Raw genomic sequence first — 114142 nt, 5'->3', positions numbered from 1 at the left:
GATGCCGCCGCTGGTGCTCGACGACGAGGAGGCGGTGGCGATCGCCGTCGGGCTGCGGGCGGGGGCGGGACACGCACTGGAGGGCGTCGACGAGGCGTCCGTGCGTGCCCTGGCCAAGCTGGAGCAGGTGCTGCCGGCCCGGCTGCGCCACCGCGTCTCCACGCTCCAGGCCGCCACCACACCGCTGACCAGCGGGGACGGCGCGAGCATCGCACCCGAGACGCTGACCGTCATCGCCTCGACGGTGGCCGGGCAGGAACGGCTGCGGTTCGCCTATCGCGCGAAGGACGGCACGGAGTCACGCCGGCTGACCGAGCCCTACCGGCTCGTGTCCACGGGCCGACGGTGGTACCTCGTGGCCTACGACCTCGACCGCGAGGACTGGCGGACCTTCCGCGTGGACCGGGTCGAGGACCCCTTCGCGACCGGGGCCCGTTTCACACCGCGCGAACTGCCGACGGGGAGCGCGGCGGAATACCTCCGGCGCTCCATCCGACTGCGCCCGGAGGCCTACGAGTACGAACTCGACGTCACGCTCGACGCACCGGCGGAGTCCGTGACGGCACGTCTGCCGAGTTGGCTGGGAACGCCGGTCGCGATCCCCGACGCGGCAGCGGGCACCGGGGGCGAGGGCAGCGGCGAGGGCGGATGCCGGCTGCGGGGCAGGACCAGCGACCCGGTGGAGTGGGTGGCGATGCGGCTGGCGACGCTGGGCTGCGAGTTCTCGGTCCACGGGCCGCCTGAACTGGTGCAGTGCGTAAGGGAGTTGGGCGGACGCTTGAGCCGCTCGGCAGGCACGGACGACACGTGAGGGGACGCGGGCGCGGACCGGGGCGCGGGCGGAGGAGCGGAGGAGGAGTCGGTCCCGGGGAGGACCAGCGCGGCAAGGGCGAGCCCGGGATGGGCGCGGTGCGAGCCGGGAAGGGCGCGGTCGTCCGAGCCCGCGGAGAACGCGATCCCGAGCCCGCGGAGGGCGCGGTTCAGGCTTCCTCCGCCGGGCCCTCTCCCCACGCGAACCCGTGCAGGGCCCGCAGGTTGCGCAACGCCAGCTCCGCCGGGCCCTGCCGGCCGGTGGGAGGCGAGTTGGTCTCCGCCCAGCTTTCGACCGCCACCCGAACCGCGGCCCCGGCCACCGCCGCGGTGAACCGCTGGTAGGGCGAGGCAACGTTGTCGGGAACAGAGTGGGACGCCGCCGGGGTGGACGCAGGGGCGGACGCCGCAGGAGTGGGTGCGGGCCCAGAGGCGGACGCCGCAGGAGTGGGTGCGGGCCCAGAGGCGGACGCCGCAGGAGTGGGTGCGGGCCACGATGCGGGAGCCGCGGCGGGCGTCGGGGCGGGTTCAGGGGCGGCACCGGAGTCGGCAGCAGCGGTCTCGGGAGCGGATTGGGCATCGGCCGGGGAACGGTCCGTCCGGGAAGTGCTCCCGGAGGCCGGCGTCTCGGACGACGACACCGCCGCCGTCCGCTCCGCCAGCACCTCCGCCAGCGTCGCCTCCGAGGTGTGGCAGACCTCCGCCCAGACCTTGCCCAGAGCCGGGCTGGCTCCGGCCAGCCGGATCAGGGTGCGGACCCACTCCCAGGACGCCGCCGACACCCCGCGGCCGGGGACGAGGGTGTGTTGTACCGCGTGCTCCAGGGCCTCCGGCACGGTCAGTCCGGCCGGAGCCTCGCGGACCGCCTCGGCCCAGCGCTGCGCGCCCGCCGCGTAGAGCGGGGCGACGGCCTCTTCCTTGGTCGCGAAGTACCGGTAGAAGGTGCGCGGGGCGATGCCCGCGGCCAGGGCGATGTCCTCGGCGCGGGTCGCCTTCAGCCCCCGGCTGACGAAGAGGCCTGCCGCCGCGCGGGCGATCTCCATCCGGGTCGCCGCTTTGCGCCGCTCGGTCAGCGAACCCGAAGCGGAGGGGGAGGTCGAGCTGATCACGTCGGCAGGCTATGCCCATGTGGCACAATCTGCCATTCGGGCGGGCCACCCCGTGGTTCAGGTACGGGGTGCCCCGCCTTCCCAGCGTGCCCGTCCCCCCTGTCATATGCCCGGCGGGTGTGTGCGCCCGCAACCCCCGCCCGGACCGCGAGTCCGACGAGCGCGGTGACGGCCGCGGTGAAGTCGCGGTGACCGTCACGGGTGGCGAAGTGGAGCCGGGCCCCGGCGCCTGGGGGGAGAGGCGCCGAAGCCCGGCTCGGGGAAAGTCCCGGCGCCGGGGGGATGTGCGTCGGGACTTGGCTCATGTGGGGCGGGGAGATCTCGGGAAGGGCTGCGAGGTCCGGTCGGCCCGAATGCCTGCGCCGTCTCGGACTCCCGTGCCCAGAGGTCTTGTTCCCGCGCTCCCGCTCATTGAAGCGGCGTTCCTCCGCCATGTTTGCGCGGCTCTCCACCACCCGGCGCACGCGGGCGGGAGCCCGTCACCACCAGGCGCCCGAAGCCGAGTTGCCGCAGTTCCAGGCCGTGCCGCGAGTGCTCGTTCACTCGCGAGCCACACGGCGGCTCCCCTACGGCAACCGCGTCGGCGCGGCGAAAACGCCGACTTCGGCCGCCGGACCCTTCAGTCACTTCACGCACTGCATCCGCTCGACGCGCTGGAGGCACGCGAGTCATTCCAGGCACGGCGACCGGAGGATCACGCGCCGCGCCTCCGCGGCCGACACGCCGTCCCCGACGAGGTGATGGCGGGTACGGGACCGCGACCCACGGCCCCGCCGGGGCACGCCCGTCGGCAGCCACGGAGACCCCTCGGCGGGCGATCGCGGACGGACGGCCGGCCGGCCCGTGAGGCACCGCCGCCGGCCGACGAAGCGTCATGCTCCGGTCGGCCGACGGAGGTTGGAGCAGCGTCTCAGGCCGCTGCCTCGAAGCCCGTGTCGCGGGCCAGCTTCTTCAGTTCCAGCAGGGCGTGCTTCTCGATCTGGCGGATGCGTTCGCGCGTCAGACCGTGTTCCTTGCCGACCTCGGTCAGGGTGCGCTCACGGCCGTCGTCGATGCCGTACCGCATCTTGATGATGGAAGCGGTGCGCGGCTCGAGACGGTCGATCAGGCCGTCCAGTTCCTCGCTGCGCAGCAGGGTCATGACGGACTGCTCCGGCGAGACCGCGGACGTGTCCTCCAGCAGGTCGCCGAACTGGGTCTCGCCCTGGTCGTCGACCGCCATGTTCAGCGAGACCGGGTCGCGGGCCCAGTCCAGGACGTCCGTGACGCGTTCCGGCGTCGAACCGAGCTCGGTCGCGATCTCGGCCGGCTCGGGGTCGCGGCCGTTCTCGCGGTTGAACTCGCGCTGCACCCGACGGATCCGGCCGAGCTCCTCCACCAGGTGGACGGGCAGGCGGATCGTGCGCGACTGGTCCGCTATCGAGCGGGTGATGGCCTGACGGATCCACCAGGTCGCGTACGTCGAGAACTTGAAGCCCTTGCGGTAGTCGAACTTCTCGACCGCGCGGACCAGACCGGCGTTGCCCTCCTGGATGAGGTCGAGGAGCGGAAGACCGCTGCGGGGGTAGCGGCGGGCCACCGCGACGACCAGGCGCAGGTTGGACCGGATGAAGACGTCCTTGGCCCGCTCGCTCTCGGCGACCAGGGCCTCGAGCTCTTCGCGCGTGGCGACGGAACGGGACTCCTCGTCGCCGTCGAGGACCTGCTGCGCGAACACACCGGCCTCGATGATCTGTGACAACTCGACTTCCTTGGCGGCGTCGAGCAGAGGTGTGCGCGCGATTTCGTCGAGGTACATGCCGACCAGGTCGCGGTCGGCGATCTCGCCGCCATGGGCGCGAACACTGCGGGCCGCGTCGGTCGTCTCGCCGTTGGCGGACTTGCGACGGGCGACGGCACGGGTTGCCATGCGTGCTCCCTTGCGATGGAGGTTCAGCGGGTGGCCCTTCAGACACCAGGCACTCTCGGACTCGGACTCTCCTCGGGTGCCCTGCATCTGATGGAAACAACGACTGGAATCAGGACAGAATTCCCAACCCGCACCCCGATTTTTATGATCTTGCAGTACCCTGTCCGACCACGCGAGGAGGAGCGATGTCGTCGGAACGTACAGAGGTGCAGGTCAGGCCAGGAGTCGAGGGTGACCTCGAAGCCCTCACGAGCCTCTACAACCACTACGTACGTGAGACGCCCATCACCTTCGACACCGTGGCCTTCACTCCGGAAGAGCGACGTCCTTGGCTGCTCTCCCACCCTGAAGACGGGCCGCACCGCCTGATGGTTGCCACGGAAGCGGACTCACAGGGCATCCGGGGGACCTCACAGGAAATCCTGGGTTACGCCACGTCCAGCGCCTACCGGCCGAAGGCGGCGTACTCCACCTCCGTGGAGGTGACGGTCTACGTCGCTCCGCACGCCGGGCGGCGCGGCATCGGCACGCTCCTCTACAAGGCGCTCTTCGAGGCACTGGCGGGCGAGGACCTGCACCGCGCCTACGCGGGGATCGCGCAGCCGAACGAAGCGTCCGCGCGGCTGCACGAACGCTTCGGGTTCCGGCACATCGGCACGTACCGCGAGGTGGGCCGCAAGTTCGACCGCTACTGGGACGTGGCCTGGTACGAGAAGGAGCTCTGACCCCCGACGCGGACCGGAAGGGGCACCCCCGCGGGCCGACGCGCCGGCGGCAGACCTGCGGCCGGCCGGAGCCCCGGTTCCGGTCTCGGCCCCGGCCCCGGCCCCGGTTCCTGCCTCGACCCGGGGACCCCGGCCGCACCCGCAGGCCCCGCGGAGAGCGGACGAGCGTCAGCCGAACTGCACGGACCGCTTCGCCATCCCCATCCAGAACCCGTCGATCACCGACTTCTGCGCGTCCAGCTCACCGGACATCTCCGCCGCGCCCATGGTCACGAAGAGCGGGGCGAAGTGCTCGGTGCGCGGGTGGGCGTACCGGCCGGCCGGGGCCTTGTGGAGGAAGTCCAGGAGACCGTCCCAGTCGCGGGTCTCCAGCGCGTTCCGGCCCCAGTCGTCGAACTCCGAGGACCAGGTCGGCACTCCCCCGCCGGTGTGCCGCAGCGCGGCCAGATTGTGGGTGAAGAAGCCCGAGCCGACGATCAGGACGCCCTCGTCGCGCAGCGGCGCGAGCTTGCGGCCGATCTCCATCAGCTTCACGGGGTCGAGGGTCGGCATGGAGATCTGGAGGACCGGGATGTCGGCGGCCGGGAACATCTCGACGAGCGGCACGTAGGCGCCGTGGTCGAGGCCGCGGTCGGGGATGTCCTGCACGGGGATCCCAGGGGCGCGCAGCAGCTTCCGTACGCTCTCGGCGAGCTCGGGTGCGCCGGGGGCGCCGTACGTCACCCGGTAGTAGTGCTCGGGGAAGCCCCAGAAGTCGTAGACCAGGGGAACGGGGTCGACGGCGCCGAGGGCGAGGGGGGCCTCCTCCCAGTGCGCGGAGACCATCAGGATCGCCTTGGGGCGGGGCAGCTCGGCGGACCAGGCGGCGAGTTCGCCGGGCCAGATGGGGTCGTCCGCGAGGGGCGGGGCGCCGTGGCTGAGGTAGAGCGCGGGCATGCGCTCCCGAGGGAGGGCACGCTCCTGAGGTGCGGCGGACATGGCGACTGCTCCTTCCGGGACCTCGGCCCCTGACCACGGATCACGAACGGCGGACCGCGAACCATCGGCTACCGGTTCGCCCGGCTCGACGCGTACCTCGACGCGTACGGCGTCGGACGCTTACGGCACCGAACGCCTCCGACACGGGGCGTTCCCGGTTCCGGACGCCTCTGACGTCGGGCGTTCCCGGTTCCGGACGTTCCGGCGCCGGCTGCTCCGGCGACTCGGCTCCGGATGTTCCGGGGCCGAGTACCTCGTCCTTCTTGATTGAAATCTAAAACGTCGACATCGGTCAGCGTATTCCCGATTGGTTTAAATTTCAAGGAGAAGCCGTCTACAGTGGAGAACATGACGAAGGCACCCGCATCCGCCGACGAGCCCCGGTGGCTCACCGCCGAGGAGCAGCTGATCTGGCGCTCCTACGTGCACGCCACGACCCTCCTCGAAGATCACATGGATCGCCAGCTCCAGCGTGAAGCGGGAATGCCGCACATCTACTACGGCCTCCTCGTCAAGCTCGCCGACTCCCCCCACCGACGCCTGCGGATGACCGAGCTGGCCAAGTACGCGAAGATCACCCGTTCCCGTCTCTCGCACGCCGTCGCGCGGCTGGAGAAGAACGGCTGGGTGCGGCGCGAGGAGTGCGACTCCGACAAGCGCGGCCAGTTCGCCGTCCTGACCGACCAGGGCCTTGAGGTGCTCAGGCGCGCCGCGCCGGGTCATGTCGCCGTCGTACGCCAGGCGGTGTTCGACCGGCTCACCCCCGAACAGCAGAAGTCCCTCGGCGAGATCATGCAGATCGTCGCCGAGGGACTTCAGCCCGAGGAAGCGGGTGCGGACCTGCCCTGGCTCCGCTAGTCCCGTCGCCGGGTCAGTGGACCATCACCGGGACCGCCGCGTCCTCGGCGTCCCCCGCGCCGGAGCCCGCGACCGCGCCCATGTCCGGCTTGCCGGCGTTGACGAGGGTCAGGGCGATCGCGGCGGCCGCGACCAGGATGCCGACGGCGAACCAGATGGCGCTGGTGTAGCCGTGCACCATGCCCTCCAGCTGCACCAGCTGCTGCTGGGGCTTGGAGGTGGCGCCCGCGACGTGGTCCTTGATGTACGACGTCGTCGCGGACGCGGCGATCGTGTTCAGCAGCGCGGTGCCGATCGCGCCGCCCACCTGCTGCGAGGTGTTGACCATCGCGGAGGCGACACCGGCGTCACGCGGCTCGATGCCGTACGTGGCCAGGGACATGGCCGGCATGAACGCCGTACCCATGCCGAGGCCGAGCAGCAGCATCGCCGGCATCAGCACGGCCGCGTACGAGGAGTCGATCTCCAGCTGGGTCAGCAGCAGCATGCCGAGGGCGGCGACCAGGAAGCCGGGACCCATCAGCAGACGCGGGGCGACCCGGGTCATCAGGCGGGTGCCGATCTGGGTGGAGCCGGTGATCATGCCCGCGATCATCGGGAGGAAGGCGAAACCGGTCTTGACCGGCGTGTAGCCCTTCACGATCTGCAGGTAGTAGGTCAGGAAGAGGAACAGACCGAACATCGAGATGATCGCGAGGCCGAGGGAGAGGTAGATCCCGCCGCGGTTGCGCTCGGTGATCACGCGCAGCGGCAGCAGCGGGGCCTTGACCTTCGACTCGACGATCACGAAGGCGGCCAGCAGCACGGCGGACGCGACGAACATGCCGATCGTGACCGAGTCGCTCCAGCCCTCGGACTCGGCGCGGGTGAAGCCGTAGACCAGGGAGACCAGACCGAGGGTGGAGAGGACGACGCCCGGGATGTCGAGAGCGGAGCGGTTGCGGCCGCCCTCGGGCTCACGAATGACGAAGTAGGCGCCGGCCGCGGCGATGATCGCGAACGGGATGTTCACGAAGAACGTCCAGCGCCAGTCCAGGTACTCGGTGAGGAAGCCGCCGAGGATGAGGCCCACGGCGCCGCCACCACCGGCGATCGCGCCGTAGATGCCGAAGGCCTTGGCGCGCTCCTTGGCGTCCGTGAACATCACGGCGAGCAGGGAGAGCGCGGCGGGCGCGAGCAGCGCGCCGAACGCACCCTGCAGGGCACGGGCGCCGAACATCATCGCCTCGTTGGCTGCGGCGCCGCCGAGCGCGGAGGCGGCGGCGAAGCCGCCCAGGCCGACGACGAAGGCGCGCTTGCGGCCCCACAGGTCGGCTATGCGGCCGCCGAAGAGCAGCAGACCGCCGAAGGCCAGGGCGTAGGCGGTGACGATCCACTGCCGGTTGCCGTCGGAGATGCCCAGGTCCTGCTGGGCGGAGGGCATCGCGATGTTCACGATGGTGGCGTCGAGGACGACCATCAGCTGGGCGAGGGCGATGAACGCCAGCGCCTTCCAGCGGTTGGCGTCCGGACCACCCGTCTTACCGGGGGCCTTCAGGGTTGTTTCAGACATGGGGATACCCGCTTCGGGACTTCGTGACGGAAAAGAAGTGAGGTAAAGGGCGGCTCGTCGGCACTGACGGGCCGTTGTTCGCTGGGCGTGATGAGGTCAGGGGGTCGCCGGCGCACCGTCGGCGGGTGGGGCGACCGGGGCCACCGGGATCACCGGGGACCGGCGACCACCGGTGAGGGTGGTGACGACTGCTGCTGCGGTTCCGCGAACCGGTGGTTCAGGCCTGGCGGAGTTCCTCCAGAGTCACGGCCGAACCCGGCAGGACCGACGGGGCCGGGGCCCGCAGTCCGTCGAGGAACAGCTGAAGGTGGCGGTGGACGAAGCGGTCGGCGTTGATGCAGCCGGTACCGGCCGGGGGCCGGCTGAGCTGGGCCACCGCGATCATCACGTCCCCCACGCCGACGTCGGGCCTGAGCTGCCCGGCCGCCTTCGCACGGTCCATGACCTCCTCGATGATCCGCTCGACCCGTTCCCGCGCGCCTTCGAGGTCGGGGTGGTGCTCGTCGAAGGTGCTGGAGATCATCGGGCACAGTGCGCTGAGCCGCTCCTCGGCGGACGCGTGCACGAACCTTTCCAGCGCCCCGAACGCGTCGCTCTCGGCGAGGGCGACCTGTCCGGCCTGGACCATGCGGTCCAGCACCGAGCAGACGACCTCACGCACCAGGGCGTCGCGGTCGGGGAAGTTGCGGTACACCGTGGCATTGCCGACGCCGGCCCGGCGGGCGATCTCGTCCAGCGGCACATCGGCGCCGAACTCGACGAACATCTCGCGGGCGGCGGTGACGATCCGCTCCCGGTTGCGCAGAGCGTCGGCACGGGGCCGGGTCACCTTGCGCACGGTGGGGGCAGCGGTCGCGGTCTGCACGGCGTACTCCTTCTGACGTTGCCGGATGTTCCGGGGCTGTGGCGATCCGGGGATCGACTCCCCGTTTCGCTCGGACACATGGCTAAACGGGGATGGCGTCCCCGGTTATTTCCCCAACCCGGAAGTTTCTTGATGTGACCTGAGTCACACACGGGATGACCGGCTCGCGGCCGGGGCCGGGGCGCCCGCCGCAGGGCCGTACCACCGGAGTCAGGGCGGCGGGGAAGTGGGCGTGACCAGGGGATACGGGAAGGACCGCCGAAGGGATGGCGGTGGGGTGACCACAGGGACGCGGGCGCCCAGGCGGGTCCGCCGCGGCCGTACCGGCCGGTAATCCACGATCGGTCTCCTCCAGCGCGCGCCCGCGTGCGCCCCGTCGGAGGGTGATCGAAAGGGTGCAGCCGGTGATCGGTAGTGGCTGCCTGGAGCGAAAGGCCCCTGCATGCAGCCGCAGCCCCTGCGCACCGCCTCGGCCCGCGCAGGCGAGCCACTCCGCCGTCGGATACGCCCGCGCCGCGTCGCCGCGCTCGCCTCCGTCTCCGTGCTGACGCTCGCGGTCAGCACGTCGGCCGGATCCGGACACCTCACTCCGGCCCCCGGCGCGACGACGGCCGGCGCGGGTTCCGTCTCCCTGGCCCGCTCCTCCGCGCTCGCCCCCTGCATGATCAACGGCCGCCCCACCGTCCAGATGTCCGAGGGTCTGCCCACTCCGGGCGGCTACTCCCGCTCGACCGGCACCGTCCGCGCCCTCACCCTGATGATCGACTTCTCCGACGCCCCCGGCCGCGGCAGCGCGCTGAGCCGCTTCCGCGAGTTCTTCCCGCAGACCGAGGACTGGTTCCGCACCGCGTCCTACGGCCGCCTCGACTACCGCGCCGAGACCCCGATCCCCCATTGGCTGCGCATGCCCAAGCCGTTCCGCGAGTACGGCATAGAGCGTGGCGCGCCCTTCGACCCCGGCTACCGCGAACTCGTCCAGGACATCGTGGCCTCCGCCGACCCGTCGGTCGACTTCCGCGCGTACGACCTCCTGAACGTGCTGGTCACCCCCAACGCGGGCCCCTCCGCCCTCGACACGGTCCTCTCGGTGACGTTCGCGGGCAACGCGGAGGCTCCGGTCGCCGACGGGGTCACCGTGGCGAACGCCTCCTTCGTGTACTCCCGCCAGGACGACGGCTCAGGCTCCTACGACCGCACCGGCTACCGCGTCCTCCCCCACGAGAACGGCCATGTCTTCGGCCTGCCCGACCTCTACACCCAGGAGGGCGGGGGCGCCGTCGGCCACTGGGACATCATGAGCGAGGACTGGGGCGCCAACAACGACCTGCTCGGCTGGCACAAGTGGAAACTGGGCTGGCTGGAGGCCACCCAGATCGCCTGCGCCGCCTCGCCGGGCACCACGGAGTACCCGCTGACGCCGCTCTCCCGCGCGGCCGGCCCGAAACTGGTCTTCGTCCCGCTCAGCGAGCGCACCGGTTACGCCGTCGAACTGCGCGCCCGCGGCGGCAACGACGAGGCGGTGTGCCGCCCGGGCGTCCTCATCTACAAGGTCGACGCGGACGTGGACACCGGCATGGGCCCGGTCACGGTCTACGACTCCCACACCGACAGCGGCGGCTGCACCCGCAGCCCCAACGTCCACGCGGAACTCTCCGACGCCCCCTTCGCACCGGGCGAGACCTTCGAGGACCCCAAGAGGGACATCCGCATCTCGGTGGTGGGAGCGGACCTGAAGGGCGACTACCGCGTACGGGTGAGCCGGGGGTAGCGGTCCGGAGATACGCCGGTGGAACGGCGGACGGGGGACGGACGGCCGGTCAGACGGACCGGGTCGTACGGTGCGTACCGTGCGTACGGTTCGCTCGGCGACCGGGGCTACCGTAGGCCTGCCGCGACGCCGTACCACCACGCGCGCACCCGCACGCGCGCGTGGACGCCCCCGACCGATACCCACCGCTCACCGTCAGCCGACCGGTCCCCGCCCCCCCCACCCCCCTCAGTCCCCACCACCGCAGCCGTATCGGAGAACCGAGCAGCCATGTCCGCGAAGACGACCGCATCCGCCCCGGTCCCGGCTCCGGTCCCGACCCCGGGGGCGGGGCAGGCGCCCGCGGAGGCGGTCGCGCCGCTGATCCGCGGGGTCACCGTGGTGCGGGGGCTGACCGAGGCGGGCGGCACGATGAGCCTGAGCGCGCTGGAGCGGACCACCGGCCTCGCGCGCTCCACGGTCGACCGCATCACCGCGACCCTCACCCGCATGGGATACGTCCGTCTCGACGGCCGGGACGCCGTCCTCACCCCCCGTGTCATGGAACTCGGCAACGCCTACCTGGCCGCGCTACGCCTGCCGGCGCTGCTGTCCGGCCGTGCGGACCGCCTCGCCGACGAACTGGACGAGTCCGTGTCCCTGGCGGTCGCCGACCGGGACGGCATCCGCTTCATCCACCAGGCCACCCGTCGCCGCGCGATGTCCCTGAGCTTCCGCATCGGTGACCTGCTCCCGGCCGAACGCACCGCGCCCGGCCAGCTGTTCGCGACGGAGTGGACGGACGAGGAGTGGCGGGCCTGGCGCGCCCGCAGGACGAGGGACCCGCGCAACCAGGACTTCCCGGCCCTGCCGCCACCCCCGCAGGGCGCGGGGAGCGACGAGGACTTCGTCGGGCGGACCGCGCGGGCGGCGGAGGAGAACTGCGCCGTCGACGACCAGTTGATCGAGCCGGGCCTGGTGGCCGTCTCCGTCCCGGTACGGGATCCGCGCACCGCCCGGATCGCGTGCGTGGCGAACGTCGTCAGCCACACGAGCCGGCACACCTCCGCGGACCTGCGCGAGACGCTCCTCCCCCGCCTCCGTCTGGCCGTGACGGCGATGGAGGAGGACCTGCGCCGCGCACCGCGCCCCGAGCCGGGCCCGCCCCCCGCCGGACTGGCGACCTGGACGGGCGCGTCGAAGCAGGAACTGGGCCGCGAGTTCATCGAGTCCCTCGCCCGGGGCCTGACCGTCCTGGCGGCCTTCGACGAGGGCAGGGCCGAGCTGACCCTCACGGAGGTCGCGAAGGCGACCGGCCTCGCGAGAGCGACGGCCCGCCGCGCCCTGATCACCCACGAGCACCTGGGCCTGGTCTCCCCCACCCCCCGCCGCACGTTCGCCCTCACGCCCCAGGTCCTCTCCCTCGGCTTCCCGCCCCTCTCCCGCACGTCCCTCCCCCGGATCGCGGCACCCCACCTGGCGGCCCTGACGGACGCCGTCCAGGAGACGACCTCCCTGGCGGTCCTGACCGAACAGGGCGACGAGATCCAGTACACGGCCCGGGCGACCGCCCCCCACGTCATGAGCGTCGACATCGCCGTGGGCACCCGGCTCCCGGCCCCCTCCAGCTCCCTCGGCCGCCTGCTCCTCGCCGGTCCCACTGCGACGGGGGCCTACGCCCTGGCCGAAGAGGAGCCGGAACAGGGCGTGCGCGCCATCGCCGTCCCGATCCACGACCGGGACGGCCGGGTGATCGCCGCCCTCAACGCGGCGACCCACGTCGCCCGCCGCACAGCCGAGGAGTGCGTCCACGACATCCTCCCGGCCCTGCTCTCGACCGCCTCCCACATCGAGACAGACCTCCACACAGCCGCCCGCTTCACCCACGTCCCCCTGACCTGACCCCCACACCCGCCAACCCGTATCCGGTACGCTGACGCCAGTGACCCACCGGGTCGCCATCCCGCCTTCGTAGCTCAGGGGATAGAGCACCGCTCTCCTAAAGCGGGTGTCGCAGGTTCGAATCCTGCCGGGGGCACAGAAAAAGGGCCAGCTCAGGAGGGTTTCCTCCCAGGCTGGCCCTTCGTCGTGCTCGGGGTCGTGCCGCAAGCGTGCGGGCCACTAGAGTCCACGCGGAGTCCACTTCCCCGGTCGGGGACTGGCTCTTCCTCACCCTCGCGGATCACGGCCCGAGCCGATCAGCGGTGGCCGGGTCACGGTCGCTGGCCGGGTGCTGACAGATCAGCGCGGCGCGCTAGGTGGAGCGGAACGGGCCCGGGTACAGCGCCGCGCTCTTGTTCCCTGCCATGCCCTCGCCGATCCAGAAGTGGACCGGCCAGTACCCCGGCGACAGTTTGTATGCTGCGGCATCACGCGACTTACCGGGGGGCGAACGCAGTTGTACACCACGCTCGCGAGCACCACGAACTACGGCATACCGTTCCTGATCATCTCCGTTCCGTTCGGCATCGCATCGCTCCTCTTCATTCCCCAGCAACTGCGCAACCGTCGGCTGAGGAAGCACGGGGTGGAGACCCTGGCCGTCTGCAAGGAGCGCATACGCCGCGGCGGTACGGCGGTGGAGAGACTGAACTGCTCCTTTCGGACGGCCGACGGCGAGGAGGTCTGGGCGCTCGTCACCGCCCCCAAGCCGCCACCGTGGGAGGGCGAGGAGGTTCCCGTCGTGTTCGATGCACGCAAACCCTCGTCCGCCGAGAGCGCGTACTACCTGGCCTCTTTCGGGTCCCGCGCAGGTCTCGTACTCCAGTTGCTCGTCGGTCTGCTGCTCGTGGCAGGGGCCGTGGCAGGGGCACTCTCCTGACACAGTCCGGTGCAGGCACCGCTGTCCAGCCTGCGGAGGCAGGTCGCCCAGGGGAACGGGACCGGCGATCAGGTCAGCCGATCGGGGCGGCTTACCATCACCTCTCATGGCCACAGTGATCTTGACCGTCGGACTGGCGTTCATCGGCTACCTGGCGACCTATCTCAACGGGCTGCGACTGGCGCAGAGGCAGGCCCGACTGACGCGGGTCAACGTCCAGTTGAGCGACTTCTACGGTCCGCTGTTCGCACTGATGGAAGCCAACAGCCGTGCCTACGACGCCTTCTCCGAGATGTACGCCCGCCCCGACGGGCGGGACCCCTTCCGCCATGACATACCGCCCACCGAGCAGGAACTCGCGCGGTGGCGCACATGGGCCACTACCGTCTTCATCCCCAACATTCAGGCGATGCGCGACGTGGTGGTCACGAAGGCCGACCTTCTGATCGAGGAGGAGATGCCCCCGGCCCTGCTCCAGCTCTGCGCTCATGTCGCTGGATACGAGATCACCGCCGCGCAGTGGGCCAAGGGCAATTACGAAGAACACCTGTCACTCATAGCGTTCCCTGGCCGGGAGCTGAGGGAGTACACCCGCGACCGGTTCTCTCACCTGAAGACCGAGCAGGCGAGGCTGCTGGGGCGCCGACGCGGACGCTGAAACCGCCGAGACCGCCGAACCTGCCGAGGTCGAAGCGGTGGGGCGAGGCCGTGCCGCGGACGGCTGCGCCTACCGGGCGGTGAGGATTTCCGTTCCGGCTCTCCGTCTCAGGTCAGTTGTTCGGCCAGGCCGACGATGACGCCTTCCGGGCCGCGGAGGTAGCAGAGCAGGTAGCTGTCCTCGAACCGGGCGATATCGCCGACGAGTTCGGCGCCGTGGGGGCGCAGGCGGGCAACGGTGTCCCTGAGGTCGTCGACGGCGAACATGACGCGGTGCGTGCCCAGGATGTTGTGCGGCCGGTTGCGCGGGCCGGCGCTGATCGCCGCGGGGCTGCGGTACTTCGCCAGCTCGAGCCGGCTGTGGCCGTCCGGGGTGCGGACCATCGCGATGTCGCAGTGGACGCCGTCGAGTCCGGTGCACTGGTCGGCGACGAGGCCCTCCACCTCGGCCCTGCCCTCCAGCTCCAGACCGAGTTCCACGAAGAACGCGACGGCGGCGTCCAGGTCCTCGACGACGATGCCGACGTTGTCCATCCGCTGAATCGCCATGCTGGCTTCTCCTTCTTCCGCGTGCTTCCGCTTGCTTCCTCGTGCGGCCGGTGGTGGCCGCTGCCGTCCCTGGGACGGAGCCGGTGGCCCGTTCTCGACATCCGCGGACCGCCGGACTCCGAAGAATCTCGAACACGCCCCAGGAGCGATCCATCCGGCTGTACCGCCCCGCCGTCGGCACGACGAGGATGGCTGCGCGAGGGCCCGCACGGTGGTTGCCGCGCTGTGCGACGTGCAGATCAGAGCCGCCGGGTCGCTGTCAGGGTTGTGGGGACCGTCCGACCGCCGCACGCCGCCGGGCCGGTCGTCGGTGTGGCGTTCGGGGGACACACGGGGCGTCCTGTGAGCACGTCCCGCCTCGTGGGGCATCCCTTTCCCGGACGAAAGGGAGACATGATGCCGCTCTATCTGTCGAGGTTCAGCTACACGCCGGAGACCTGGGCGCGGCTGATCGGCAACCCGGAGGATCGCGCGCAGGCCGCTCGGACGTACATCGAGTCCGTCGGCGGGAGGCTCCACGGATTCTGGTACGCCTTCGGCACGCACGACGGCTACAACCTGTGGGAGGCCCCGGACAACGTGTCCATGGCCGCGGTCGCGCTGGCGATCAGCGGGGGTGGGGCGCTCAGCTCGTTCGAGACGACTGTCCTCCTGACCGTCGACGAGACCGTCGAGGCCCTGCGCACCGCCGGGCAGGTCCGTTACCGGGCTCCCGGCGCGTAGCGGCCGCCCCGACCTCGTCGGGACACCTTGGACCGCTCCCGACGGCGTGGCGCGCCATGGACCGCCCCGGCACCGGGGGCACCGGGGCGGGGCGCGTCGACCGGTATCTCAGCGCCTGCCGTTCGCAGGAGCGGAGGTGCGTAACTCCCGCGGAACCTGGGCCCGACATTGAGCCCGACCTTGAGCCCGACCCTGGACCTGGGCCTGGACCAGCGCCCGACCCTGGACCTGGGCTTGGGCGTGGCTCTGGGCATCGGTCCGCGTGGAGGCATCCTTTCCTGGCTGTGTCCGGGTGGGCGGGGCGGACCGGGTGGGCCGGGCGGGGGCTCTCATAGTGCTGGGGGCTCTCATGGTGCGGGGGGCGCTCATGGTGCTCCTCTCGGTCACGGGGGTGGGGTGGGCGGGTCAGACGGGCCAGTACGGGCCGGTCGCGGTGCGGTGGAGGAGCGTGACGGGGCGGGCGTCGGCCGTCTTCACGCGCAGCTGGAACCGCAGGTGCTTCCCGGCCGGGACGGTGCCGGACAGGGCGAACTGGTGGCCGCCTCCGCCGTAGCGGGTGACGGTCTGGTAGGCGGACGGGTGCTTGCCGGACGTGTCCGTCAGGTAGAAGCGGCCCTCGACCAGCGCTTCGTCGGGCGCCTTCTCGTCGAGCGAGACGTGCACGAGGGTGTTGTGCAGGCGCGGCCCGGAGTGGACGACCGGGTCCGTGAACGCCAGGCCGACCCACTCGCCGGAGGGCAGCTCGACATCGGTGACGTTGGATTCGTTCAGCATCGAGGGGTTGGGCACGGTGTCCTCCTGGCTCGGGTCGGTCGGGGTGGGGGTCGATGCGTCGGCGCCGGGGGCCTGGCGCAGCCGGGCCGCGACCCGGGCGCGGAAGTCGGCCATGGAGAAGCCGCGCGGGTCCGTCTTGGTGTTCGTCCACTCCTTGTGGCCGATCACGGAGGCGGCCGACCAGCCGTGCGCCCGGCACAGGGCCGCCGACGCGCGGACCATGGCGTCGAGTTGGGCCGCCGGCCAGGGGTCCTTGCCGTCGCCGAGGTTGATGCACTCGAAGCCGTAGAAGCGGGCGTTGCCGTCCGTGTCGTTCTCGTTCGGCGCGGGCAGGGCCTTCTCGGCGACGACGGCCTTCAGGACGTCGCCGTCGCCGCTGCCGGCGTGGTTGGCGCGGCCCCAGCCGACGAGGTGCACGACGCCCCGCTTGTCGATGACGCCGTGGCAGAGGGGGCCGGGGAGGCCGGAGTAGCCGTCGCGGCAGATGGCCACGGAGGCGGCCGTACCGGAGGTCACGGTGTGGTGGACGACCACGCCCGCCACCGGGCCCCACGCGCCGTGCCCTGCCCTGTTGTGGGTGCGCCAGCTGCCGACTTCGACGACAGTGACGCCTTCCGCTCTCAGGGCGGCGAGAACCCTGGTCGCGGTCAGGGGAGTTGCCATGCTCGTTCCTTTCAGAGAAGCCGTGGATATCCGGGTGCCCCGACAATCGGTTCGCCACCGTCGGACTTCTCTCCGCCGCCCGGAATCCGACGTCCATAGAAGGGCAGTTCATCCGGTTCCCGACCCACCCGACAAAAGCAGGAAAGGTGCTGCTTAGCCGCTGGTATGGGTATCCATTCGCTCTCCGCGCGGGCTACCCCGACCGGTTCAGCGCTGGAACCTCCGGCAGGGGTCTCTATGGGCTACCCATGAGTTCCCTGTACAAGTCCGCTCATGACGTCATGACGTCATGAGCGGCTGGGGTCGTGCGGATCCTCCGGGTGGGGATGTGCGGGATTCTCGTTCGCCGTCGCAGCATCGTCGTCTTCGACACCTCGTGATCGCCTTTGCGTCCCGTGATTCCCTTTCCGGCCCGTGATTCCCTTTCCGGCCGGTGGTTCCCTTTCCGGCCGATGGTTCCCCTTACAGCCGGTGAATCCTCATCCGGCCGGTGAATCCCTTTCCCCCGGTGATTGCCGTCCGGGACCGTGCGTCGTCGTGCCCCTCCGCGATTTCCAGCGGGAAAAGGCCCAAGGAGGCGGCAGCGCGGGGGTGTTCGGGCCGGTCGGCGATTAGGGTCGTCCGGTGACGAGTAGCAGCGTGCGGCGCTCCCCCGTTCTCGACGACGGCCGTCCGGTGACGGCGCACGGCGACTGGCAGGGGCGGCTGCGCCTGTTCGGTTACGCCGGGCGCCCCGGGACCGGCGTCCGGGAGCGTCTGGTTCCGCCCTTTCCGGGACCGTCGACCCGCTGGGGGGAGCTCATACGCCTCGGTCCGGACGGGGCGTACCGCGCCGCGAGAATCATGGACTGGCTGGGGCCGGTGCTCGTCGCGCTGCTGGCCGGAGTGATCCGGTTCCGGCGTCTCGGGCAGCCGCGGGGGCTCGTCTTCGACGAGACCTACTACGCCAAGGACGCCTGGGCGCTGCTGCGGCTCGGTTACGAGGGCACCTGGCCGGACCGCAAGATCACCGACCCGCAGATCCTCGCCGACCCCCAGGTGATCCCGCTCTCCGACACGGGGGCGTTCGTCGCCCATCCGCCGACGGGCAAGTGGGTGATCGCCCTCGGTGAGTGGATGTTCGGCCTCACCCCGTTCGGCTGGCGCTTCATGACCGCGCTCCTGGGCACGCTGTCGGTGCTGATGCTGTGCCGCGTCGGACGGCGGCTGTTCCGGTCGACGGCGCTGGGCTGCCTGGCCGGCGCGCTGATGGCGCTGGACGGTCTGCACGTGGTGATGAGCCGGTCGGCGCTGCTGGACCTCGTGGTCATGTTCTTCGTGCTGGCGGCGTTCGGCTGTCTGCTGCTCGACCGGGACCGGTCGCGGGCCCGGCTGGCGGCGGCGCTCCCGGTGGACGCGGACGGCCGCGCGCGCCCGGACCGGGTCACCGCGGGCCGGGCCGGGACGGGACCGCGTCCGTGGCGGCTCGCGGCCGGTGTCTTCCTGGGGCTGGCGGCTTCGACCAAGTGGAACGGCCTGTACTTCCTCGCCTTCTTCGTGGTGCTCACCCTGCTGTGGGACGTCGGCTCGCGCCGCGTGGCCGGGGCGGAGCGGCCCTACCGGGCGGTGCTGCGCAGGGATCTCGGCTGGTCCGTGCTGTCGCTGGTGCCGGTCGCCGTCGTGACCTACCTGCTGACGTGGACCGGCTGGTTCAGGTCCGACGGCGGTTACGGGCGGCACTGGGCGGACGGCCGCGGCGGCGCCTGGTCGTGGATACCGGCCCCGCTGCGCAGCCTGTGGCACTACGAGTACGGCGTCTACCGGTTCAACGTGGGGCTGCACTCCTGGCACCGGTACGAGTCGAATCCCTGGAGCTGGCTGGTCCTCGGCCGCCCGGTGCTGTTCGACTACCGGTCGCCGAAGGCCGGGCAGGACGGCTGTCACGCCGCGACCGAGTGCTCGCAGGCGGTCCTCGCGCTCGGCACGCCGCTGCTGTGGTGGTCGGCGTGCTGCGCGCTCGTGTATCTGCTCTTCCGGTGGGCGCTGCGCCGCGACTGGCGGGCCGGCGCCGTCCTGTGCGCGGTGGCGGCCGGCTACCTGCCCTGGTTCCTGTACCAGGACCGTACGGTCTTCTCCTTCTACGCGGTCGTCTTCGTGCCGTACCTGTGCCTGGCCGTGGCGATGACGCTGGGCGCGCTCCTGGGTCCGCCGGGGGCGGACGACAGACGCCGGACGCTGGGCGCGGTCGCCGCGGGCGGGCTCGTGCTGCTCATCGCCTGGAACTTCGTCTACCTCTGGCCCGTGTACACCGGCCGGACGATCCCGGTCGGCGACTGGCGGGCGCGGATGTGGTTCGAGACGTGGATCTAGTCCCGTGCACACGGGCCGTCGCGACGAGCGGGGCGGTGACCGCGACGAGCGGCGGTCACCCTGACGGGTGGAGGCGACCGCGGTGACCGACGACGGCCGCGGACCGTCGAGGGCGACCGACGACGACCGCGGCGAACCTGGTCGGCGTGGTCGTCGTCGGTCGTGGCCCGGCGCGGTCGGAACCGGGCCGTGGGCTACTTGAGTTCGGCCTCGGTGTAGTAGCCGCCCGCGACCAGGACGTACTCGTAGTTGCTCTTGTCGACGGTCGTCGGCTGCAGCAAGTAGGCGGGCACGGCCTTGACCCCGTTGTCGTAGGCCCTTCTGTTGTTCACTTTCGGCGTCTTGTCGTTGAGTATGTCGTTGGCCATCTCGGCCGCGACAGAGGCCAGTTGACGGAGGTCCTTGTAGACGGTCTGCGACTGCTCGCCGGCGATGATCGACTTCACCGAGGCGAGTTCGGCGTCCTGCCCGGTGACGATCGGCAGGGGCTTGTTGCCGGAGCCGTAGCCGTCCGCCTTCAGCGCGTCCAGGACGCCGATGGAGATGCCGTCGTACGGGGACAGGACCGCGTCGACCTTCCTGCTTCCGTAGGAGTCGGCGAGGATGTCGTCCATGCGCTTCTTCGCGGTGGGTCCGTCCCAGCGCAGGGTGGTGACCTCCTTGAGGGCGGTCTGGCCGGACCGGACCACCAACTGCTTGGTGTCCAGGTACGGCTGGAGGAGGTGCATGGCGCCGTCGAAGAAGTACTTGGTGTTGTTGTCGTCGGGGGATCCGGCGAACAGCTCGACGTTGAAGGGGCCCGCGCCGTCCTCCAGGCCGAGCTTGTCGATGATGTAGCGGGCCTGGAACCGGCCTACCTGCTCGTTGTCGAAGGAGACGTAGTAGTCGACGTGCTCGGTGCCGAGGATGAGCCGGTCGTAGGAGATCACCGGGATCTCCGCGTCGGCGGCCTTCTGGAGCACGCCGTTCAGCGACTTGTTGTCGATGGCGGCGATGATGAGCGCGTCGACGCCCTGCTTGATCAGGGACGCGATCTGAGCGACCTGCGTCTTCGGGTCGTCCTCGCCGTACACCAGCTTGGTGTCGTAGCCGTCGGCCTTCAGGTCGTCGACGACGCTCTTGCCGTCGGTGAGCCAGCGCTCGGACGCCTGGGTGGGCATGGCGATGCCGATGGTGCCGCTCTCGGAGCCGCCCTCGGAACTGCCCCCGGTGTCCTGACCGCAGGCCGACAGCGTGAGGGCGAGAGAGACGGCTCCGGCGGTGGCGGCGAGGGCGGCTCTTCGGTTGCGCATGGTGATCGTTCCTCGTTCTTCTCGTCGTTGAGAGGATGGGGGGTTGTCGGAAGGCCGCGGGGAACCGGCGGGCGGGCCGGGCGGCCTTCGAGCGGGGACGGGGGACCCGGGGTGGGACGCGCTCGCGCGGGTCTCGGTGCGGGGTTCGGGTCCCGGCGCCTCAGGGGGGCGCCGTGCGGGTGGGTTGGGGGCGCGCTGTACCGACCGGAGTTCCGGTGGAGCGGTACGCCCCGCGGCGCGGGTCCGCTCCGCGATCCACGGGATCAGCGGGCGGTCGCGAGGCCGTCGGGGGCCTGGCGCACCTGTTCATGGACGGTGAACAGGCGGAGGGTCACGCTGAACTGACTGACGATCGGATCGCCCGGCGCGTCGCTCGGGCGGGCGCTCGGGCGCCTCGGTGTCCGGTGGATCGTCGGCCGGTGCGACGGGACGGCCCCGTAAGCAGGTCTCGTCGGCTCCGGTGCCGGCGTCACCAGGGCGCACCTGTACAGGTGCCGGGTCGCGCCGGGGCGCGCCTGCCACGTCTGTACTGATTTCGGTGGCGCGCAGGGCACTTGCCTTTCAGCCGTTCGAAATATCGTCACGTGGTCGGAATGGTGGCGTGACAATAAGAGGGGGTGCGCGGGGTGTCAACGCTACGAACAGCAACGCTTCCGGAAAGTGGTGGACATCGCTTTCTATCGCCGGTCGCGTCTCGGCCGCGACGCCTCGCCGCCCCGTCGGGCGTTCGCGTTTCCGCTGGTCAGCGCGCCGCTCTGACCGGGCGGGGCGCTGTCGGGGAGCGCGTCGGCCGTTGCTGTGAATACGCCATGAAAATCGGCCGGAGCGGGGGCCCCGGGGGGCGGGGCGGGGTGCGCCGCCGGGGTGGTCAGCGCCGCGTGAGGGGGGTCTCGTGGGAGACCCGGGTCAGCTTCTCGGGGTTGCGGATGTAGTAGACGGCGGTGATGCGGGCGTCCTCGACGCGGATCGCCATGACGCCGTCGTCCTCGCCGCCGACCCGGACGAGGAGTGCCGGGTTGCCGTTGACCAGGGTCGGGTGGCCGGTGACGGCGACCTTGAGCCTGCCCGTGCCGCCCAGGACGAAGCGGGCCACCTTGTCGGCGCCGACGACGGGCCGTCGCGCGGCCTGCCGGATCCCGCCGCCGTCGCTCAGCAGGACGACGTCGGGCGCGAGCACGTCGAGGAGTCCCTGGAGGTCCCCGGTGGCGAGCGCGTGCCGGAACGACTCCAGCGCCGCCCGGGTCTCGCGCGGGGAGACCGCCTCGCGAGGACGGCGGGCGTCGACGTGCTTACGCGCGCGGTGCGCGATCTGGCGGACGGCCGCGGGGCTCTTGTCGACCGCGGCCGCGATCTCGTCGTAGCCGACGTCGAAGGCCTCGCGCAGCACGAAGACGGCGCGCTCCGTCGGCGACAGGGTCTCCAGGACGAGCATCAGCGCCATCGACACGCTCTCGGCGAGTTCGGCGTCCTGGGCCACGTCCGAGGCGGTGAGCAGCGGCTCGGGCAGCCAGGGGCCGACGTACGCCTCCTTGCGGCGCGTCAGGGTGCGCAGCCGGTTGAGCGCCTGACGGGTCGTGATGCGGACGAGGTAGGCCCGCCGGTCGCGCACCTGTTCCAGGTCGACGTCGATCCAGCGCAGCCAGGTCTCCTGGAGGACGTCCTCGGCGTCCGCCGCCGAGCCGAGCATCTCGTACGCGACCGTGAAGAGGAGGTTGCGGTGGGCGACGAACGTGTCGGTCGCCGGATCAGCGGCGGCGGCGTCCATGATGCGGTCCTTCCCTCTTCCTCACGGTCGGCCCTGGTGGTCGACGGGCTGGGGGCGTGTGTGTCCACACCGGGATCCATTCTCCCCGTGCGGCCGTGCTCTCCTCCGCTAGGCGGACCGGCCCGCGATGTCGGGCTCCCGGCCCGCGGTACCGGGGGCCTCGTCGCGCGTCGCGCTGAGCAGGTGCCGGCGTTCGGCGTCCTTGGCCCACCAGGTGCGCGCGCCGGGCTTGCGCGCCTCGTACGCCAGTTGCCGGACGGTGCTCCTGCACACCAGCTCCTTGACCTTCGCGCCCAGCCGGCCGCCGAGGTGGACGCCGACCGCCTTGTCGTTCCTGCGGGAGAACTGGAAGACGCCGGCGCGCCGCCCGAGGCTCAGGCACTGGCCGGCGAACCCCACCTCGACGGGCACGGGCGGTTCGCCGGCGATGCGGCTGAGCACCGTCTCGGTGGCCTGCGGGCCGAGTTGCACGGCGGACTGGCAGCCCTGCCGGAAGGGCAGGTCCGACGGCGCCGCGGCGTCCCCGGCCGCGACGATGCGCGGGTCGTCCACGCTGGTGAGGGTCTCGTCCGTGCGCAGGCGGCCGAGGGCGTCGGTGCTCAGTCCGCTGCGCGCGGCCAGGTCCGGCACGCCGAAACCGGCGGTCCAGACGGTCACCTCGCTCGGCAGCTCGCGTCCGTCGGCGAGCCGCACGGCCTCACGGGTCACCTCCGTCACCCGGGTGCCGGGGCCGTCGATCACGGTCACCCCGAGCCGGGCCAGCCGCCCGGCGACCGCGCGGCGGCCGCGCGGGTGCAGATACGGGCCCAGCACGCCGCCGCAGACCAGGGTCACCGCGCGGCCCGCCTCGGCCAGTTCGGCCGCGGTCTCGATGCCGGCCGGGCCGGCGCCGACCACCGACACGGCGGCCGACGCGGGCGCGGCGGCGAGGACCGGCCGCAGCCGCTCGGCCTGCTCCAGGTCGGCGAGCGGGTAGGCGTGTTCCGCCGCGCCGGGCACCTGCGGGTCGGCGCTGCCGCTGCCCACCGCGTAGACGAGGTAGTCGTAGGCGACCGTGCCGCCGGAGGCCAGCTCCACGGCACGTCCGGCCGCGTCGATCCGGGTCACGGTGTCGACCGTGAGCCGGACGCGGGCGGCCAGGACCTTCGCGTAGTCGACGACCGCGTCGTCGGAGCCGCCCACCAGCTGGTGCAGCCGGATCCGCTCGACGAAGGTGCGGCGGGGGTTGATCAGCGTCACGGTCACGTCGTCGCGCTGCGTCAGGCGGTTGGCGGCCATGACGCCGGCGTATCCGCCGCCGATCACGACAACATCGGTGTTCTCGGCCATGTCGTCTCCTCCATGTTCGGTGCTCGGCCTCAAGACACCGCTTCGCCGTTCCCTGTGACAGCCTGTGAGGCAGATCACCCGATCGGCCGGAGGCCGGGCGCGGCGGAGCCCGTGGAAGGCCTCGCGGCGGACCGCAGATACAGGCCGCAGGTACGGGCCGCAGAGCGTCAGAGGTCCCGGGCCGGGGTGTCCGCTCCCGGGGTGATCAGGCCGGTCTCGTAGGCCACGACGACGGCCTGGGCGCGGTCCCGCAGCCGGAGCTTGGCGAGGATCCGGGCCACGTGGGTCTTCACGGTGGCCTCGCTCAGACGGAACCGCGCGGCGAGCTCGGCGTTGCTCAGGCCGGTGCCGAGGGAGCGCAGGACCTCGAGTTCGCGGGGGGTGAGGACCGTCAGGTCGCGGTGCAGGGCGGCGGAGGCCACCGGCTCACGGGCGACGAAGCGTTCGACCAGGCGCCGGGTGATCGCGGGGGCGAGCAGCGCGTCGCCGGTGCGGGCGAGACGGACGGCGGCGACGAGGTGCTCGGGCGTGACGTCCTTGAGGAGGAAGCCGCTCGCCCCGGCGGTGAGCGCCGCGTACACGTAACGGTCGAGGTCGAAGGTGGTCAGCATGATGACGCGGGGCGGCTCGGGTGGCACGGGGCCGGAGAGGATCCGCCGGGTGGCCTCCAGGCCGTCGGTGCCGGGCATCCGGATGTCCATGAGGACCAGGTCGGGCCGGGTGCGCCGGACCGCCTCGACGGCCTGGTCCCCGTCGCAGGCCTCGGCGACGACGTCGATGCCGTCCGCGGCCAGGATCATGCCGAAGCCGGTGCGGACCAGCGCCTGGTCGTCGGCGATCACCACGCGCGGCGGCTGCTCCGTCACGCGAGCTCCTGCACCGGGATGACGGCGCGGACCTCGAAACCGCCGGTGGGGCGTTCGCCCGCGCGGAGGGTGGCTCCGTAGACGGCGAGGCGTTCGCGCAGGCCGATCAGGCCGCGGCCGCCGCCGAGCCCGTCCGGCGCCGCGGACGTGCCGCCGGTGTCGGACACCTCGATGCGCACCGCGCCGGGAACGTGCTCGATGGCGATCCGCACCCGGCTTCCGACGGCGTGCCGGACCGTGTTGGTCAGCGCCTCCTGCACCACGCGGTACGCGGCCAGGTCGGCGCCGGGGGCGAGCGGGACCGGGGTGCCGGTGACGGTCAGCTCGACGGGCACCCCGGTCTCGCGCACCCGGTCGGTGAGCGCGGGCACCTGGGCGAGGCCCGGCTGCGGCGCCAGTCCGGCCCCGGCGTCCGGGTCGTCGGCGTTCCCGCCGCCGTGCGCGTCCGCGGCGCGCTCCACCCCGTCGCCGGCCATGGTGAGCAGGCCCATGACGTGCCGCAGTTCGGCCATCGCCGTGCGCCCGCCCGCCTCGACGGCCAGCAGCGCCTCGCGGGCGCGGTCGGGCGCGGTGTCCATCACCTTGCGGGCCGCGCCCGCCTGGATCACCATCACGCTCACATTGTGGGTCACGACATCGTGCAGTTCGCGCGCGATCCGGGAACGCTCGCGGTCGACGGCCAGCCGGGTGGCGGCCTCGTGCTCCTCCTCCAGGGCGGTCAGCCGCTGCTTCCAGATGTGGACCGCGTTGGCTCCCAGTCCCACCGCGAGCAGCGCGAGGAACGGCACCAGACCGGGGGCGAACGACGGGAAGTTCTCGTCCCGCAGTGCGGCGACCAGGGCGGCGCCGACCACCAGGCCCGCGAGCGCCCGCGCCCGGTACGGGCTGTACACGGCCGCGCTGTAGGCGGCGACCACGCAGGACAGGAACGTGTACAGGGTCGGGTCGCCGTCGCTGAGGCGCTCGTTGAAGAGCAGGGTCGCGACGATCACCGCCCAGAACGCGGACAGCGGGAACCGGCGGCGCACGACCAGGGGCAGCGCGGTGAGGGCGGCCAGCAGCAGCAGCCAGGGCTCGACGGATCCGGCGAGCTGCGTCACGCCCACGCCGCCGTCCGGCAACGGCCCGACGTGCGGGACACCGGGCGGCACGGGCAGCCGTGGCGGCGCCGGCACGAACGCCGGCGCAACCGGCCCGACGCCGTCGCCCCGCCGGTAGGCGGCGCCCACCGTGCAGGCGGCGAGGACGAAGGCGAGGATCGCGTCGGCCGCCCACATCCAGCGCGACGGGCGGGGCAGCGGACTGCGCCGCCGCAGGGCCGCTGCCCCCGTCCGCCACCGCTCCACGATCTCCGCCCGCACCGCCGCCCCGCCCATGCGCACAGTGTGGCAATCCGCGCGCACGGCCCACATCCGTCCCGCTGCGGAGGACGGCACGCGCGCCGTACATCGGGTGCGTACATCGCAGGGATGACATGTCCGGCGGGTCATCCCGGGGGGTCAGGGGGTCTCGCCGTCCCAGGCGACGCGGGGGTCCGGGGTCCGCCCCTAGCTTCGGACCGAACCGTGGACCGCCGACCCTGGAGGCATCGTGGCAGCGACCGCGCCCGTCATCGACATTCGGGCTGTGAGCAGGACGTACGGGGAGGGGACGCCGGCCCTCGCCGACGTGACGCTGAGCGTGGCCGCCGGAGAGGCGCTCGCCGTCCTCGGGCCGTCCGGCAGCGGCAAGTCCACGCTGCTCAACCTGATCGCGGGACTCGACCGGCCGAGCGCGGGCAGCGTCACCGTGGACGGGCGGCGGGTGGACGAGCTGAGCGAGGCCGGGTCGGCGCGGTACCGGCGCACCACGGTCGGCATGGTCTTCCAGTTCTTCAACCTGCTGGACGACCTGACGGTCACCGACAACGTGCTGCTGCCCGCCCAGCTGGCGGGGATGCCCCGGGCGCAGGCCCGCGCGCGGGCCCGCGGTCTGCTGACCGACCTGCGCATCGACCGGCACGCGGACGCCTACCCCGGCCGGCTGTCCGGCGGGGAGCGGCAGCGCGTCGCGGTCGCCCGGGCCCTGATGAACCGGCCCGCCCTGCTGCTGGCCGACGAGCCCACCGGCGCGCTGGACACGGCCTCCGGCGCGGACGTGCGGGAGCTGCTCGCCGAACTCAACGCGTCGGGGCAGACGATCGTCCTGGTCACCCATGATCTGAGCCTCGCCGCGTCCTGCGCGACCCGGACCGTCGAGCTGGTCGACGGCCGGGTCGTCCGGGACACCAGGAACGCCAGGGGCGCGGCGGCGGTGTCCCGATGAACGCCCTCGGGCGGGTGGTGCGGGCCGGGGTCGGACGGCGGCGGCTGCAGACCGCCGTGATGATCATGACGACGCTCATGGCCGTCACCGCGTCGGTGCTCGCCGCCGGGCTGCTCGTCGCGTCCCAGGCGCCCTTCAACCATGCCTTCGCGCAGCAGCGGGGCGCCCATCTGACCGCGCGGTTCGACGGCGCGAAGGCTACGGCCGCCGAGCTCACGGCGACCGCCCGCGCGCAGGGCGTGACCGCGGCGGCCGGGCCCTTCCGGACCGTCGCGGTGCGCGCGCGTACCGCCTCGTCCTCGGACATCATCCCGGAGGGCGTCGACCTGCCGCCGCTGACCGTCGCCGGGCGGGCGGACGCCGGGGGCGATGTCGACCGGATCGACCTCGTCGCCGGCGCCTGGCTCACCGGCCCCGGCCAGATCGTGGTCACCAAGGACCTGCTGCCCGTCGAACCGGGCGCGCGGCTGACGTTCCCCGACGCGCCGGGCAGCCCCACGCTGACGGTGGTCGGGGTCGCCCGTTCGGTGACCGGCACCGCGGACGCCTGGGTGACCCCCGCGCGGGCCGCGGAGCTGGCCGCGCCGGGCGGCGCCCCCGAGTACGAGATGTTCTACCGCCTCGCTCACGCCGGGACGGACGCACAGGTCGCGGCCGGCCGGGCCGCGATCGCCGCGGCGGCGCCGGCGGGCGCGCTGACCGGGTCGCAGTCCTCTCTGACGGTCAAGCAGGAGGAGACCGCCAACGCGATGGCGTTCGTGCCGTTCCTCGCCGCGTTCGGCGTCCTGGGGCTGCTGCTGTCGGTGCTGGTCATCGGCATCGTCGTGAGCGGCGCGGTGGGCGCCGCGACCCGCCGCATCGGCGTCCTCAAGGCCCTCGGTTTCACCCCTGCGCAGGTCGTGCGGGCCTACGTCGGGCAGGCGCTGATCCCCGCGGCGGTCGGCTGCGTCCTGGGGCTGGTGGTGGGCAATCTGCTGGCCCTGCCCGTGCTCGCCGAGGTCGGGGAGGCCTTCGACGGCCCGTCGGAGTCGATCCCCCTGTGGATCGACGTGGCCGTGCCCGCCGCGGCCCTCTGCCTGGTCGCCTGCGCCGCTCTGGCGCCCGCGCTGCGCGCCGGACGGCTGCGCACCGTGGAGGCGATCGCCGCCGGACGCCCGCCCGGCACCGGTCGCGGGCGCATGGCGCGGCGGCTCACGGGACGGCTCGCGGTGCCGCGGGCGGTCGGCCTCGGGCTGGCGGGCCCCTTCGCCCGGCCGGCGCGGTCGGCGACGATGGCCGCCGCGGTGGTCTTCGGCGCGGCCGCCGTCACCTTCGGGGTGGGGCTCGCCCTCACGCTCGGGGCGATCCAGTCGGGCCGCATGCTCAACTCGGGCGGGTCGGTGGTCGTCGGGACGGGCGGCGGCGAGGGACCCCCCGGCGCGCAGGCGGTCCACGTGGGCGGCGGGCCCGAGGAGCCGAAGGCCGACCCGGCCCAGGTCGCCGCCGCGCTCCGCGCGCAGCCGGGGACCAGCCGCTTCTACGGCACGACCCAGGCGGAGGTGAGCGCGTCCGGCATCACCGGGGCGACCACCGTGATGGCGTACCAGGGCGACGCCTCCTGGGCCGGACCCCCGATGGTCTCGGGCGACTGGCTGGACGGGCCGGGCCAGGCCGTGGTCACCACCCGGTTCCTGAAGGCCGCCGGGATCCGGGTCGGCGACACGGTGACCCTGACGGAGCAGGGCCGGCACGTCCGGGTACGGATCGTCGGCGAGGCGTTCTTCACCGAGGGCCAGGGCATGGAACTCCTCACCCCGGTGTCGACCCTGAGCGCGCTCGGACTGGACGCGGTCCCGGGCCGGTACACCGTGGAGACGGCGCCGGGCACGGATCTGGCGAGCTACCTGACCGCTCTCGACGACAGGCTCGAGCCGCTCGGCGCCGTGGCTCTGGTCGACGCCGGCGACGAGTCGAGCGTGATCGCCGCCATGGACGCGCTGATCGGGACGCTCACCCTGCTGCTCGTCGTGGTCGCCGGGCTGGGCGTGCTCAACACGGTCGTCCTCGACACCCGGGACCGGGTGCATGACCTCGGCGTCCTCAAGGCCCTGGGCATGGCCCCGCGTCAGACCGTGACCATGGTCGTCACGTCGGTCGCCGGGATCGGACTGGTGGCGGGAGCGGTGGCGGTCCCCGTCGGCGTGGCCCTGCACCACTACGTCACGCCGCTCATGGGCGACGCCGTCGGCATGACCCTGCCGGCCGCGCACATCGCCGTCTACGACGCGTCCGGGCTGGCCCTGCTCGCCCTGGGCGGGCTGGTCATCGCGGTGGCGGGCGCCCTGCTGCCGGCCGGCTGGGCCGCCAGGACGAGGACGGCGACCGCCCTGCGCACCGAGTGAGCGTCCCTACGCCGTCGCGCGTCCGCCCTCGCCGGCGCCCCTGAACGCCCACTCCGCCTTCGGCTCCACCACGCACCGGAAGACCCGCCGGACGGGTGACGTGCACAGCAGGGTGACGGTCAGGGCGGCGACGAGGGTGACGGCGAGGGCGCCGAGCGGCTGGTGGACCCAGGGGTGGTCGTACCAGTGGGCGGGGCCGGCGGCCTGCTTGACGAAGCCGTGCAGGAGATAGCCGTAGAGCGTGGCCGCGCCCAGGGCGGTGAACCAGGTGCGGCGTCCGGGCACCCAGGCCAGGAAGCAGGCCACCAGGACGAGGGAGCAGCCGAAGGTGGCCAGGGTCATCACGGGGCCGTACCAGGAGGGCGCGCCCAGCTGCACGGCGCTGTCGTTGTGGAAGAACCAGGGATAGACGCCGCGCGGGGCCGTGCAGTACGCCACGGCCAGGGCGGCCGCGAAGACCGGCACCGCCAGGACGCGTACCGCGCGGCGGCGCACCAGCCGGAAGTGCTCCGGCTTCAGCATCAGGCCCAGCACGAAGTAGGGCAGGAACTGGAGGACGCGCTGGAGGTCGAGGTCCTTGCCGATGGCGGGCGAGAGGGTGGCGAGCATCGCGACGGCCAGCGCGAGCGGCAGCGGCCGGCGTACGAGGCGCCAGACCGGCGCGGTCAGCCGCCAGACGAACAGGGCGGCCAGGAACCAGGTCAGGTAGAGGGGGTCCAGAAGGCTGATGTCGCGGCCCGGGGCGTCGTCGGTCCACCTGGTGACGAGGGTGTACGCCACCTCGAAGACGACGTACGGCACGGCGACGCCGGTGACCAGGCGCTTGACGCGCCGCGGGCTGCCGTCGAAGCCGCGGGAGAAGTGGCCGGAGATGACGACGAACGCCGGCATGTGGAAGGCGTACACGAGCGTGTAGAACGCGGTGACCGTGCGGCTGCCCTCGCGCAGCGGTTCCCAGGCGTGCCCCACGGCGACCAGCAGGATCGCCAGGTACTTGGCGTTGTCGAAGAAGGCGTCCCGCCGCTTCCCGGCCCCGCCCCGCCCCGCCGCCTCCCGCACCGACCGTTCGTGCGCGGTCTCGGCCTGCGCGGTCTCGGGCTGTACGGGCTCGGCCTGCGCGGGCCTGGTCTGCGCTGACTCGGCTCGTGCGGCCTCGGACCGGGGCACCTCGGGCTGTGCGGGCTCCGCCTGCGCGGGCTCGGTCCGTGCTGGCTCGGGCCGTGCTGACTCGGCTCGTGCGGCCTCGGACCGGGGCACCTCGGGCTGAGCAGGCTCGGCCGGTGCCGCCTCGATCCGGGACGCCTCGACCTGTGCGGATGCGGTCTGTGCGGACGCGGGTCGTGCGGCCCGGGTCCGGGCCGCCTCGGACTGGGCGGGCTCGGCTGGTGCCGCCCGGTTCTGGGCCGCCTCGATCCGGGGCGCCCGGGCCGGTGTCGCCCCGGCCGGGCCCGGCCCGGTCTCCGTCGGCCCGGTCCCTGTCGGCGCTGTGCCGCTCGCGGGCAGTGTGGCCTGCCCGATGCCTTCCTGGCGCGACCCGGACAGACCAGAACACCTCTCACACGACCGTGCTCCCGACCCGAAGGAACCGCCGGGGGGAGCTCCGACACCATTACCCGGGCCCTGCTTACCGCCTTTCGGCCGGCCAAACCTCCCGACACGGCCGTGGATCACCGGGTCGCCAGGTCACCGGGCCGCACGGCCACCAGGGCTCGGGCTCATGGGGTCACCCGTCACAGGGCACCCGTCACAGGGCACCCGTCACAGGGGCGTCGCGGCACGCAGGATGACAAGCATCGTGACGGCGGAGTTCGCCGACGACATCGCCGACACGGCCGTGCCCGCCGCCGCGCCCCAGACCGCGAGACCGACGGTGGTGAACACCGGCGGCCAGCGCCGCACCGCCGGGGCGGGGCCGAGCAGGGCCCTCACCCTGCGCGGCACCGGCCCCGGCGCGGCGAAGCCGGCGAGACCCGGCAGGGGCGCGCTCCCGGACATCAGGGCCGCCGTGCCGATCGCCCGGGCCACCGTGCGGCGGCTGCCGACGGCCTGGGCCGCGTCCTCGTCCGCCCAGCGCTCCGCCGTGTACGCCACGGCCGTGCCGAGCGGCCACAGGAAGGGGTTGGCCCGCGCGGCCAGCCGGACGGCGAGCAGGTGCCGGTGGTGACGGGCCGCGAGGTGGGCCCGCTCATGGGCGAACAGGGCCCGCCGCTCGGCCGGTCCGAGGCGGTCGAGCAGGGCGGTGGTCACGACGATCCGGTCGCGGCGGCCGCCGGGCAGCGCGTACGCGTACGGCGTCCCGTCGGGCAGGACCACGACCTCCGTGCCCGGCAGCCCGGCGAGCGCCCCGTGGGCGCGACGGCGCACCCGGTGGTGCCGCAGCAGCGTCCGGCCGCAGAGCAGGGCCACCGCGCACAGCGCTGGGATGGCGGCCCGGCCGGCGATCTCGTCGCAGGGGACGGCCCGGCGCACCTCGGGGTCCGACCAGCCGTCGGGCAGCGGGTTGCCGGGGAGCTGGGCGGTGCCGACGACCATGAGGAGTCCCAGGCACACGGTGCTGCACACGGCCATCACCGCGGCCACGCCGGTCAGCAGCCGGGTCGCGGTGCGCGGGTGCAGATGCTGTTCGGCGAGCCGCGCGACCGGCCACGCGGTGAGCGGCAGCACCAGCGGCAGAAAGACGAAGACCCCCATGAGACCTCAGCCTCTCCCCGCGTCGGGGTCTGCCTCGGGGCCCGGGCCCCTGGCGGGGTGCGGGCCCGGGCCCCTGGCGGGGTGCGGGTCCGGGCCCCTGGCCGGGTGCCCTCCGGGGCCCGTGTCCGGGTCCGTTCCCGCCTCTGCCTCCTCTGCCTCCTCTGACACCCCTGCCACTGCCGCCGCTTCCGCCGCTCCGGTCTCGTCACGGGGCTGTCCGAGGAGTTCGCGCAGCAGCCGTTCGTCATCGGGGCCGAGGCCGGTGACGAAGCTCGCCAGCACGGCCTCGCGGTCCCGCTCGGCGTCCAGCACCCTGCGCATGCGGTGGGCGGCGAGCCCCGCCTCGTCCGACGCGGGCAGCCAGGCGAACGACCGCCCGCCGCGCTCACGGGTGACCGCGCCCTTGGCGAGCAGTCGGGTGAGGATCGTGATCACCGTCGTATAGGCGAGACCGCCGCCCAGGCGTTCCTGCACCCAGCCCGCGGTGGCGGGACCGTCCGCTTCCCGCAGCGCCGACAGGACCAGCGCCTCCAGCTCGCCCTGTCCCCGCCGCCGGGGACGATGCCGGTGATCCGTCACGCCCCGTCTCCTCTCCGCCGCCGTCCGTTTCCCGGTCCGACATCGTATAGACGCCGCCCGCCCCGGCCGGCCCGCGCCGCCCGGTCGACCCCTTGCTCACGATACCCCCAGGGGGTATACAGGAGACATGGACCACGACCTGCATCACACTCAGCACAGCGAACCGCATCACGATCACGCCTCCCCCGCGGCGGGGCACGGCGGCGCCTCCTGGGCGATGGCGGTGAAGGCGACCCTGCACTGCCTCACGGGGTGCGCCCTCGGCGAGATCCTCGGGATGGTCATCGGCACCGCCCTCGGCTGGGGCAATGTGCCGACCATGGTCGTCGCGATCGTTCTCGCGTTCCTTTTCGGCTACTCCCTCACCCTGCTCGCGGTACGCCGGGCCGGCCTGGGGCTCAGGGCCGCGGTCAAGGTGGCGCTGGCCGCCGACACCGTGTCGATCGCCGTGATGGAACTGGTCGACAACGCCATCATCGCCTTCACCCCCGGCGCGATGGACGCCCAGCTGTCGGACGGGCTGTTCTGGGCGGCCCTGCTGGGCGGCTTCGCCGTCGCCTTCCTGATCACCACGCCGGTGAACAAGTGGATGATCGGCCGGGGCAAGGGGCACGCGGTTGCCCACGCCGGACACGCCGGTCACGCCTGACGCCCCTCGGCCCCTCCCCCTCACGCCCTCCCCGTGTCCCGCTCACCGCTCCCCGGCTGCGCTCACAGCCTGCCGAACGTGACCCCGCGCCAGACCCAGCCCGCCGCCAGCACCGCCGCCCGCAGTGGATCCTTCATCTGCGCCGAGTCGAAGCGGTACGTCTCCCGCAGGCGCCGGCGGCCGTCGGGACCGCGTTCGACCGCCCACTGGCGGGAGACCGTGTTCACCTGACCGCGGCCGAACTCCCGCGCCAGGGCGAGCCGGGGAGGATTGCCGACCCACGTGACCTCACGCCACTCGTCGACGGTGCGCACCTCGTGGGTCCCCGGCACCAGCCGCATCCGGGTCTTGAGCGTCTGCTGCATCCGCGTCCGGACGAAGTACGCGTGCCAGGAGGGCTCCCGGACCCGCCACTCCGCCACCAGATCGGCACGCTCCCCGGGCAGCGCCTCGCGTACCAGGAACGGGACCTCCGGGCCGTTGACCGCGAAGAGCGCGGCACGGACCTCCTCGGCGGAGCGCGGCACCAGTCCGTGCCGGGGATGTCTGGTGCCGGTCAGTCTGTCGAAAAAACCCATCCGGTCAACCTAGGGCAACGGTGAGGACGGCCGTCCGGGCCGCCCGGACATCCGGTCCGGCGGAGGGTCGAGCCGTCCCGGCGCCCGCCGCTAGTCTTTCCCCTCATGGGGAAAACCGCAGGTGGGCAAATGGCGGTCGTGGCCGCGTTGGTGCGGTCGGCGTTCCTCGTGAACGCCGTGTACGCCGAGTCGAGCCGCGCCCACGGGATCACACCGCAACAGGGCCAACTGCTGTGCGTGCTGATGCCGCAGCCGTACGGCATGAGCGAACTCGGCGAGATGCTCGGGCTCGCCAGGTCGAGCCTGACGGGGCTGGTGGACCGGACGGTCCAGCGCGGACTGGTCCGGCGCGAGCCGGATCCGCGGGACGGACGCGCCGTCCGCGTCGGCCTCACCGAGGAGGGCGACCGGCTCGCGCACGGGTTCTACGACGAGACCTGCCGCCGCCTCGAGAACCTGCCCTCGGGCCTGAACACGAGCGAACGCGACCGGCTCGCCGCGCTGCTGGCCCGCGTCGTCGTCGACAACAAGGTCCCCGAGGTCTTCACCGACCCCGACGCCTGACCTGCCTTCGGCGGCCTGCCCCTCGACGACCCCGACACCTGCCCCCCTCGGCACCTCCCCCCTCGACGCCTGCCCCCGATGCCCGGCCCGACGTCCGGCCTCGACGTCCGGCCTCGACGGGTGCCCCGGAGCCCGACCGCCGCTCACCCGCGCCCCCTCGACTCCTCGTCCCCGCACCCTCACCCCGCACCCTCGACTTCTCGTCCCCGCACCCGCCCTCGTCTCCCGCCCTCATCCGACGAGGTCGTTCGCCGCGCGTTCCGCGTCGGCTCGGCCGGCGGCGGCCTTCAGGGCCAGGGTCACCGCGATCGACGTCAGCGCCATGACCGTCATCGCCGTCGCGGGCGAGGTGAGTTGGGCGATCGCGCCCGCCAGCGCCGCGCTCACGCCCTGCATGGTGAGCATGCCTGCCGAGTGCAACCCGAGGGCGTGCCCGCTGAGTTCGGGCGGGGTGAGGGCCATCAGCCGCTCCTGCTGGACCAGGCTCGCGCCGAAGCCGACGGAGGCGAGGGCCGCGCAGGCCGCGGCGAGCGGGAGGGCCGGGCGCAGGGCGAAGAAGGCGTAGGGAGTGGCCAGGAGCAGCAGGAGCGGGGTGGCCAGCCGGGGGCGCAGGCCGGGCGGCACGAGACGGCCCACGGTGAGGTCACCGGCCAGCATGCCCAGCGCGCCGCAGGCGAACAACGTGCCTGCCGCGTCGGGGTCGTAGGACACGAAGAGCGCCTCGCAGCCGACGACCAGTCCGTTGGGGAGCCACAGGCCCAGATAGGTGAGGCGGCGGGGGCGGGAGGACCACAGGACGGCGTTCGTGCGCCGGGTCTCCGCGACGGAGGGCCGGCCGGCGGCCCGGGGCGGGCGGACGGTCAGGCCGAGGCGGGCGACCACGGCCGCGGTCGAGTAGAGCAGCGCGGCGAGCAGCAGCACCGGACGCGGGGAGAACACGGTCACGAGAGCGCCGCCGGTGGCGAACCCGACGATCTGCATCAGTCCGCTCAGCATGTTGAAGAGCGAACGCCCCGGCAGATAGCCGTCCTTGGTGAGGATCTCGTTGAGCAGGCCCCACCGGACGCCCCCGCCGAGCGAGGCGGTCAGCCCCTGGAGGACCACGACCGCGAAGACGCCCCACACCGGCAGCCCGGGCAGGGCCAGGACGGCGGTCGTGGCGGCGAAGGCGAGGGAGAGGCCGGTCAGCGCCGACCTCGGGGGCAGCCGGTCGGCGCCCGAGAGGAAGAAGGTCGCGCCCAGCACCTGCGCGAGCGACGGGCCGAACATGCTCACCGCCGACAGCAGCGGGGAGTCGGTCGCCCGGTAGACGAGCGTGCCGAGGGCGAGGCCGCTCACCGTCCCGGCGGCGGTCTGGGCGGCGGCGGAGAGGAAGAGGGGAGTGAACTCGGGCGTGCGGAAGAGCTGTCGGTACGTGTGGCCGGTCATGGGCGGAGTCTGCGACGGGCCGCGGAGGGGTGGTTATTGTTTCGCCGGACCGCGAAACGTCGCACGTCGTACGGGCACGGGTGAGGGGCGCAGGGGCCATGGGCTGGTGGCAGGTGAACGCGGACACGCTGGCGCGCAGCCGGTTCGTGCTGTCGCCGCTCGCCGAGACCTTCGCGAGCCTGAAGCTGCTGCACGCGGGCGTAGGCGCGCATCCCGGCGAGCGCGACTGGCTGCGCGAGTGCCTTCCCGGCTACCGCGCCGTCCTGGCGGCGGACCCGGTGACCGGGCTGCTGGTGCGGGCCGGGCTGGGGCGGAGCTGGGTCGCCGACTTCCTCACGCCCACCCCGAGGGACGGCGAGAGTTTCGAGGAGGGCGTGGCCCGGGTGCGGGCGGCGGACCCGGTCGCGGCCCGCGCCCAGCTGCGGATGTCCCTGGACGGCCCGCTCCCCGCCGCCCTGGACCGGGACGACCTGCCGGACCGGGCGGCCGGGCTGCTGGAGTACGTGTGGGAGGCGGGCGTCCGTCCGCACTGGGAGCGGCGGCGGCGCGTCCTGGAGGCCGATGTCGTGGCGAGGACCGCGCAGGTCAGCCGGGGTGGCTGGGCCGCCGTACTGGACTCGCTGCGACCGGGGACGCGATGGCTCGGCGAGAGTCGGTTTCAGGTCAACCTGCACGAGTATCCGCCCCGCGAGATCTCCGGCGCCGAGCTGGTGTTCGTGCCGGTCACCCCGAAGACGGGGTGGGTGTCGTGGGACGACCGGGAACGGTACGCCGTCGTCTACCCGTGCGCGGGGGCGCTCGCCGGGGACCGACGGGACCGGGCCCGGGCGGTTCCGGCCGCGCTGGGCGCCCTGCTGGGTCCCGGCCGCGCCGCGGTGCTCGTGCTCCTCGCCGGCCCCCTGAGCACCACCCAGCTGGTCGCCCTCACCGGCCAGGGGCTCGGTTCGGTCGGCCGGCATCTGCGGGTGCTGCGGGACGCGGGGCTGGTGGAGCGACGGCGCGCGGGGCGGTCGGTGCTGTATTCGCGGACCGCCGCGGGCGAGGTCCTGGCCAGGGCCGCCACCGGGCAGGGCCCCGGCGCCCGGCGGGAAACGGAAGCGGGGGACGGCCCCGGAAGGGGCGGGAGCACCGGCCGGGGCTAGCATCCGGAGCATGACTACTGACGCAGGCGCCTCTCCCCTCGATGTTCGGATCGACGCCCTCAAGGGCGGTTCCGCGGAGCTCTCCCAGTACGCGGGCCAGGCCGTGCTCGTGGTGAACGTGGCCTCCAAGTGCGGCCTGACCCCGCAGTACACGGGCCTGGAGAAGCTCCAGGAGCGGTATGCCGCCCAGGGCTTCACCGTGCTCGGTGTGCCCTGCAACCAGTTCCTCGGGCAGGAGCCCGGCACCGCCGAGGAGATCGCCGAGTTCTGCTCGGCCACCTACGGTGTGTCCTTCCCGCTGACCGAGAAGGTCGAGGTCAACGGCGCGGACCGGCACCCGCTGTACGAGCGGCTCGTCGGGTTCGCGGACGGCGAGGGCCACACCGGCGACATCCGCTGGAACTTCGAGAAGTTCCTGATCGGGCGGGACGGGTCGGTCGTCGCCCGCTTCTCCCCGCAGACCGAGCCCGAGTCCGCCGAGGTCGTCGCGGCCATCGAGAGCCAGCTGGGCTGAGCGCTCCCGACCCGGCGGACCGTCCGGCTTGACCTTGCCCCTGGGGCAGGGCGGAGCCTCCTCGTCGCCGGGCGCGAAGGCCGCCCGGTGACGGAGGACGACGGGGGTGCGTGTGGTGGACGGGGACGACGGCGCGCCGCTCACGATCGGCGCGTTCGCCGCGCGGGCCCGGCTCTCGGCCAAGGCGCTGCGGCTGTACGACCGGCTGGGGCTGCTCGCCCCGGCGTACATCGACGAGGCCAGCGGCTACCGCTACTACCGGGCCGACCAGGTGGAACGTGCCCGGCTGGTGGCCATGCTGCGCCAGCTGGACATGCCGCTCGCGCGGATCGCCGAGCTGGTGGAGGCATCGGACGGTGCCGAGTCCGGAGAGCTGCTCGCCGCCTATTGGTGCGATGTCGAGGCCCGGTTCGCCGCCCAGCGCACCCTCGCCGCCTACCTCCGTGCACGGCTGTCGGGGAGGAGCTCCGAGATGTACGAGAAGTTCGAGGTCCGGTTGGTCGACGTGCCCGAGCAGGTGATCGTCACCGAGACGCGGCACACGCTCGCGGACGAGCTGCCCGTGTGGATCCCCGCCTCGCTGGGGCGGCTGGAGGAAGCGGCCGGGGAGTGCGGCGGCGCCGTCGGGGCGCCGTTCGTCGTCTACTGCTCCGCGGTGTCCATGGAGAGCGACGGGCCAGTCGAGTGCTGCGTGCCGGTCGCCGACGAGGCGGGGGCCCGGGCCTGGGCGGCCGCCGCGCAGAGCCGGAGCCGGCAGTTCGGGGCTCGACTGGAGCCCGCCAGGCGGCTCGCGTACACGAGGATCACCAAGGCGCAGGTGGCGCACCCGCAGATTCTCGCCCCGTACGAGGCGGTGGAGGCGTGGATGAGGCGGGAGGGCTGGGACTACGACGGCCCCTGCCGGGAGATCTACTTCGCCGACTGGGACGCGGCGGGAGCCGAGGACCCGGTGTGCGACGTGGCGTTCCCGGTGAGGCGGGGCTAGCCGGGCCGTCGGACCGGCGGGCCTGCCGCCGGGTCCGCCGCCGGACATGCGCCGAGCCCCCTCGGCAAGGACGGCGAGCTGGTCGAGGGGGCTCTTGGGTCGTGCTGGTGAAGCCGGTCGTCCTGGTGGGACTGTCTCAGGGGATCGTCCCCTTACGCCTTGACCGATGCCACGAAGGTGTTCCACGCGTCGGCGGGGAACGCCAGGGTCGGGCCCTCGGCGACCTTGGAGTCACGGACGGCCATGGCCGCACGGAGGGGGGACTTGATCTCGACGCATGCGCCGTTGCCCTGGGAGTAGGAGGACTTGACCCACTCGTTCGCGGCGCCCTGCTGGATTGCCATGTTCGCTCCGGTAGTCAGTTGCTGAGTTGCTGTCACCACGCCGTGCGCAGTTCTCCGTCTGCACGGCATGGTTTGCGCCACCGTTGTTGCTTGATGGCGTGATCGACGCTACTCGCCAACATCGTGATGCGGAGCGACTATTCACCCGTCCGGATGGCATATTCCATAGGGACTTCCCTCCGGCCCGGCCGAAGGTGTACCTTTCGGCGCCTCACGGAGCCACCTCCCTGGCGTAGTCCTTCGCCACCTTCGCGATGAACTCCCGCGTCTGATCGGCGTTCAGGGCCTGCGCCCTCAAGTGCTCGTACATCACGCTGTACTTCTGCACGTCCTGCGGCTTCTCCAGGTACAGGTCGCTGGTGACGCCCTCGATGTAGACCACGCTGGAGTCGGCGGCGTCCGGGAACTCGAGGATCGCGTACTGGCCGCTCACGCCCGGGTGCGCGCCCATCGTGAACGGGATCAACTGCACGGTCACGTGCGGCAGCTGGGACATCTCCAGCAGATAGTCCAGCTGCTCGATCATCACCTGCCGGTTGCCGACCTCGCGGCGCAGCGCCGCCTCGTCCAGGACCGCCCACAGGCGCAACGGGTTGTCGGCTGTGGAAATACGTTCCTGTCGGCGCAGGCGCACCTGGATCCGCTTCTCGATGTCCGCCGGCGGGGCCTCCGGCAGCGCGCCCGAGATCAGCGCCTCCGCGTACTGACGGGTCTGGAGGAGCCCGGGCACGACCTGCGGGTCGTACACGCGCAGACTCGCCGCGTCCGTCTCCAGGCCGATGTAGACGCTGTACGGCACATCGCCGAAGGCGTGCCACCAGCCCTGCTGGCGGGAGTCCTTGGCCATCTCCATCAGCGAGTCGACCATCCGCTGGTCCTCGACCTCGTACACCCCGCACAGGTCCCGGACGTCACGCTGACTGATGCTGCGCCGGCCGTTCTCCAGCCGGCTGATCTTCGACTGGGACACCAGCAGGCGCTCGGCCACCTCTTCGGCCGTCATGCCCTTGAGCTCACGGAGCCGACGCAGCTCCTGGCCCAACCGGCGTCGCCTGACGGTGGGATTGACATTGGACGCCACGGGACGTGCACCTCCGGCTGCGTGTCTGTACCTGACACTTTGCGTATCTGCTGTTGAGCAGACTGCCACCAAGGCGCTTTCTACCGCTGGAAAACGGTGGATACGCGGCGGGTACACGCCAGTTCGGGCCCGTCCCCCGACATGCGTCCGCGCGGGGTGGCGGGTCGATGCCTCCCACCACCCCGCGCGGCCGCTGCGGCTCCCGGACGGGTCCTGGGTCCAACGGGTCCAACGGGTCCAACCGGCCCTGCGGGTCTTACGTCTTGCGGTGCTCCGGTCCGGCCGGCGCGGTGTCGTGGGACTGCGGCTCAGTGAGCCACGACACGCGCCATGGGACCGCGGTGCGGCTGCGCCGGAACGCCACGGGCGGGCTCCGGTGCGGGCCTGGCCCCGGGTCCGGCCTGCCGGCCGGGTGGCGCCTGGTTGCGGCGCGGCTGTGCCACCGCGCCGTTCTGGACGTCCATCACGGCGTGCGCCACGAGGCCGCCCATCGGGTCGTGCCTGATCAGATCCCGCAGCCGGGAGCGGGACGAACGTCCCTCGTTGCCCGGGTACAGGTGCTTGCCGAGGCCGACCGCGTGCGCCAGTGCGGCGAGCGCCGCGGTCCGCGGGTCCGGCGGTACGCCGGTGCGGATCGCGGAGTCCAGCCGGGCCTTGATCTCCCGGCTGATGTCGGTGTCCGTCGCCTGGTAGCGAGTCGTCGGCAGCACTCCGCACATCTGTCCCGCCACGGCATGCACCATGCCGCACCGCTCCAGATGCGAGAGGTAGGTCTGGCGTAGCCCGAGACGCGGCCCGCCGATCCAGTGGACGGCCCGTACGGGAGCGCCACGCCTTCGCAGCAACTCCAACGCGCAGTCCAGTGTCGGATCTCCAGTCGGCCGTGGGGACACCACGGCGATACGATCCCCGTCAGGGGCTATCCGTCCGGCCAGCGCCAGCTCCACTAGCTGTGCTCCGGCCAGACCGAGGTCGAGCGACTGCGGCTGTGCGGTGGTACCCGTGGTCGGGTCCAGCGCCAGCAACAAAAGCTCTTCCGGAATTGTTCTGCGGCTCCTGCCCATCCATGCCTCCCCGCGTGGATGAATGACAGGGTGACCCCTCTCACATTGGTCTGTCGAGGGTGCGTGACCTGTTTGTAGTGGAACCAGTAGGTATGTCGTTCTCGTCTACCGCAGGAGCCAAGCCCTCTACACAGGACACTGGTACATGGTTCGGACATGCCGTGAGGCGTGTTTCGGGCGGGCGGTTCACGGTTCGGCACGAGCGCGCGGTGGGCGTGCGGCACAGGAGGAGGCATCGGTGGCGGGCGAGTCCCCCGACAGGTCGAAGCAGCGCGAGTCGTCGGCAGAACCGACGTCGGGGAGCGCGAGCACGGTTCCCGAGGCGCGTGAACCTCGCGATTCCCGCGAAGTCCGCGATCCGCGGGTGGCCGTGGCGCGGGAGGCCGAACCGACGGCGTCCCGGGGCGGCGTGGACACGGCGACGCGCGTGTTCTCGGTACGGGACCTGAAGACCGCGGAGGCCGAGCGGCCCGAGCCGTCCGCGACGGCCGAGGACGGCGAGGAACCCACGGCGGCCGGGGCCGACGGCGGCTCCACGGCGAGCGGCTCCACCGAGGACGCCGGGACGGTCGAGGACGGTACCGGGACCGAGGCGGAGGCCGAGGCGGAGGCCGAGGCGGAGGCGGAAGTCGAAGCTGACGCATCCTCCGACGCCGACGCCCGCTCCGGCACCGACGCCGGGGAGCCCGCAGCGGCCGGGAGCGGCGGTACGGACGCGAGGACCGGGTCCGCCGAGGCCGAGGAGGCCGGAAGCGGCTCCGAGGAGGCCGAGGACGGCCCCGAGGGCGCCGAGACGTCCGGGAGCGCCTCCGAGGCCGCCGAGGGCGCTTCCGGGGGCAGTGACGCGCGTCTGCGGGAGGCGGTGGCCCAGTGGGTGGCCTCGGCGGACGACAAGACCCCCGCGGCGGAGCCCGCGAAGGACGCGGAGCAGGACTCCGCGAAGGACGCGGAGCAGGACTCCGCGAAGGACGCGCCGACGGGCGAGAGCCCCGCGGACCGGGACTCCTCGCACGGAACCGCCGCGGACCGGGGCACCTCGGACCGGGGCGCCGGCGCCGGGGCGGAGGAACGTTCCGCGAGCGATGCCGAGGGAGCCGACGAGCCCGCCGACGCGAAGCCGGAGGCCGGGGCCGAACCCGCCGCCGAGCCCGCGCCCGAGTCCGGATCCACGTCCGGATCCGCGTCCGGCTCCAAGCCCGCGTCCAAGGCCGCGCCCAAGTGGGCGGCGGACGCCGACGGTGAGGCCGCCGCGGCTGCCGAGTCCGGCCGGGCCGAGGACGCCGAAGCCGAAGCCGACGCCGACGCCGACAAGCCCGACGACTCGCCCGTCGACCAGCCCACCGCCGTCTTCAAGGCGCCCCGGCCCAAGCCCGCCGTCGACCAGCCGACCACCATGCTGAAGCTGGGCGGCGCCACCAAGCCCAAGCCCGAGCCCGACGAGGACACGGCCGCGCCGAAGGCCGCACCGAAGGCCGAGCCCGAGGCCCCCGCCGAGCGGACCAGCAAGTTCGTCGCGCTCAAGCCGCTCGACGAGCCCCGCCCGCTGAAGCCCGCCGACGTCACCGCCCTGGTCCCGCAGGTGGGCCCCGAGCGCACCACCCAGCAGCCGCTCCCGCCGAAGCCGCCGCTGGACCTGCTGGCGGAACTGACGAACACCCCGCCGCCCCCGCCGACCCCGATGCGCACGCTCGGACGGCGGCTCAAGATCTGGACGCCGCTGGTCCTCCTGCTGCTCGTCGTGTTTGCGATCGCGCAGGCCGTGCGACCGCTACCGGCGACCGGGTTGACCCTCACCGCGAAGGACTCGTACACCTTCGAGGGCGGCAAGACGCAGCTGCCCTGGCCGAGCGAGGGACAGGGCTGGATCGACGCGGACGGCGTCGGCACGATGGGCAGCTTCGGCAAGCAGACGCCCGTGGCCATCGGCTCCGTCGCCAAGACCATGACCGCGTACATCATCCTCAAGGACCACCCGATGAAGACCGGGGAGGAAGGTCCGGAGATCGAGGTCGACGCGACGGCGGAGAAGGAGGGCGGCTACGACGTCTCGGGCGACGAGTCGACCCTCAACACCGTCAAGGCCGGCGACAAGCTCACCGAGAAGCAGGCCCTGTCGGCCGTCCTGATCCCCTCCGCCAACAACATCGCGCGTCTCCTCGCGCGCTGGGACGCGGGCTCGGAGGCGGCGTTCGTGAAGAAGATGAACGCCACCGCCAAGGAACTGGGGATGACCGACACGACGTACACCGACCCCTCGGGCCTGAAGGAGACCACCGTCTCCACGGCCGAGGACCAGGTGAAGCTCGGCCGCGCGTTCGTGAAGGTGCCGGCCCTGGTCTCCATCTCCAGCGCGGCCAGCTGGGACGACCCGTCCGGCAAGAACTGGCCCAACTACAACACCCTGCCGTACAACATGGGCGCGATCGGCATCAAGACCGGCAGCACCACCGCGGCCGGCGGCAACCTGCTCTTCGCCTCCCGCAAGGAGGTCGGCGGGCAGACGGTGACGCTCGTCGGCGCGATCCTCGGCCAGCACAAGCCCAGGATCCTCGAGACGGTCAACGCGGTCAGCCAGACGGCGCTGCTCGCCGCCGAGGACGCGGTCACCTCGGCGAAGATCCTGAAGAAGGGCGACGTCGTCGGCTACGTCGACGACAAGCTGGGCGGCCACACGCCCGTCGTCATCACCAAGGACGTCCCGGCGGTCGGCTGGGCGGGCATGACGGTGAAGCTGTCCTTCACCGCCGACGAGGTGCCGCACGCGGCGAAGGCCGGCACCCAGGTGGGCACGCTCACCGTCGGCGACGGCTCCAGCAGTGCCGTGAAGGTGCCGGTCGCCCTGCAGACGGACCTGGTCGAGCCGGGCTTCTCGGACAAGCTGACGCGCATCGGCTGACCCGCGGCCCCGCTCGCACGCTCACGTCACCCCGCCGGGCAGCCGCCCGGCGGGGTGCGTGCTAGCGTCACGAAACGGGACAGGTCGCCGGTCGCAAGGACGCAGCCGTGAAGCGGACGCGAACGGCATGCGGCCGAGAGCAGAAGACGGGACACGGGGAGTGCCTTCAGGTGGCCACTGCGGAGCCGACACGCGCCGACGACACCGGTCCGGAGCCGGACGCCGACGCGCGACCGAGGGTGCCCGCCCCACAGTCGGGCGACCACGACCGTGACGGCCGTGACGGCCGTGACGCGGTGGTAGAGCTCGAGCGGGACCACCTCCCGGACCCCACGCCGACGGACGGCCGCGCGGACAGCCGTACGGACGGCCGCGCGGCCGACACCGGCTCCGGGCCGGCGCCGTCCCGGGTGCGAGCGGCGTTCGACCGGCTGGGCGGGTGGGTGCGACGGCATCCCGTGCTCTCCATGACGGGCCTGTCCGGCGCGCTGCACCTCGTCTGGTTCTTCACGTTCGCGAACAGCGGCGGCGACCTCGCGGCGCAGGACGCCTGGGCCGAGTTCGTCGGCCGGCACCCCGACTCCGCGTACAACCTCGCCTGGTACGGCGGCATGCACCCGGTGTCGTACAGCATGGTGTCGCCGTACCTGATGTCCCTGCTCGGCGTCCGGACCACGATGATGATCGCCGGGACGCTCTCGGCGGGGCTGCTCACCCTGATCCTGCTGCGCTGCCGGCCGGTGAAGAACCCGTTGTGGCCGGCGCTGGCCGGGGTCTTCGCGCTGCTGTGCAACGCGGCCTCCGGACGGGTGACGTTCGGGCTCGGCAACACCTTCGCGCTGGGCGCGGTCGCCGTCGTGTTCTGCTGGCCGTACCGCTGGCGCTACAAACGGTGGGCGAAGGCGCTGTGCGCCGCCCCGCTCGCCGCGCTCGCCACCATGGGCTCACCGGTGGCGGGGCTTTTCGTGGGGCTCGTCGCCGCCGCGCTGTTCCTCCAGAAGCGGCGGCCGGGCGCGTGGGCGCTGGGGCTCGCGCCGACGGCCGTGGTCGCCCTGTCCGCCTGGCTGTTCCCGTTCTCCGGCACCCAGCCGATGTCCTTCGGCTCGGCGTCCCTGCCGCTGCTGTCCGCGGTGGCCGTCTTCGCGGTCGTCCCGCGCGACTGGAAGACGGTGCGGATCACCTCGGCGGTGTACGGGCTCGGGGTCCTGCTGGTGTGGCTGATCAGCTCGCAGATCGGGTCCAACATCACGCGGCTCGCGATGCTGTTCACGGGTGTGGTGCTGATGGCCGCGCTGCCGTTCGCCGTGCCGCGCAGCCGCAAGTGGTACGTGATCGTCCTGGCGTTCCTCGGGTTCGTGGGCTGGATCGGCTTCAAGTCGGTCGACGACGTCCTGCGGACCACCCCGGCCGCCTCCTGGGCGCGCGAGCTGGCGCCGCTCGTCAACGAACTCCAGGAGATCGGCGCGGAGAAGGGGCGGGTGGAGGTCGTACCGGCCCGTTCGCACCGCGAGGCGTCCGCGCTCGCGCCGTACGTCAACCTCGCCCGGGGCTGGAACCGCCAGGCCGACATGGAGCGCAACCCGCTCTTCTACGACGACACCCTCAACTCGGCGAACTACCACGAGTGGCTCCAGCGGTGGGCCGTGCACTTCGTCGTCGTCCCGAAGGAGGCGCTGGACGGGGACGGCGGCGAACGGGAGCGGGAGCTGGTGCAGCGGGGGCTGCCGTATCTGGTGCAGATCTGGGGCGACGCCAACTGGCAGCTGTTCAGGGTCACCGACCCCGCCTCGCTCGCCGAGCCGGACGCGGTGGTGCAGCGGGCCAAGCAGGACGAGATGACGATCGACGTGAAGAAGGCGGGGCGGATCCTGATCCGGATCCCGTACTCGCCCTGGCTGAGCATCGTCGACGCGGACGGCAAGAGCCTGAAGCCGCCGCAGGAGACGGACGCGTCCAGGGACCGGGCCGAGGGGGAGCCGAAGACGTACGACAACGTCGACGGGTGCCTCTTCGAGACGGAGGAGGACGCGGAGGGCGACAAGTGGACGATGCTGGTCGCTCCGCGGGCGGGGGTCTACCGGCTGGCGGCGCCCTATCAGCTGCCGCGGGGCACGCCGTGCCCGGACGAGCTGAAGTGAGCGTGGCGTGACGCCGGGGTCCGCGGGGGCGGCCGCCTCCGGGGCCCCGGTCCGGCCGTGAACGGGCCCCGCCCTCAGTCTCCCGCGGAGGGGGCGCCGCCGGACGGGCCGGTGGCGCGCAGGTCCGCCACGTAGGTGTCCGTGCCCGGGATCGTCGGGACGAACGGCGCGAGCAGTTCCACCCGTCCCAGGCCGGACTCCGTCACCGCCTCCTCCAGGCCGGTGAAGTGGGGGTCCCAGCAGTCCCTCGGGTCGGTCTCCAGGAACCACAGGAGGGTCAGGCGGGTGTCGACGCCCTCGACCTGCTTGACGTAGGTCATGCGGTCGCCGGGGAGGGGGGTGGGGCGGAAGACGGTGACGATGGCCGTCGGGGAGCCCGCGACCCGCTCGGGGAGGTGTCGGGCGCGCAGCCACTCCAGGAGTCCGGCGCGCCGCTGCGCGGAGTCGGCGTCGATCACCTGGAGCACCAGGCCCGCGTACGGGTGGTCCAGGGCGTGGAAGTCGCGGGGGCCCGCGGCGCCGTCCCGGTACACGGTCGTCTCGTGGTCCTGGAACGCGGTGAAGACGTGGGTGCGGTCCCGGTAGACGCGGGCGTCCCGGTTGAGGCGCTTGTTGATGGCGACCGTCCACTTCATGTGGTCGTCGTAGCGGCCGTCGGTGATCCAGTAGGTGGAGAGGTAGCAGCCGGCGGTGACCGGCTGGGCGATCGCCGACTTCTCCGGGCCGCGCAGGAGCTGGAGGTCGCGGGTCGCCACCCACCTGCGGCCGGCGTACATCCAGGGCATCGCCATCGCGCCGGCGTAGTAGTGGTCGTCCTCGTACCAGCGGTTGTAGGCGTACTCGTGGCCGGGGTGCGGTTCGACCATGGTGATCAGGGCGTGGCCGGGGCGCACCCCGTAGGGGCCGACGGCGGCCAGTTCGGCGTACGTCTCGCTGTGCGTCTCCTCGCTCATGCTCTTCCCCATCCTCGGCGACTGGCCCATACTCTGACGCTCCGTCAGATAATGCGCCAGAGGCAGGGGGATGCCATGTCATCGCTCACCGGCAGGACCGTCGTCGTCTCGGGAGTCGGCGCCGGACTCGGTCACCAGGTCGCCGCCGCGGTCGTCCGGGAGGGCGGGAACGCCGTGCTGGGGGCGCGGACCGAGGCCAATCTGGCGAAGAGCGCGGCCGGGATCGACCCCGAGGGGGCGCGGACGGCGTACCGGGTCACCGACATCACCGACGAGAGGAGTTGCGAGGCGCTCGCGGAGCTGGCGCGGGAGCGGTTCGGCGGGATCGACGCCGTGGTGAACGTGGCGGCCTGGGACTCCTTCTTCGGCGGGGTCGAGGAGGCCGACTTCACGACCTGGAAGTCGGTGATCGACGTGAACCTGCTGGGGTCGCTGCGGATGACGCGGGCCTGCCTGGCCGGGCTGCGGGTGCGGGGCGGGTCGGTGGTGTTCATCGGGACGCAGTCCGCCGTGGCGGCCCCCTCCCAGGTGCGGCAGGCGGCGTACGCGGCGTCCAAGGGGGCGCTGACGAGCGCCATGTACTCGCTCGCGCGGGAGTGGGGGCCGCACCGGATCCGGGTCAACACCGTGCTGCCCGGGTGGATGTGGGGGCCGCCGGTGCAGGCGTACGTCCGGTTCGCCGCGCAGACGGAAGGAGTGGCGGAGGAGGAGGTGCTGGAGCGGCTCACCGAGCGGATGGCGTTGCCCGAGCTGGCGACGGACGGGGACGTGGCGGACGCGGCGGTGTTCCTGGCGTCGGACCGGGCGCGGGCGATCACCGGACAGTCGTTGCTGGTCAACGCCGGGGAGCTGATGCGTTGAGTTCATATAGGTGAACGCGAACCACTATACAGAATTCCTTTACCTCCCTTTGACCTTACGGTTACTTGTCGTGTTCACGCGGCAGCGCCCACGATGAGCGCCGGGCTGAACGCCGGGATGAACCCTGGGAGGGCACACATGAACGGTCTCGACTGGGCCGTGCTCATCGGCTATTTCGGCGTGATGGTCGCGATCGGCGTCTGGTCGCACAAGCGCGTCGACGACGTGAGCGACTTCTTCACCGCCGGCGGCAGGATGCCCTGGTGGCTGTCCGGCATCTCGCACCACATGTCGGGCTACAGCGCGGTGATGTTCACCGGGTACGCGGGCATCGCCTACACCTACGGCGTCACCTCGTTCGTCACCTGGTCCTTCCCCATCGCGCTCGGCATCGCCATCGGCTCGAAGCTGTTCGCGCCGCGCATCAACCGCCTGCGGTCACGGCTCCACGTGGCGTCCCCGCTGGAGTACCTGAAGAACCGCTACGACCTCAAGACCCAGCAGGCGCTGGCCTGGTCGGGGATGCTGCTGAAGATCGTGGACGTCGGCGCGAAGTGGGCCGCCATCGCCACGCTGCTGTCGGTCTTCACCGGCATCTCCCTCAACCAGGGCATCCTCATCACCGGCGCGATCACCGCCGTCTACTGCACGATCGGCGGCCTCTGGGCGGACGCGCTGACCGAACTCGGCCAGTTCGTCATCCAGTTGCTGGCCGGCGTCGCGATGTTCGTCGCCGTCGTGCTGAAGCTGAACGACAAGGGCATCGGGTTCCTGGACGCCTGGGACCAGCCGGCGCTCCAGGGCCACGACAAGCCCCTGGTCGCCCAGTACGGGACCGTGTTCCTGCTCGCGTTCCTGTTCATCAAGCTGTTCGAGTACAACGGCGGCATGCTCAACCAGGCCCAGCGGTACATGGCCACGGCCACCCCGAAGGAGGCCGAGCGGTCGGCGCGGCTGTCGGCGGCGCTGTGGCTGGTCTGGCCGCTGGTGCTGTTCTTCCCGATGTGGATGTCGCCGCTGCTGGTCACGTCGAACAAGCCGGACGGCTCCGACTCCTACGCGCTGATGACCGAACAGCTGCTGCCGCACGGCCTGCTGGGGCTCGTCATCGTCGGCTTCTTCTCCCACACGATGGCCATGTGCTCGTCCGACGCCAACGCGATCGCCGCCGTCTTCACCCGGGACTGCGCGCCGGTGATCTGGGCCAGGGCGCGGGAGTGGAACCAGCGGTCCGGGCTGATCGCGGCGCGGGTGGCGACCGTCGTCTTCCTCGGTCTGTCCATGGCGGCGGCCACGCAGGTCAACTCCCCCGCCTTCAAGGACATCATCACGGTCGTCATCAAGTGGGTGGCCGGACTGATGGGCCCGATGGCGATCCCGATGATGCTGGGCCTGCTGCGCCCGTTCCGCCGCTCCGGCCCGACGGCCGCGCTGACCAGCTGGTCGATGGGTCTGCTGGCCTTCTGGCTGGTCAACTACCCGATCAACTGGAACGTCGACGGCGGGGTGCCGCTCCAGTACCAGGTGTCGATCCCGCTGGCCGTGTCGCTGGTCCTCTACGTCCTCGTCGGGTTCATCAGGCCCGAGGACACCCCGGAGCGCCTGGCGATCATCGAACGGATCAACACGGACGGGGACGGCGGCTCCTCGGCCGCCGCGCAGGCGCCGCGGCCCAAGGACGGCGTCCCCACGGCGGTGACGGACTAACTCCCCCGGGGATACCGGGCCATCCAGCCCGGCGACGCCCCGGCGGGACCGTGCAGGGCCGGCCCCTGGGTCATCTCCATGGCGAAGTCGTCGGCCAGTTCCAGGATCGTGGGACGGCCCTCCAGCTCGGCCAGCCAGGCCGGCGGGAGGGCCGTCTCGCCGTGCAGGGCGCCGAGCAGGCCGCCCGCGAGCGCGGCCGTCGGACCCGAGGGCGCGCCGTGGTTCACCGCGAGCCGCAGCCCGTGCCGGACGTCCTCGGCGACGAGCGCGCAGTAGACGGCGCCCGACAGCACCGCCTCCGCGGTCCCCGCGCCCGCGAGCTCCTCCACCCGGGCGGGCCCCGGCAGCCCCTGCCGGACGGCGCCCAGCGCGTGCTGCAACGCCTCCGACACCGCCTCGTGCCCCGGCCGCGCCGCCAGCAGGGCGAGCGCCCGCTGCACCGCGCCGTCGAGGCTCTCGCCGCAGGCCAGCGCGTGCACGGTGACGGCGTACGCGGCCGCCGCGAGGTACGCCGTGGGGTGGCCGTGGGTCTGGGCGGCGCACTCGACGGCCAGTTGGGCGACGAGGTGCGGCTCCCAGCCGACGAGCAGCCCGAAGGGCACCGAACGGGGCACCACCTCGGGTCCGGCCGCGCCGGGGCTCTTGGGCGAGTCCAGAGTGCCCATGACCTCGTCGCCGAGCCCGAGCAGCAGCGTGCGGGTCGGATCACGCCGGGCGTACAGCCACTCCTCCCGGGCCAGCCAGCCGTCGTCCTTGCGGCGCAGGTCGGGCCCCCAGTCGCGCTGGGTGGCCGCCCATCTCAGATAGGCCCGGTGCAGGTCGGTCGGCGGATGCCAGGCGCCGGTGTCCCGGCGCACCTGGGCGCGGATCAGCCCGTCCACGGTGAACAGGGTCAGCTGGGTGAGATGGGTGACCGCGCCGCGCCGCCCGTGGGCCGGGGCCAGGTCCACGACCCCCTCGGGCCCGTGCAGCTGCCGGATCTCCTCGATCCCGAGGCCGTCGACGGGAGCCCCGAGGGCGTCTCCGACGGCCGCGCCCAGCAGCGTGCCGCGCACCCGGCTGCGGAAGTCCTGCTGTTCGGCACGGCCCCAGACTGGCCCGGCAGTCGCACCCACCCAGTCCTCCCGCACCGTGCGTACATACGACGTCCGTCACTGTAATCGAACAGTGCGGCGTTCCGGCCCTGTGCACGGGCGGTCCGGTGGAGGGGTGATGAAGACCTGGTGGGGTAAGGACACCGGCATGACCACCCCCACCACACGTATCCCCCACGCGTCACGCGTGCTTCCGCTCGGCGCCGCCCTCCTCACCGGGACGGTCGCGCTCTACATGCTTCTCGTCTCCTTCGGGAACATCACCGACTTCGGCACGAACCAGCAGTTCGTGCGTCATGTGCTGGCGATGGACACGACGTTCAAGGACGACGACGTGATGTGGCGGGCGATCACGAGCAAGGGGCTGCAGGACGCCGCCTACGTCGCGATCATCGTGTGGGAGACCGTCGCGGGGGTGGTGCTGGCCGCCGGGACGTGGTTCTGGGCGCGGCGCGACCACATACGCGGCCGGGCGCTGTCCACCTACGGGCTGGTCATGGTGATGCTGCTGTTCGGCGCCGGGTTCATCGCGATCGGCGGGGAGTGGTTCTCGATGTGGCAGTCGGACACCTGGAACGGGCTGGACGCGGCGACCCGGGCCTTCCTGTTCGCCGGGGTCGTGCTGATCGTCAACCAGCTGCCCGCCGGGCAGGCGCGGGACGACGCCCGGGCCTGACCCCGCACGCGCGGGACCTACTCGACGACCCTGACCTTCGTCCCCGTCTCGCCGAACGCCCACAGCGCCGTCCCGTCCGCCTTGGCCATCCGGATGCCGCCGGTCTGCGTACCGGCGGCGGCCGGGGGCGGGGAGGAGCCGTCGACGGCGTTGGAGAAGGCGATGTTGACGCCGGACGTGGCGGAGAAGTAGACGATGTGCTCGATCGCCACGCCGTCGGAGCCCGTGGTGGCGTTCTTGCGGAGCGAGACCGTGAAGCTGCCGACGGCCGGGTCCACCGTGCCGGGCCAGACCGTGAAGGTGCGGCGGGCCGTGTCGTCGGCGTCGACCAGCCAGACCCGGTGCTGCCCCAGCGAGTACACGATCCGTCGGCCGGTGCCCGAACTGCCGGGCACCGCGGCCGTCTTGGGGGTGGCCGAGGGCTTCGGCGAGGCCGAGGCCTGCGGTCCCGCCGACGCCGAGGCGCTCGGGCGGCCGGCCGCCGAGGCCGTGGGGTGCGGGCCCTGTTCGGCCCGCACGGTCAGGAAGACGACCGCGGCGATCGCGCCGGTCGTCAGGCCGGTGACCCAAACCCAGGAGGGAAGCCGTCGGGCAGGCACGGGCACGCATCTCCTCAGCTACGGGACCCCTCCGGTCGGGGCCCGATCATCGTACTGCGAGGGGCCCGCTCCCCGGTCCCTCAGTGCCCCCTGAGTGGCCCCTGAGTGATCCCTGAAGGGCCCCTCGTCGCACCCCGAGCCGTCCCTCTCAGTCCAGCACCGGCAGCAGATCCGGCAGATGCCCGTCCGACGCCGACGCCGCCCGCTGCCGCTCCTGCGGCACCTCGCCGTACAGCGTCGTCCGCGGCCTCGCGGGGCGGCCCGCCGCCTCCGCCACCGCGATCAGGTCCCTGACCGACTTGTAGGAGCCGTACGACGAGCCCGCCATCCGCGAGATCGTCTCCTCCATCAGCGTGCCGCCCAGGTCGTTCGCGCCCGAGCGGAGCATCTCGGCCGCGCCCTCGCTGCCCAGTTTGACCCAGCTGGTCTGGATGTTGGGGATGTGCGGGTGCAGCAGCAGCCGGGCCATCGCCGTGACCGCCCGGTTGTCCCGCATGGTCGGGCCGGGGCGGGAGATGCCCGCCAGGTACACCGGCGCGTTCGTGTGGATGAACGGCAGGGTGACGAACTCCGTGAAGCCGCCGGTCCGCTGCTGGATCCCGGCCAGCGTCCGCAGGTGGCCCAGCCAGTGCCGGGGCTGGTCGACATGGCCGTACATCATCGTCGAGGACGACCGGATCCCGACCTCGTGCGCCGTCGTGACGACCTCGATCCAGGTCGCCGTCGGCAGCTTGCCCTTGGTCAGCACCCAGCGGACCTCGTCGTCCAGGATCTCGGCCGCCGTGCCGGGGATGGAGTCGAGCCCGGCCTCCTTCGCCGCCGTCAGCCACTCGCGGATCGACAGGCCCGTGCGGGTCGCGCCGTTCACCACCTCCATCGGCGAGAAGGCGTGCACATGCATGCCGGGGACCCGCTCCTTCACCGCCCTGGCGATGTCGAAGTAGGCCGTGCCGGGCAGGTCCGGGTGGATGCCGCCCTGCATGCAGACCTCCACCGCGCCCAGGTCCCAGGCCTGTTGGGCGCGGTCGGCGACCTGGTCGAGGGAGAGCGTGTACGCGTCGGCGTCGGTGCGGCGCTGCGCGAAGGCGCAGAAGCGGCAGCCCGTGTAGCAGACGTTGGTGAAGTTGATGTTCCGCGTGACGATGTACGTGACGTCGTCGCCGACGGCCGAGCGGCGCACGTCGTCCGCGATGCGGGTCAGGGCGTCCAGGGCCGGGCCGTCCGCGTGGAGCAGGGCCAGCGCCTCGTCGTCGGTGAGCTTCGTCGGGTCGTCGGCGGCCGTCGCGAGGGCCTGGCGCACGTCGGTGTCGATGCGCTCCGGCGCCATGCCGGGGGCGGCCGCCTCGCGCAGCGCGCCCCAGTCGCCGTACACCTCGTCGAAGTCGTCGCGGCGGTCGGAGGTCCGGCCGTCGGTGTCGATGGTGCGGTGCAGGTCGGTGCGGCCGGACGGCACGAACACCTCCTCCGGCTCCTGCCAGGGGCGGCCCTCGACGACCGCGTCCGGCAGGGCCAGCCCCGTCTCCGGGTCGGCCAGCGCGCGGACGTGCGGGAGCAGCCGCGGGTCGAGCCACGGCTCGCCGCGCCGGACGAACTCCGGGTAGACGCAGAGGCGTTCGCGCAGGCGGAAGCCGGCCGCCGCCGACTTCTCGGCGAGTTCGTCGATCTGCGGCCAGGGGCGCTCGGGGTTGACGTGGTCGATGGTGAGCGGGGACACCCCGCCCCAGTCGTCGACACCGGCCCCGATCAGCCGCCCGTACTCGCTGTCGACGAGGTTGGGCGGCGCCTGGAGGCAGGCGGCCGGGCCCATGATGTGGCGGGCCACGGCCACGGTCGCGACCAGCTCGTCGAGTTCCGCGTCCGGCATGCCGCGCATCGCGGTGTCCGGCTTGGCGCGGAAGTTCTGGATGATGAGCTCCTGGACGCCGTGGTAGGCGCGGGAGATCTTGCGGAGCGCGAACAGCGACTCGGCCCGCTCGTCGTACGTCTCGCCGATGCCGATGAGGATCCCGGAGGTGAACGGGACGGAGGAGCGGCCGGCGTCCTCCAGGACCCGGAGCCGGACGGCGGGCTCCTTGTCCGGGGAGCCGTGGTGGGGGCCGCCGGGCTCGGACCACAGCCGGGTGGCGGTGGTCTCCAGCATCATGCCCATGCTGGGCGCGACGGGCTTGAGCCGCTGGAAGTCGGTCCAGGTCAGCACCCCGGGGTTGAGGTGCGGCAGCAGTCCCGTCTCCTCGAGGATGCGGATGGAGATGGCGCGGACGTAGGCGATGGTGTCGTCGTAGCCGTGCGCGTCGAGCCATTCCCTGGCCTCGGGCCACCGGTCCTCCGGCTTGTCGCCGAGGGTGATGAGGGCTTCCTTGCAGCCGAGGGCGGCGCCGCGCCGGGCGATGTCGAGCACCTCGTCGGGCGACATGAACATCCCGTGTCCGGCCCGGCGCAGCTTGCCGGGGACGGTGACGAAGGTGCAGTAGTGGCACTTGTCACGGCAGAGGCGGGTCAGCGGGACGAAGACGCTCTTCGAGTACGTGATGACACCGGGCCGGCCGACCGCCTCCAGGCCGGCGTCCCGCACCCGGGCGGCGGAGGCGGCGAGGTCCTCCAGCGCCTCGCCGCGCGCCTGCAGGAGCACGGCCGCCTCGCCGACGTCCAGGGCGACGCCGTCACGGGCCCGTTTGAGAGCGCGACGCATGGAGTTCTCGGTGGGGCCGGGGGTCGGGCCGGGGCCGGTTCCGGAGCTCGCGGAAGTCGTCATCCTCCGAGCATACGATCACGTTTTCCGAGCTTGTGGCGGGATCCGCCCGGGGCGGGACGGGCGGTGGAGCCGGGGTCCCGGCCCGCACGCCGGTCGCCCGGACTCTGAGTACGCGTACCCATCCCCCGTGCGCGGCGGTACCGATGTCCCGCGCACCCCGGCCGGCCTACGGTCGCCCCATGCCCGAGGAGATCACCACCGCACCCACGCCCGTCCCCGCACCCGCACCGGCCGGCCGCACCGCCGCGCGGTCCCTCGGCATCGGCTGCGCGGTGCTCGTCGCCGTGCCGCTGCTCCTCGTCCTCACGTTCCTCGGCTGGCTCGCCGTGGTGACGAAGGACGCGTCGGACTTCCCGCGCGTCGCGCCCGAGGAGAGGGTGGACCGCACCGTCGACCGCTCCCGGGAGGCCTACGACGTCCTCGGGTTCACCCGCACCATCAGGCCCGGCGTCGAACAGCTCGGGGTCTCCACCGAGAACACGATCGGCACGGACCACTGCTACCGGGGCGGGCTGACCGACGAGTTCATCGGCGGCGCCTACCGCGTCAGCCACAGCTGGGCGCTCGACCACGTCACCGCCGAGCAGGCGATCCCCGGCATGCGCCGGCTGCGCGACCATCTCGAGGACACCGGCTGGGACGTCACCACCTACCGGGAGAACGTCTCCGGGGACCTCTGGGACCTGTTCGCCTCGCGCGCGGACGGCGACGAACGCGTGTCCTTCCAGTGGTTCGCGGACCGCGAGTACTTCACCGGCGGCGCCTCCACGCCCTGCGCCGTGGACCCGGACTGGCGGCAGGGCGACGACGAACCCGCCGGGGAAGAGCTGCGGGCGCCCGACTTCGGGCCGTCGGCAAGGGCGAACGGCTCCTAGAGATACGGCGTGAACTCGTCCAGGGCGCGCAGCACCTCCGCCTCCCCCACGGGCGGCAGCTGCACCACGACCTCCTCGACGCCCAGCCCGGCGTAGTACGCCAGCTTGCCCGGGGACGGGTGGACGGCGTACGGCACGACCTGCAGGGCGTCCGGCTCGCGGCCCGCGTCCGCCCACGCCGCGCGCAGCACCGGGAGCGCCTCGGAGAGGCCGCGGCCGCCGATCGGCAGCCAGCCGTCGGCGTACTCGGCGATGTGCGCGAACAGCTTCGGGCCCGCGGCGCCGCCGACGAGGGTGCGGGGGCCGGCGACCGGCCCGCGCGGCTTCTGCACGGGCTTGGGGTACGCCGTGCTGGCGCGGACGCTGCCGTACTCGCCCTCGTACGCCGTCGGCTCCTCCGCCCACAGGGCCTGCATCAGCCGCATCCGGTCGCGGACCAGCTCGCGCCGGGTGCGCCACTCGACGCCGTGGTCGGCGGCCTCCTCCACGTTCCAGCCGTAGCCGAGGCCGAGGGTGAGGCGGCCGCCCGACAGGTGGTCGACGGTGGCGACCTGCTTGGCGAGGTCGATCGGGTCGTGCTGGGCGACGAGCGTGATGCCGGTGCCCAGGCCCAGCGTCCGCGTCACCGCCGCCGCCTGGCCGAGGGCGACGAAGGGGTCGAGGGTGCGGCCGTACTCGCGGGGCAGGTCGCCGCCGGCCGGGTAGGGGCTGGTGCGCTCGACGGGGATGTGCGTGTGCTCGGGCAGATAGAGCCCGGCGAACCCGCGCTGCTCCAGCTCACGGGCGAGGCGGGTGGGGGTGATCGTCTCGTCGGTGAGGAAGATCGTGACGGCGATGCGCATGGCGGGCCTTTCGCTGCGTGCGGCTCTTTCGACGGCGTCGTCGCGGGCGACGTTCTCATCTCTACCTGCGGAACGATCGCCTGTCCATACCGACTGGTCGGCATCGGGTCAGAACGCGCCCGGGGTGTCCAGCGGCCATCTGTCCGGCTCCGGCGGCGTGCGGTAGGCCATGGCCCGGTCGAACCGTGCGCGCTGCCCGGCGTCGAGGGCGGCCTCGGCCGGATGCGGCGGGAGCGCCCGGCAGTACTCCGCGAACAGGTACCGCCGCTCCGGCCACGCGGCCATCACCACCACGTGCAGGACCAGCGCGCACCCTCCCTCTCGGACGCGGACGTGACGGACGGCGACGGCAGGAACCCGGCGGATCAGGTCACCTGTCGGAGTTTCCCGCCCGCCGACGCGTCCATGTACGGATACCGGCCGTCCGCACGGAAGACCGGGCGCGCGGCTGCACACGGGAGCGGCGGCGTACGCGGGACGCGTGGACGGACACCCTGCGGCGACAGGCCGAAGGACGGTCGCACCCGGCCGGGGAAAGCGGCCGGACGTTCAACTCCTCGCGTCACGGCGGCCGTTACCCGTGAGGTAATCGCGCGGGACCGCGGCCGCCGGTGATGATGGCGGCCCGGTCGCGTCAGCGGGACGCGGCCTCGCGCCGAAGGGATCCACCGTGTCCTCAGCCACGCCCACGACGGCCCGCGCCGTGGTGAGGGAACTGCTGCGCCGGATCGGCGAAGGGGACCCCGAGCGCATCGCGGAGCTGTACGCCGAGCGCAGCGACTGGAAGCTGGACTGGCCGGAGGCCGAGCACGGCCGGGCGCGGAGCGCCACCCCGTGGATCCGGCGCCGCGCCACCCGCGCCGAGGCCGCCGCCCACTACCGCGAGCTGGCCGAGCACCATGTGCCCGGGGAGGCGGCCACGGAGATCGAACGCGTCCTGGTCGACGGTGACGACGCGGTCGTGCTCGGCGAGATCCGGCAGACCGCCCGCTCCACCGGGCGGGCCTATCGCGCCCGGTTCGCGCTGCACCTCACGGTCGAGGACGGTCTGGTCACCCGGCACCACGTGTACGAGGACAGCCTCTCCGTCTCCCGGGCGTTCGGCACGGGCCCGGCGGGCCGGACGGCCTAGACGAGCACCGTCTCCTCCTCCGCCAGGTCCGCGACCACCGCCGCGTGGTCCGAGGGCCAGACCCCGTCCACGGGGCCGTGGCCCGCCCGCCGGACGTGCCGGACGTGGCCCTCGCCGACCGGGCCGGGCGGGCCCACGTGGATGTAGTCGATGCGGACGGCGGGTTCCAGCACACGGGCCGCGTACGGGTTCTCCGGGCTCCAGGTGGCGGCGGGGGCGGTCGGGTCGGCGTAGTCCCAGGCGTCGAGCAGGACCTGTCCGGGGACGGCCGGAGCGGTCCTCGTCCCGCCGAAGAGGCGCACCTCGTCGGAGTCCGGCCAGGCGTTGAAGTCGCCGGTGACGACGGGCGGGAAGGGCGTGCCGTGGCGGTGCCGGGCGACGAGTTCCGCGAGGGCGGTGACCTGCGCGCGGCGCACCGCCGAGGCGTGTCCGGCCGAGGTGAGGTGGGTGGTGAAGAAGGGGATGTCGAAGGAGGGGGCGGCCACGCGGGCGTAGAGGGCCGCACGGCCGTCCGCCAGGTCGGGGGGCGCGGGCAGCAGCAGCGTCTCCCGTTCCACCACCGGCCAGCGGCTCAGCACCGCGTTGCCGATGTCGACCGATCCGGCGTCGGGGTCCTCGATCCGCTTGCGCCAGCGTTCGGGGGCCGGTGACGGAGCCCAGGCGCAGTGCAGGCCGAGTTCGTCGGCCAGCCACACGGCGAGGTTCTCGGCGCCGGCCGCCCAGACCTCCTGGAGGCCGACCACGTCGGGGTCCAGCTCGCGCAGTACGGCCAGGATGGCCTTCTGGCGTTCCCGCCAGGGGCCGAAGCGCCACCACAGGTTCCAGGTCACCACGCGCATGTGCAGCCACCCGCTCTCGTCACGCCGACGGCGTCGGGGACCATTGAAGCAACAAACCCGGGCGCGAAGGAGTCCCACGGATCATGGCCCGTTCCAGCGACCTCCGTTTCCGCGCGACCACCGCCTTCCAGCGGTACGTCGCCAACCCCCTCATGCGCCGCCTGCCGTTCCACACGCTTCTGGAGACCACCGGACGCGTCTCCGGTCTGCCCCGGCGCACCCCGCTGGGCGGCCGCCGGGTCGGCGATGTCTTCTGGCTGGTCTCGGAGTTCGGCGAGCGGTCGCAGTACGTCCGCAACATCAAGGCCGATCCGCGGGTGCGGGTGCGGCTGGGCGGGCGGTGGCACTCGGGCACCGCCCGGCTGCTGCCCGACGACGACCCGGTGGCCCGTCTGCGCACGCTGCCCCGGGGCAACAGCGCGGCCGTCCGGGCCCTGGGGACGGGCCTGCTCACCGTCCGGGTGGACCTGGACGACTGACGCGCGCGGGCCCTCGGCCGGGCGGGAGGAGCCGTACGCACGGCGGCCGCCCGGGATCGTCCGCGGGCCGTTCGGGCGAGCTGACGGCGGCGGTCACGGCGCTGCCGTCCACCGTGGAGACCTGGACGGGGCGGGCCCGTCGGCGGAACTCGGCTCTCCGGCGCCCCGCGCTCTGCACGCCGAGGCCGGCCCGCGGGGCTCGAAGGGCAAGCGGCCCCGCCCCTGCGGACGTTCTCACCCGGGCCACACGATCGCCTGCACCTCGCTGTACGCGTGCAGCGCGTAGGAACCGACGTCCCGCCCGACGCCGCTCTTCTTGAAGCCCCCGAACGGCGCCTCCATGTTGCGGCCCACCGTGTTGACCCCGACGCCGCCCGCCCGGAGCCGCCGGGCGACCCGGAAGGCCCGGGCCACGTCCGCCGACCAGACGTAGTCGATCAGGCCGTAGTCGCTGTCGTTGGCCAGGGCGACGCCCTCCTCCTCCTCGTCGAAGGGGACGACGGTGACCACCGGGCCGAAGATCTCCTCCCGGGCCACCCGCATGTCGTTCGTGCAGTCGGCGAGAAGGGTAGGGGCGACGAAGAAGCCCCTGTCCAGCGGCGGGCGTTCGCCACCGGCGACGACCACCGCCCCTTCCTTGCGGCCGAGTTCGACGTACGACTCCACCCGGTCCCGGTGGGCGGCCGAGATCACCGGGCCGACCACCGTGTCCGGGTCCCGGGGATCGCCCACGGCGAGCCGGCCCGCGTAGGCGGCGAGTCGCTCCACCAGCCGGTCGTAGACCCCGCGCTGGGCCAGCACCCGTGTCGGGGCGGTGCAGATCTGGCCGCTGTAGAAGGAGAACGTGGTGCCGATGCCGGCCACCGCCGAGGCGAGGTCCGCGTCGTCGAACACGACCGCCGCGCCCTTCCCGCCCAGCTCCATCAGCTGGCGCCGCATGTCCCGGCCGCACACCTCGGCGATGCGCTGCCCGACGGCCGTCGAGCCGGTGAAGCTCACCATGTCGACGTCCGGCGACGACACCGCCGTCTCGCCGATCCCGACGGCGCGCCCGGAGACGACGTTCACCACCCCGCGCGGCACGCCCGCCGCCTCCAGCGCCTCCGCCATCCGGTAGACGGACAGGGGGTCCTGCGGGGCCGGTTTCACGACCACCGTGTTGCCCATGGCGAGAGCGGGGGCGACCTTGCCGGCCGGGTTCGCCCAGGGGTTGTTGTAGGAGGTGACGCAGGTGACGACCCCGACCGGCTGCCGTACGGCGATCGCGCCCATCACGCCCGCCCTCCCCATCGGACCGGCCTCGTTGACCTGGGGCGCGATCGGCCACTCGGCGGGCTCCACGCGCGCGTAGCGCCGGAAGCGGGCCACCGCGACCCCGACCTGCATCCCGCGCGCGGTGCCGGTCGTGGCGCCGGTCTCGGCCTGGGCCAGCTCGGCGTACGGCAGCAGCCGGGCGCGCATGATGTCGGCCGCCCGGCCGAGGACCGCCGCCCTTTCCTCGGGCGGGGTGCGCGACCACGGCCCGAAGGCCTCGCGGGCCGCCGCGCAGGCCGCGCGCACCTGCTCCCGGGAGGCCTCCGGGGCCAGGCCGACGACCGCCTCGGTCGCCGGGTCGAGGACCTCGTAGTGCCCGTCGCCCGGCTCCACCCAGGCGCCGCCGACGAACAGCCTCTGCCCACCGCCGTCGCCCGCGTCGGCACGGCCGGTCCCGTCGGTCACCTGGTGCTCACCGTCCTGGTGTCCCGCCCCGAGCGCAGCACCCGGCCCGGGACGGCGCCCGTCACCACGTCGTCCCGGATGGCCGCGACGCCGTTGACCCAGACCGCCCGCACGCCGATCGCCTTCGAGTCGAGCCGCGGGCTGTCGCCCGGCAGGTCGTGCACCAGGGTGGCCTTGCCGGCGTCGATCCGCTCCGGGTCGAACAGGACCAGGTCCGCATGCCAGCCCTGCTGGATCCGGCCCCTCTCCCGGAGGCCGAACAGCCGCGCCGGATCGTCCGTCAGCATCTTCACCGCCTGCTCCAGGCCGGTCAGCCTCCGGCCGCGCAGGCAGTCGCCGAGGAAGCGCGTGGTGTACGGCGCCCCGCACATCCGGTCCAGGTGCGCGCCCGCGTCGGAGCCGCCGAGCAGGACGTCCTCGTGGTTCCAGGTGTCCGCCCGCAGCGCCCAGGAGTCGGGGTCGTTGTCCGTCGGCATGGGCCACAGGACCGTGCGCAGGTCGTCGGCGGCGCAGATCTCGACCAGACAGGCGAAGGGGTCGAGGCCGCGTTCGGCGGCGATGTCGCGCACGACCCGGCCGGTGAGCCCCTCGTTCGCCGCGCTGTAGGTGTCGCCGATGACGTAGCGCCCGAAGTTCGTCAGCCGCCGGAAGACCCCTGCCTCCTTGGAGCCCGCGCGCCGCAGCAGCTCCGCCCGCACCTCCGGGTCCCGCAGCCGCTCGATCCGCTCCGGCACCGGCAGTCCGAGGACCGGTCCCCACCCGGGGATGAGGTTCAGCGCGCAGAACGTGCCCAGGGACATGTTCATCGGCGTGAGGATCGGCATGGTCAGCGCGACGACCCGGCCGCCGGCCTTCCGCGCGCGTTCGCTCGCCATGAGCTGCCGGGGCACGCGTTCCGGGACGGCCGCGTCGATGGTGAGGACGTTCCAGTTCAGGGGCCGCCCGGCGGCCGCGCTCATCTCCGCGAACAGATCGATCTCGGCGTCGCTGAACTGGTCGAGGCAGCCCGCCACGATGGCCTCGATCTGGGTGCCCTCGTGCTCGCCGACGGCCCGGGACAGCGCGAGCAGTTCCTCCGGCCGGGCGTGCCGGGAGGCGACCGGCTGTCCGTCCCCGTCGGAGTGGGTCGAGGACTGCGTGGTCGAGAATCCCCACGCGCCCGCGTCCATGGCCTCGTGCAGCAGCCGGACGATGTCGGCCAGCTGCTCCGCGGTCGGCTGCCCGCCGACCGCGTCCGGGCCCATCACGTACCGGCGCAGCGCGCAGTGCCCCACCATGAACCCGGCGTTGACGGCGATCCGTCCCTCCAGCGCGTCCAGGTACTCCCCGAAGCCGTGCCAGCTCCAGGGCGCCCCCTCCTCCAGCGCGACCAGGGACATGCCCTCCACCTTGGACATCATCCGACGGGTGTAGTCGGCGTCCTCGGGACGCTCCGGGTTCAGCGGCGCGAGCGTGAACCCGCAGTTCCCCGCCGCGACCGTGGTCACCCCGTGGTTCAGCGACGGGGTGGCGTACGGGTCCCAGAACAGCTGGGCGTCGTAGTGCGTGTGCGGATCGACGAACCCGGGGGCGAGGACGAGCCCGTGCGCGTCCTCGCCGGTCCGCGCCTCTTCGGTGACCCGGCCGACGACGGCGATCCGCCCGTCCCGGATCCCGACGTCGCCGACGAACCCGGGCACACCCGTCCCGTCGACGACGGTCGCGCCCTTGATGACGTGATCAAGCATGGTGACTCCTCGAAATGCGTCGGGCCTTCCCGGCCGGGGGCGCGGGGAACTGCGCGACCGGCCACGACGGACCCGCGGCCGCCCGGCGACCCGCACCCCGGGACGACCAGGCGCCCGCAGGTCCGCGACAGCGACTACGCCCCTTGCCGGAACCGCGTCGTGCGATGGACGGGATCCGTGTCGATCTTCGGAATGACCTGCTCGCCGATCAGCCGGATGGTCTGGAGCGTCTCCTCCTTCGGCACCCCCACCGGCAGCCCGAAGGACAGCTGGTCCGCGCCCGCCTGCTCCCACCGCTTGCACTGCCGCAGCACCTCGTCGGGGTCGCCGCAGATCAACAGTTCCTCCTCGACGAGGAGTTCGACGAACTCGGCGTTGTACTCGGGCAGCGTCTCCGGCCAGACCGGGAAGCCCTCGGGCCGGGGGAAGGTGTCGTGGTAGCGGAACACCAGCGAGGGCAGGTAGTGCAGTCCGCCCTCGACGGCGATCCGGATCGCCTCGTCGTGCGTCGGCGCGCAGATCGCCGTCGTCGTCACCATCACGTTGTCGTTGACGAAGTCGCCGATCGGCTCGGCGTTCACCACCGCCGTCTTGTACTGCTCCAGCACCCACTCCATGTCGGACACCTTCTGGATGCTGAAGCCGAGCACCCCGAGGCCTTTGCGGGCGGCCATGGCGTACGAGGGCGGCGATCCGGCCGCGTACCACATCGCCGGGTGCGACTTCCCGTAGGGCTTGGGCAGGATCTTGCGCGGCGGCAGCTGCCAGTGCTTGCCCTGGAAGCCGACGTACTCGTCCTGGAGCCACATCTTCGGGAACTCGGCGATGGTCTCCTCCCAGATCTCCTTCGTGTGGTTCATGTCGGTGATGCCGGGGAGAAAGCCGAGGATCTCGTGCGAGCCGGCGCCGCGTCCGCTGCCGAACTCGAAGCGGTTGCCGGTGAGATGGTCGAGCATGGCGACCTTCTCGGCGACCTTCACCGGATGGTTGACCTGGGCGAGCGGGTTGAAGATGCCCGACCCGAGGTGGATGCGGTCGGTCGCGTGGGCGAGGTAGCCGAGGAAGACGTCGTTGGCGGAGAGGTGCGAGTACTCCTCCAGGAAGTGGTGCTCGGACGCCCAGGCGTACTTGAAGCCGGACCTGTCCGCCTGGATGACGTACTCGGTCTCCTCCATCAGCGCCTTGTGCTCGGCGAGCGGATCGGTCTCGGCGCGCTTGCCCACGTACCCCTGTACAAAGAGCCCGAATTCCACGGAGGTTCACCGTCCCGGTTCCTGGATCGCGGTTAACTGACGGTTCGTCAGATTCAGCGGATGCCGCCGACTGTGGCACCGGGCTCCCGTATGGTCAATACCTGACGAACAGTCAGATGACCGAAACGCCCGCCAGCCATCCCCCGTCGATCACGAAGGGCTGCCCGGTGATGTACGACGAGTCCTCCGAGGTGAGGAAGAGGGCGAGCCGGGCCACCTCGTCCGCGCGGCCGATCCGGCCCAGGGGGACGAGCTTGCGGTAGAGGGAGTCGAGGGCCCGGGTCGTCTCCTCGGGGTCGGCGCCCGGCTCCAGCCGGGACGGGTTGGACATGGCGGTGTCCACGGCCCCGGGACAGACCGCGTTGACCCGGATGCGGCGGGGCGCCAGCTCCAGGGCGGCGACCCGGGTGAGGCCGAGCACGGCGTGCTTGGTCGCCGCGTAGGCGCCCACGGCCGCCATGCCGGTGAGCCCGGTGTAGGAGGCGGTGTTGACGATGGTGCCGCCGTCGGACAGCTCCGGCGCGGCGGTGCGGATGCCCAGGAAGCAGCCGACCTGGTTGACCCGCACGACCTGCATGAACTCGTCGAGGGGGGTGTCGACGAGCGCGTTGAAGCGCAGGATGCCGGCGTTGTTGACGAGTCCGTCGAGACGGCCGTACGCCCGCTTGGCCTCCCGCACCGCCGCGGCCCACTCCTCCTCCACCCCCACGTCGAGGTGGACGTACAGGGCGCCGATCTCCTCGGCGAGCGCCCGCCCCTGCTCGTCGAGCACGTCGGCGACGACGACCTCGGCGCCCTCCTCGCGGAACAGCCGTGCCTCCTGCTCGCCCTGGCCGCGCGCCGATCCGGTGACGAGGACCACCCGTCCGTCGAGCTTGCCCATGCCGGCTCCCTTCGCATCGGTGGAGCTCAGCATCGTAGCGCCGTATCTGACGAACCGTCAGATGCATGCGCCGGGAGAGGACGGTCCTCGCGCGCGGGCGCGCCTCACGAGGAGGGGCCGTCGAGCAGCGGTCCCACCTCGGCGCCGAACCGGGCGATCTGGTCGGTGAGTTCGGTACGGCCGCGGCAGCGGAAGCGCACCTGGATCTGGTGGACGCCCATCGCCCCGTAGGCCCGCAGCGACTCGGCGAGGGCCTCCGGCGGCCCGGTGAGGGTGCGGCGGCCCACCTCCCAGCGGGGAGCGCCGACGTAGAGCGGCTCGGTGATGGCGCCGACGGTGAGCGGCGGGCCGTCCCCCCGGAGCCGCCGCAGCGTCTCGATCTGCGCGGGCAGCCGGTCCCTCGGGTCGCCCTGGGGCAGCCAGCCGTCGCCCTTGAGGGCGGCCCTGCGGACGGCGGCCGGGGAGGAGCCGCCGACCCAGAGCGGCACCCGCGCCTGGGCCGGCCGGGGCCGCTGCCCGAGCCCCTCGAAGTCGTACGTCTTGCCGTGGTGCGTGGGGAACTCGTCGGGTCCGAGCGCGGCGCGCAGCGCGTCGATCGTCTCGTCGAGGACGGCGCCCCGCCGCTCGAAGTCCGCCCCCAGCGCCTCGAACTCCTCCCGTACGTGACCGGCTCCGACGCCGAGGATCAGCCGGCCGCCGCTGAGGTGGTCGAGGGTCGCGTACTGCTTGGCGGTGGCCAGCGGGTGGCGCAGGCCGACGACGGCGACGTGCGCGAGCAGCCGGACGCGTTCGGTCACCGCCGCCAGGTGGGCGAGGGTGGCGACGGGGTCGTACCAGACCGTGCTCATGGCCTCGGCCAGCCGGTGCGGGATCGCCACGTGGTCGCAGACGGCGACATAGGCGAAGCCGGCCCGGTCGGCGGCCCGGGCGGCCTCCACGAGGTCGGCGGGGCCCCCGTCCGCCTCCCAGGGTTCGGCGTAGAGCGTGGACTGGGACTGGACCGGGAGCTGGATGCCGTAGTCGAGGCTCACCGCGGGCTCCAGAGACCGTCCGGGGTCAGCCCCAGCAGCTCGATCGCGTTGCCGCGCACGATCCGCTCCACCACGTCCGGCGCGAGGTGGCCCATCTGCGCCTCGCCGACCTCGCGCGACTTAGGCCAGGTGGAGTCGGAGTGCGGGTAGTCGGTCTCGTAGAGGACGTTGCCGACGCCGACGGAGTCGAGGTTGCGCAGGCCGAAGGCGTCGTCGAAGAAGCAGCCGTAGACGTGGTCGGCGAACAGCTCGGACGGGGGACGGTGGACCTTGTCCGCGACACCGCCCCAGCCCCGGTTCTCCTCCCACACCACGTCGGCGCGCTCCAGGATGTAGGGGATCCAGCCGATCTGGCCCTCCGCGTACATCACCTTCAGGTTCGGGAAGCGCTCGAACTTGCCGCTCATCAGCCAGTCGACCATCGAGAAGCAGCAGTTGGCGAAGGTGATGGTGGAGCCGACGGCGGGCGGCGCGTCGGCGGAGGTGGAGGGCATCCGGCTGCTGGAGCCGATGTGCATGGCCACGACCGTGCCGGTCTCGTCGCAGGCGGCGAGGAAGGGGTCCCAGTCGTCGGTGTGGACGGAGGGCAGCCCGAGGTGCGGGGGTATCTCGGAGAAGGCGACCGCGCGGACCCCGCGGGCGGCGTTGCGCCGGACCTCCGCCGCGGCCAGTTCGGCGTCCCAGAGCGGGATCAGGGTGAGCGGGATCAGCCGGCCCCGCGCCTGCGGGCCGCACCACTCCTCCACCATCCAGTCGTTGTAGGCGCGCACGCACAGCAGGCCCAGGTCGTGGTCGGCGGCCTCGGTGAAGGTCTGGCCGCAGAAGCGGGGGAAGGTGGGGAAGCAGACGGCGGACTGGACGTGGTTGACGTCCATGTCGGCGAGGCGGGACGGGACGTCGTAGGACCCCGGGCGCATCTGCTCGTAGGTGATGACCTCCAGCTTGATCTCGTCCCGGCTGTAGCCGACGGCGGTGTCCAGGCGGGTGAGGGGACGGTGCAGGTCCTCGTAGACCCACCAGTCGCCGATCGGGCCGTCGTCGCCGGGCTCGCCCATGACGGGCTTGAAGCGGCCGCCGAGGAAGGTCATCTCCTTCAGCGGGGCCCGGACGACGCGGGGTCCGGTGTCGAGGTGCTTCTTCGGGAGGCGGTCCTGCCAGACGGTGCTCGGCTCCACGGTGTGGTCGTCGACGGAGATGATCAGCGGGAGGTTCTCCGTGGCCTTCTCGGTCTTCGCGGTCTCCAGTGCGTTCTCCATGGGGGCACGGTAGCGCCGATCTGACGGATCGTCAGCTATCGGGTGCGGGCCGGACTCGATCGGCTCTGTGGGGATGTGTGCGCATCGGATGTGTGGGACGTGTGGACTCCCGCGCACCCCCCGGGGAAGCTGACGGTTCCGGCATGGACAGGGCAAACTGGCCTAGGACCTGTCCGGCCGATCACCTCACGGGAGAGTGACGGCGCCGAAGCAGCGCCGGCGAGTGGGGCCCGGTGCGCGCGGTCGCACGGCGGAGGAGGGCGTCGACGCGGAGCGTCGGCGGCCGACGACAACGCCGCGGACGTGCGTGCCGGACCCCGCGCCCGCGGTGTGACCGGCCGGACAGGTCCTTGATTCGGATGCCTAAGGGGAGCCCTGATGGACGACCGGGTAGGACACCGCGAACCGCGTGTGCCGGAGCAGAGACGGCCCGGCTCTCCCGAGGAGCCGGCGACGCTGCGCTTCGACGTGCTCGGACCGGTGCGCGCACGCCGCGGCGACGAGCCGCTGGCCACCGGTTCACCGCAGCAACGCGCGCTGCTGGCCGCCCTGTTGCTGCGCGAGGGCCGTACGGCGACGGCCGCCGAGCTGATCGACGCGCTGTGGGGCGAGGAGTCCCCGTCGCAGGCGCTGGCGGCGGTGCGGACCTACGCCTCCCGGCTGCGCAAGGTGCTCGACCCGGGCGTCCTGGTGAGCGAGTCGGGCGGCTACGCGGTGCGCGGTCTGGCCGAGGGCGCGCTGGACCTGGCGGTGGCGCAGGACTGGGCGGCGGAGGCGGAGAAGGCCCGCAGCGCGGGCGACCTGTCCCACGCCCGCGAGGTGCTGAACCGGACGCTGGGGCTGTGGGACGGGGAGGCGCTGGCGGGCGTCCCCGGGCCGTACGCGGAGGCCCAGCGCGTCCGGCTGGAGGAATGGCGGCTGGGGCTGCTGGAGTCCCGGCTGGACATGGACCTGGAGCAGGGCTGCCACGCCGAGGCCGTCTCCGAACTGACCGCGCTCACCGCGGCGTACCCGCTGCGCGAGCGGCTGCGCGAACTGCTGATGCTGGCGCTGTACCGCAGCGGCCGGCAGGCGGAGGCGCTCGCGGTGTACGCGGACACCCGGCGGCTGCTGGCGGAGGAACTGGGGGTGGATCCGCGCGCCGGGCTGCGGCAGTTGCAGCACCGCATCCTCCAGGCCGACCCGGAGCTCGCGGAGCCGTCGGCGCCGGTCGCGGAACCGGCGGTGGTCCGGGTCCGGCCCGCGCAGCTCCCGGCCACCGTGCCCGACTTCACGGGCCGCTCCGCCTTCGTGCGGGAACTGAGCGAGGTGCTCGCGCGCGCCGGTGACGGCGCGGACGGGGGCGGCCGGGTGATGGCGGTGTCCGCGCTCGCGGGCATCGGGGGCGTGGGCAAGACGACCCTCGCCGTGCACGTGGCCCACCGGGCCCGTCCGGCCTTCCCCGACGGGCAGCTGTACGTCGATCTCCAGGGCGCGGGACCGCGGTCGGCGGAGCCGGAGACGGTCCTCGGGTCGTTCCTGCGGGCCCTGGGCACGGCGGACTCGGCGATCCCGGACTCCCTGGAGGAGCGGGCGGCGCTGTACCGCTCGGTGCTGGACGGCCGCCGGGTGCTGGTGCTGCTGGACAACGCGAAGGACGCGGCCCAGATACGCCCCCTGCTGCCGGGCACGGAGGGCTGCGCGGCACTGGTCACGTCGCGGGTGCGGATGGTGGACCTGGCGGGAGCGCATCTCGTCGACCTGGACGTGATGTCCCCCGAGGAGGCCCTCGCCCTCTTCACCCGGATCGTCGGCGAGGAGCGGGTGGCGGCGGAGCGCAAGGCCGCGCTGGACGTGGTGGCGGCGTGCGGCTTCCTGCCGCTGGCGATCCGCATCGCGGCCTCCCGGCTGGCCGCCCGCCGCACCTGGACGGTGTCGGTCCTCGCCGCCAAACTGGCGGACGAACGGCGCCGGCTCGACGAGCTCCAGGCGGGCGACCTGGCGGTGAAGGCGACCTTCGAACTCGGCTACGGCGCCCTGGAGCCCGCCCAGGCGCGCGCGTTCCGGCTGCTCGGCCTCGCGGACGGCCCGGACACCTCCCTGGCGGCGGCCGCGGCGGTCCTGGACCTGCCGGTGGAGGACACCGAGGACCTGCTGGAGTCCCTGGTGGACACGTCCCTGCTGGAATCGGCGGCGCCCGGCCGCTACCGGTTCCACGACCTGGTACGGCTCTACGCGCGTGCCTGCGCCGACCGCGACGAGCCGCCCGGCGAACGCGACGCGGCGCTGTCGCGGTTGCTGGACTTCTATCTGGCGACGGCGGCCGGCGTCTACGCGATCGAACGGCCCGGGGACCGCACGGTCGTCCACCTGGAGCCCACCTCGTACCGGGGGCTCTCCTTCGACGAGCGGACCCAGGCCCTCGACTGGCTCTTCGCCGAGGCGCAGTGCCTGCTGGCGTGCGCACGGCAGCAGCAGTCGGGCAGCGGGCTGCGCCGGGCCGTCGACCTCCTGTGGGCCGCCAAGGACCTGGCGGAGTCGGGCGCGAACGCGAAGCAGTACGAGTGGGCGGCCTCGGCCCTGCGGGACGCCGCGCAGGAGGCCGCCGACGTCCGAGCGGAGAGCCGCGCCCGTACGGCGCTGTCCAACGTCCATCTGGCCGCCGGGCGTTACTCCGAGGCGGACGAGGAGGCCCGGCGCGCGATCGAGCTCGCCACGGCGGCGCACGACGCGACGCCGGTCAGCTGGGCGGCGACGGACCGGGGGATCATCGCCCTCGGCCAGGGCCGCTACGAGGAGGCCGAGGAGTTCCTCACCACCGCCAGGGACGGCTACCGGGCGGACGGCAACCGGCCGGGCGAGGCCAACGCGCTGTGCAACCTCTCGCGGCTCTACGAGCGGATGAACCGCCCGGCCGACGCGGTCACCCTGGCCCAGCAGGGCGTGGACATCTACCAGCAACTGGGACTCACCCTGCGGCTGGCCAACGGCCGTTACGCGCTCGGGGTCGCGCTGATCAGCGCCGGCCGGCTCTCCGAGGGCCTGGTGCAGCTCTCCGACGCGCTGGAGATGTTCGGCAGCAACCGGCAGCGCCTGTGGGAGGGCACCACGCACTTCCGCATCGCCCAGCTGCACCTGGCCGACCGCCGTCCGGCGCAGGCCGCGCAGCACGCCGAACAGGCGCTGGCGATCGGCTTCATCGGCGGTGACCTCATCCGGGGCAGCGTGCTGAACGCGCTGGGCCGGAGCCTGCGCGCACTCGGCCAGTCGGACCGGGCGCGAGCCTGCTGGCAGGAGGCCCTGGCCCTGCTGGAGCGGTCGGGAGCGCCCGAGGCGGCCGAGGTCCGCCGACTGCTGGCACCCCTGGACGCGTCGTGACATGCCCGTCGGTGGCGTTCATCGAACGTTTATGACCGCCTGGCAGGATCTGCTCCACGGTCCGTCGCTTCGGGGGCGGACGGACCGGACGAGCCCGCTGGGGGGTGGGCTCCGGCACATGTCGCTGTCCGGCGATACTCGGGGGAATCGCCGGACAGAGGCGCCTCACTCACTTGAACACTCCCAGGGGGAGCAGAACATGAGCAGCACCGAGAAGCAGTCGACGGACGCCACCGCGGACATCACCACGCTGGAGAACCACGCGCCGATCCTGCCGGCCCTGTCCAAGCCCGCCACGCCGGACACCGAGACGACCGCGCCGGCCGCCGAGGAGAAGATCGTCACGCTGGAGAACCACGCTCCGGCCCCGCCCGCCCTGGACCTGGGCGGCAAGTAGGCACCACCCGTCGCCACGTCGACGGGGATCGGCCGCGGCGGCGCGGAGGGGAGCCGCCGCGGCCGCCGCGCGCCCGGGGGCCGCGCGGTCAACCGGAGCGCAGCTCCCCCTTCACCACCTTGCCGCTCGCGTTGCGGGGCAGGGCGGTCACGAACTCCACCGCTCGCGGCACCTTGTAGTTGGCCATCTCCCGCCGGGCCCAGGCGATCAGGTCGTCGGCCGTGGAGACCGCGCCCGGCCGCCGGACCACGTAGGCCTTGCCCACCTCGCCCAGCCGGGGATCCGGGACGCCGATCACGGCCACGTCGGCGACGTCCGGGTGCAGGCCGAGGCGCTGCTCTATCTCCGCCGGGTAGGCGTTGAAGCCGCCGACGATGAACATGTCCTTGAGGCGGTCGGTGATCCGCAGGTTTCCGGAGGCGTCCAGGACGCCCACGTCACCCGTGCGCAGCCAGCCGTCCTCCGTCAGGGCCTCCGCCGTCGCCGTCTCGTCCTCGTAGTAGCCGCGCATCACGTTGAAGCCCCGGACCAGGACCTCCCCGGGTTCGCCCGGTGACGCGTCCACCCGCACCTCGGTGCCGGGGATCGCGCGGCCCGACGTCGAGGCGATGACCGTGGGGTCGTCCCCGCGGCGGCACATCGTGACGACGCCGCTCGCCTCCGAGAGGCCGTACGCCGTCAGGACGGTCTCCACGCCCAGTTCGCCCCGCAGGCGTTCGACGAGCCGCAGCGGCACCACGGCCGCGCCCGTGACGACCAGCCGCAGCGCCGACAGGTCGTGCTTGTCCCGGGACGCGTGGTCCAGGAGCGACTGGTGCAGGGTCGGCGGCCCGGGGAGCACCGACACCCGTTCCGCCGCCACGTTCGCGAGGACCGTGTCCACGTTGAACACCGGCTGGGGGATCATCGTCGCGCCCCGCATCAGACAGGCGATCACGCCCGCCTTGTAGCCGAAGGTGTGGAAGAAGGGGTTCACGATCAGGTAGCGGTCGTCCTGCCGCAGTCCCGCCAGATCGGTCCAGATCCCGTACGCCCGCAGGGTCTGCGCGTGGGTGATCACCGCGCCCTTGGGGCGGCCCGTGGTGCCCGAGGTGAAGACGATGTCCGAGGGCCGCTCCCCGGTCACCCGGTCCGCTCGCGCGCGGACCTCCGCCGTCCCGACGCCCTCGCCGCCCGCCAGGAAGTCCTTCCAGGTCCGGAAGTCCGCCGGGGCGTCGTCCGAGAGGACCACCACCTGTTCGAGCGCGGGCAGCCCGGGCAGCGGGCCGCCGCCGGGGCCGTGTGCCGCCGCCCGCCGCAGCGACGCCACGTACGAGGTCCCGAGGAAGGCGCCCGTCACGAACAGCAGACGCGTTCCGCTGCGGCGCAGCACGTCCGCCGCCTCCGCGCCCTTGAAGCGGGTGTTCAGGGGCACGAGCACCGCTCCCGCGCTCACCGCCCCGAGCGCCGCCACCATCCAGTCCAGGGAGTTCGGGGCCCAGACGGCGACGCGGTCGCCCGCGCGCACCCCGCTCGCCAGACAGGCCGCCGCCGCGCGTTCGACGCGGGCGCCGAGCTCGGCGTACGAGATCCGGGTGCGGCCCTCCACCACGGCCTCGGTCGTCGCGTACCGCTCGGCGGACCAGCGGACCAGGCCGGGGATCGTCCCCCACTCGATGTCACCGCGCATGACCAGCCTCCCCACCCGACCACTAGCTGACTGTCCGTCAGATTAGCGGTAACCTGACGGACTGTCAGCAGCACTGTCGCCGTGCGGAGGTGGGTGCAGCATGCCCGGACTGACCGGAATCAAGGACGCCACGGCCATCGTCGGCATCGGGCAGACGCCCTTCGCCAAGCACCTCCCGGAGGACGAACGGACCCTCGCCTGCCGGGCCGTGCTCGCCGCCCTCGACGACGCCGGGATCGCCCCCGGCGAGGTCGACGCCCTCGCCTCCTACACCATGGAGGAGACGGACGAGGTCGAGCTGGCGAAGGCCGTCGGATTCGGGGACCTGACCTTCTTCAGCAAGACCGGCTTCGGCGGCGGCGGTTCCTGCGCCACCGTCGCCCACCTCGCCGCGGCCATCGCCGCCGGGCAGGCCACGGTGGGCGTCGCCTGGCGGTCGCGGAAGAGGGGCTCCGGGCCGCGTCCGTGGACCGATACGGCCGTCCAGCTCCCCACCCCCGCCCAGTGGACCCGGCCCTTCGGGCTGCTGCGGCCCGCCGACGAGATAGCCATGCTCGCCCGCCGCTATCTGCACGAGTACGGCGCCACCCGCGACCACCTCTTCAACGTCGCCCTCGCCTGCCGCAACCGCGCCAACCAGAACCCGGCCGCCGTGATGTACGAACGGCCGCTCACCCGCGAGATGTACATGTCGTCCCGGTGGATCAGCGAGCCCCTGTGCCTGTACGACAACTGCCTGGAGACGGACGGGGCGTTGGCGTGCGTGGTCGTGAGCAGCGAGCGGGCCGCGGACTGTCGCCGCGCACCCGTGTACGTCCACTCCGCCGCCCAGGGCCTGCCCGCCCAGCACCACGGCATGGTCAACTACTGGAACGACGACCCCCTCACCGGCCCCGCCTGGGCGGCCGCCCGGCACCTGTGGAAGCACGCCGACCTCACCCCGTCCGACGTCGACGTCGCGCAGATCTACGACGCCTTCACGCCCCTGGTCCCGCTCTCCCTGGAGGGGTACGGGTTCTGCGGCCGGGGAGAGGGCGGGGCGTTCACCGAGGGAGGGGCCCTGGAGACCGGCGGACGGCTGCCCCTCAACACCGGCGGGGGCGGGCTCAGCGAGGCCTACGTCCACGGTTTCAACCTCATCAACGAGGGCGTCAAACAGCTGCGCGGGACCAGCACCGCCCAGGTGCCCGGCGCCGCGACCTGCCTCGTCACCGCCGGCGAGGGCGTCCCCACCTCCGCCCTGCTGCTCAGGAACTGACCGCCCCGAGGAGTTGATCCCGCGATGCTCACCCCCGTCACCGACGCCGACGGCGCCCCGTTCTGGCGCTACGCCGCCCAGGGCGAACTCCGCGTCCAGGCCTGCGCCGACTGCGGCGAACCCCGGTTCCCGCCCCGCCCCTGCTGCCCGCACTGCCGGTCCTTCGCGAGCGAGTGGCGGCTGACGTCGGGGCGCGGCCGGATCTGGTCCTACGTCGTCCCGCATCCGCCCCTGCTGCCCGACTACGCGGCCCTCGCCCCCTACAACGTGATCCTCGTCGAGCTGGCCGAGGCGCCCCGCATCCGGATGGTCGGCAACCTGGTGAGCGGACCGGGGGCGCCGATCGACTCGGTCTCCCCCGACCGGGTCCGCATCGGCGCCCGGGTACAGGTCGTCTTCGACGGCGCCGGGCTTCCGCAGTGGATCCTGGAGCGGCCGTGAGCGTCCGGCTGGACGTCGACAAGGACACCGGGGTCGCCGTCGTCACCCTCGACCGGCCGGCCCGGCTGAACGCCCTCGACCTCGACACCGTCCACGAACTGCGGCACATCTGGCAGGAGTTGCGGTTCGACGACGCGGTGCGGGCCGTCGTCCTCACCGGGGCCGGGCGGCGGGCGTTCTGCACCGGCCTCGACCGGGACGCCGTCGTGCCGCAGCCCGGCTCCCCGTACATGCAGGACGATCCGCTGCTCACCGTCGGCCCGAAGGCGAACGACCTGTGGAAGCCGGTCGTCGCCGCCGTGGAGGGGATGGCCTGCGGAGGCGCCTTCTACCTGCTCGGGGAGTGCGAGTTCATCGTCGCGGGCGCCGACGCCGCCTTCTTCGACCCGCACACCACCTACGGGATGGTCAGCGCGTACGAGTCGGTGCTCCTGGCCCAGCGGATGCCGTACGGAGAGGTCGCGCGGATGATGCTCATGGGGACGGCGGAACGGATCTCCGCCCGGCGCGCCTTCGACGTCGGGCTGGTGTCCGAACTCACCGACGCCGGCGGGGCGTCGGCCGCCGCCGTCGCCTGCGCCGCCGTCGTCGCCGGGTATCCCCCCGCCGGGGTGCAGGGCACCGTGCGGGCGCTGTGGTCGGCGAAGGAGGCGGCCCGCGCGATGGCCTTCGCCCAGGCGCCGCATCTCATCTCGCTGGGGAACCTGCCGACCGAGGAACAGGCACGCCTGTTCACGGGACGGACGACCGCCCGCCCGCGAACCCGCTGACCGGGCCGGAGTCCGGGCACGGCCGTCCCTCACGCCCGCCGGGTCCGCCGTGCACGGCCCACGGCGGCCCGCCGCCTGCCGCACGGGACGGCACGGCCGTCAGGCCGCCAGGCGGGTGCCGCGGCGCCAGACGGCGCGGGTGTTGAGGGTGTCGCCGATGGTGTTCGTCGGGTCGCCGTCGACCAGCAGCAGATCGGCGCGGAGGCCCTCGGCGATGCGGCCCCGGTCGGCGAGGCGGAAGCGGCGGGCCGTGGTCGCGGTGGCCGCGCGCAGGGCCCGCGCGGGGGTGAGGCCTGCGGCCACGAGGTACTGCAGTTCGTGGTGGAGGCTCGCGCCGTGCGCCAGGCCGCCGAAGAACGTCTCGGGCATGGAGACGTCGGAACCGGCCAGCACGTCGACACCGGCGGCGTCGAGAGCGCGCACGGTGTCGTACACGTCGTCGAGCCTGCCCTGCGGGTAGCGGTTGTAGCTGGAGCGCAAGGTCCGGTCCCACTCGCTGTCGAGGCGCGCCGCGACCCGGGGGTCGTCGGCGAGTGCGCTGCCGGTGATCCCCATCATCGAGGCGTTGAGCGTGATGCAGGGAATGACGAACATGCCCGCGTCCTTGATGACGCCGATGATCTCGTCGGTGTGCGGCTGGTCCATGAACACGTGGGTGAGGCCGTCGATCCCGGCTTCGGCCGCCATCAAGGTGGCTTCCACGGTGAGCGCGTGGGCCACGGTCAGCGCGCCGTACTTCTTGGCCTCGGCCACACCGGCGTTCACGGTGGCCCGGTCGAGCGAGGGCAGTCCGGGGTGCCCCTCCACGCTGCCGTCGTCGATCATGAACTTGATGAAGTCGGATCCCCGGGCGAGGAGCTGGGGCACGAAGCGGGCCGCTTCCTCGGGGGTGGTGGAGAACGGCATCAGGGGCATCACCGGGGGGAGATCCCACTTCGGCCGGAACCCTTCGGGCATCAGCTCGCTCGGGTGACCACCGGGCGGTGTGATGGCGAAGCCGGAGGAGCGCACGTCGGCCTGGGTGTCGTCGTCGGTGATGAGACCCCGGTTCTCCCGGGTGTTCATCCCCTGCATCTCCAGTTCGGTCGTCACCCCGAACCGCAGGGCGAGCGCCAGGGAACCCGGGGCGGAGTGGACATGGGCGTCGATCAGTCCCGGCAGGAGGGTGGCACCGGCGCCGTCGACGATCTCGCTGCCGCGGGGGGCGTCGCCACCGACGCGCGCGATCCTTCCGCCCTCGACGACCACGGTCTGCACACCTGTCGCCTTCTCTCCGTCGAAGATCTGCGCGCCGGTGATCGCGGTGAGGGTCATAGCGGTCCGCCTCGGTTTCTCACTCGTCCAGGATTTACATACCTAATGCTATGCAGTTACCTGACGGCATGCAAATGCCTGATGGTATGCACGTGCGGGCACCGGCCCTAGACTCGGTCCCATGAGCCGCGTGTCCTTCCCCGAACCCTCCGACGACACGGCGTTGGACCAGATCGGCCCGGCGCTGTCACGGCTGCGCCGACGGGCACCGGCATCGAGGAAGGACCTCTCCCGCAATCTCGTGCTCAACGTGATCGCCGACGCGCCGGGCGAGACGACCGTCGGCAGCCTCGCCGCCGAGATGGGTGTCGCCCAGCCGGTGGCCAGCCGGACCGTGGCCGCCTGCATCGAGGACGGACTGCTGCGCCGGGCCGCCTCCCAGTCCGACGGACGCCGTACGGTGCTCGAACTCACCGAACACGGCGAGGCCGTACGCGACCGCTTCGCCGCCGAGCAGCGAAAGGCGTTCCTGGAGATCACCGCCGCCTGGTCGCCGGAGGAGCGGATCCAGTTCGCACGGCTCCTGGCCCGGTACGGAGCCGACGCCACCGCGTGGTCCAGGAGACAGGCCGCGGGCCCCGAGTGAACCGGCGGCGTCCCGCCCCCGGGCGCGGCACGGCCTGCGGGCAAGCCGCGACCCGCCCGTCACGGCGGCCCGGGCCGCCGGCGTCGGAGCGCCGCGGGGAGGCGCCGGACCGTCGAGCGAGGCGGCCGGTCAGCGGGCCGGCGCGTACGGCTCCGGGTCGCAGTGGTCGACCTCGGCCGCGACGCCGGGGGCGGACAGGTCGACCTGGACCGTCGCCGTGTCGTTCGCGGCGACGTACTCCTCGGCGCTCCGCAGTTCCACCCGCCGGGAACCGGCGTCGAGGAAGTCGACCGTGACGGTGAAGTAGCCGCCGGCCGCGTTCGGGTTGGTGACCTCGACCGTCGCGTACGCCTCGCTCGGCGTCGCGCAGTCGACCAGTTCCACCGTGGCGTCCTGCTGCGCCGTGGACGTGCTCGAGGAGCCGCCGTCGCCGTAGGTGTCGTCCGTGTCATCGTCGTCGTAGTACGTGCTGCCGGACGAGCCGCTGGACGTCGCACCCGACGTCGACGACGAGCTGTCGTGGTTCTGGTCGGAGCTGCTGCACCCGCCGCCCCCGCCGCCGTGGCTCCTGCCGTGGCCCTTGCTCGTCGAGAATCCGGTCAGCGCCAGCACCACGCACACGGCGACCGCTGCGAACCTGAGTTTCCGCCCCCGTCGATCCATACCGGCAGCCTAGGCAACGCCTGTCACGACCATGTCACTGCATGGCGACCGGCCGGTCCCCGGCGTAGCGTCGGCGGTGGCGGCCGCCGTCCGGATCCCTTCCGTGCACCCCGCTCGACGGCCGTCCCGGTACGGCGGCCGTCCTCCCGGCGGGGAACGGACGGCTCAGGCCGTGCGGGCCGTGCCCGTGCCCTTCTCCGCGTCCAGCGCGTACACGCAGCGGTCCTTGCTGGACGCGTACACCACGCCGTCGCGCACCACCGGGGAGCCGGTGATCTCGCCGCCGGTCGCCAGCTTCCAGCGCAGCCGGCCGTCGTCGGCCTTCAGCGTGTACAGCAGGTGGTCCGTGGAGCCGAAGTGGATACGGCCCTCCGCGACCGCCGGGGCGCCCACGATGTCGCCGCCCGCCTGGAAGCGCCACTTGGGCGTGCCGGTGACGGCGTCCAGGGTGTAGAGCCCCTTGCCGCTGCCGACGTGCACATGGCCCGCCGCCACCAGCACCGGATCGACGGACGACCGGGCCTCGGTGGCGATGCGCCAGCGGTCGCGCCCGTCGGTGGCGTCGAGGGCGTACACGGTGCCGAGGTAGTCGGCGAGGTAGACGCCGCCGCCGGTCACCGCCGGGCCGGGCACGAAGGTCGGCGGCGACAGGAAGACCGCCGGGGCCTCGAAGTGCCAGCGCACCATGCCGCTCGCGACGTCGACCGCGAGGACGCGGGTGCCCGCGGCCAGGTACACATAGCCGTCGGGGGCGGGCGTGACCCGGACCGGGACGCCGCCGCAGGAGGCCGTGTCGCCGATGGGGTACGACCAGCGTTCCTCGCCGGTGCGGGCGTCCAGGGCTCGGAGCCGGGCGTCCTGCCAGACGAAGACCGTGCCCTCGTGCAGGACCGGGCCGGCCTCCGGGGACTCGAAGTCGGTCTGGCAGCCGGTGATCTCCCAGAGCTTGTGGCCGGACGAGGCCTCCCAGGCCTGGACGCCGCCGCCGCGCGTGCCGGTCACGACGGTGCCGCGGTCGGCCTTGAGCGCGTACACCCAGGCGTCCGTCGACAGCCGCCACAGGTCGCCGCCCTCACGGGCGTCGAGGGCGAACAGGGTGGGGCCGTCGGAGGCGTGCACCCTGCCGTCGGCGACCGCCATCGACCAGGCCACGTCCCGCGTCTTGAAGCGACGGCGGCCGGTGGCCACATCCAGCGCGTGCACCTCGAAGGAGGTCACGTAGACGAGGTCCCCGGCGACGGACGGCGTGCCCCACACATCGTTCGACATGCGAAAACGCCAGGGCCGCCAGCCCGCCGGGGTCTCCGAGGGTGCGCTCTGCGGGCCCGGCACGGTCGTGTCGGCGCCGTTGACGCCGGGGCGCGGCCGGGACCAGCTGGCGACCAGGCCCGGCTCGGCCACCGGCGCCTTCACGGCGGCCGTGGCCCGGACGTCGGCGACGCGCGGCCCCGGCCCGATCGGCACGGCGGCGCCCGCCAGCCGGACCGGACCGGTGTCGGGGGCGCCGACGGCCACGGGCGCGGGCGCCGGCCGGGAGAGGACCACGGGCGCGTGGGGCGGCGGGGGCGGCACCGGCGGCACGGCGGGCCGGGCCATGCCCACGCCGCCTCCGCCTCCGCCGCCGCTGCGCGGGCTCGGGGGCGCCGGTTTCGCCGCACGGCCGCCGCGGCGCGTCTCGATGAGGGCGACCGCCTTCTCGGGCAGCCACGCCGACGCCGTACCGCTGTCGTCGGATCCTGAGCCGAAGAGGTGGGGAGCCAGCTGGGCCTGGAGGTCGGCCGGGTTGGGCCGGGCCGTGGCCTCCATCTGCATACAGGACTCGATGAGCGGGCGCAGCTCGTCCGGCAGCCCCTCCAGGTCCGGTCCCTCGCGCAGCAGCATGAAGACCGTCTCGACCGGGTTGGCGCCGTGGAACGGCGGGTGTCCGGTGGCGGCGAAGACGAGCATCGAGCCGAGCGAGAAGACGTCGCTCGCGCCGGTCACGCTGCGCGAGTCCTTCGCCTGCTCGGGGGACATGTAGGCGGGGGTGCCGACCGCCACGTTCGTCATGGTCAGACGGGTGTTCGAGACGCCGGACGCGATGCCGAAGTCGATCACCCGGGGCCCGTCCTCGACGACGAGCACGTTGGACGGCTTGAGGTCACGGTGGACCAGTCCCGCGCCGTGGATCGACTGGAGCGCCTCGGCGACGCCCGCCGCCAGCCAGCGCACCGCCTGGGCCGGCATCGGCCCGCAGTCGTTCACTATTTCCTCGAGGGAGGGCGCGGGCACGTAGGCGGTGGCCAGCCAGGGCACGGCGGCACGGGGATCGGCGTCGACGACGGCGGCCGTGTAGAAGCCGGAGACCGCCCGGGCCGCCTCGACCTCGCGGGTGAAGCGCACCCGGAACAGCTGGTCCTCGGCGAGCTCGGTCCGGACCGTCTTGATCGCCACGCGCCGGCCCGAGGCCGAGCGGGCCAGGTAGACCAGCCCCATGCCGCCGGCCCCCAGCCGTCCCAGCACCTCGAACGGCCCGATCCGCCGCGGATCGTGCTGCGTCAGCTGATCCACCACTTGCCTGCCACCTCCCCGTACGAACCGCGTCACCCACTTGTGTACACGGCCCCGTGCAGCGTCTCACCACCGCACCGCCATGGCGGCACGCACCCTGATTCTTCCTGGCCGGACGGCCGGTTGCGAACCCGGGGGCAATCGGGGTGTCTCATTTCATATACGCGCATACCGCACGCATACGACGCCTGTCAGCGCTGGAGCAGCGCGAACGACGCCCCTTGATTGTCCGTGACGACCGCCACGATTCCGTACGAGGCGGTGAACGGACCCGCCTGCACCCGCCCCCCGAGCCGCGTCACCGCGCCGAGCGTCGCCTCGCAGTCCTCCACGCCGAAGTGGACGAGGAAATGCGGCGGCATGACCTCCGGGAAGACATCGCCGACCGGCGCCCGCCCGAAGTCGGGTTCGGCGCCCGGGCCGAACAGTGCCTCGTGGAAGAGATGCCCGTAGAAGGAGTTGGCGGCCTCGGTGTCCCGGGCGTAGAGCTGCGCCCAGGCGAAGGCGCCGGGCCGGTGCCTGACCCCGAAGCCGGGGTGGCCCTCCGCCTGCCACAGACCGAAGACGGCGCCCTCGGGATCGGCGGCGAGCACGGAGACGCCCGCCCCGCCGACCGGCAGCGGCGCCATGATGACCTGCCCGCCGGCGTGCTGGATGCGGCGGGCGGTCTTCTGCGCGTCCGGGGTCGCGAAGTACACCGTCCAGACGGTGGGCATCCGGCCGTCCGTCTTGTGGGCGAGCGCCGCCACCGGCTCCCCCTCCAGCCGGGCCCACACCGAGGAGCCGTACGCCTCCTCGAATCCCCACCCGAAGAGCTCACCGTAGAACCGCTTGCCCGCGTCCACATCGGGGAGCTGCGCGTCCACCCAGCAGGGGACGCCCTCTGCGTACACCGATGCCCTGTTTTCGGCCATGCAGCCAAACTAACGGCGTCGCACGCAAGCCGCAGACCAGGCACACCCGCCTCCGCACCCCCTCGCACCCCATTTGCAGTCGGCCGAATAGCGCTCCGATCACCCCTCGGTAAGCTGACGGCATGACAGGACAAGTGCGTACCGTCGACGGCCGCGTGGCCGGTCGGCGCGGGCAGGCGACGCGGCAGAAGCTGCTGGACTGCCTCAGCGAGATGCTCAGCTCCTCTCCGTACCGCGACGTCAAGGTCATCGACGTCGCCCGGAAGGCAGGCACTTCACCCGCGACCTTCTACCAGTACTTCCCGGACGTCGAAGGCGCCGTACTGGAGATCGCCGAGCAAATGGCCGCCGAGGGAGCCGAGTTGACCGGCCTCGTCGAGGGACGGTCCTGGGTCGGCAAGGCGGGCTGGCAGACGGCGCAGGAACTCGTCGACGGCTTCCTGGAGTTCTGGCGGAAGAACGACGCGATCCTCCGGGTCGTCGATCTCGGCGCGGCGGAGGGGGACAAGCGCTTCTACAAACTCCGCATGAAGATCCTCAATTCGGTGAACAACTCCCTTTCGGACGCGGTCGCCGAGCTGCAGTCCAAGGGCAAGGTCGACAAGGAAGTGAACCCGGGCGCGGTCGCCGGGGCGCTCGTCGCGATGCTCGCGGCGGTCGCCTCGCACCAGAAGGGCTTCCAGACGTGGGGCGTCAAGCAGGCTGAACTCAAGCCGAATCTCGCCCTGTTGGTGCATCTGGGCATCACCGGCAAGAAGCCGACGAAGTAGCCCGGCCCCCACTCGATCCACGGTCACGTCCTGTCTGTCAGGCGGCAGCCCACTCCGGTGGGCTGCCGCCTGCCGCGCTGTCGGCCTCAGGCGGGCAGCGCCCGGTCCCTCACCACGTGTTTCATCACCAGCGTCGACGTCAGCCGCTGCACCCCCGGCAGGGTGGCGAGCCGCTCGTCGTACAGCCGCTGGAAGGCCGCGAGGTCGGCGGTGGCCACCCGCAGCAGATAGTCGGGCTCCCCGAACAGGCGCTGCGCCTCCAGCACGTGTTCCACCTCGCCCACCGCCCGCTCGAACTCGGCGACCGTGTCCCGGTCCTCCTGCCGCATCGAGACGAAGACCAGCGCCTCGAAGGTCAGCCCGAGGGCGGTCGGCTCCACCACCGCCCGGTAGCCGCTGATCGCCCCGGACCGTTCCAGCTCCCGCAGCCGCCGGTGGCAGGGCGAGACGCTCAGCCGCACCCGCGCGGCCAGCTCGGTCACGGTCAGCCGCCCGTCCTGCTGAAGCTCGGCAAGAATCTTCCGGTCCACGTCGTCCATGGGGCAGATCTTCCCTCATTCACCCTGCATGTGCGAAAACTTCGGGAACACTTTCGGCCGCATCGCGCCTAATGTCCCCGGTATGGACTCGGGAACGCTGATTTCTTTCCTCGCCGTCGACCTGCTGCTGGTGTGCGTGCCGGGCGCCGACTGGGCGTACGTGATCTCCGCCGGGCTGCGCGGCCGCTCGGTGGGCGCGGCCGTGGGCGGCCTGGTGAGCGGGTACGCGCTGCACACGGTGCTGGCCGCGGCGGGCCTCGCGGTGCTGGTCGCGGGGTCGCCGACGCTGCTCACCGGGCTCACCGTGGCGGGCGCGGCGTACCTGGTGTGGCTCGGGTGGGCCGTGCTGCGGCGGCCGGGGACGCCGGGCGCGGGTGCGGAGATCGCGACGGGCGGCGCCCGGGTGTTCCTGCGCGGGGCCACGATCAGCGGCCTCAACCCCAAGGGCCTGCTGCTCTACCTCTCGGTCCTGCCGCAGTTCCTCACGACGGGGGACGGGCGACTGCCGGTGGCCGCCCGGACGACCGCGCTCGGGCTGCTGCACATGGCGTGCTGCGCCGCCGTCTATCTGACGGTGGGCGTCCTGGCCCGCAGGCTGCTGGGCGCCCGCCCGGCGGCGGCACGGGCGGTGACCCGCACGTCCGGGGCGGCGATGCTGGGCATCGGCGCCTTCCTGCTGTTCCAGCACGCGCTCTAGGCCCTTCGGGCCCCGCCGGTCCCGTTCTCTCCGTGCTCTCCGTGCTCTCCGGCGTTCCCCGTGCCCTGCAGGTTCCCCGTGGTCCTTGAGTTCTCCGTGATCCCTGTGTTCTCCGTGGTCCCTGTGTTCTCCGTGGTCCCTGTGTTCTCCGTGATCCCTGTGTTCTCTCCCTTCTCCGTGCTCTCCCCGTTCCCCGTGCTCTGCGCGTCTTCCGTGCCCTCCGCCCTCACGCCCTCGGGGTGAGCCGGAACAGCCGGATCTCCCGGTCCACCCGTGCCTGGTACGTCGCGTACGGCGGCCAGAACGCCAGCAGCGCCGTCCAGACGGCCGCCCGCTCCTCCCCCGTCAGCAGCACGGCCGTCACCGGGAGGTCCGTGCCCTTCCAGCTGATCTCGGCGTCCGGGTGGGCCAGGAGGTTGCCGGTCCAGGCGGGGTGCCCGGCGCGGCCGAAGTTGGAGCCGATCAGGATCCAGCTCCCGCCGCCCTCCTCGGGCATGCAGGCGAGCGGCGCACGCCGCGGCAGTCCGCTCCGCGCCCCGGTGGACGTCAGGATCACGCCGGGCAGCATCTGGGCGCTGAGCAGCACCTTCCCCCGGGTGAGGCGGTGGACCGCCCGGTCGAGCGCGGGGATGACATGCGGAGCCACCTTCGCGAAAGCCCGCGTCGAGGAGACCTTCTGCACCGCCCGGACGCCGATCACACCGGCACCTCCGTGCGCTCGAAGAGCCGCGCCCCCTCGGCCGCGTGCGCCCGCAGCCGGTGCACGGGCCCGAACAGCAGCTCGTCGCCGGCGGCCCGCTTGAAGAACAGGTGCGCCTCGTGCTCCCAGGTGAAGCCGATGCCGCCGTGCAGCTGAATCCCCTCGGCGGCCGCCCGGCGCAGCGCTTCCAGCGCCTGGGCCAGGGCGAGCCCACCGACCCGCTCACCACGACGACCGGCCCCGCCCGGGCCGGCGCAGCCCCCTCGCCCGCCCGCGCCGCTCCCACTCTCCGGGCCGTCCGGGCCGCCCTCGGCGCCGTGACCGGCCGCCGCCCAGGCGGCGTAGTACGCGGCGGACCTGGCCGCCTGGATCTGCACGTACACGTCGGCGAGCCGGTGCTGGACCGCCTGGAATGAGCCGATCACGCGCCCGAACTGCTCCCGCCGGCCGAGGTGGTCGACGGTCCGTTCCAGTGCGCGGTCGGCGGCGCCGACGGCCTCGCAGGCGAGGAAGGCGGCCGCGAAGTCACCGGCGCGAGCCAGGGCCTCCCCCGTGGACGCCTGCTCGACGCCGAGCAACTCGGCCCGTACGTCCCGAAGTTGCACCCGGGCCTGCGGGCGGGTCGCGTCCAGGGCCGTCTGCCGGGTGCGGACGAGCCCGGCGGCGTCCCCGGCCACGACGAACAGCAGGGTGCGCGACCGCACGAACCCCCCGGTGTGCGCGGCGACCACCAGCGCCCCCGCGCTGTGCCCGTCGAGCACCTGCGCGGCCTCCCCGTACAGCCGCCAGACGCCCTCGGCCCGGCGGGCCTGGATCCCGCCCGCCCGGCCGCCCCCGGCCCAGTCGCCGTCCTGGGGGCCGGTCAGGTCGAGGGCGGCGGCCAGGGCGGGCGCGGGCACGGCGAGGGCGGCGGTCAGGGTTCCGCCGGAGATCCGGGGCAACAGGTCGGCGCGCTGGGCGTCGGTGCCGAGGGCGAGGATCAGCGGCGCGGCGAGGACGGAGGTGGCGAGGAGCGGGGAGGGCGCGAGCGCCCGGCCGGTCTCCTCGGCGGCGAGGGCGAGGTCGGTGACCGGGCAGCCGACACCGCCGTACGCCTCGGGGAGCGCGAGGCCGGGCAGTCCGAGCTGCTCGGCGAGGGCGGCCCAGAGGGCGGGATCGTGGCCGCGTGGCGTGTCCAGGGCGGCCCGCAGCTCCCCGGGACCGCAGCGTTTGTGCAGCAGGTCGCGCAACGTGCGGCGGATCCCGTCCTGTTCGGCGGTGAAGCCGGGGTCCATGGCCACCCCTCTCCTAGGGATCTGACGGGGCGTCATATTAGGGCGGGGGGGCCGGAATGCCCAGAGAGGCGGCACCTGTCGGTGCGGGCGTTATCTGATGTACCGTCAGATCCATGGCATCCGGTACCCGGAGAACAGCCGTGGTCGGCGTCGCCCTCTCCGACTGCGGCCGCGTGGACGACGCCACCCCCTACGCCCTGCACGCCCAGGCGGCCCGGCGGGCGCTGGCGGACGCGGGACTCGACCGGTCGCTGGTGGACGGCTTCGCCTCCGCCGGGCTCGGCACCCTGGCCCCCGTCGAAGTGGCGGACTGTCTGGGCCTGCGTCCCACCTGGGTCGACTCCACCTCCGTCGGCGGGGCTACCTGGGAGGTCATGGCGGCGCACGCGGCCGACGCGATCGCCGCGGGGCACGCGAACGCGGTCCTGCTGGTGTACGGCTCGACGGCCCGCGCGGACGTGAAGGCGGGCCGCCGCACCGGCACCTTCGCCTTCGGCGGCCGGGGTCCGCTCCAGTTCGAGGTGCCCTACGGCCACACCCTGATCGCCAAGTACGCGATGGCCGCCCGCCGCCACATGCTCCAGTACGGCACGACCATCGAGCAGTTGGCGGAGGTGGCCGTCCAGGCGAGGGCGAACGCGGCGCTGAACCCCGACGCGATGTTCCGCGACCCGGTGACGGTGGACGACGTGCTGTCCGGCCCGATGATCGCCGACCCCTTCACGAAACTGCACTGCTGTCTGCGCTCCGACGGCGGCGCGGCGGTGCTCCTGGCGGCCGAGGAGTACGTGCGGGACTGCCGCACGGACCCGGTGTGGGTCCTCGGCACGGGGGAGCACGTCTCGCACGCCTCGATGTCCCAGTGGGACGACTTCACGGTCTCCCCGGCGGCGGTGAGCGGCCGGCTGGCCTTCGAACGGGCGGGGCTGCGTCCGGAGGAGATGGACTTCGCCGAGATCTACGACGCGTTCACCTACATGACGCTGGTGACCCTCGAGGACCTGGGCTTCTGCGCGAAGGGCGAGGGCGGCGCGTTCGTCGAGAAGGGGCGGCTGACCCTCTCCGGAGCCCTGCCGGTGAACACGGACGGGGGCGGTCTCTCGGCCCAGCATCCGGGTATGCGGGGGCTGTTCCTGCTGGTGGAGGCGGTACGGCAGCTACGGGGCGAGGGCGGGGAGCGGCAGGTACGGACGGCGGACGGCGGCCTTCCCCGGCTGGGCGTCGCCTCCGGGACCGGCGGCTGGTTCTGCTCGTCGGGGACGGTGGTCCTGGGACGGGACTGAGGATCCCCGGCCGGGACCGAGCCTGTCCCCGGCCGGGACCGGGCCTGTCCCCGGCCGGGACCGGGCCTGTCCCCGGCCGGGACCGGGCCTGCGCCGGGAGCCGGACGGTGGTCCCGGGCCGGGACCGGGCTGTTCCCCGACGGGACACCTGTCCCGGACGGGCCTGCGCCTGTGCCTGCGCCGGGAGGGACCGCGCCCCCGCCGCACCGCCGACCACCCGCGCGAAGGCCCTCGCGAAAGGCCCGCACGAAGGGCCCGCACGAAAAGGTCCGCACGAAAGGCCCGCACGAAGGGCCCGCGCGAAGGGCCGAGGCCCGGCCCGGCAACCCCCGGCACGGAACTCCGCCGGGCGCGGCAACCTTTGCGGGACCGGTGGCGACTGACGGGACGAAGACTTTCCAGGACGTGCTCCACCGAACCGCGTAAGGATTCACCCGTGGCATCCTCCTCGCACCGCAGGCCCCGCCCCGAGAGACGCGCCCGCCGCGTTCCCGTCGTCACGGTGGTCGCCGTGGCGGCCGTCGCGCTCGTCGTGTCCCTGGTCGTGGCCTTCCGTCCGGACGGCGGGGCCGGGACCGGGGCCGACGGCGGGGCCCGCGCGGTCGAGCCCGCCGCCGGGGCCGCGGTGAGCGCTTCACCGACGGCCACCGGGACGAGCGGGTCACCGTCACCGTCGCCGTCGCCGTCCACGGCGTCCCCGAGCCCGACGGCCGGCCGGACCGCCGGACCCACCGCCACCGCGACCGGCGCGACCGGCGGGCGCTCGGCCGCGCCCGCCGCGCGGACCGCGTCCGGCGCCGCGCCCGCGGCGGGGCGGATCGCGCCCGGGACCGCCTACCGGGGCGTCGCCACCTCCTACGACGTCGGGAACGGCGACGGCGCCTGCTCCTACGGCCCGACCTCGGACGTCATGACGGCGGCGATGAACACCGCCGACTACGAGACGTCCAAGGCGTGCGGCGCGTACGTCCTCGTCCGGGCCGGGAACGGAGCGTCGATCACGGTCCGGATCACCAACGAGTGCCCGGCGCCCTGCGAGGCAGGACAACTCGACCTCAGCAGGCAGGCCTTCGCCGAGCTGGCGCCCCTCTCGACGGGCCGGATCCCGATCACGTGGAGCCTGCTGAGCCCCAGCACGTCCGACTCGATCTCGATCCGCTACAAGACCGGTTCGACCCGGTACTGGTGCGGCATCCAGGCGATCGGCCACCGCAACCCGCTGGCCCGGCTCGAGGTCCGCACGAGCGCCGGCTGGACCCGTCTGGCGCGCACCGACTACAACTACTTCCTCTCCGAGCAGGGCGCCGGCTGCGGCGGCGCGCTCCGGCTCACCGACATCTACGGGGAGCGGCTGACGATCGAGGGGATCGCCGTCCGGGCGGACGTGGTGCAGTCGACGCGGGTCCAGTTCGCGCGGCACTGACCGCTTACCCTCGCGGTATGGCCAAGGATCTTCACGAACTGCTGAGGTCGCTGCGGGTGTGGGACCCGGAGGTGACCGCGCTGCCGCCGTTCGCCCCGGAGGAAGCCCCCGCCGAGCCGCTGCCGCTCTTCACGGACTGGTTCGCCGAGGCGGTGGCTGCGGGCGAGCGGGAGCCGCACACGATGACCCTCGCCACCGTCGGCGAGGACGGCCTGCCGGACGCCCGGATCGTGATGCTGCACGGCGTCGACGCGGACGGCTGGGCCTTCGCGACACACATCACCAGCCGCAAGGGCCGCCAGCTCGCCGCCCGTCCGCACGCGGCCCTCACCTTCTACTGGCCGGTGCTGGGCCGTCAGATCCGGGTGCGCGGCCCGGTCGTCTCCGCTCCCTCCGAGGAGGCCCAGGCCGACCTGCACGCCCGCTCGACCGGCGCCCTGGCCGCCGCGCTGACCGGACGGCAGAGCGAGGTCCTGGCCTCGGCGGAGGAGCTGGCGCGCGCGTCGCAGGCGGCCTGGGAGCACGCCCGCGCGAACCCGACGGCCAGGTCCGAGACCTGGACCCTGTACCGGCTGCGCCCGGACGAGGTCGAGTTCTTCCAGGGGGACGACGCCCGCCGTCACGCCCGGCTGCGGTACCGCCGGTCGGGACAGTCCTGGGCCAGAGAACAACTGTGGCCGTGACGAGACCCGTCAGGACCGGTCCGGGGCGGGGGGCCACTCCGGCTCCGGGTCCGTGGCCAGTCGCGCGTGCAGGTGGACGTCCCGGAAGGCGTCCCGGCGCTCCGCCTCCCACATCGCGCCGCGCAGGACCCCCTCGCACGGGAAGCCGCAGCGTTCGGCGATCCGGCAGGAGGCGTCGTGGCCGAGGGCGTGGCCCAGCTCCAGCCGGTGCAGACCGACCTCGGTGAACGCCCACCGGGCCGCGAGCAGCAGGGAGCGGGTGGCGACGTGCCGGCCCCGCGCCTCCGGAAGGATCCAGTAGCCGACCCGGGCGAAGCTCAGTACGCGGTCGATCATGTTGACGCCGACCTGCCCGAGGACCGTGCCGTCGGCCGCGTCCGTGACACAGAAGGCCATGGCCCGTCCGGCGGCCGCGTCCGCCCTTCTGGCCTCCAGGGACGCGCGGGCCTCGGCGACGTCGGTGACCTTGCGCAGCGGGGTGTTCCAGCGCACGAACTCCGGGTCGGCGTACCCGCGCAGCCAGGCGTTCACATCGGTGGCGGACTCCGGGTCCCAGGACCGCAGGATCAGGCCGTGGCCGTGGGGACCGGAGGCGAGGAAGGCGGGGTACGGCTCGCGTATGTCGGTCATCCGGCCATTGAACACCGCCGGTCTTTCAGGGCGCGGGCCGGAACACCGGCACCCCCTCCCGGAACGCGACCACCAGCTCCAGCCCCGCCCGCAGCCCCGACGGCGACCCGCCCCCGGCCTCCCCCACGACCTCCGTGGACATCCGCGGCCCCTCCGCCAGATCCACCACCGCCGCGACGTACGGCGTCCGCCCCCCGAAGGGCGGCAGGTCGTTGCGGTGGACGACGGACCAGGTGTAGAGGCCGGCCAGACCGCTCGCCTCCTCCCAGGTCACGTCCTCGCTCCAGCAGTACGGGCAGAACTCCCGGGGGTAGTGGTGGGCCCGCGCGCAGGCCCCGCAGCGCCGGATCAGCAGCTGGCCCTCGGCGGCGGCGTCCCAGTACACGCGCGTGAAGGCGTCGGCCTCGGGGACGTCGAAACGGTTGCCCATCTCCATGGATCTGACGGTACGTCAGGCATCAGGATCAGGGAAGGCCGCGCCGCGCCGGTCCGGGAAGCCGCGCCGGTCCGGGAAGCCGCGCCACGCCGATCCCGGGGGACGCTCCGCGTCGGCCTCATGAGAGATCCCTGTGCTCCCGCCATGAAACTGTGCGTCGGCCGTGAATGCCCGCAAGATTGTTGACGATTTTGTCGGATGCAAATTACGTTCGCCATCGCAAGCCCGGAGAGCACACCGTCACCACCCGGTTCATGGAGAGGCAGCATCGTGAAGCACAGGGCAGTCAAGCGCAGGTCGGTCGTCCTGGGGCTCGGCGCGACCGCGGGCGTCGCGGCAGTGGGCGGCATCGCCCTGAGCGCGCAGGCCTCCGGCGGCACGTCGGCGTCCCCCTCCTCGGCCGCCGGCCCGCTCGCCTTCGACCCGGACGCATACACGAAGCTCACGACGACCGTCACGGACACCGCGGGCGACGAGCACTCCGTGACATACCACTTCTGGAAGGCGATCACCTACGTCGCCAAGCCGGTGGACGCCACCTATCAGTCGCTGAACGTCAGCGTCCCGGTCGAGATCGACGGTACGGCGGTCGACGCGAGCGACGCGCCGATCCTGTTCGCGAACTCCGTCGGCGGCTACATGCCGTCCTCCGTGGCGGACGCCACCGGGATCGGCGCGGGCGGCATGGGCGGCGGCGCGCCCGCCGGAGCACCCTCGGCCGGTGCCAGCGCCAGTGCCAGTGCCAGTGCCGGTGCTTCGGCCCCCGGCGCCAACGGCAACACCAACGCCACCGGCGGGGCCCTGTCCTCCAACCAGCTGCTGGCCCTGGCCGCGGGCTACGTCGTCGTCGAGCCCGGGGCCCGCGGCCGTACGCTCAAGAACTCCGCCGGCGAGTACTACGGCGTGGCCCCCGCCGCGATCGTCGACCTCAAGGCCGCCGTGCGGTACGTGCGGGCCAACAAGGGCGTCATCCCCGGCGACACCGACCGGATCGTGTCCGCCGGCACCAGCGCGGGCGGCGCGCTGTCCTCGCTGCTCGGCGCGTCCGGCGACAGCCCGCTCTACGACGCGTACCTCGCGGAGCTCGGCGCGGCCGACGCCTCCGACGCGATCTTCGCGACCGGCGCCTGGTGCCCGATCACCGACCTGGAGCACGCCGACGGCTCCTACGAGTGGAACTGGGGCGCCAACGCGCTCAGCACCGGCAAGCAGGTGGACCAGACGGTGTCGAAGGCGCTCCGGTCGCAGTTCGCCGAGTACCAGGCCGGGCTGAAGCTCAAGGGCCTGAACGGCTTCGGCACGCTGAACGCCCGCAACTACGACGCCTACCTGGTCGAGCAGTACCTGGAGCCGTCGGCCACCGCCTACCTCGCGGCCCTGTCCGACACCGCCCGTGAGACGTACCTGGCCGCCCACACCTTCATCACCTGGAAGGACGGCAGGGCCACCTTCACCTGGGCGGACTTCCTCACCCACGTCGGCGCCCGCAAGAAGAACGCCCCGGCCTTCGATGCCTTCGACCTGTCGGCGGGCGAGAACAACGAGTTCGGCAAGGGCACGGTCGTCTCCCGGCACTTCACGGCGTACGGCCTGAAGAACGACACCACCGGGCTCACCGCCAAGCGCCTCGACAGCGACATCCCCGAGGCGCTGCGGCTGATGAACCCGATGCACTTCCTGGCCGACCAGCCCAACGAGAGCCGCAGCAGGCACTGGTGGATCCGTCTCGGCACCAAGGACTCCGACACCTCGCTGACGGTCTCCGCCAACCTCGCGGCCGCCGCGCACGGCCTCGGCGACGACGTGAACCACCTCTACTACTGGGACGAGGGCCACGGGGCCAACACCGACCCGGGCGACTTCATCACGTGGATCGCGAAGGTGACGGGCCACAAGGCGAAGGCCGGGGCCAAGACCGGGAAGTAGCGGTTCCGCATGCCGCCCGGCCCCTCCGGGAGGCATCTGGACGCGGCGGCGTCCGTTTCCCGTCATGGTCACCGACGCCGTCCGCGACGCCTGGCCCGAGCGCACCTGGGCCAGGCGTCGCACCTTTCCCACGCGTCTCCCCGCCACCGCTCCCCCGCCGATCTCCCACCGTTCTCCCGCTGATCCGTCCCGGCGCGCACAACCGAGTGGCGTACGTCACCGGTCCTACCCGCACTTCCCCCACGCGTGATCGATCCGCAACCAATTCCGGTCTTGACCGAGACCCATCAACCGTTCGCGTGATTACGCTCGCGCTCATGGAAGACTCCGCACCTCGCCCGACCCCCCAGGCGGTCACCACCGCGAACCCGGCCGACCGCCCCGTCTACGTCATCGGCGGCGGCCCGGGCGGCCTCGCCACCGCGTACGCGCTGCGTGCCCGGGGCATACGGGCCGTCGTGGTGGAGAAGGCCGACGGGGTGGGCGCGTCCTGGCGGCGCCATTACGACCGGCTGCATCTGCACACCACCCGGCGTCTTTCGGCCCTTCCGGGGCTCGCGATGCCCCGCCGGTTCGGGCGCTGGGTGGCACGCGACGACATGGTGCGCTACCTCGAGAAGTACGCCGAGGTCCACGAACTGGAGACGGTCACCGGCGTCGAGGTCTCCCGCGTCGAGCGCACCCCGGACGGCGCCGGCTGGCTGCTGCACGCCACCGGCGGACGCGAGCTCGTCGGCTCCGCGGTGGTCGTCGCCACCGGCTACAACCACACCCCGCACCTGCCGGACTGGCCCGGCCGCGAGGCGTTCCCGGGCGAGCTGACGCACGCCGCCGGGTACCGCAGCGGCAAGGAGTACGCCGGCCGGGACGTCCTGGTCGTCGGCGTCGGCAACACCGGCGCCGAGATCGCCGTCGACCTGGTGGAGAGCGGTGCGGCCCGGGTGCGGCTGTCCGTGCGCACCGCCCCGCACATCGTGCGGCGTTCGACGGCCGGCTGGGCCGCGCAGTACACGGCCGTGCTCGTACGGCGGCTGCCGGTCCGACTCGTGGACCGGCTCGCGCGGCCGATGGCGAGGCTCAGCGTGCCGGACCTGTCGGCGCACGGTCTGCCCCGCCCCGCCAGCGGCCTCTACTCCCGCGTCAAGGAGGGCGCCATCCCCGTGCAGGACGTCGGCCTGATCGACGCCGTGCGCAAGGGCCGGGTGGAGATCACGGCCGCCGTGACCGGCTTCGCGGAGGACGGCGCGGTCATCCTCGCCGACGGCTCCCGGATCACGCCGGACGCGATCGTCGCCGCCACCGGGTACCGCCGCGCCCTGGAGGGCCTGGTCGGCCACCTCGGCGTGCTCGACGACCGGGGCAGACCCGTCGGCCACGGCGCCCGCGCCCCGAAGGACACCCCCGGCCTGTACTTCACCGGCTTCACCACCCCCATCAGCGGCACGCTCCGCGAGCTCGCGATCGACGCGGAGAAGATCGCGAAGGCCGTGCGCCGCCACCTCGGGTAGCCCGCCCGGGCGGGCGGCGGCCGCCGCCTCCCGCCACCAACTCCCCGCATGTCGCTGTCCGTTACACCTGTGCCGGATGTGACGAGAACGTTGTCCCGTGCCCTCCCACGGAGCCAGAATGTGAGCCCTGTTCATCTTTCTGGCTCCACCCCGCTCACTCCCGAAGCTCGACGGAGGACGCACGTGGCACGTGAAAGACAGCACTCCCCCGGCATGTCCCGCCGTTCCCTGCTCGGCCGCTCCGCCGCCGTGGCCGCCGGCGCCACGGCCCTGACCGCGACCGCCGCCGGCCCGGCCGCCGCGGCCGCCGTCCGGGACGTGGACGTCGCGATCGTCGGCGCCGGACTCGCCGGCCTGACCGCGGCCCGCGACCTGGTGGCCGCCGGCCGGACGGTCGCCGTCCTGGAGGCCCGCGACCGGGTGGGCGGCCGGGTCGTCAACCTGCCCCTGCCCGACGGGGGCGTCACCGAGGGCGGCGGCGAGTTCATCGGTCCCACCCAGGACCGCATCAAGGCGCTCGCCGACTCGCTGGGCGTGGCCACCTTCGCCACCTACAACACCGGCAAGAACCTCCTCTACAAGGACGGCAAGAAGACCCCGTACGCCACCGACGGCCTCCTCGGCTCGGTCCCGCCCGTCGATGCCGCCGGCCTCGCCAACGCCGCGATCGTGCAGGCCTCGCTGGACGACATGGCCAAGCAGGTGCCGGTCGACGCGCCCTGGACCGCCGCCAAGGCCGCCGAGTGGGACAAGCAGACCTTCGAGAGCTGGCTGAACGCCCACGCGGTGGTCCCGTCGGCGAAGTTCCTCCTCGACGTGGCCTGCACCTCGGTCTTCTCGGCCGAGCCCCGCGAACTCTCGCTCCTCTTCGTCCTGTTCTACATCGCGGCCGCCGGCAACGCCTCGACCCCCGGCACCCTGGAGCGCCTCACCGAGACCGCGAACGGCGCCCAGGAACTGCGCTTCGTGGGCGGCTCCCAGCTGGTGCCGATCAAGCTCGCCGCCACCCTGGGCGACCGGGTGGTGCCGAACGCCCCGGTGCGCAGCATCGCCCGGTCCGGCGGCACGTACGTCGTCACCGCCGACGGCATCACCGTCACCGCCCGGCGGGTCGTCGTCGCCGTGCCCCCGCCGCTGGCCGCCCGCATCCGGTACGACCCGCTGCTGCCCGCCGCCCGCGACCAGCTCACCCAGCGCCTGCCGATGGCCTCGGTCGGCAAGGCGATCGCGGTCTACGACACCCCCTTCTGGCGGGCCGACGGCCTCAACGGCCAGGTCGTCAGCGACACCGGAGTGATCAGCTCCACCTTCGACAACTCCCCGCCCGACGCCTCGTACGGCGCGCTGATGGGCTTCATCGAGGCCGACGAGGCCCGGAAGCTGGACGCGGCGAGCGAGGTGGAGGTCAGGGCGGCCGTGCTGAAGGACTACGTCACGTACTTCGGCGAGAAAGCCGCCTCCCCCACCTCCTTCGTCCTGCAACGCTGGAACAACGAGGCCTACACCCGCGGCGGCCCCGTCTCGATCGCCGCCCCGGGTGTCCTGACGCAGTACGGCCCGGCCCTGCGCGAGCCGGTCGGCGGGATCCACTGGGCCGGGACGGAGACCTCCGTCCACTGGATGGGCTTCATGGACGGCGCCGTGCGGTCGGGCGAGCGGGTGGCGAAGGAGGTGCTGGCGGCGCTGTAGCCGCCGCCCGCGTCCGCGCCCCGCCCGCTCCTTTCTGTGTGCACGACCATTCCTGACGCTCCGTCAGGTATGTAACCTGACAGAGCGTCAGTTACTTGACGGTCACCCATGGCAGTCACACAGGAGCGGGCGGACCGATGCTTGGATCAACCCACGGCACCCTCACCACCGACTCCCGCCGGGCCCGGGTCATCGCGTGCGGCGAGCATCCCGGGCCCGCCGTCCACGGCCGGCCGGCCGAGGCGGACGACCTCGACGTCGGCGGCCGTCCGCTCTACCGGGCCGTCCCCGACCTGGACCGCTTCTTCCGGCCGGAGTCGGTCGCGGTCATCGGCGCCTCGGACACCGAAGGACGCCCGAACACCGGTGTCACCCGGCAACTGGTGGGCTGGGCCGAGCGGGTGGGGGCGCGGCTGCATCCCGTGCACCCCACCCGCGCGAGCGTCTTCGGCCTGCCCTGCTCGCCGTCCGTGGCCGACCTGCCCGAACAGGTCGACCTGGCCGTCCTGCTGGTCGCCGACCCGCTGCCCGTCATCGAGCAGCTCGCCGAGACGAAGGTGCGCTTCGCCGTGGTCTTCGCCTCGGGTTTCGCGGAGACGGGCGAGGAGGGCGCGGCCGCGCAGGCCCGTCTCGCGGAGGCGGTGACCCGCTCGGGCATCCGCCTGCTCGGCCCCAACACCAACCTCAACGCCTTCGAGCGGTTCCGCGACGACCTCGACGGCCCGTCGATCGCGCTGATCACCCAGTCCGGCCACCAGGGCCGCCCGGTCTTCGCCCTGCAGGAACTCGGCGTCCGCCTCTCCCACTGGGCGCCGACCGGCAACGAGGCCGACCTGGAGACGGCCGACTTCCTCTCCTACTTCGCCGAGCGGCCCGAGGTCGGCGCGATCGCCTGCTACGTGGAGGGGCTGAAGGACGGCCGGTCCTTCCTGCTCGCCGCCGACCGGGCCGCCCGGCGCGGGGTGCCGGTCGTCGCGGTCAAGGTCGGCCGCACCGAGACCGGCGCCCGCACCGCCGCCTCCCACACCGGCAAGCTGACCGGCGCGGACGAGGTCGTCGACGCGGCGATGCGCCAGTACGGCGTGATCCGGGTGGACGGCCTCGACGAACTCCAGGACACCGCGACCCTGCTGGCCCGCGCCCGGCCGCCGCTGGCCGACGGGGTCGTCGTGTACTCGATCTCGGGCGGCACCGGCGCCCACGCGGCCGACCTGGCGACGGCGGCGGGCCTCACCCTGCCGACCCTGTCGGCGGCCAAGCAGGCCGAGCTGCACGAGTGGATCCCCGCGTATCTGAACGTGGCCAACCCGATCGACAACGGCGGCCACCCGGTGGGCGACGAACGCGGCCGGAAGATCATCGACGCGATCCTCGACGACCCGGCCGTCGGCGTCCTGATCTGTCCGATCACGGGCCCGTTCCCCCCGCTGAGCGACCGCCTGGTCCAGGACCTGGTGGACGCGGCGGAACGGACGGACAAGCTGGTGTGCGTGGTCTGGGGCTCGCCGGTGGGCACCGAACCGGCCTACCGCGACGTCCTGCTGGGCTCCTCCCGGGTGGCGACCTTCCGCACTCTCGCCAACTGCGTCTCGGCCGTCCGCGCCCACCTCGCGCACCACCGTTTCGTGAGCGGCTACCGCTCCCCCTTCGACGAGGCCCCGCGCGCCCAGTCCCCGTCCTTCCGCAAGGCGCAGCTGCTGATGCGACCTGGACAGCAGCTGAGCGAGCACGCGGCGAAGCAACTGCTGCGGGCGTACGGCATCCGGGTCCCGCGCGAGCAGCTGGTGACCAGCGCCGCGGCTTCGGTGCGGGCGGCGGGGCTGGTCGGCTACCCGGTGGTGATGAAGGCGTCCGGCGCGCAGATCGCCCACAAGACCGAGCTGGGCCTGGTGAAGGTCGGCCTGACCTCGGCCAGCCAGGTCAGGGACGCCTACCGCGAGCTCACCGACATCGCGCGCTACGAGGGGGTCGCGCTGGACGGCGTCCTGGTGTGCCAGATGGTCGAGCGGGGCGTGGAGATGGTGGTCGGGGTGACCCACGACGACCTGTTCGGCCCGACGGTGACGGTGGGTCTCGGCGGGGTCCTGGTGGAGGTCCTGCACGACGCCGCCGTGCGCGTACCGCCGTTCGGCGAGGACCAGGCCCGCGACATGCTGGCCGAACTGCGCGGGAGAGCCCTGCTGGACGGTGTGCGGGGCCGCCCCCCGGCCGATCTGGACGCCCTCGTCGAGGTGATCCTGCGCGTGCAGCGGATGGCCCTGGAGCTGGGCGACGACCTCGCCGAGCTCGACATCAACCCGCTGGTGGTCCTGCCCTGGGGACAGGGCGCGGTGGCGCTGGACGCACTGGCGGTGTGCCGGTGAGGACCACCTCGCGGACGAGCGCCGGGAGCCGGTCGTGAGCGGGCCCGAGCCGGCGGTGCGCCACCGGACCGAAGGCGGGGTCACTCACCTCGTCCTGGAGCGCCCCGAGACCCTGAACGCCCTGACCCCCGGCATGCGGGACCACCTGATCGGCCTTCTCGCGCAGGCCTCGGCCGACCCGGACGTCCGGGCGGTGGTCCTCACCGGCACCGGCCGCGGCTTCTGCGCGGGAGCGGATCTGCGGGGCGGCTCCGCGGGCGGCACCCGGGTGGCCGGCGATGTGAGCCGCACCCTCCGGCTCGGCGCCCAGCGCCTGGTCGCCGCCGTGCTCGACTGCGAGAAGCCGGTGGTCGCCGCGGTGAACGGCACGGCGGCCGGGCTGGGCGCGCACCTCGCCTTCGCCTGCGACCTGGTGCTGGCCGCGGAATCGGCGCGGTTCATCGAGGTGTTCGTCCGCCGGGGACTGGTCCCGGACGGCGGCGGCGCCTATCTCCTGCCCCGTCTGATCGGGCCCCGGCGGGCGAAGGAGCTGATGTTCTTCGGCGACGCGCTCTCCGCGCCGGACGCCGAACGGCTCGGCCTGGTCAACCGGGTGGTCCCGGACGGCGAACTGGACAGGACGGCCCGTGAGTGGGCGACACGCCTGGCGGCCGGCCCCACCCGCGCCCTGTCGCTCACCAAGCACCTGGTCAACGCCTCACTGGACGGCGACCGGGCCGCCGCCTTCGCCGCCGAGGCCGCCGCGCAGGAGATCAACATGACGACTGCGGACGCGCAGGAGGGCGTGGCGAGCTTCGTGGAGCGCCGCGAGCCGACATTCCGGGGCCGGTGACGCGGTCCCGTCGGTTCCCGGCCCTTCCTATCTGACATGCCGTCAGTTTCAATGGAACACATGATGGGACATGCGGGAATGGCGGCCGCGGCCGTCCGCTACCTCAGGGCGGACCACCCGGTCGAGGCGCTGCCACGCCCGGAGCTGCGCTGTGTCCGCGAGGACGAACGGGCGCCGGTGGACCCGGGCGAGTTCCGGCGGGTCCTGGGGAGCTTCGCGTCGGGCGTGACGGTCGTGACGGCCCCGGCCGTCGAGGGCGAGGACGGGGGCGCGGGCCCCGCCGGATTCGCCTGCCAGTCCTTCTCCTCCCTCTCCCTCGATCCGCCCCTGGTCGCCTTCATGGTCGGCCGCACCTCCACGACCTGGCCGCGCATCGCCCGCGCGGGCGTCTTCTGCGTCAATGTGCTGAGCGCCGGCCAGGCCGGTCTGTGCCGCGCCTTCGCGGCGAGCGGCACCGACAAGTTCGCCGGCGTGGCGCACGATCCGGCCCCGGTGTCGGGGTCGCCCCGCCTCACCGGCGCCCTCGCGTGGATCGACTGCGCGGTCCACGCCGTCCACACGGGCGGCGACCACCTCGTCGTCGTGGGCCGGGTGAACGCCCTGGGGACGGGCGAGGGGGCGGACGAACCGCCCCTGCTGTTCCACCGGGGCCGCTTCCTCTGAGCGTCGGCCGTGCCGCCCGGCTCAGCGCACGTACTCGACGACCTGCATCATGCCTTCGTCGCCGTGCTGGAGCTGGTGGCAGTGCAGCATGGAGCGCCCGGTGAAGTCCTCGGCGCGCAGCCGGAAGGTGACCGAGCCGTTCGGCGGGACGCCGATGGTGTCGTGCCAGACCGGAACGGCCAGGCGGCGGTTGTCGACGGCCGTCAGGAGGAAGTGGTTGGTGTGCAGGTGGAAGGGGTGGTGGCTGTGGGCGTGGGAGTCGTTGACGACCGTCCACTCCTCGACCTCGTCCAGCCGGACGCGCTGGTTGACGAAGTCGGGCGCGAGGCGGCCCCAGGCGAGGTCGCGGCGGCCGGCCTGCGGGTCGGCGGGCGGGGTCTCGCCGTCGCCCAGGATGCGGTAGGCGTTCGGGAAGGCGCCCGGGAAGACGTTCTCGTAGCTGCGGAAGGTCAGGGTCCGGGTGCGGGTGGGCTCGGGCAGCTCGGGGGGCCTGCCGGGCAGGCTGGTCGGCAGCTCCATCCGGCGGGGTTCGCCGGTGACGACGAGCGTCAGCAGGGTCTGTGAGGGGCCTCCGCCGGACAGCTTGTAGGTACCGGGCTCGCCCCCGCGGACGAGCAGGTCGGCCCGCCCGCCCATCGGCAGCGTCAGTCCGGTGGTGGTGACGGGCTCCATGAGGGTGATGCCGTCCAGGGCGATCTGGTGCAGCTCGTGGTCGCGCAGGCTCAGGAAGTGGGCGGTGATCGCCCCGGCGTTGACGACCCGCCAGCGCTGGACCTCCCCCGGGGCGATGGTCAGCACGGGGTTCTTCACGCCGTTGACCAGGAAGGTCGAGGTGATGCCCTCGTAGGCGCCGTGCGAGGTCAGGTCCGGCACCCGTCCGCCGGACAGCTTGAGCTCGTTGATGCAGACGACGACGTCCTTGGCGGCGGCGATCTCGGGCACCTCGTCGACGTCGCCCTCGACGACGAGCACGCCCCCCATGCCGCCCAGCAGCTGGGTCGCCGTGGACCCGTGGTGGTGGGGGTGGTACCAGAAGGTGCCGGCCGGATGATCCGCCGGGACGTCGACGCTGCTGCGGTAGACGGCGGGGGTCCCCGGCGTGCCGGACGGCTCGAACGTGCGGTAGATGTTGTCGGCCTCGCCCGTGGGATCCACGTGCATCCCGTGGGTGTGCAGGTTGAAGGTGTTGAAGTGGTGTGGCACGTTCATGTCGTGCCGCGCCGCCTCGCCGTTCGGCGGCAGCGTGTTGACGTGCGTGATCTCGAGCGAGTCCCCCGGGCGCACCCGCAGCGTCGGCCCCGGGATCGCCCCCTCGTAGGTGCGCGTGGTCACCGTGCCGACCCCGGGCAGCACCTGCTCGGTGAACCCGACGGTCAGGCTGGTCTCCAGCCGCCCCGTGCGCGGCGGGGTCCTGCGGGTCTCCGGCTGCGGGAACGAGGGGTCGGCCGCCGGCTGCGGGAGGGAGGGGTCGGCCTCCTGGCGCGCCACGGCTCGGGTACCCGCCGCCATGCCGGTCACGACCGCCGCGGCGGCGACCGGCAGGCACTTCAGCACGCCACGACGGGCCGGAGAAGTCACGTATCGCCTCCATGGGCGGAGAGAGCAGCTGAGAGCGGCGGGCAGCGGGGACGGGCAGAGCGACGACACGGAAGCCGCACCACGCAGCCATCCGTGTCGGAATGTGCCCATATGGTACGTAAAGGAGCCCGAAAACGACCTCCGCCTCACCGCCCGGCCCGGCGCCGGCTCGACGGAGGCCGGCTCGGGCCGTCGCCGGTCCGGGCGGTCACCGGATCAGACGGCCGCCGGTGCGACGACCGGGGCGGGGACCGCCGTCCGCCGCCGGATCACCAGCGCCATCAGCGCCGCCGCGGCGCACAGCGCCCCCGACGCGTACCAGACCAGGTCGTACGAGCCGAACGCGTCCCGCGCCATGCCGCCCAGGAAGGCCACCAGGGCCGCGCCGACCTGGTGGGAGGCCAGCACCCAGCCGAAGACGATGGCGCTGTCCTCTCCGTACTGCTCCCGGCACAGGGCCAGGGTGGGCGGCACGGTGGCGACCCAGTCGAGGCCGTAGAAGACGATGAAGAAGATCATCGGAGGGTGCACGGAAGGGGCCAGCAGCATCGGCAGGAACAGCAGCGAGACGCCGCGCAGCGCGTAGTACACCGCCAGCAGCCGACGCGGCTCGAAGCGGTCGGTGAACCAGCCGGAGGCGATCGTGCCGACCACGTCGAAGACGCCGATGACCGCGAGCAGCGAGGCCGCCGCCGTGATCGGCATGCCGTGGTCGTGGGCGGCGGGCACGAAGTGGGTCTGGACCAGGCCGTTCGTGGACGCGCCGCAGATCGCGAAGGTGCCGGCCAGCAGCCAGAACGGGCCGGTGCGGGCCGCCGAGAAGAGGACCCGCAGGGTGCGGCGGGCGGCGCCCTGCACCGGGGCGGGCTTGGGGACGAACTCCGTCGCGCCGTACGGCTTCTGACCCACGTCCGCCGGGTGGTCCCGCAGCAGCAGCCACACGAACGGGACGACGGTCAGCGCGGCCAGCGCGACCGTCACCGCCGCGGGGCGCCAGTCGTACCGGGTGACCAGCCAGGAAAGGAGCGGCAGGAAGATCAGCTGGCCGGAGGCGGAGGCCGCGGTCAGGATGCCGCTGACCAGACCCCGGCGCTCGGTGAACCAGCGGTTGGTGACCGTCGCGGCGAAGGCCAGCGCCATCGAGCCCGAGCCGAGGCCCACCAGCAGGCCCCAGTAGAGGAGCAGTTGCCAGGCCGCCGTCATCCAGACCGTCAGGAGCGAGCCGACCGAGATCACGGTCAGGGCCACCGCGACCACCCGGCGGATCCCGAAGCGGTCCATCAGCGCCGCCGCGAACGGGGCGGTGAGGCCGTACAGCGCCAGGTTGACCGAGACCGCGGCACCGATCGTGCCGCGCGACCAGCCGAACTCCTGGTGCAGCGGGTCGATCAGCAGACCGGGCAGCGAACGGAAGGCGGCCGCGCCGATGATCGTGACGAAGGTGACGGCGGCGACGAACCACGCGCGATGGACGCGGCCGCGGCGGCGGGCGGGGACACGGTCGGAGCCGGGCTTCCGCTCGCCGGCGGACGCCGGGGTTTCGGTTGTCTGGGTCACGTCACAGAGCTTCCGGCACCGGAAACCGGCGGGCGAGTGGCCCGAGGGACAGCATTCGCTAGGATCGGGCCATGGCCGAACCGTACGCATCCTCCCGCCATCGTGTGGTCGTCCTCGCCCTCGACGGGCTGATGCCCTTCGAGCTGGGCATCCCGCAGCGCATCTTCGGCAAGGCGCGCGACGCGGCGGGCCGCAGCCTGTACGACGTCGTCACCTGCTCCGTGCGGCCGCCGGGTCCCGTCGAGACGGACGCCGACTACGCCGTTCTGGTGGGCAACGGTCCGGAGGCGCTGGCCACCGCGGACACCGTCGTCGTCCCCACCTCCTACGAGCTGGGCCCGGTCTACGAGGCGGGCGTGCTCACCCCCGAACTGGCCGCCGCCCTCGCCCTGGTGCGCCCCGGCACCCGCCTCGTGTCGATCTGCACCGGCGGCTACGTCCTCGCCGCCGCGGGCTTTCTGGACGGCCGCCCGGCGACCACGCACTGGATGCACGCCGAGCACTTCCAGCGGCTCTTCCCGCAGATCCAGGTCGACGCGGACGTGCTGTTCATCGACGACGGCGACGTCCTCACCTCCGCCGGTGTGGCGGCCGGGATCGACCTCTGTCTCCATCTCCTGCGCCGGGACCACGGCGCCGCGGTCGCCAACGAGGTGGCCCGCCGCACGGTCGTGCCGCCGCACCGCGACGGCGGCCAGGCGCAGTACATCGAGCGCCCCGTGCCCGACCCGCAGCAGTCGACGACGACCACCGCCCGCGCGTGGGCGCTGGGCCGCCTCCACGAGCCGATCCAGCTGCGCGACATGGCCGAGCAGGAGGCCATGTCGGTACGGACGTTCACCCGCCGCTTCCGCGAGGAGGTGGGCATCAGCCCCGGCCAGTGGCTCACCCAGCAACGCGTCGAGCGGGCCCGGCATCTGCTCGAGTCCAGCGACCGGTCCGTCGACCGGATCGCCCGGGACGCCGGGTTCGGCACCGCCCAGTCGATGCGGCAGCACCTACAGGCGGCCCTCGGGGTCACGCCGACCGCGTACCGGCGCACCTTCCGCGCCGGGAGCGGCGAGAGCGGCGGCCGCGGCGCCGCCGACGCCGCCCTGCGGTGACCGTGCGGCGGTGCGCGCCTCGCCCCACCAGCCGACCACCGTGAGCAGGACGGTCACCCCGACCCCGGCCAGGACCGCCGTCGAGGGGGCGACCACCTTCAGCAGGGCTCCGGTGGCGACGTCGCGGTAGGTCATGCGAGGACCGTAGGGGGGCGGCGCCCGGGTCGCCCCACGGGTTTTCCGGGCAGCCCGCCGCGGCGGCCCGCGTCCTTGGGTCAGAACGTCAGCACCGCCCGCGCCACCCGCCCCGCCTCCGCGTCCGCGGCCGCCTTCGCGAAATCCTCCACCGGGTAGGTGTCCGTCACCAGTTCGTCGAGGAGCAGACGCCCCGACCGGTAGAGGTCGGCGTACAGCGCGATGTCCCGCTGCGGGCGCGCGGAGCCGTACCGGCAGCCGAGGATCGACTTGTCCAGGTACATCGACGAGACCAGGAAGGACGCCTCCGCGGTGGCCGGCGGGACGCCGAGGAGCACCGCCTGGCCGTGCCGGTCCAGCAGGTCGACCGCCTGCCGGATCAGCTCGACCCGGCCGACGCACTCGAAGACGTGGTCCGCGCCCGTGGGCAGCACGTCCCGCACGGCGTCCGTCGAGGTCAGGAAGTCGGTCGCGCCGAACCGCCGGGCCACGGCCTCCTTCGCCGGGTTGGCGTCCACCGCCACGATCCGCGACGCGCCCGCGACGCGCGCTCCCTGCACCACGTTCAGCCCGATCCCGCCCGTCCCGATGACGACGACGCTCTCCCCGTGTCCGACCCGCGCGCGGTTGAGCACGGCCCCGACGCCGGTCAGCACCCCGCACCCGATCAGCGCGGCGGACGTCAGCGGGATGTCCTTCGGGATCCGGACCGCCTGGACGGCCTTCACCACCGTGCGCTCGGCGAAGGCGGAGTTCGACGCGAACTGGTACACCGCGTCCCCCGCGCGCGTGAACGGCTTGCGCGGGCGCCCGATGGCCTGCCGGCACATCGTCGGCCGACCGCGGTCGCACTGCGCGCACGTGCCGCAGTTGGCGAGCGTGGACAGCGCGACATGGTCCCCGGGTTCGACATGGCCGACCCCCGCGCCGACCGCCTCGACGACGCCCGCGCCCTCGTGGCCGAGGACGACGGGCACCGGAAAGGGAATCGTCCCGTCGACGACCGAGAGGTCGCTGTGGCACAGCCCCGCAGCCGAGATCGCGACGAGCACCTCGCCCGGCCCCGGATTGCGGACGGCCAGATCGTCGACGACCTCGGCCCGCTTCCCGTCGAACACCACGCCTCGCATCGCGTCCCCTCCGTCCCGTCCGCTATCCCTTGGGCTGCCTGGGCAGGCCGAGCACCCGCTCGGCGATGATCGTGCGCTGGATCTGGTCCGACCCGCCGTAGACGGTGTCGGCCCGGGAGAACAGGAACAGGTGCTGCGCTTCGTCGAGTTCGTACGGCGAGGACGGCGACCAGTCCGCGGGACCCACGCTCGCCGACGCCCCCCGCACCTGCACCGCCACCTCACCCAGCCGCTGGTGCCAGCCGGCCCACAGCAGCTTCGCCACGCTGGGCGCGCCCGGCCCGCCGGAGCCCCCCAGCGTCCGCAGCGCGTTCCACCGCATGGTGCGCAGTTCGGCCCACAGCCGCACCAGCCTCTCGCGCACGACGGGGTCGTCGGCCGCACCCGTGCGCACCGCTGTGCGCACGACCCGCTCCAGCTCGCGGGCGAAGCCGATCTGCTGGGCGAGGGTCGACACCCCGCGTTCGAAGCCGAGGAGGCTCATCGCCACCCGCCAGCCGTCGCCCGCCGCGCCGACGACGTGCTCCACGCGCGCGTGCGCCCCGTCGAAGAAGACCTCGTTGAAGTCGCTGGTGCCGGTCAGCTGGCGGATGGGCCGCACCTCGATCCGTCCCGGCTGGTCCATGGGGACGAGCAGAAAGGTCAGTCCGCGGTGCCGCCGGGACGCCGGGTCGCTGCGGGCGAGCACGAAGCACCAGTCGGCCTCATGGGCGAGCGAGGTCCAGATCTTCTGTCCGGTGACGCGGTACGACCGTCCGTCGGGGGCGAGTTCGGCTCTCGTGCGGACCCCGGCCAGGTCGGAGCCCGCGCCCGGCTCGCTGTACCCCTGGCACCACAGCTCGGCGCCGGCGGCGATCGGCGGCAGGAAGCGGGCCTTCTGCTCCGCGGTGCCATGGGCGAGGAGGGTGGGCGCGAGCAGGTTCTCCCCGATGTGACCGGAGCGGGGCGGGGCCCCGGACCGCGCGTACTCCTCGGCCCAGACGACCTGCTGGGTGAGACCGGCGGTCCGGTTCCCGAACCCGCCCTCGGGCCACCCGAGCCCGATCCACCCGGCGGCGCCGAGGCGGCGCTCCCAGGAACGCCGGTCGGAGGCGTCCGGGGCGTGCGCGTCCAGCCAGGCGCGTGCCTCGGCCCGGAACTCCTCGTCCAGGGGACTCGATCCGAAATCCACGGCACCGCCTCACCTCGGGGGGCGGACTGCCCCGTTCGAGCGGCACGGGCGCCTGCGCGAACGGCCGCAGACGACCCGCACCCGGAAGACCACAGGACGCGCGCTCAGGCGTTGGGCCGGCTTCCCTCCCGCGCGGCCCGGGCCATCTCCTCCAACCGAGCGAGCATCGGCATCGGATCGATCCCCACCGTCGTCGGCAGCAACTCCGCGATGCTCTGCGGCGTCCAGCCGCCGGAGGCGTACGCCGACCGCAGCTCACCGGGCTGCGCCCACACCGCGATCTTCGGCCCCGCGACGGTGTAGACCTGCCCGGTGACGCCCGCGTCGCGCGCACGGTCCGACAGCAGGTACACCACGAAGGCGGCCACGTCCTCGGGTTCGCCGATCTCCGCCAGCTCCATGGGCACCCCCGCGGACATCCGGGTGCGGGCCACGGGGGCCACCGCGTTGGCGGTCACCCCGTACTTGTGCAGCCCCAGCGCCGCGCTCCGCACCAGCGAGATGATCCCGCCCTTGGCGGCGCTGTAGTTGGCCTGCGAGACCGAGCCCTGGTGGTTGCCGCTGGTGAAGCCGATCAGCGTGCCGGAGCGCTGCCCGCGCATCACCGCCGACGCGGCCCGGAACACCGTGAAGGTGCCCTTGAGATGGGTGGCGACGACCGGGTCCCACTCCTCCTCGGACATGTTGAACAGCATCCGCTCGCGCAGGATCCCGGCCACGCACACGACCCCGTCGAGCCGCCCGAACGAGGCGAGCGCGGTGTCGACGACCCGCTGCCCGCCGGCCATCGTCGCGATGTCGTCGGTGACGGCGACCGCCTCCCCGCCCGCCGCCTCGATCTCCTTGACGACGGACTCGGCGATCTCGCCGGCGGGGGAGGCGCCGTCCACCGAGACCCCGTAGTCGTTGACGACGACCCGCGCGCCCTCGGCCGCCGCCGCGAGCGCGACCGCCCGCCCGATGCCACGTCCCGCCCCGGTGACGGCGACGACCTTGCCGGTCAGGAAGTTCCCCACGTCCGGCCCCCTCCCGCTGTTTCTGACGGACCGTTAGATTTGGCTGCGAGGTCTAGATTGACCCGTCCGTCGGTCGGGGACAAGCCCCGGGGAGGCACGGAATGACACTGCCGGTCGAGTTCCACGAGATCGCGAAGCGCGTCAACAACTGGGGGCGCTGGGGGGCCGACGACGAGATCGGCACCCTGAACCTCATCACCGACGAGGTCGTCCGCGCGGCCGTCGCCGAGGTCCGCACCGGCCGCCGCGTCCCGCTCGCGCTGCCCCTGCGGGAGGACGGCGTGCAGACCGGTCTGATCCCGGGACGGGTCAACCCCCTGCACGCCATGGTGCAGATCAACCAGGAGATCTTCGGCCCGGGCACGGTGGCGTGCAGCGACGACACCGTGACCATGGGACTCCAGGCGGGCACCCACTGGGACGCGCTGACCCATGTCTCGCACTCGGGGAAGCTCTACAACGGCCGGCCCGCCGGCACCGTCACCCCGCACGGCGGCGCCGAGTTCAGCGGCATCGACAAGGCGCGGCACGTCGTCTCGCGCGGGGTGCTGCTGGACGTGGCACGCGCGCGTGGCGTCGACCGGCTGGACGGCGGACACGCGGTCACGCCGGAGGACCTGGACGCGGCCGAGGAGTTGGCGGGCACCCGCGTGCGCGCCGGCGACATCGTGCTCGTACGGACCGGGCAGGTGCGGCTCTACCTGGCGGGCGACAAGCAGGGGTACGGCTATCCGTCCCCCGGCCTCTCGGTCCGCACCCCGGAGTGGTTCCACGCGCGCGATGTGGCCGCGGTCGCCAACGACACCCTGACGTTCGAGATCTTCCCGCCCGAGATCGACGACCTGTGGCTGCCGGTGCACGCGCTCGACCTGGTGGAGATGGGGATGCTCCAGGGCCAGAACTGGAATCTCGAAGAGTTGTCCACAGCCTGTGGACAAACGGGCCGCTACACGTTCCTGCTGTCGGCGATGCCCGAGCCGTTCGTCGGCGGCACGGGAACCCCGGTGGCCCCGGTGGCGGTGCTGTAGGCCAGGACACCAGACACCCCTCACGTCGGCTGGCGGCGCGCGGCTGCCCGCCCCGAGCACGGCACCGCGCACCGCCATCCGACTCCGGCGCGCCCTCCCCCACTCCCGGCTTCGCCCGAGCGGGAGGGACCCCCACCGACTCCCCTCGGCCCTGAGGGAGCCGGCGCCGAATCGCGACCCGCACTCGCCGAGAGCCCCCGTCACCGAAGCCCTCGTCGTCCCCTCACGGCGAATCGCTGACCACAAGCGTGATCAAACGGACACGTCGCGTCAACACCTGAACGGAGATTTATTACTTACATACCCCTTTGCGGTGGGCGCGCACGGAAGCACAGCCGGGCGCACCGATGCCGGGCGGGACCGTGGGCGACAGCGCTTTCTGCGCCCCCGCACCACGAGCCGCGAGACACTCCCGGCCGTGCGCCCTCGCCCGCCGCCGCCTCGCGGGCCACCTCACCCGCCTCGCGCGCCGCCTCGCGGGACCGATCGCCCGAACCGTCGAGCGGTCCGTCGGCCGAAGCACCGCCCGGTCACCGCGCGGATCGCGCCGTCGGTCACCCGCCGCCCGGCAGCCGGGCCGTCCGGCCGTCCGGCCACCCGGCCGCCGCTCAGACGGCCTCGTACGCGAAGCCTCCGTAGGCCGGTTCAGGCCCCACCGGGACCGCACCCCGGCATTCCTCCACGCCCCGGCATTCCTCCACGCCGCGGCGCTGCTCCGCGCCCCCGTCGTCCGCCTCGGCCGCGCCGGGTTCGGCGCAGCGGTCCAGCTCGCACCAGATCCGCTTGCCCGCACCCTCGACGCTCCAGCCCCAGCGGTCCGCGAGGCCGTCGACGAGGGCCAGGCCGCGCCCGCCGGTCGCCTCGTCGCCGGCGCACCGGGGCACGGGCGCACGGTCGCTGGTGTCGGCCACCTCCAGGCGGACGGTGGACGGCTCGGCCGTCCCGCGCGGCAGGGAGAGCCGCAGCACGGCCGGACAGCCGGTGTGCACCACGGCGTTGGTGACCAGTTCGGAGACGAGCAGGATCAGCGTCTCGGCGAGCGGCTCCTCGTCCCCTATCCCGGACCCGGCGAGGCGCGAACGGGCCCACCTGCGGGCGCGCCCCACCTCAGCGGGGTCGGGCCGGATCTCCAGCTGCACTTGAAGCACCTGCACCGCTCACACCATCCGAACCGGCGGACACATGGCCGTGCGCCACGCGAGCCACGCGAGCCGCGTGTGCACCATGACGACGGGGGCCACGATCGTAGCCATTTTCTGCATGGCCAGAACAACGGCCAGAGGCAGGGTGACGGAACGTGAATCCCTTACGAGACAGCTTGGTTGACATACAGTCACCTCAACAAGCGCTTCGGGCATATTCCAGCGCGAAGGAGTACCCGTGCGGGATACTGTGCGACGCTCGTTGCGGGAAGTCGAACAGGCGGGCTCCAGAAGCCCGTCCGCCCTGCGAGCGGCGGCGCGCACCGCCGGATCCGGCACCGCCCCAGGGGCACCGCCGGCATGGCTCATGCTCGGAACCACTCGCATCCCACAGAAGGTACCGGAGAGGCCCGCCGACTCCGGGCCGTGACGGGTCACGCATCGGACACAACCCGGTATCAACGCTCCGTGATTCCGGTATGCCACAATCCGCGACACCCGTACGGCCGTCCGCCCGCCGCCCCTTCCGTCACCGCAGGCGGACGCCGTCGGCGGCCGTCTCGGACAGCAGGTCGGCCGCGAGCAGCTCCTCACTCTGCGTGCCGCCGCCCGCACGCCGGGTCCGCAGCCAGGCCCGCTTGAGCAGCAGATGTACGTCCGCCTCCCAGGTGAAGCCCATGCCGCCGTGCACCTGGAGGCAGTCGCGCGCGCCGCGTACGGCGGCCTCGTCGGCGAGCAGCCGGGCGGCCGCGATGTCGGCCGGGTCGGCGGTGACGGCGGCCGCGTAGACCGCCGCGCGGGCCACCTCGACCCGCACCAGCAGGTCCGCGCACAGATGCTTGACCGCCTGGAAGGCGCCGATCGGCCGCCCGAACTGCTCACGCGCCCGGGCGTGTTGCACCGCGAGCTCGCACGCGCGCGTGGCCGTGCCGAGCTGCTCGGCCGCGGTGAGGAGCACGGCGACGGGATCGACGGCCGCCGAGCCGCCCGGAACGCGGTGCAGCGGCGTCAGCGGATCCACCGACCGCAGCGGCACCGCCGCGTCGGCCTCCCCGCACACGGCGTCCGCCTCCGTCAGCCACTCCACCAGGCCGCCGGCGTCCACGGCCGCCACGACCGTCGTCCCTTCGGCCGCGCCGGGCACGCGGCCCGCCGCGAGGTGGGTGGCCACGAGCGGGCCCGGCAGCAGGGCCCGGCCGGCCTCCTCGAACGCCAACACGGTCTCGGGCAGCCCGACTCCGACCCCGCCGTCCGCCTCGGGCAGCCGCAGCGCGAAGAACCCGGCCGCCCCCAGCTCCCGCCACAGCGCCCGGTCCAGCCGCCCCGGCCGGTCCACGGCGGCCCGCAGCGCCGCCCGGTCGAAACGGCGCGCCAGCAGCCCCCGCACCCCGTCCCGCAGCGCCCGCTGGTCCTCCGTCAGTCGAAAACGCATGGCGGTGATCTCACCGTCCCTTCGGCAGGCCCAGGATCCGTTCGGCCACGATGTTCCGCTGGATCTGCGAGGTCCCGGCCGCGATGGTGTACGAGAGGGAGGAGAGCCGGTCGTGGACCCAGGGCCGGTCGGCGTCGAGGGACGCGTCGCCCAGGACGTCGGCGGCCGTGTCGTACAGGTCCTGGCGGGCCTGCGAGTACCTCAGTTTGAAAACCGAACCCCCGACGCCCGGCGGACCGCCCTCGGCCTCCGCCGCGCTCACGTTCCACTGCGTCAGCCGCCAGAGCGCCCGGAACTCGGCGTTGAGGGCGCCCAGCCGCCGCCGCAGGACGGGATCGTCCCAGCGTCCGTTCCTGCGTGCCTCCGCCGCGAGTTCGCCCAGCACGCGCCGGCAGGCGACGACCTCGCCCACGAAGGCGGTGCCGCGCTCGAACGACAGCGTCACCATCGTCACCCGCCAGCCGTCGTTCTCCTCGCCCACCCGGTGAGCGACCGGCACCCGCACCTCGTCGAGGAACACCTCGGCGAACTCGGTGGATCCGGCGAGGGTGCGCAGCGGCCGCACGGTGATCCCCGGGGCGTCCATGGGCAGGGCCAGCCAGGTGATGCCCCGGTGCTTCGGCGCCTCCGGATCCGTGCGGACCAGCAGTTCGCACCAGTCGGCGACCTCCGCGTGCGAGGTCCAGATCTTGGACCCGCTCACCACGTAGTCGTCGCCGTCGCGCCACGCGCGCGTGCGCAGCGCCGCGAGGTCCGACCCGGCGTCGGGTTCGCTGAAGCCCTGGCACCACACCTCCTCGCCGCGCAGGACGGGCGGCAGCCAGCGGGCCCGCTGTTCGGCCGTTCCCTCGGCGGCGATCGTCGGCCCGGCGTGCAGCAGTCCGACGAAGCCGGCCCCCACGTAGGGCGCGCCCGCCCGTTCCGTCTCCTCCAGGAAGATCAGGCGGAGGCCGGGCGGGGCCTGCCAGTGCACGTCGGCGTACCCGGCGTCGTACAGCGTCCGCTGCCAGCCGAGGTCGTAGGCGCGGCGGCCGGGCCAGTCGTCCGGGGAGGGCTTCGGCGGGAGCGTGGGCAGCACCCTGCCCAGCCACTCGCGCAGCCGGGCCCGGAACTCCGCGTCCTCGGGACTGTCGGCGAGGTCCATGGTCCTGATCCCCTCCTGCCCTGCTCCCCCGCTCTCCGGCCCGGCTACTTGTCGAGGTCCAGGTCCAGCATGCGGATCGCGTTGCCCCGCATGAGCTTGTAGACCGTCTCGTCGTCGAGGCCCTTCACGTGGTCGAGGGCGACCTCCTTGGTGTGCGGGAAGGTCGAGTCGACGTGCGGGTAGTCGGTCTCGAAGGTCGCGTTGTCGCGCCCCACCGCGTCCAGGGACGCGACCCCGTGCTTGTCGCGGAAGAAGCAGCAGAAGATCTGCCGGTAGTAGTACGTGGACGGCGGCTCGGGGACGAGGTCCCTGACGCCGCCCCACGCGCGGTGTTCCTCCCACACGTCGTCGGCGCGCTCCAGGGCGTACGGGATCCAGCCCATCTGGCCTTCGGAGTAGGCGAGCCTGAGGCGCGGGAACCGCACCAGCACCCCGCTGAAGAGGTAGTCCATCATCGAGGCCATGGCGTTGTTGAACGAGAGGGACGCCTGGACGGCCGGCGGCGCGTCCGGTGAGGCGGCCGGCATCTGCGAGGACGAACCGATGTGCATGTTGACGACCGTTCCGGTCTCCTCGCACACCGCGAAGAACGGGTCCCAGTACCCCGAGTGGATGGACGGCAGCCCGAGGTGGCTGGGGATCTCGGAGAAGGTCACCGCGCGCACCCCGCGGGCCGCGTTGCGCCGGATCTCGGCGACCGCCAGGCCGATGTCCCACAGGGGGATCAGGCAGAGCGGGACGAGCCGCCCGCCGCTGTCCCCGCACCACTCCTCGACCATCCAGTCGTTGTAGGCGCGCACACAGGCCAGCGCGACCTCCTTGTCGTGCGCCTCGGCGAAGGTCTGTCCGCAGAAGCGGGGGAAGGAGGGGAAGCAGAGGGACGCCTCGACGTGGTTGAGGTCCATGTCCGCCAGCCGCGCCTTCGGGTCCCAGCAGCCGCGCCGCATCTCCTCCCGGGTGATGCCCTCCAGGGTCATCTCGTCCCGGTCGAAGCCGACGGCCGCGATGTTGCGCTTGTACGGGAACTTCAGGTCCTCGTAGATCCACCAGTCGGTGGGCTGGCCGTCCGGGTCCATCGTGATCCGGTACTTCCCGGCGACGTAGGCGAGTTCGCCGATCCCGGCGGTGAGGGGCTGCGGCCCGCGTTCCCGGTACTTCCGCGGGAGCCAGGTCGCGAAGAGGTGCGCGGGCTCGATCACATGGTCGTCGACGCTGACGATGCGCGGCAGTTCGGTGCTCATGGCTTCCCCTCCGCCTGGCGGAACGCCAGTTGTCCGATGGACGTGTTCCGGCTGTCCGAGCGAACCGACGGCCCATCTGATGGTCCGTCAGATCTGCTCCCCCCAGCAGGCTAGCCCCCGCCCCCTGGACCGACAAGGCGAGCGGCCCTACGCTCTGCCCAGATCTGACAGACCGTCAGTTACGTCAGGGGGCCGACGTGAACGACACCGCCACCGCCCACGAGCTGAGCGCGTCCCGGACCCTCTGGGACCTGCTCGCCGCCCGCGCCGACCTCACCCCCGGCCGCCGGGTCCTCCTCCAGGACGACCGGGCCCTGACCTTCGGCGAGCTGCGCGAGAGCGCCGAGCGGGTCGCGGCCGGGCTGCACGACATGGGCGTGCGCCCCGGCACGGTCGTCGCCTGGCAGCTGCCCACCCGCCTGGAGACGGCCGTCCTGTCCTTCGCGCTGGCCCGCCTCGGGGCCGTGCAGTCGCCCGTCATCCCCTTCTACCGCGACCGCGAGGTCGGCTTCGCGCTGCGCGAGTCCAAGGCGGAGTTCTTCGCGGTGCCGGGCGTCTGGCGCGGCTTCGACCACGCCGAGATGGCCGGGCGACTGGGCGCGAAGGGGGTCTTCGAGGCGTACGACGAGCTGCCCGACGGAGACCCGGCCGTCCTCCCGCCGCCGCCCGCCGAGGGCACCTCGGTGCGCTGGATCTACTGGACCTCGGGCACCACCTCCGACCCCAAGGGCGTGCTCCACACCGACCGTTCACTGATCGCGGGCGGCTCCTGCCTCGCCCACGCGCTGCGCCTCACCGCGGACGACGTCGGCTCGATGGCGTTCCCGTACGCCCACATCGCCGGCCCCGACTACACCGTCATGCTGCTGCTCTACGGCTTCCCCGCGGTGATGTTCGAGCACTTCGCGCTGCCGGACGCGCTGGACGGGTACCGGCGGCACGGGGTCACGGTCGCGGGCGGGTCGACGGCGTTCTACTCGATGTTCCTCGCCGAGCAGCGCAAGCGGCCGGACGTGCCGCTGATCCCCTCGCTGCGGCTGCTCGCGGGCGGCGGAGCGCCCAAGCCGCCCGAGGTCTACCACGCCGTGGTGCGCGAGATGGGGGTGCAGCTCACGCACGGGTACGGGATGACCGAGGTGCCGATGATCACCATGGGGGCACCGGACGACACCGCGGAGAACCTCGCGACGACGGAGGGCCGGCCACCGCAGGGCATGCGGATACGCGTCGTGGACGGCGAGGTGCGGCTGCGCGGCGAGGCCGTGTGCCAGGGCTACCTGGATCCCGCCCGGACGGCCGAGGCGTTCGACGAGGAGGGCTTCCTGCGCACCGGCGACCTGGGGCGGGTGACCGACAGCGGCCATCTGGTGCTCACCGGGCGGCTGAAGGACGTCATCATCCGCAAGGGGGAGAACGTGTCGGCCAAGGAGATCGAGGACCTGCTCGCCGCCCATCCGGCCGTCGGGGACGTGGCGGTGATCGGCCTGCCCGACGCCGAGCGCGGGGAGCTGGTGTGCGCGGTGGTGGAACGGGCGCCGGGGGCCGGCGAGCCGCCGACGCTCGCGGCGATGACCGCGTATCTGCGCGCGGGCGGGCTGTCGGTCCACAAGCTGCCCGAGCGGCTGGAGGTGGTGGACGCCCTGCCGCGCAACGAGACGCTGCGGAAGGTCCTGAAGTACAAGCTGCGCGAGCGCTACGCCCGGTGAGCGCGGCCCGGCCGCGCGCGGCGGCCGAGTACCGGGCGGCCGTGCGCTATTCGGAGACCGTGAAGTAGTGGGCGAAGGCGGGGACGATCTCCGCCTCGCCGACCTTGCCGTCCGCGTCGGCGTCGAGGACGGCGGCGGCGCCCCGGGCGACCTCCTCAGGCGCTCCCAGCGCCCTGAGCACCCGTACGGTGTCCGCGACCGTGGCCCGGCCGTCGCCGTCCGCGTCGGCGATGTCCAGGGCCGCGTGCAGGAAGGGGCGGGCGATCTCGGCGAACCGCTCCGGGTTGTCGCGCAGGCGCTTGACCGCGCCGTTCACGAACTCGTCCCGGGTGATGCGCTGGTCGCCGTCGCGGTCGGCGATGCCGGCCATGCCCTGCCAGAACGCCTCGGCGCCCGCGTAGAGCGCCTGCCCCTTGTCCGACCGGGCCGCGGTGCCGAACTCGGCGAGGAGCGCCTTGGCCGCCGCGCCGAAGTCCGACCGGTCGATGTAGCCGTTGCCGTCCTGGTCGAAGGTGGCGAACCGGGCGGCGATCCTGCGTTCGTACTCGCTGCTGACCATGTCTTCTCGGACCGCCTTACGTCATCGCGTGGAGATGCTGCTGCTGGGAGTGGTTCCGGCAGGGAGCGTACGACGCCGGCGACTCCCGGGCGGCGGGAAAGCGACGCCTGTACCAAGACCGGGGAAATTCCGGGACGAGGGTGTAGCGGGGCAGGCTCCCGTCGGCCCCGCGCGGACCTACGCCGAGAGCGGTTCCGTCCCGTCGTCCACGGCGGCCTCGAGGTCCCCGTAGACGTCGAAGAGACGGCGGACGCCGAGCGCGCCCAGCACCCGGTTGACGTGCGAGCCCTCCGCCGCTCCCCGCGCGGGGAGTATCAGGCGCAGCCGTCCCCGGCACGAGCGGATGAGGCGCCGCGCGGCGATCAGGACGCCGACGCCGCTGGAGTCGCAGAAGTACACCTCGGAGAGGTCCAGGACGAGACTGTGGCGGCCCTCGGCCACCTCGTCGTGCACCTTCTGACGCAGCACCGGCGACGTCACCAGGTCCAGCTCGCCCGACACATGGAGC

97 protein-coding genes, 1 tRNA gene and 1 pseudogene (2 of these 99 running past the window's edge) are annotated in these 114142 nt (G+C 73.0%); 45 read left to right on the top strand and 54 right to left on the bottom strand.

All coding sequences use genetic code 11. The features are described 5' to 3' along the window. Positions 1 to 811, top strand: partial view of a YafY family protein gene (locus tag J2X68_RS07430; protein ID WP_310431634.1) — the 3' portion only. 206 nt of this gene lie to the left of the window's left edge; 811 of the gene's 1017 nt are visible here — the last part of the coding sequence; its start codon lies beyond the left edge, outside the window; it ends in the stop codon at positions 809 to 811. Between the two features lie 169 nt (positions 812 to 980). On the opposite strand, the gene J2X68_RS07425 is transcribed toward J2X68_RS07430, so the two are convergent. Next, a complete protein-coding gene (locus J2X68_RS07425) occupies positions 981 to 1919 on the bottom strand; it encodes a TetR family transcriptional regulator (protein ID WP_310431633.1) in 939 nt (312 codons plus the stop codon). Positions 1920 to 2829: 910 nt separating this feature from the next. Further along, positions 2830 to 3828: an RNA polymerase sigma factor RpoD/SigA gene (locus tag J2X68_RS07420; RefSeq protein ID WP_020131920.1), complete on the bottom strand. Its 999-nt coding sequence runs from the start codon at positions 3826 to 3828 to the stop codon at positions 2830 to 2832. Between the two features lie 185 nt (positions 3829 to 4013). Here J2X68_RS07420 and J2X68_RS07415 point away from each other — a divergent pair, with 185 nt between their 5' ends. Continuing rightward, on the top strand, positions 4014 to 4553 hold the full coding sequence (locus J2X68_RS07415; RefSeq protein WP_310431632.1) for an N-acetyltransferase family protein: 540 nt from the start codon (positions 4014 to 4016) through the stop codon (positions 4551 to 4553). Between the two features lie 168 nt (positions 4554 to 4721). Here the strand turns inward: J2X68_RS07415 and J2X68_RS07410 are convergent, their stop codons facing one another. Then, entirely contained in the window at positions 4722 to 5531 is an 810-nt protein-coding gene (locus tag J2X68_RS07410) for a class III extradiol ring-cleavage dioxygenase (protein ID WP_310431631.1), read from the bottom strand. A 348-nt stretch (positions 5532 to 5879) separates the two neighbouring features. Here J2X68_RS07410 and J2X68_RS07405 point away from each other — a divergent pair, with 348 nt between their 5' ends. After that, on the top strand, positions 5880 to 6389 hold the full coding sequence (locus tag J2X68_RS07405; protein ID WP_310431630.1) for a MarR family transcriptional regulator: 510 nt from the start codon (positions 5880 to 5882) through the stop codon (positions 6387 to 6389). Between the two features lie 13 nt (positions 6390 to 6402). Here the strand turns inward: J2X68_RS07405 and J2X68_RS07400 are convergent, their stop codons facing one another. Then, positions 6403 to 7941: an MFS transporter gene (locus tag J2X68_RS07400; protein ID WP_310431629.1), complete on the bottom strand. Its 1539-nt coding sequence runs from the start codon at positions 7939 to 7941 to the stop codon at positions 6403 to 6405. 217 nt (positions 7942 to 8158) lie between these two features. Next, on the bottom strand, positions 8159 to 8806 hold the full coding sequence (locus J2X68_RS07395) for a TetR/AcrR family transcriptional regulator (RefSeq protein WP_310431628.1): 648 nt from the start codon (positions 8804 to 8806) through the stop codon (positions 8159 to 8161). A 442-nt stretch (positions 8807 to 9248) separates the two neighbouring features. Here J2X68_RS07395 and J2X68_RS07390 point away from each other — a divergent pair, with 442 nt between their 5' ends. The 5 genes from J2X68_RS07390 (at position 9249) to J2X68_RS07370 (ending at position 14032) form a co-directional block, all read left to right on the top strand. Next, positions 9249 to 10574, top strand: a complete 1326-nt coding sequence (locus J2X68_RS07390; protein WP_310431627.1) for a M6 family metalloprotease domain-containing protein — start codon at positions 9249 to 9251, stop codon at positions 10572 to 10574. A 270-nt stretch (positions 10575 to 10844) separates the two neighbouring features. Next, positions 10845 to 12455: a helix-turn-helix domain-containing protein gene (locus J2X68_RS07385; protein ID WP_310431626.1), complete on the top strand. Its 1611-nt coding sequence runs from the start codon at positions 10845 to 10847 to the stop codon at positions 12453 to 12455. A 63-nt stretch (positions 12456 to 12518) separates the two neighbouring features. Then, positions 12519 to 12591: transfer RNA gene (locus tag J2X68_RS07380), tRNA-Arg, on the top strand. Positions 12592 to 12951: 360 nt separating this feature from the next. Then, the gene (locus J2X68_RS07375; protein WP_310431625.1) at positions 12952 to 13374 is read left to right on the top strand and encodes a hypothetical protein; all 423 of its coding nucleotides are present in this window, start codon (positions 12952 to 12954) and stop codon (positions 13372 to 13374) included. A 106-nt stretch (positions 13375 to 13480) separates the two neighbouring features. Beyond that, positions 13481 to 14032, top strand: a complete 552-nt coding sequence (locus J2X68_RS07370; RefSeq protein WP_310431624.1) for a hypothetical protein — start codon at positions 13481 to 13483, stop codon at positions 14030 to 14032. Positions 14033 to 14139: 107 nt separating this feature from the next. Here the strand turns inward: J2X68_RS07370 and J2X68_RS07365 are convergent, their stop codons facing one another. Further along, a complete protein-coding gene (locus J2X68_RS07365) occupies positions 14140 to 14580 on the bottom strand; it encodes a VOC family protein (RefSeq protein ID WP_310431623.1) in 441 nt (146 codons plus the stop codon). Between the two features lie 396 nt (positions 14581 to 14976). On the opposite strand from J2X68_RS07365, the gene J2X68_RS07360 reads away from it, so the two are divergent. Then, complete coding sequence (locus J2X68_RS07360; protein ID WP_310431765.1) at positions 14977 to 15303, top strand: GYD domain-containing protein; 327 nt, start codon at positions 14977 to 14979, stop codon at positions 15301 to 15303. A gap of 405 nt (positions 15304 to 15708) precedes the next feature. On the opposite strand, the gene J2X68_RS07355 is transcribed toward J2X68_RS07360, so the two are convergent. Next, positions 15709 to 16740 carry a peptidoglycan recognition family protein gene (locus J2X68_RS07355; protein WP_310431622.1) on the bottom strand — a complete coding sequence of 344 codons (1032 nt, stop codon included), beginning with the start codon at positions 16738 to 16740 and terminating at the stop codon, positions 15709 to 15711. A 639-nt stretch (positions 16741 to 17379) separates the two neighbouring features. On the opposite strand from J2X68_RS07355, the gene J2X68_RS07350 reads away from it, so the two are divergent. After that, positions 17380 to 19089 (top strand): dolichyl-phosphate-mannose--protein mannosyltransferase, encoded by a 1710-nt coding sequence (locus J2X68_RS07350; protein ID WP_399039505.1) that lies wholly within the window; start codon positions 17380 to 17382, stop codon positions 19087 to 19089. A gap of 194 nt (positions 19090 to 19283) precedes the next feature. Here the strand turns inward: J2X68_RS07350 and chvE are convergent, their stop codons facing one another. The 5 genes from chvE to J2X68_RS07325 all read right to left on the bottom strand — a co-directional run bounded on the left by chvE (position 19284) and on the right by J2X68_RS07325 (position 25717). Continuing rightward, positions 19284 to 20381 (bottom strand): multiple monosaccharide ABC transporter substrate-binding protein, encoded by a 1098-nt coding sequence (gene chvE, locus J2X68_RS07345; protein ID WP_310431621.1) that lies wholly within the window; start codon positions 20379 to 20381, stop codon positions 19284 to 19286. A gap of 868 nt (positions 20382 to 21249) precedes the next feature. After that, on the bottom strand, positions 21250 to 22146 hold the full coding sequence (locus J2X68_RS07340; protein ID WP_310431620.1) for an RNA polymerase sigma-70 factor: 897 nt from the start codon (positions 22144 to 22146) through the stop codon (positions 21250 to 21252). A gap of 108 nt (positions 22147 to 22254) precedes the next feature. Next, positions 22255 to 23475, bottom strand: a complete 1221-nt coding sequence (locus J2X68_RS07335) for an FAD-dependent oxidoreductase (protein ID WP_310431619.1) — start codon at positions 23473 to 23475, stop codon at positions 22255 to 22257. Between the two features lie 167 nt (positions 23476 to 23642). After that, on the bottom strand, positions 23643 to 24341 hold the full coding sequence (locus tag J2X68_RS07330; protein ID WP_310431618.1) for a response regulator transcription factor: 699 nt from the start codon (positions 24339 to 24341) through the stop codon (positions 23643 to 23645). Beyond that, positions 24338 to 25717 carry a histidine kinase gene (locus J2X68_RS07325; protein WP_310431617.1) on the bottom strand — a complete coding sequence of 460 codons (1380 nt, stop codon included), beginning with the start codon at positions 25715 to 25717 and terminating at the stop codon, positions 24338 to 24340. The genes J2X68_RS07330 and J2X68_RS07325 overlap by 4 nt, the downstream gene beginning before the upstream one ends. 214 nt (positions 25718 to 25931) lie before the next feature. Here J2X68_RS07325 and J2X68_RS07320 point away from each other — a divergent pair, with 214 nt between their 5' ends. Continuing rightward, a complete protein-coding gene (locus tag J2X68_RS07320; RefSeq protein ID WP_310431616.1) occupies positions 25932 to 26645 on the top strand; it encodes an ABC transporter ATP-binding protein in 714 nt (237 codons plus the stop codon). Next, a complete protein-coding gene (locus tag J2X68_RS07315) occupies positions 26642 to 29026 on the top strand; it encodes an ABC transporter permease (RefSeq protein ID WP_310431615.1) in 2385 nt (794 codons plus the stop codon). The genes J2X68_RS07320 and J2X68_RS07315 overlap by 4 nt, the downstream gene beginning before the upstream one ends. A 6-nt stretch (positions 29027 to 29032) precedes the next feature. Here the strand turns inward: J2X68_RS07315 and J2X68_RS07310 are convergent, their stop codons facing one another. From J2X68_RS07310 to J2X68_RS07300, 3 genes and pseudogenes are all read right to left on the bottom strand, one after another. Beyond that, positions 29033 to 30085, bottom strand: a complete 1053-nt coding sequence (locus tag J2X68_RS07310; RefSeq protein ID WP_310431763.1) for an acyltransferase family protein — start codon at positions 30083 to 30085, stop codon at positions 29033 to 29035. 699 nt (positions 30086 to 30784) lie between these two features. Further along, the gene (locus tag J2X68_RS07305) at positions 30785 to 31717 is read right to left on the bottom strand and encodes a M56 family metallopeptidase (RefSeq protein ID WP_310431614.1); all 933 of its coding nucleotides are present in this window, start codon (positions 31715 to 31717) and stop codon (positions 30785 to 30787) included. 201 nt (positions 31718 to 31918) lie between these two features. Further along, positions 31919 to 32296, bottom strand: a pseudogene (locus J2X68_RS07300) (BlaI/MecI/CopY family transcriptional regulator); the annotation flags it as partial. A gap of 127 nt (positions 32297 to 32423) precedes the next feature. Between J2X68_RS07300 and J2X68_RS07295 the strand changes: the two are divergent. Further along, positions 32424 to 32945, top strand: a complete 522-nt coding sequence (locus tag J2X68_RS07295; protein ID WP_310431613.1) for a DUF4396 domain-containing protein — start codon at positions 32424 to 32426, stop codon at positions 32943 to 32945. Positions 32946 to 33007: 62 nt separating this feature from the next. Here the strand turns inward: J2X68_RS07295 and J2X68_RS07290 are convergent, their stop codons facing one another. Continuing rightward, positions 33008 to 33523 (bottom strand): hypothetical protein, encoded by a 516-nt coding sequence (locus J2X68_RS07290; protein WP_310431612.1) that lies wholly within the window; start codon positions 33521 to 33523, stop codon positions 33008 to 33010. A 129-nt stretch (positions 33524 to 33652) separates the two neighbouring features. Between J2X68_RS07290 and J2X68_RS07285 the strand changes: the two genes are divergently transcribed. Then, the gene (locus J2X68_RS07285) at positions 33653 to 34087 is read left to right on the top strand and encodes a MarR family winged helix-turn-helix transcriptional regulator (protein WP_057600699.1); all 435 of its coding nucleotides are present in this window, start codon (positions 33653 to 33655) and stop codon (positions 34085 to 34087) included. Between the two features lie 231 nt (positions 34088 to 34318). Here the strand turns inward: J2X68_RS07285 and J2X68_RS07280 are convergent, their stop codons facing one another. Beyond that, positions 34319 to 35515: an MFS transporter gene (locus tag J2X68_RS07280; RefSeq protein WP_310431611.1), complete on the bottom strand. Its 1197-nt coding sequence runs from the start codon at positions 35513 to 35515 to the stop codon at positions 34319 to 34321. Positions 35516 to 35613: 98 nt separating this feature from the next. Between J2X68_RS07280 and J2X68_RS07275 the strand changes: the two genes are divergently transcribed. The 3 genes from J2X68_RS07275 (at position 35614) to J2X68_RS07265 (ending at position 38156) form a co-directional block, all read left to right on the top strand. After that, the gene (locus J2X68_RS07275; RefSeq protein ID WP_310431610.1) at positions 35614 to 36657 is read left to right on the top strand and encodes a winged helix-turn-helix domain-containing protein; all 1044 of its coding nucleotides are present in this window, start codon (positions 35614 to 35616) and stop codon (positions 36655 to 36657) included. A gap of 10 nt (positions 36658 to 36667) precedes the next feature. Further along, a complete protein-coding gene (locus tag J2X68_RS07270; RefSeq protein ID WP_310431609.1) occupies positions 36668 to 37171 on the top strand; it encodes a glutathione peroxidase in 504 nt (167 codons plus the stop codon). Between the two features lie 112 nt (positions 37172 to 37283). After that, positions 37284 to 38156 carry a MerR family transcriptional regulator gene (locus tag J2X68_RS07265; RefSeq protein WP_310431762.1) on the top strand — a complete coding sequence of 291 codons (873 nt, stop codon included), beginning with the start codon at positions 37284 to 37286 and terminating at the stop codon, positions 38154 to 38156. 152 nt (positions 38157 to 38308) lie between these two features. Here the strand turns inward: J2X68_RS07265 and J2X68_RS07260 are convergent, their stop codons facing one another. The 3 genes from J2X68_RS07260 to J2X68_RS07250 form a co-directional block, all read right to left on the bottom strand. Further along, the gene (locus J2X68_RS07260) at positions 38309 to 38500 is read right to left on the bottom strand and encodes a DUF397 domain-containing protein (protein ID WP_310431608.1); all 192 of its coding nucleotides are present in this window, start codon (positions 38498 to 38500) and stop codon (positions 38309 to 38311) included. 211 nt (positions 38501 to 38711) lie between these two features. After that, a complete protein-coding gene (locus J2X68_RS07255; protein WP_028807189.1) occupies positions 38712 to 39581 on the bottom strand; it encodes a helix-turn-helix transcriptional regulator in 870 nt (289 codons plus the stop codon). A gap of 308 nt (positions 39582 to 39889) precedes the next feature. Next, a complete protein-coding gene (locus tag J2X68_RS07250) occupies positions 39890 to 40645 on the bottom strand; it encodes a GPP34 family phosphoprotein (RefSeq protein WP_028807190.1) in 756 nt (251 codons plus the stop codon). A 238-nt stretch (positions 40646 to 40883) separates the two neighbouring features. Here J2X68_RS07250 and J2X68_RS07245 point away from each other — a divergent pair, with 238 nt between their 5' ends. Together J2X68_RS07245 and J2X68_RS07240 are read left to right on the top strand one after the other, a co-directional pair. Then, complete coding sequence (locus J2X68_RS07245; RefSeq protein ID WP_310431607.1) at positions 40884 to 43541, top strand: D-alanyl-D-alanine carboxypeptidase; 2658 nt, start codon at positions 40884 to 40886, stop codon at positions 43539 to 43541. Between the two features lie 170 nt (positions 43542 to 43711). Continuing rightward, positions 43712 to 45679 (top strand): MFS transporter, encoded by a 1968-nt coding sequence (locus J2X68_RS07240; protein WP_310431606.1) that lies wholly within the window; start codon positions 43712 to 43714, stop codon positions 45677 to 45679. A 74-nt stretch (positions 45680 to 45753) separates the two neighbouring features. On the opposite strand, the gene J2X68_RS07235 is transcribed toward J2X68_RS07240, so the two are convergent. Further along, positions 45754 to 46632, bottom strand: coding sequence for a hypothetical protein (locus J2X68_RS07235; protein WP_310431605.1), 879 nt, complete (start codon positions 46630 to 46632; stop codon positions 45754 to 45756). 75 nt (positions 46633 to 46707) lie between these two features. Between J2X68_RS07235 and J2X68_RS07230 the strand changes: the two genes are divergently transcribed. Together J2X68_RS07230 and J2X68_RS07225 are read left to right on the top strand one after the other, a co-directional pair. Continuing rightward, positions 46708 to 47493 carry an SDR family oxidoreductase gene (locus J2X68_RS07230; RefSeq protein WP_310431604.1) on the top strand — a complete coding sequence of 262 codons (786 nt, stop codon included), beginning with the start codon at positions 46708 to 46710 and terminating at the stop codon, positions 47491 to 47493. A gap of 138 nt (positions 47494 to 47631) precedes the next feature. After that, complete coding sequence (locus tag J2X68_RS07225) at positions 47632 to 49200, top strand: sodium:solute symporter family protein (RefSeq protein ID WP_310431603.1); 1569 nt, start codon at positions 47632 to 47634, stop codon at positions 49198 to 49200. Here the strand turns inward: J2X68_RS07225 and J2X68_RS07220 are convergent. Next, a complete protein-coding gene (locus J2X68_RS07220) occupies positions 49197 to 50315 on the bottom strand; it encodes an ADP-ribosylglycohydrolase family protein (RefSeq protein ID WP_310431602.1) in 1119 nt (372 codons plus the stop codon). The genes J2X68_RS07225 and J2X68_RS07220 overlap by 4 nt on opposite strands. A gap of 127 nt (positions 50316 to 50442) precedes the next feature. On the opposite strand from J2X68_RS07220, the gene J2X68_RS07215 reads away from it, so the two are divergent. Next, positions 50443 to 50970 (top strand): DUF2165 domain-containing protein, encoded by a 528-nt coding sequence (locus tag J2X68_RS07215; RefSeq protein ID WP_310431601.1) that lies wholly within the window; start codon positions 50443 to 50445, stop codon positions 50968 to 50970. 17 nt (positions 50971 to 50987) lie between these two features. Here the strand turns inward: J2X68_RS07215 and J2X68_RS07210 are convergent, their stop codons facing one another. Both J2X68_RS07210 and J2X68_RS07205 read right to left on the bottom strand, forming a co-directional pair. Beyond that, positions 50988 to 51575: a hypothetical protein gene (locus tag J2X68_RS07210; protein ID WP_310431600.1), complete on the bottom strand. Its 588-nt coding sequence runs from the start codon at positions 51573 to 51575 to the stop codon at positions 50988 to 50990. Between the two features lie 142 nt (positions 51576 to 51717). Then, positions 51718 to 54321 carry a bifunctional FO biosynthesis protein CofGH gene (locus J2X68_RS07205; protein ID WP_310431599.1) on the bottom strand — a complete coding sequence of 868 codons (2604 nt, stop codon included), beginning with the start codon at positions 54319 to 54321 and terminating at the stop codon, positions 51718 to 51720. Positions 54322 to 54500: 179 nt separating this feature from the next. Between J2X68_RS07205 and J2X68_RS07200 the strand changes: the two genes are divergently transcribed. Continuing rightward, on the top strand, positions 54501 to 55196 hold the full coding sequence (locus tag J2X68_RS07200; protein ID WP_310431598.1) for a hypothetical protein: 696 nt from the start codon (positions 54501 to 54503) through the stop codon (positions 55194 to 55196). Here the strand turns inward: J2X68_RS07200 and J2X68_RS07195 are convergent. Both J2X68_RS07195 and J2X68_RS07190 read right to left on the bottom strand, forming a co-directional pair. Continuing rightward, positions 55193 to 56038, bottom strand: a complete 846-nt coding sequence (locus J2X68_RS07195) for an LLM class F420-dependent oxidoreductase (RefSeq protein ID WP_310431597.1) — start codon at positions 56036 to 56038, stop codon at positions 55193 to 55195. The two genes, J2X68_RS07200 and J2X68_RS07195, sit on opposite strands and share 4 nt — an antisense overlap. A gap of 108 nt (positions 56039 to 56146) precedes the next feature. Then, positions 56147 to 56323, bottom strand: coding sequence for a hypothetical protein (locus J2X68_RS07190; RefSeq protein WP_310431596.1), 177 nt, complete (start codon positions 56321 to 56323; stop codon positions 56147 to 56149). A 385-nt stretch (positions 56324 to 56708) separates the two neighbouring features. Here J2X68_RS07190 and J2X68_RS07185 point away from each other — a divergent pair, with 385 nt between their 5' ends. Continuing rightward, positions 56709 to 57170, top strand: coding sequence for a nuclear transport factor 2 family protein (locus tag J2X68_RS07185; protein WP_310431595.1), 462 nt, complete (start codon positions 56709 to 56711; stop codon positions 57168 to 57170). On the opposite strand, the gene J2X68_RS07180 is transcribed toward J2X68_RS07185, so the two are convergent. Continuing rightward, positions 57167 to 58009, bottom strand: coding sequence for an endonuclease/exonuclease/phosphatase family protein (locus tag J2X68_RS07180; protein WP_310431594.1), 843 nt, complete (start codon positions 58007 to 58009; stop codon positions 57167 to 57169). The genes J2X68_RS07185 and J2X68_RS07180 overlap by 4 nt on opposite strands. 83 nt (positions 58010 to 58092) lie before the next feature. Between J2X68_RS07180 and J2X68_RS07175 the strand changes: the two genes are divergently transcribed. Continuing rightward, positions 58093 to 58488: a nitroreductase/quinone reductase family protein gene (locus tag J2X68_RS07175; RefSeq protein ID WP_310431593.1), complete on the top strand. Its 396-nt coding sequence runs from the start codon at positions 58093 to 58095 to the stop codon at positions 58486 to 58488. A gap of 234 nt (positions 58489 to 58722) precedes the next feature. Here the strand turns inward: J2X68_RS07175 and J2X68_RS07170 are convergent, their stop codons facing one another. The 6 genes from J2X68_RS07170 to J2X68_RS07145 all read right to left on the bottom strand — a co-directional run bounded on the left by J2X68_RS07170 (position 58723) and on the right by J2X68_RS07145 (position 66357). Beyond that, on the bottom strand, positions 58723 to 60207 hold the full coding sequence (locus tag J2X68_RS07170) for an aldehyde dehydrogenase family protein (RefSeq protein WP_310431592.1): 1485 nt from the start codon (positions 60205 to 60207) through the stop codon (positions 58723 to 58725). Next, positions 60204 to 61934 carry a D-aminoacylase gene (locus tag J2X68_RS07165; protein WP_310431591.1) on the bottom strand — a complete coding sequence of 577 codons (1731 nt, stop codon included), beginning with the start codon at positions 61932 to 61934 and terminating at the stop codon, positions 60204 to 60206. The genes J2X68_RS07170 and J2X68_RS07165 overlap by 4 nt, the downstream gene beginning before the upstream one ends. 134 nt (positions 61935 to 62068) lie before the next feature. Further along, on the bottom strand, positions 62069 to 63187 hold the full coding sequence (locus J2X68_RS07160; RefSeq protein ID WP_399039440.1) for an LLM class flavin-dependent oxidoreductase: 1119 nt from the start codon (positions 63185 to 63187) through the stop codon (positions 62069 to 62071). 112 nt (positions 63188 to 63299) lie between these two features. Next, entirely contained in the window at positions 63300 to 64070 is a 771-nt protein-coding gene (locus J2X68_RS07155; RefSeq protein ID WP_310431590.1) for an SDR family oxidoreductase, read from the bottom strand. Positions 64071 to 64174: 104 nt separating this feature from the next. Then, on the bottom strand, positions 64175 to 65101 hold the full coding sequence (locus tag J2X68_RS07150; RefSeq protein WP_310431589.1) for an LLM class F420-dependent oxidoreductase: 927 nt from the start codon (positions 65099 to 65101) through the stop codon (positions 64175 to 64177). Continuing rightward, complete coding sequence (locus J2X68_RS07145) at positions 65098 to 66357, bottom strand: amidohydrolase family protein (RefSeq protein WP_310431588.1); 1260 nt, start codon at positions 66355 to 66357, stop codon at positions 65098 to 65100. Before J2X68_RS07145 ends, J2X68_RS07150 begins: the two co-directional genes overlap by 4 nt. Positions 66358 to 66735: 378 nt before the next feature. On the opposite strand from J2X68_RS07145, the gene J2X68_RS07140 reads away from it, so the two are divergent. Next, complete coding sequence (locus tag J2X68_RS07140) at positions 66736 to 69714, top strand: BTAD domain-containing putative transcriptional regulator (RefSeq protein WP_310431587.1); 2979 nt, start codon at positions 66736 to 66738, stop codon at positions 69712 to 69714. 199 nt (positions 69715 to 69913) lie between these two features. Then, positions 69914 to 70111, top strand: a complete 198-nt coding sequence (locus J2X68_RS07135; RefSeq protein WP_310431586.1) for a hypothetical protein — start codon at positions 69914 to 69916, stop codon at positions 70109 to 70111. An 88-nt stretch (positions 70112 to 70199) separates the two neighbouring features. Here J2X68_RS07135 and J2X68_RS07130 read toward each other — a convergent pair whose 3' ends face one another. Then, positions 70200 to 71780, bottom strand: a complete 1581-nt coding sequence (locus J2X68_RS07130) for a FadD3 family acyl-CoA ligase (RefSeq protein WP_310431585.1) — start codon at positions 71778 to 71780, stop codon at positions 70200 to 70202. Positions 71781 to 71880: 100 nt separating this feature from the next. On the opposite strand from J2X68_RS07130, the gene J2X68_RS07125 reads away from it, so the two are divergent. Genes J2X68_RS07125 through J2X68_RS07115 form a run of 3 tightly spaced genes read left to right on the top strand, consistent with a single transcriptional unit; the run spans position 71881 to position 74249 of the window. Further along, positions 71881 to 73038, top strand: coding sequence for a lipid-transfer protein (locus J2X68_RS07125; RefSeq protein WP_310431584.1), 1158 nt, complete (start codon positions 71881 to 71883; stop codon positions 73036 to 73038). 24 nt (positions 73039 to 73062) lie between these two features. After that, positions 73063 to 73479, top strand: coding sequence for an OB-fold domain-containing protein (locus tag J2X68_RS07120; RefSeq protein WP_310431583.1), 417 nt, complete (start codon positions 73063 to 73065; stop codon positions 73477 to 73479). Then, a complete protein-coding gene (locus J2X68_RS07115) occupies positions 73476 to 74249 on the top strand; it encodes an enoyl-CoA hydratase/isomerase family protein (protein WP_310431582.1) in 774 nt (257 codons plus the stop codon). Before J2X68_RS07120 ends, J2X68_RS07115 begins: the two co-directional genes overlap by 4 nt. A 99-nt stretch (positions 74250 to 74348) precedes the next feature. On the opposite strand, the gene J2X68_RS07110 is transcribed toward J2X68_RS07115, so the two are convergent. Then, positions 74349 to 75563 (bottom strand): amidohydrolase family protein, encoded by a 1215-nt coding sequence (locus tag J2X68_RS07110; protein WP_310431581.1) that lies wholly within the window; start codon positions 75561 to 75563, stop codon positions 74349 to 74351. A gap of 121 nt (positions 75564 to 75684) precedes the next feature. Here J2X68_RS07110 and J2X68_RS07105 point away from each other — a divergent pair, with 121 nt between their 5' ends. After that, a complete protein-coding gene (locus J2X68_RS07105; RefSeq protein WP_310431580.1) occupies positions 75685 to 76149 on the top strand; it encodes a MarR family winged helix-turn-helix transcriptional regulator in 465 nt (154 codons plus the stop codon). Positions 76150 to 76278: 129 nt separating this feature from the next. On the opposite strand, the gene J2X68_RS07100 is transcribed toward J2X68_RS07105, so the two are convergent. From J2X68_RS07100 to J2X68_RS07090, 3 genes are all read right to left on the bottom strand, one after another. Further along, positions 76279 to 76812, bottom strand: coding sequence for a hypothetical protein (locus tag J2X68_RS07100; protein WP_310431579.1), 534 nt, complete (start codon positions 76810 to 76812; stop codon positions 76279 to 76281). 165 nt (positions 76813 to 76977) lie between these two features. After that, entirely contained in the window at positions 76978 to 79365 is a 2388-nt protein-coding gene (locus J2X68_RS07095; RefSeq protein ID WP_310431578.1) for a serine/threonine-protein kinase, read from the bottom strand. Positions 79366 to 79553: 188 nt separating this feature from the next. After that, a complete protein-coding gene (locus J2X68_RS07090; RefSeq protein WP_310431577.1) occupies positions 79554 to 80276 on the bottom strand; it encodes a VOC family protein in 723 nt (240 codons plus the stop codon). A 134-nt stretch (positions 80277 to 80410) separates the two neighbouring features. On the opposite strand from J2X68_RS07090, the gene J2X68_RS07085 reads away from it, so the two are divergent. Further along, on the top strand, positions 80411 to 81046 hold the full coding sequence (locus J2X68_RS07085) for a TetR family transcriptional regulator (protein ID WP_310431760.1): 636 nt from the start codon (positions 80411 to 80413) through the stop codon (positions 81044 to 81046). An 86-nt stretch (positions 81047 to 81132) separates the two neighbouring features. Here the strand turns inward: J2X68_RS07085 and J2X68_RS07080 are convergent, their stop codons facing one another. Next, positions 81133 to 81585 carry an Lrp/AsnC family transcriptional regulator gene (locus tag J2X68_RS07080; RefSeq protein ID WP_310431576.1) on the bottom strand — a complete coding sequence of 151 codons (453 nt, stop codon included), beginning with the start codon at positions 81583 to 81585 and terminating at the stop codon, positions 81133 to 81135. Positions 81586 to 81667: 82 nt separating this feature from the next. On the opposite strand from J2X68_RS07080, the gene J2X68_RS07075 reads away from it, so the two are divergent. Continuing rightward, positions 81668 to 82282 carry a LysE family translocator gene (locus tag J2X68_RS07075; protein ID WP_310431575.1) on the top strand — a complete coding sequence of 205 codons (615 nt, stop codon included), beginning with the start codon at positions 81668 to 81670 and terminating at the stop codon, positions 82280 to 82282. Positions 82283 to 82508: 226 nt separating this feature from the next. Here the strand turns inward: J2X68_RS07075 and J2X68_RS07070 are convergent, their stop codons facing one another. Continuing rightward, a complete protein-coding gene (locus J2X68_RS07070; RefSeq protein WP_310431574.1) occupies positions 82509 to 82982 on the bottom strand; it encodes a nitroreductase family deazaflavin-dependent oxidoreductase in 474 nt (157 codons plus the stop codon). After that, positions 82979 to 84256: an acyl-CoA dehydrogenase family protein gene (locus J2X68_RS07065; protein ID WP_310431759.1), complete on the bottom strand. Its 1278-nt coding sequence runs from the start codon at positions 84254 to 84256 to the stop codon at positions 82979 to 82981. The genes J2X68_RS07070 and J2X68_RS07065 overlap by 4 nt, the downstream gene beginning before the upstream one ends. Before the next feature lie 113 nt (positions 84257 to 84369). On the opposite strand from J2X68_RS07065, the gene J2X68_RS07060 reads away from it, so the two are divergent. From J2X68_RS07060 to J2X68_RS07050, 3 genes are all read left to right on the top strand, one after another. Then, the gene (locus J2X68_RS07060) at positions 84370 to 85539 is read left to right on the top strand and encodes a thiolase C-terminal domain-containing protein (protein WP_310431573.1); all 1170 of its coding nucleotides are present in this window, start codon (positions 84370 to 84372) and stop codon (positions 85537 to 85539) included. Between the two features lie 436 nt (positions 85540 to 85975). Continuing rightward, a complete protein-coding gene (locus J2X68_RS07055; RefSeq protein WP_310431572.1) occupies positions 85976 to 86962 on the top strand; it encodes an expansin EXLX1 family cellulose-binding protein in 987 nt (328 codons plus the stop codon). Positions 86963 to 86979: 17 nt separating this feature from the next. Further along, positions 86980 to 87645, top strand: a complete 666-nt coding sequence (locus J2X68_RS07050) for a pyridoxal 5'-phosphate synthase (RefSeq protein ID WP_310431571.1) — start codon at positions 86980 to 86982, stop codon at positions 87643 to 87645. A 9-nt stretch (positions 87646 to 87654) separates the two neighbouring features. Here the strand turns inward: J2X68_RS07050 and J2X68_RS07045 are convergent, their stop codons facing one another. Beyond that, positions 87655 to 88275 carry a GNAT family N-acetyltransferase gene (locus J2X68_RS07045; protein ID WP_310431570.1) on the bottom strand — a complete coding sequence of 207 codons (621 nt, stop codon included), beginning with the start codon at positions 88273 to 88275 and terminating at the stop codon, positions 87655 to 87657. A 25-nt stretch (positions 88276 to 88300) separates the two neighbouring features. After that, positions 88301 to 88705 (bottom strand): OB-fold domain-containing protein, encoded by a 405-nt coding sequence (locus J2X68_RS07040; protein WP_310431758.1) that lies wholly within the window; start codon positions 88703 to 88705, stop codon positions 88301 to 88303. A 276-nt stretch (positions 88706 to 88981) separates the two neighbouring features. Between J2X68_RS07040 and J2X68_RS07035 the strand changes: the two genes are divergently transcribed. From J2X68_RS07035 to J2X68_RS07010, 6 genes are all read left to right on the top strand, one after another. Further along, the gene (locus tag J2X68_RS07035) at positions 88982 to 90637 is read left to right on the top strand and encodes a subtype B tannase (RefSeq protein WP_310431569.1); all 1656 of its coding nucleotides are present in this window, start codon (positions 88982 to 88984) and stop codon (positions 90635 to 90637) included. Positions 90638 to 90954: 317 nt separating this feature from the next. After that, complete coding sequence (locus J2X68_RS07030) at positions 90955 to 92145, top strand: NAD(P)/FAD-dependent oxidoreductase (protein ID WP_310431568.1); 1191 nt, start codon at positions 90955 to 90957, stop codon at positions 92143 to 92145. A 213-nt stretch (positions 92146 to 92358) separates the two neighbouring features. Then, positions 92359 to 93834 (top strand): FAD-dependent oxidoreductase, encoded by a 1476-nt coding sequence (locus J2X68_RS07025; RefSeq protein WP_310431757.1) that lies wholly within the window; start codon positions 92359 to 92361, stop codon positions 93832 to 93834. 137 nt (positions 93835 to 93971) lie between these two features. Continuing rightward, a complete protein-coding gene (locus tag J2X68_RS07020; protein ID WP_310431567.1) occupies positions 93972 to 96197 on the top strand; it encodes an acetate--CoA ligase family protein in 2226 nt (741 codons plus the stop codon). Positions 96198 to 96231: 34 nt separating this feature from the next. Beyond that, on the top strand, positions 96232 to 97029 hold the full coding sequence (locus J2X68_RS07015) for an enoyl-CoA hydratase-related protein (protein ID WP_310431566.1): 798 nt from the start codon (positions 96232 to 96234) through the stop codon (positions 97027 to 97029). A gap of 63 nt (positions 97030 to 97092) precedes the next feature. Next, positions 97093 to 97692 carry a flavin reductase family protein gene (locus tag J2X68_RS07010; protein ID WP_310431756.1) on the top strand — a complete coding sequence of 200 codons (600 nt, stop codon included), beginning with the start codon at positions 97093 to 97095 and terminating at the stop codon, positions 97690 to 97692. A gap of 21 nt (positions 97693 to 97713) precedes the next feature. On the opposite strand, the gene J2X68_RS07005 is transcribed toward J2X68_RS07010, so the two are convergent. Next, a complete protein-coding gene (locus J2X68_RS07005; protein WP_310431565.1) occupies positions 97714 to 99270 on the bottom strand; it encodes a multicopper oxidase domain-containing protein in 1557 nt (518 codons plus the stop codon). Between the two features lie 216 nt (positions 99271 to 99486). Continuing rightward, the gene (locus J2X68_RS07000) at positions 99487 to 100827 is read right to left on the bottom strand and encodes an MFS transporter (protein WP_310431564.1); all 1341 of its coding nucleotides are present in this window, start codon (positions 100825 to 100827) and stop codon (positions 99487 to 99489) included. A gap of 71 nt (positions 100828 to 100898) precedes the next feature. On the opposite strand from J2X68_RS07000, the gene J2X68_RS06995 reads away from it, so the two are divergent. After that, positions 100899 to 101930, top strand: a complete 1032-nt coding sequence (locus J2X68_RS06995) for a helix-turn-helix domain-containing protein (RefSeq protein ID WP_310431563.1) — start codon at positions 100899 to 100901, stop codon at positions 101928 to 101930. A 215-nt stretch (positions 101931 to 102145) separates the two neighbouring features. On the opposite strand, the gene J2X68_RS06990 is transcribed toward J2X68_RS06995, so the two are convergent. The 3 genes from J2X68_RS06990 to J2X68_RS06980 all read right to left on the bottom strand — a co-directional run bounded on the left by J2X68_RS06990 (position 102146) and on the right by J2X68_RS06980 (position 105382). Then, positions 102146 to 103195 carry a Zn-dependent alcohol dehydrogenase gene (locus J2X68_RS06990; protein ID WP_310431562.1) on the bottom strand — a complete coding sequence of 350 codons (1050 nt, stop codon included), beginning with the start codon at positions 103193 to 103195 and terminating at the stop codon, positions 102146 to 102148. A gap of 22 nt (positions 103196 to 103217) precedes the next feature. After that, complete coding sequence (locus tag J2X68_RS06985) at positions 103218 to 104366, bottom strand: acyl-CoA dehydrogenase family protein (RefSeq protein ID WP_310431561.1); 1149 nt, start codon at positions 104364 to 104366, stop codon at positions 103218 to 103220. A gap of 104 nt (positions 104367 to 104470) precedes the next feature. Beyond that, positions 104471 to 105382, bottom strand: a complete 912-nt coding sequence (locus tag J2X68_RS06980) for an SDR family NAD(P)-dependent oxidoreductase (protein WP_310431560.1) — start codon at positions 105380 to 105382, stop codon at positions 104471 to 104473. A gap of 101 nt (positions 105383 to 105483) precedes the next feature. Between J2X68_RS06980 and J2X68_RS06975 the strand changes: the two genes are divergently transcribed. Next, positions 105484 to 106410, top strand: coding sequence for a cyclase family protein (locus J2X68_RS06975; protein ID WP_310431559.1), 927 nt, complete (start codon positions 105484 to 105486; stop codon positions 106408 to 106410). A 608-nt stretch (positions 106411 to 107018) separates the two neighbouring features. Here the strand turns inward: J2X68_RS06975 and J2X68_RS06970 are convergent. The 4 genes from J2X68_RS06970 to J2X68_RS06955 all read right to left on the bottom strand — a co-directional run bounded on the left by J2X68_RS06970 (position 107019) and on the right by J2X68_RS06955 (position 111369). After that, positions 107019 to 107549, bottom strand: coding sequence for an ATP-binding protein (locus J2X68_RS06970; protein WP_310431755.1), 531 nt, complete (start codon positions 107547 to 107549; stop codon positions 107019 to 107021). 532 nt (positions 107550 to 108081) lie between these two features. Further along, the gene (locus tag J2X68_RS06965; protein ID WP_310431558.1) at positions 108082 to 108984 is read right to left on the bottom strand and encodes an acyl-CoA dehydrogenase family protein; all 903 of its coding nucleotides are present in this window, start codon (positions 108982 to 108984) and stop codon (positions 108082 to 108084) included. Between the two features lie 10 nt (positions 108985 to 108994). Beyond that, positions 108995 to 110128 carry an acyl-CoA dehydrogenase family protein gene (locus tag J2X68_RS06960; RefSeq protein WP_310431557.1) on the bottom strand — a complete coding sequence of 378 codons (1134 nt, stop codon included), beginning with the start codon at positions 110126 to 110128 and terminating at the stop codon, positions 108995 to 108997. 44 nt (positions 110129 to 110172) lie between these two features. Then, the gene (locus J2X68_RS06955; RefSeq protein WP_310431556.1) at positions 110173 to 111369 is read right to left on the bottom strand and encodes an amidohydrolase family protein; all 1197 of its coding nucleotides are present in this window, start codon (positions 111367 to 111369) and stop codon (positions 110173 to 110175) included. A gap of 197 nt (positions 111370 to 111566) precedes the next feature. Between J2X68_RS06955 and J2X68_RS06950 the strand changes: the two genes are divergently transcribed. After that, positions 111567 to 113075 (top strand): AMP-binding protein, encoded by a 1509-nt coding sequence (locus J2X68_RS06950; RefSeq protein ID WP_310431555.1) that lies wholly within the window; start codon positions 111567 to 111569, stop codon positions 113073 to 113075. Positions 113076 to 113121: 46 nt separating this feature from the next. Here the strand turns inward: J2X68_RS06950 and J2X68_RS06945 are convergent, their stop codons facing one another. Together J2X68_RS06945 and J2X68_RS06940 are read right to left on the bottom strand one after the other, a co-directional pair. After that, positions 113122 to 113634, bottom strand: a complete 513-nt coding sequence (locus J2X68_RS06945) for an EF-hand domain-containing protein (protein ID WP_310431554.1) — start codon at positions 113632 to 113634, stop codon at positions 113122 to 113124. Between the two features lie 177 nt (positions 113635 to 113811). After that, positions 113812 to 114142 carry the 3' portion of an STAS domain-containing protein gene (locus tag J2X68_RS06940; protein WP_310431553.1) on the bottom strand. Its footprint extends 50 nt past the window's final position, so 331 of the gene's 381 nt are visible here — the last part of the coding sequence; its start codon lies off the right edge, out of view — the gene reads right to left on this strand; the stop codon is at positions 113812 to 113814.

Source organism: Streptomyces sp. 3330 (assembly GCF_031456635.1).
Lineage (GTDB): Bacteria > Actinomycetota > Actinomycetes > Streptomycetales > Streptomycetaceae > Streptomyces.
Note: the sequence above shows the minus strand (reverse complement) of the source record. Positions and strands in the feature narration are given on the sequence as shown.

Excerpts from the sequence above, each read along its gene's own strand:
- J2X68_RS07420 (WP_020131920.1), bottom strand. The coding sequence starts at position 3,828 with ATGGCAACCCGTGCCGTCGCCCGTCGCAAGTCCGCCAACGGCGAGACG.
- J2X68_RS07415 (WP_310431632.1), top strand. The coding sequence starts at position 4,014 with ATGTCGTCGGAACGTACAGAGGTGCAGGTCAGGCCAGGAGTCGAGGGT.
- J2X68_RS07410 (WP_310431631.1), bottom strand. The coding sequence starts at position 5,531 with ATGTCCGCCGCACCTCAGGAGCGTGCCCTCCCTCGGGAGCGCATGCCC.
- J2X68_RS07405 (WP_310431630.1), top strand. The coding sequence starts at position 5,880 with ATGACGAAGGCACCCGCATCCGCCGACGAGCCCCGGTGGCTCACCGCC.
- J2X68_RS07400 (WP_310431629.1), bottom strand. The coding sequence starts at position 7,941 with ATGTCTGAAACAACCCTGAAGGCCCCCGGTAAGACGGGTGGTCCGGAC.
- J2X68_RS07390 (WP_310431627.1), top strand. The coding sequence starts at position 9,249 with ATGCAGCCGCAGCCCCTGCGCACCGCCTCGGCCCGCGCAGGCGAGCCA.
- J2X68_RS07385 (WP_310431626.1), top strand. The coding sequence starts at position 10,845 with ATGTCCGCGAAGACGACCGCATCCGCCCCGGTCCCGGCTCCGGTCCCG.
- J2X68_RS07370 (WP_310431624.1), top strand. The coding sequence starts at position 13,481 with ATGGCCACAGTGATCTTGACCGTCGGACTGGCGTTCATCGGCTACCTG.
- J2X68_RS07365 (WP_310431623.1), bottom strand. The coding sequence starts at position 14,580 with ATGGCGATTCAGCGGATGGACAACGTCGGCATCGTCGTCGAGGACCTG.
- J2X68_RS07360 (WP_310431765.1), top strand. The coding sequence starts at position 14,977 with ATGCCGCTCTATCTGTCGAGGTTCAGCTACACGCCGGAGACCTGGGCG.
- J2X68_RS07355 (WP_310431622.1), bottom strand. The coding sequence starts at position 16,740 with ATGGCAACTCCCCTGACCGCGACCAGGGTTCTCGCCGCCCTGAGAGCG.
- chvE (WP_310431621.1), bottom strand. The coding sequence starts at position 20,381 with ATGCGCAACCGAAGAGCCGCCCTCGCCGCCACCGCCGGAGCCGTCTCT.
- J2X68_RS07340 (WP_310431620.1), bottom strand. The coding sequence starts at position 22,146 with ATGGACGCCGCCGCCGCTGATCCGGCGACCGACACGTTCGTCGCCCAC.
- J2X68_RS07335 (WP_310431619.1), bottom strand. The coding sequence starts at position 23,475 with ATGGCCGAGAACACCGATGTTGTCGTGATCGGCGGCGGATACGCCGGC.
- J2X68_RS07325 (WP_310431617.1), bottom strand. The coding sequence starts at position 25,717 with ATGGGCGGGGCGGCGGTGCGGGCGGAGATCGTGGAGCGGTGGCGGACG.
- J2X68_RS07315 (WP_310431615.1), top strand. The coding sequence starts at position 26,642 with ATGAACGCCCTCGGGCGGGTGGTGCGGGCCGGGGTCGGACGGCGGCGG.
- J2X68_RS07305 (WP_310431614.1), bottom strand. The coding sequence starts at position 31,717 with ATGGGGGTCTTCGTCTTTCTGCCGCTGGTGCTGCCGCTCACCGCGTGG.
- J2X68_RS07295 (WP_310431613.1), top strand. The coding sequence starts at position 32,424 with ATGGACCACGACCTGCATCACACTCAGCACAGCGAACCGCATCACGAT.
- J2X68_RS07290 (WP_310431612.1), bottom strand. The coding sequence starts at position 33,523 with ATGGGTTTTTTCGACAGACTGACCGGCACCAGACATCCCCGGCACGGA.
- J2X68_RS07285 (WP_057600699.1), top strand. The coding sequence starts at position 33,653 with ATGGCGGTCGTGGCCGCGTTGGTGCGGTCGGCGTTCCTCGTGAACGCC.
- J2X68_RS07280 (WP_310431611.1), bottom strand. The coding sequence starts at position 35,515 with ATGACCGGCCACACGTACCGACAGCTCTTCCGCACGCCCGAGTTCACT.
- J2X68_RS07275 (WP_310431610.1), top strand. The coding sequence starts at position 35,614 with ATGGGCTGGTGGCAGGTGAACGCGGACACGCTGGCGCGCAGCCGGTTC.
- J2X68_RS07270 (WP_310431609.1), top strand. The coding sequence starts at position 36,668 with ATGACTACTGACGCAGGCGCCTCTCCCCTCGATGTTCGGATCGACGCC.
- J2X68_RS07260 (WP_310431608.1), bottom strand. The coding sequence starts at position 38,500 with ATGGCAATCCAGCAGGGCGCCGCGAACGAGTGGGTCAAGTCCTCCTAC.
- J2X68_RS07250 (WP_028807190.1), bottom strand. The coding sequence starts at position 40,645 with ATGGGCAGGAGCCGCAGAACAATTCCGGAAGAGCTTTTGTTGCTGGCG.
- J2X68_RS07235 (WP_310431605.1), bottom strand. The coding sequence starts at position 46,632 with ATGAGCGAGGAGACGCACAGCGAGACGTACGCCGAACTGGCCGCCGTC.
- J2X68_RS07230 (WP_310431604.1), top strand. The coding sequence starts at position 46,708 with ATGTCATCGCTCACCGGCAGGACCGTCGTCGTCTCGGGAGTCGGCGCC.
- J2X68_RS07225 (WP_310431603.1), top strand. The coding sequence starts at position 47,632 with ATGAACGGTCTCGACTGGGCCGTGCTCATCGGCTATTTCGGCGTGATG.
- J2X68_RS07215 (WP_310431601.1), top strand. The coding sequence starts at position 50,443 with ATGACCACCCCCACCACACGTATCCCCCACGCGTCACGCGTGCTTCCG.
- J2X68_RS07205 (WP_310431599.1), bottom strand. The coding sequence starts at position 54,321 with ATGACGACTTCCGCGAGCTCCGGAACCGGCCCCGGCCCGACCCCCGGC.
- J2X68_RS07200 (WP_310431598.1), top strand. The coding sequence starts at position 54,501 with ATGCCCGAGGAGATCACCACCGCACCCACGCCCGTCCCCGCACCCGCA.
- J2X68_RS07195 (WP_310431597.1), bottom strand. The coding sequence starts at position 56,038 with ATGCGCATCGCCGTCACGATCTTCCTCACCGACGAGACGATCACCCCC.
- J2X68_RS07190 (WP_310431596.1), bottom strand. The coding sequence starts at position 56,323 with ATGGCCGCGTGGCCGGAGCGGCGGTACCTGTTCGCGGAGTACTGCCGG.
- J2X68_RS07180 (WP_310431594.1), bottom strand. The coding sequence starts at position 58,009 with ATGCGCGTGGTGACCTGGAACCTGTGGTGGCGCTTCGGCCCCTGGCGG.
- J2X68_RS07175 (WP_310431593.1), top strand. The coding sequence starts at position 58,093 with ATGGCCCGTTCCAGCGACCTCCGTTTCCGCGCGACCACCGCCTTCCAG.
- J2X68_RS07165 (WP_310431591.1), bottom strand. The coding sequence starts at position 61,934 with ATGCTTGATCACGTCATCAAGGGCGCGACCGTCGTCGACGGGACGGGT.
- J2X68_RS07155 (WP_310431590.1), bottom strand. The coding sequence starts at position 64,070 with ATGGGCAAGCTCGACGGACGGGTGGTCCTCGTCACCGGATCGGCGCGC.
- J2X68_RS07145 (WP_310431588.1), bottom strand. The coding sequence starts at position 66,357 with ATGGAGAACGCACTGGAGACCGCGAAGACCGAGAAGGCCACGGAGAAC.
- J2X68_RS07140 (WP_310431587.1), top strand. The coding sequence starts at position 66,736 with ATGGACGACCGGGTAGGACACCGCGAACCGCGTGTGCCGGAGCAGAGA.
- J2X68_RS07135 (WP_310431586.1), top strand. The coding sequence starts at position 69,914 with ATGAGCAGCACCGAGAAGCAGTCGACGGACGCCACCGCGGACATCACC.
- J2X68_RS07130 (WP_310431585.1), bottom strand. The coding sequence starts at position 71,780 with ATGCGCGGTGACATCGAGTGGGGGACGATCCCCGGCCTGGTCCGCTGG.
- J2X68_RS07125 (WP_310431584.1), top strand. The coding sequence starts at position 71,881 with ATGCCCGGACTGACCGGAATCAAGGACGCCACGGCCATCGTCGGCATC.
- J2X68_RS07120 (WP_310431583.1), top strand. The coding sequence starts at position 73,063 with ATGCTCACCCCCGTCACCGACGCCGACGGCGCCCCGTTCTGGCGCTAC.
- J2X68_RS07110 (WP_310431581.1), bottom strand. The coding sequence starts at position 75,563 with ATGACCCTCACCGCGATCACCGGCGCGCAGATCTTCGACGGAGAGAAG.
- J2X68_RS07105 (WP_310431580.1), top strand. The coding sequence starts at position 75,685 with ATGAGCCGCGTGTCCTTCCCCGAACCCTCCGACGACACGGCGTTGGAC.
- J2X68_RS07100 (WP_310431579.1), bottom strand. The coding sequence starts at position 76,812 with ATGGATCGACGGGGGCGGAAACTCAGGTTCGCAGCGGTCGCCGTGTGC.
- J2X68_RS07090 (WP_310431577.1), bottom strand. The coding sequence starts at position 80,276 with ATGGCCGAAAACAGGGCATCGGTGTACGCAGAGGGCGTCCCCTGCTGG.
- J2X68_RS07080 (WP_310431576.1), bottom strand. The coding sequence starts at position 81,585 with ATGGACGACGTGGACCGGAAGATTCTTGCCGAGCTTCAGCAGGACGGG.
- J2X68_RS07075 (WP_310431575.1), top strand. The coding sequence starts at position 81,668 with ATGGACTCGGGAACGCTGATTTCTTTCCTCGCCGTCGACCTGCTGCTG.
- J2X68_RS07065 (WP_310431759.1), bottom strand. The coding sequence starts at position 84,256 with ATGGACCCCGGCTTCACCGCCGAACAGGACGGGATCCGCCGCACGTTG.
- J2X68_RS07060 (WP_310431573.1), top strand. The coding sequence starts at position 84,370 with ATGGCATCCGGTACCCGGAGAACAGCCGTGGTCGGCGTCGCCCTCTCC.
- J2X68_RS07050 (WP_310431571.1), top strand. The coding sequence starts at position 86,980 with ATGGCCAAGGATCTTCACGAACTGCTGAGGTCGCTGCGGGTGTGGGAC.
- J2X68_RS07045 (WP_310431570.1), bottom strand. The coding sequence starts at position 88,275 with ATGACCGACATACGCGAGCCGTACCCCGCCTTCCTCGCCTCCGGTCCC.
- J2X68_RS07040 (WP_310431758.1), bottom strand. The coding sequence starts at position 88,705 with ATGGGCAACCGTTTCGACGTCCCCGAGGCCGACGCCTTCACGCGCGTG.
- J2X68_RS07030 (WP_310431568.1), top strand. The coding sequence starts at position 90,955 with ATGGAAGACTCCGCACCTCGCCCGACCCCCCAGGCGGTCACCACCGCG.
- J2X68_RS07025 (WP_310431757.1), top strand. The coding sequence starts at position 92,359 with ATGTCCCGCCGTTCCCTGCTCGGCCGCTCCGCCGCCGTGGCCGCCGGC.
- J2X68_RS07020 (WP_310431567.1), top strand. The coding sequence starts at position 93,972 with ATGCTTGGATCAACCCACGGCACCCTCACCACCGACTCCCGCCGGGCC.
- J2X68_RS07010 (WP_310431756.1), top strand. The coding sequence starts at position 97,093 with ATGGGACATGCGGGAATGGCGGCCGCGGCCGTCCGCTACCTCAGGGCG.
- J2X68_RS06995 (WP_310431563.1), top strand. The coding sequence starts at position 100,899 with ATGGCCGAACCGTACGCATCCTCCCGCCATCGTGTGGTCGTCCTCGCC.
- J2X68_RS06990 (WP_310431562.1), bottom strand. The coding sequence starts at position 103,195 with ATGCGAGGCGTGGTGTTCGACGGGAAGCGGGCCGAGGTCGTCGACGAT.
- J2X68_RS06975 (WP_310431559.1), top strand. The coding sequence starts at position 105,484 with ATGACACTGCCGGTCGAGTTCCACGAGATCGCGAAGCGCGTCAACAAC.
- J2X68_RS06965 (WP_310431558.1), bottom strand. The coding sequence starts at position 108,984 with ATGCGTTTTCGACTGACGGAGGACCAGCGGGCGCTGCGGGACGGGGTG.
- J2X68_RS06960 (WP_310431557.1), bottom strand. The coding sequence starts at position 110,128 with ATGGACCTCGCCGACAGTCCCGAGGACGCGGAGTTCCGGGCCCGGCTG.
- J2X68_RS06955 (WP_310431556.1), bottom strand. The coding sequence starts at position 111,369 with ATGAGCACCGAACTGCCGCGCATCGTCAGCGTCGACGACCATGTGATC.
- J2X68_RS06945 (WP_310431554.1), bottom strand. The coding sequence starts at position 113,634 with ATGGTCAGCAGCGAGTACGAACGCAGGATCGCCGCCCGGTTCGCCACC.